Below are 115,343 nucleotides of genomic sequence, written 5' to 3'. Positions count from 1 at the left end.
CTTATCTCGGAAGTAGAAATCATATCAATATTGATCTTGTTTTTAGCCAAAACCTCAAAACACCTAGCAGCAACTCCTGAGTGTGATTTCATACCTACCCCGACCACCGAAACCTTAGCAATAGTCTCATCGGATGTCACACTTCTGGCACCAATCTTTTTTGCCAGCTGCTTTGATATCTTAAGCGCTTTGGTTAAATTCTTTTTTGGTGCAGTAAAAGAAATATCGGTAGTCCGCTTATGGCTAACATTCTGAACAATCATATCGACATTAACATTGTTCCGAGCTAACTCCTTAAATAAACGAGCAGCAACTCCCGGCTTATCAGGAACATTGCAAATTGTAATCTTAGCTTCATTTTCGGTAAGGGCCACTCCGCGCACTACCGGATCCTCTATACCTGGCGAATTCTTCATAATTGTTGTTCCCTCCTTTTTCAGAAAACTGCTTCTCACATGCAAAGGAATGTTAAATTTCTTAGCTACTTCAACAGCTCGAGTATGCATAACCTGAGCTCCAAGTGAAGCAAGCTCAAGCATTTCGTCAAAAGTTATATCCTTTAATTTACTGGCATTTTTTACTATTCTTGGATCAGCAGTGTAAATTCCATCAACATCAGTATAAATCTCACAAATATCTGCCCCTAAAGAAACTGCCATAGCTACGGCACTTAAATCCGAACCCCCACGACCCAAGGTGGTAATCTCTAAGGCAGTGCTCAAACCCTGGAACCCGGCAACAATAACAATTCTGCCTTTCGTTAGTTCTTTCTTTATTCGATCAGTTTCAATTTTAAGAATTTTAGCCTGGCTATGATAAGTATCGGTAATTATGCCTACTTGTGGCCCGGTAAAAGATATCGCATCGAATCCCCTTTTATGAATTGCCAAAGCTAAGAGCGAACAAGAAATTTGCTCACCAGTCGACACAAGCATATCCATCTCCCGTTCTGAAGGATGTGGATTAATCTTTTTAGCTAAGCTGATAAGCTCATCGGTAGTATCTCCCATCGCCGAAACAATGACTACAACCTTATTCCCCTTTTTAGCATAGGCAATAACTCGCTTGGAAACATTTTCAATATGTTTAGGGGTAGCTACTGAGGAACCACCGTATTTTTGAACAATTAACTTTTTACTTGGCATATTCTTTTTTCCTCTTTATAAACTCATAAATAATAAACAATCCCAACAAAGTCAAAACAATGCTAAGGCTAAACAATAAATAGTTGCCAGTCTTAAAAAACTGTTGGGCTTTCACTGAAAGAGCCACAAAGGTTATTATAAACATAGCTATCGCCGGAATCAAGGTTATCTTATAATTTCTTCCTTGCTTAAGCAAATAGCTACTAGCAACCAATAAGGCTAATCCAGCTACTAATTGATTCGATGCCCCGAACATTGGCCAGAGCAATTGGAAGCTCCCGCTTATACAAAAATACCCAGCAACTGCTATTACAATCCCAGTAGTCAGATACTTGTTCTCTATTCCAGTAAGTTCCTGAGTCAAAAATCGAGTAATTCTAGTTGCCGTGTCTAAAGTGGTCAAAATAAAAGCATTAACGATAACCAAAGCGATAAACTTAGCATAATCTCCTAAGAAAAATACAATCCGGCCAAATCCTTGAGCAAACATCGCAATAACATTAGGCTCGCCTTGAGGTATGCTCCGCAAACCAAAAGCAACACAAATTAAAGCAATCACTGCAAGCAGACCTTCCAGAAGCATTGCCCCGTAGCCGATTTTTTGAATATCAGTCTCCTTGGCTAACTGTTTAGAAGTTGTACCGCTAGAGACTAAGGAATGAAACCCGGAAATCGCCCCACAAGCTACAGTAATAAACATCATCGGAAATATCGGACCAATCGGACTGCTAAATTTAAATACCTGAGATGGAGCTAAAGGTAATGGTTTTAAAACTATTCCCACAAAGGCAACCGCGATTCCAAAAAAAAGCAAAAAACTAGAAATATAATCCCGCGGCTGCAAAAGCACATTCACCGGAAAAATCGAAGCAAAAAAAGAATAAATAAAAAGAATAACCAGCCAAATAATATAAGCATTGCCTCCGGTGATAACTAAAGGAAAACTATTCCCAAGAATAATTAAAAAAGTTAACATTATTAATCCAACTACGGTAGCTGCAAAAATATTAACTTTCTTCTGATAAATTAAAAACCCAACTATGATTGCCACCGGGATTAAGCCCAAAGAAGGAAAAACTATTTTCGGTTCACTAATAAAACTGCTGGCACAAAACTTAGCGAATACGGCAATAACTAAAATTAAAGCCAGCCATAAAAAGATTAAAAAAACTATACTCGCGCGCCGGGATATATACTTCTCAGCAATTTGCCCGATAGTCGCTCCACCTTCACGCACCGAGATAAAAAGTGAAACAAAATCATGAACCGCTCCGATAAAAATTGAACCAAAAACTATCCAAATCAAGGCACCCAACCAACCCCAATAAATATAAGCAAAGACCGGTCCGACTATTGGTCCGGCTCCAGCGATAGAAGCAAAATGATGACCAAAAAGAATAAACGAATTTCTAGCCGGAACATAATCTACTCCGTCGTAGGCAGTATCAGCCGGGGTCTTACGTTTAGCATCAATACCTAGGGTTTTACTTAAAAACTTTCCGTACGAAAAGTAAGCAGTTAAAAAAATTAAGCTGGTTACAATAAAAATTAAGGTGCTCATCTACCAAGAAAATGCCTCATTAAGGCTTCACCACTATCAAAATACAAAGAGCTGGCTTGAGCCTCAACTTCTGAATAAGCAGAAAAACTATCAGCTGTAATTCCGGTACCGGAAATCAAAAAAGGAACCGGTTCGTCGGTATGGGTTCTTTTAGCAATCGGTGTCGGGTGGTCAGGAGTAACTAAAATTCTAAAATCCTGATCCTTTAATTCCTCAAAAATAGTTCCTACAACCATCTTATCTATACGTTCAAGACAGGCTATCTTCATCCGTAAATCTTGATTATGGCCTGCTTCATCAGTGGCTTCTATATGTACAAAAACAAAATCATGGGTTTCAAGGGCACTCAAAGCGGCTCGGGCCTTTCCCAAGTAGTTAGTATCATAATACCCATTGGCCCCTTCAACATCAAGCACCCGAAGACCGACAATCTTACCAATGCCTTTTATTAAATCTACTGCTGAAATTACTGCACCGTTAATACCGAATAATTCTTTAAAAGGCGGCATAGTCGGTGAACCGCCACAGCCCCAAAGCCAAATCATATTAGCCGGGCTTTCGCCCAAATCAATTCTTACTTTATTTATCTCACAACTTGCTAACACCTCTTGAGAATGATTCATCAAATCAATTAAAGTTGAACTATTTTTCCCCTTAGGTAAATATTTAGATATATTCTTACCCATGATATCGTGAGGCGCGTGATACTTAAGCTTATCTAAGCCTAAACCCTTACCACCACGGATTACCATAAGATTCCGATAGCTAGTACCAAAAAAGAACTCGATATCTTTAGTCCCTAACTTCTCATTTATTGTTTCGATGAGAACTTTAGCTTCTTTGTCAGTAATATGACCGGCGCTGTAATCGAGAAGCTTACCCTCTCCTTCAGTAACCAAATTGCAGCGAAAAGCTAAATCTTCCTCGGCTAAAGTAACTCCCAAGTTAGCTGCTTCCAATGGGCCCCTTCCGCTATAATAACGATTAGGGTCATAACCAAGAAGCGAAAGATTAGCCACATCACTTGAGGGAATAAAACCTCGGGGAATAGTTTTCACTCTGCCAAGAACCCCTTGCTTAGCCAATAAATCCATATAAGGGATATCAGCTACCTCTAAAGGAGTCTTGCCACCAAGAGCTCCTAAGGGATCATCAGCTGCACCGTCAGGAACAATAATAATATATTTCATAATAATTTATTCCCCATACGGGGATATTCGACTGGATGACTTAGATTTACTTGATTTCCTAAGCCACAAGTCTCATTAAGTTTAATATAAACTGAATCTACTTGCAAGATATTTCTAAAATGGTATAGTTTTACTATGATTAAGGAAAATGAACTGATATTTCTCTACCACGATGAAAAAAGAAACTTTTTGACTCGAATTGACAAAAAAACACTTCATACCGATAAGGGTTTTCTTAAACTATCTGACTTAATCGGCAAGCAATTCGGTGAAAAAGTGGAAACCAATCTTAACCATTCCTTCTATATCCTCCGTCCTTATATGTATGAAATGATTATGAAAGTCCGTCGACAAACTCAAATCCTCTATCCTAAAGACATTGGAATGATTCTAATGCGTAGTTGTATCTTTCCCGGAGCAACGGTAATTGAATGCGGAATTGGTAGCGGAGCCTTAACTACCGCCTTAGCTAATTTCGTTAGGCCAAACGGGAAAGTTCACAGTTATGAACGAAGTGAAGAATTTTTAAAAAATGCTAAAAAAAACTTAGAAAAAAATGGACTCGCTGAATGGGTTGAATTTAATCATGCTGAGATCAGTGATGAGTTCCCACAAAAAGAAGCTGATTTTATAATGATCGACATTGGAAGCCAGTGGGATTTAATCGATGCAGCTTATAAATCTTTAAAAGGCGGAGCGCGCCTAGCAACAATTTGCCCAACTTTTGAGCAGCTAACTAAAACCGTGTTTACTTTGGAAGAAAAAGGATTTATCAACATCGAATCAATGGAGATTTTCTTAAGAAGAATTCTGGTTCGACGCGGAAAAACTCGCCCCGAACAACGCATGCCTTCACACACCGGATACATTGTCTTTGCCACAAAGATAATTCTTTGAACTTCGATTTGAAATTACCCCCAATTAATGATATACTTTTTTACAGGAGGTATTTTGATGAAAAAGTCATTTACGCTTATTGAACTAATCGTAGTTATCGCGATCATTGCCATTCTAGCTGCAATAATCGCACCCAATGCTTTTAAAGCAATTGAGAAGGCCAAAATCTCTGCTGACATAGCTGAGGCAAAGAGTCTTAAAACAGCAATAATGTCTTTATATGCAGATACCGGTCATTTTCCGGGATGGCGAGCCACTATGCCAGCCACTGGATACAATTACGCAAGGCTCGACGACACTCAATATACTGGCTGGGATCCCAGCAATTTAATGACTAATGCTTCTGGGTGGTTCGGCTGGGAAGGCCCTTACATGGAAAAAATGTCAGCTCTAAATCGTTGGGGTGGAACTAATTATCTACTCTATGACGCCAGAACTACACTCTCTTGGGCTAGAGGTGTGCGTTATACTCGTTACTTTCGTTGTTATTCTCCGGTTTCGCCAGCGACTAATACTTGTGGAATGCCTCAAAAAATTCTAGATAAAATAGATGAAATAACCGATGACGGCGTATATAACAGCGGTCGCCATAGAAGGTATTATGCTGCTGCTCAGAAGCAATATTATTCTTACGACATGTTCATTCAGACTTATCCCGATTAGGTTTTTAATTAGTTAAGTTAAAAACGAAAAAATTGATCGGATTTTTATTTAAAATTAACCAGGAGTATTGTTAAGATGAAAATATTTTTATTATTAGCTATAGTTATGACAATGGCCTGTTCTTCGCAAAAAACTACGCCCTCAGCAAACCAAGTGGAATCAGAATATTATGATCCTATAGCTGAAATAGGGGATGTTGAATAATATAAACTAACCTCCTGGATACAGCATCACTGGCAGACTTTCAATCTTTTCCTCTAGAATGTCAAAACTATCCTCATTTCCTATAATCCTAAATAACAAATTATAACCAATCAATCTAATTTAAAATTTTTTCAATCAATGATACAATGCTTTAAAAGGAGGTATTTTGATGAAAAAGTCATTTACGCTTATTGAACTAATCGTAGTTATCGCGATCATTGCCATTCTAGCTGCAATAATCGCACCCAATGCTTTTAAAGCAATTGAGAAAGCCCGGGCAGCTAAGACAACTGCTGATTTAAAATCAATAAAAACTGGAACTACTGCCCTTTATGCTGACACTGGAAAGGTTATTAGAGGCTGTTTAGCTTTTACTCAAACAGATCCTGAAACTTATATCAATGCCTCAAATGCCGGTCTTATTACAAAACCAGACTTCGAGGCAGCTCCTGTTGGCGGCTGCCAATGGACCCAAGGTGCAGTTAATGCCTGGGATGGCCCATATATTGAAAGTAATGGCCTTGACTTCTGGAAAAATGCCTATTTATATGACCCTGATTACGCTTTTTGTGCTCCACCGGGCTGCGGTGGAGTTAGCCCATGTGAAAATGTTTACAGCGATTCAGCCTGCGATAATTCCTCAGCCAGAGAAGTTTGTGTGGCTAACGGCGGCAGCACAGCTACACCCATTGCTCCTCCGGTTTTACTTTCATTTGGCCCAGATGGACACGAATACAGCTGTGACGACATTGTAACAACGATGACTCTTAATTAAGGCTGGTTTTCTTCGGCTCTCACAATGCTAACCTTTCCTAGAAGAGAAACAAACTCAAGACGCAGAGGCATGCGGGTAACTTTATCCATCCAGAGACTAAAGCGCTTGGCCCCCCTACCAATTAAAAAATAAGTATCAACTTCTCCAGTATCTGTTTTTAGAGGTCGCTCTTTGATAAATTTTATCTTTATCTTTTGGGTAGGAAGATTGAAGTTCATCCATCGATCTTTTTCTAACTTAACATTTTGCGGGAAAAAATAAAGCAAGGCCAAAATATTATGAATTGGCTTATCCTGAGAAATAATTTCCTCTCTGGCTTCATCGCCTCTTATAATTAACCGCACAAAACCTTTTCCCTGATCGTAAATCTCATCAATCAGCTCTTTCTTGCCAAACATAACTATATTTCGCTTTACTTTAAGCGGAAGGTGATTTTCCGAATCAAGGAAAACATCTTCATCGCTGGTTAAATCCAGTAAGCCTAAAATCTTAGTATCAGAACTTACGTGGATCACATCAGCCAGCCCGCCTTCAACCTTTTCAGTCCCTTTATAGCTCCAATAGATATGACCGGAAAACATCCCATTGTAGTAAACCTCATAAATTAGCTTATCCTGCCCCTTAAAGCGTTCCTTAATACTTTGACCATAGCTTAAAAACTGAAAACTCACCACTAATAATAAAAATATTACCAATTTCCTCATAAACTAGTTAATTTTTTAATTTCCGTTAACTTATCTTGAGCTGCTGCCTGCCCCCGGGCGATAAACTCATCTATTTTGTTAAACTCAGTCCAACCCAACCCCTCTAGATTGCTATGGATAGTTACATCAGCTAACTCTATAGCTTGCCTAACAAAGTGTTGTTGCATAGTTTCAATACTACCAAAAATAAAATCAAAAATATGGAATTTATCTCGCTTGGCATATTCGGAAAGGGCTTGTTCCTGAGAAAGAGTAATATTGGAAGCAATGATCTTATGAGCACCGTATTGAAGTAATATTTTTGTCGGAAGAGGATTTAAAATACCTCCGTCTAAAAAAATATCTTTTTTGAGACATACTGGTTCGAATATTCCCGGAAAAGCACAACTTGCGGCTAAAGCTTCATAAATTAAACCTTCTTCTAAAACTACTGTTTCTCGTCTTTTAAAGTCAAAAGTAACCACTTTAATGCTTTGCTTTAAATCATAAAATGTCAAATTACCAAATATCTTCTTAAAGATACTTTCTAGGCGCTTAGCCTTCATAATCCCTTGGAAGGGAATTGAAAGACCGAACAAAGAAAAAGAACCAATCCCCTTGCCAACTTCAGTAGAATAATTTTCGATATCAGAAATAGAAAACCCGGTAGCCCAAAGAGCAGCGATTACCGCCCCCATACTTGAGCCACAAATGATATCAATTGGAATCTTAGCCTCAGCTAAAGTCTTTAAAACTCCGATATGTGCATAGCCGTAAGCGGCTCCGCTACCTAAGGCTACACCAATTGTAACTTCGCCGATTTGACGAGCTAACCTACGCAAGGTTGCCTGATAACTTAAAGAATCCTGACTAGAAAGAACTGCTTCAATCGGATGCTCTAATAAACTATTTTTTTGAACAAAAGATAGTTGATCGTCTACCGGAAATTCGGCTAAAATTACTTTGATTTTCTCTCGGTTGACTGGATTTTGTTTAATTAAATTTTTGATGGCATTGGAACTTTCCTTCAAAGCACCTTTTTTGGGAAAAATTAGATAATGTAAATTTTGAGCCGGCTCAATAAGGCTCTCTCTGTCTAGTTCTGAAAAACTATAAGGAATTTCATACAAAATAAAATGATAGCTCTCAGAAAGGAAATTTATAATCGAAGCAAAATCTCTACTGCTATCGGCAATTACACAAAGGCTGTCAATCGAGCCTTTCTTAATATAATCATAAAGAGTAGTTTCTGAAAAATTATTTAGTAATAATCCTCTCTTTTTATCACTGAAGCTGGCCTGAGCACTAGGGATAATTTGAATGCAAACAATCTCTTTTTTGGTTTGGTTTTTTATCTCTTTTGCGAGATTAAACATAAAGGTCGTCTTGCCGGATGCCGAAACACCGATTATTCCTATCTTCTTTGACTGAAATATTCTCTTTGGCTTAAAACGGCCCTTCACCCGCTGAGAAAGTGTCCGTGAAAAATCTAAAGCTAAGTAAGGATTATTATCTAGGAATTTTTTGAAATCTTCATTTGTTATCTGGATAATAAATGAAGTTTCGATTGATTTGGTGGTTACCGAATGAGGCTCATCGGTAAGTAAAGAAATTATTCCAAAACAGGTACCGCGTTTAATAATCTCAATCTCTGAGTCCTTGTTTTCAGCTAGAACCGAAACCATAACCCGGCCTTTAAGCAGCAAATATAAAAAATCCGGCTGATCGCCCTGATTGTATATTATTTCTCCATTTTTATACTCTTTAATTTCAGATATCTCAACAAGCTTATTGATCTCGTCTTCAGCCAGCTTGTTAAACGGCGGGTTATTACTGATGATAAGTTTTGTTTCTTCTTTTTGCATAAGTTAAATTTCTATCTTATTCTCAGAAACTATTTTAGCATAAACACTGGAAACATCTCGAGGAATTCGCTCTAGACTCTTGTAGTCAACTTCAAATAAACCAAAGCGCGGGCCAAAACCTTTATCCCACTCAAAATTATCTAACAGTGACCACCAAAAGTAACCCTCTATCTTAACTCCCTTAGTTATAGCTTTCGCTACCATCTCAAGGTGTTGGACTAAATACAATTGATAAAATTCATCCCGGCTTTCAGCAGTCCCGTTTTCAGTAATAACTATTGGCAAATCTAGCTTCTTAAGGCTAAGCAAAATTTTATATAAACCTTCTGGCCAAATATACCAACCAAGATAGTTTCTTCTTTCCGAATGATGAGTGTGCTTGCACTCATCACCAAAAACTCCTTTAACCTTAGCATAATCCTTACAATAGTAATTAAGACCAATAAAGTCTAATTTTTTCCGCTTAGCTAAATAATTAAGAACTTGCCAATTAAAATGCCTGTCTCTTAAAAAAACTGTGAACTTACTTAACAATGGCAAGCTATCAGGGCAACTAGAAAAAGCCCGCATACTTTTGGCTAAAGATACTGAAACCGGATCTTTATCGTATATTCGTTTTATCTCTTCGTAACCAGTACAATAAGCCTCTAAAATATTGGCTAAAACTTTTTTTGCATCTTTATAGGAACGCCTCCCCGGAGGCCAACAGCCAGTTATAAATCCTTGATAGATATAGACTAGAGGTTCATTAAAAATAAGCCAAGTATCTACCTTATCCTTATTGACCTCTACTATTTTTCTCAAAAACTTAAGAAAGTAATCGATATTGGAACTTTTTAACCACCCGCCGCGATCAGCAAACCAAGCCGGATTAGTAAAATGATGCAAAGTCACTACTGGTTTTAATTGATATTTAAGAAGTGAATCGAACACGCTAGAATAATGTTCGATTTCTTTTTGAGAAAACACCTCTTCATAGGGACATACTCTAGCCCACTCTATTGAAAATCTTAAAGAGTTAAGGTTTAGCTGGCTGGCTAATTGAAAATCTTTATCGAAAAGATGATAGTGGTCACAAGTAAGCTGACAACCCTCAAGGCCTCGCTCTTTTTCCCAAAGATACCAATCGGTGTTAAGGTTTCCACCTTCAGATTGATAGCTGGAGAGCGAAGCCCCCCACAAAAAGTTAGAAGGAAATTTAACCTGCATCTAGGCAGAAATAATTTCTAAAGCCTTTTCGTTAGAGTCTGAAGAAAGAACAACAATTGCTGAGCTTCCTGGCTGAGAAGCAGTTCCGTAAATGTAACGAATATCAATATTGCTATCTTTCAACTTAGAAGTAAGTAGAAATAGTTGACCAACTTCATCAGGCATATCAACGATTAAAACTTCCCTCTCCTCCAGTTTACCCAAACCTTGTAAAGTTTCTCTGGCCTTGGAGCTATCAGAAGCAACTAATCTAAAATAAGCCTTATCATCAAAAGCCCAGGCTGATATTGCCTGAATATTCAATCCGTTCTCTTTTACTTGTTGAGAAATCTCAGCAAGTTTTCCAACCTTATTGTCGGCGATAAGCAGTAATTCGGTAGCTTTTTTAGCTTTCATAATAACCTCCTTAATGAGACTTGCATTTTTGCCTAGATAAGGCGTGCAAAAATGCCTAGTCGAATTAAATCCCGCCGAGTGCAGGTAAATTCTCCCCGAGAATTTACCTGCTATATAGTGAGGCGGGATAATAAATATCATTATAACACAGCCACTATCCTTACTCAACAAAATATATACAAACCCAAACTTTATGATAAGATAAAAAACTATGAAAAAGTATAAGTTAGAGCCTTTTTCCTCACAAACTCAAATTGACTATCCCGATAACCTCAATCCCCAACAATTAAAAGTAGTTTCTGAAGCTGAGGGGCCATCCTTAGTTTTAGCCGGCGCCGGCAGCGGCAAAACCAGAGTTCTGATTTATCGTTTAGCCTATCTGTTAGAAAAAGGAATCCCGACCCGGAATATTCTCCTAGCTACCTTTACTAACCGGGCAGCTAATGAAATGATTAACCGAGCCGAAGTTCTGCTCAAATCAAGCCTGTCTGATCTTTGGGCCGGAACCTTCCACCATATCGGTAATATAACTTTAAGAAAAGAAGCCGAATCACTAGGTTACTCGCCCAATTTTACTATTGTTGACCGAGAAGATGCCCAAGATTTAATTGATGATTGCGTTGAAGATTTAGGTCTCTACAAGAAAGAAAAAATGTTTCCCAAAAAAAGAGTCATCTATAATATCTACAGTCTCGCTTCCAGTTCACTTAAAGGAGTTGATGAAATTATCGAAGAATTTCATCCGCACCTAGAAGAATACATTCCAATCGTAAAAAAAATAGTTGCCAGTTACAGAAAGAAAAAGAAAAACGCTAATGCTATGGACTTCAGCGATCTTTTAACCAGATGGTTGGAAGTTTTAACTAACCCTAACATCTGTGAAAAGTATTCTAGAATCTTTCGCTATATCCTGGTTGACGAATACCAAGATACTAATAAATTACAGTTTGAGATACTCAAAAAACTAAGCTCCCATCATAATAATATCTTAGCGGTCGGAGATGATGCTCAATCAATATACTCATTTCGCGCCGCCGATATAAATAATATTCTTGAATTTCCAAACACCTTTAAAGAAACAAAAATTTTCAAGCTTCAGATAAACTACCGCTCGCAACCACCGATATTAAACTTAGCTAACGAAATCATAAAACACAATATCGATCAATTTCCAAAAGATTTAGAAGCAATAAAAACCGGTGGTGATCTGCCCTGTGTAGTTGAAACAAAAGATGTTTACCAGCAAGCTAAATTCATCGGCCAAAGGATACTTGAACTAAACCGCGAAGGTATTCAGCTAGGTGAGATAGCCGTGCTGTTTCGGTCTCGCTTTCAAGCCCTAGAACTTGAAATGGAACTGATTAAAAGAAACATCCCTTACCTTATCCGAGGCGGGATGCGTTTTTTTGAGCAAGCTCACATAAAAGATACCCTCTCTTATCTTAAAATAATTCTCAACCCTCAGGACGAACTATCTTTTAAACGTGCTGTCTGTCTCCATAAAGGAATTGGTCGAAGCTACGCCTATAAAATATGGGATAAGTTTACCGATAGAAAAACCAGCCTTTCAGAAATAAAAAAAAGCCTTCCTAAACGCCAAGCCGAAGGTTTTAACAATTTCGCCCTGGTCTTTGAGGCTCTGAAAAAAATAAAAAAGCCTAATGAAGCCTTAGAAGAAATTCTTAAATACTATAAGGACTACTGCTATCTTTCCTTTGACAATCCTGATGAACGGATAATGGACTTAGAAGAGTTAACCAAAATGTCCCAACAATATCAATCAATCAAAAGCTTCCTTCTTGATCTAAGCTCATTCGATAATTTTAAAGGTGAAACCCGTACCAATAACTACGAAAAACAGGAAACTCTGGTTCTCTCAACAATCCATCAAGCCAAAGGCCTTGAATGGGAAGCGGTATTTATTATTGGTTTCTGCGAATATGAGTTTCCTCACCCTAAAGCTATTGAAAGCAATAAATCTCTCGAGGAAGAAAGAAGACTATTTTATGTAGCCACAACCCGAACAAAATCACTGCTTCACATAACCTACCCTCAAATAAAATATACCTTCAAAAATGGAGCGATTATCACTCAGCCTTCAATGTTTCTAGAGGAACTACCTAAAAACACTTATGAAACAATTATAGTCGAAGAAGGATTTTGAGATTGCTCCTCTAGGCTATAGAGGTCGAGAAAAGTTTCGAAATCATCTTCGCCGGAAACTAAATCCATCTGCAGATCAAATAGCTGTTCTTGGAAAATAGCCTGTTTCCTCTGTAGCGGCACAAACAAAGTTATCAACAAAACCGCAACCATCACCCAGGCAAACTGCGGCTGATAAAATATCCCCCAGTGTAGTTTTTCAACAAATTCACTGCTTTTAACCTTAAGCTGTTCAAAAATACCAAAAGAACTGTTCGGCTCACCGCTTATCGACTGAATCATTTTTGAAAGCTCTGGCTCTGATAAATCAACCTGAGTTTTAGAGATACCTGAAAGGGTATCACTTAAAGCTTCATAGTGAGTCCGACACTTAGGGCAAACTTTAAGATGCTGGCTTAAATTTATTAAATTTTCTGATTTTAAATCTTTATAGTAAAACAAAGGCCAGATTTTATTTAACGGACATTTCATGATAAGCCTCCTAGATTATTCTTTAAATTATTGATCGCTCTGGTTAAATGCGTTTTTACTGCGCTTTCTGAACAGCTTAAAACTTCACTAATTTCAGCAATAGTTAAAGTTTCATAGTGTTTCAAAATAAAAACATTCTTTTGACGCAAGGGTAAGGCGGCTAAAGCTAACTTTACCTTCCGCTCTTTATCACGTAAATCTATATCGTCCCTTAAGGATCTGACCTGATTTTTATTCTCTTTATAGCGATTGCCAAGGTTAAAGCCCCTCTTTCTTCTACGAATAGCGTCAATAGCCGTATTAACCACTATCCGGTAAATCCAGGTAGACAGTTTTGAATCTCTTTTAAAGAATTTAACTTTATGATAAATCTTCATAAGCACTTCCTGTAAAACATCTTTAGCGTCCTCAAGATTACTAAGATAACGATAAGCAATATTTAAAATATCCTGATAAATAAGCGGTACCATTTCCTCGAAAGCTCTCATCTCGCCTTTTAAAAAAGCCTCGACTAAAATCTTTAACTCTTCTTCTTTAGCTCTAAGCATCGGTTTATTTTACATTATCGCCAAGAAATCTGCAACGCAAACCTAAGCTTAGATTCACGCTGCAGACTATTAGTTTATAGTTATCTAGGTTCTTTCTGCTCAGTGCTACCTCTTTTTATCAAATATTGATAAAGTTCCGGATCTTCGCTTTTTAACCAATCTAATTTTTCCTTTAAATATTCGGGTTTCATCTTCTCAAAACGCTTAAAAGCCTCAGGCCTCTGGCGCCGACCCTTAGCCATTCTTTCTTTAGCCCCTTCGATTGCTTGACTGATAATCTTTTTAAACTCCTCGGGATTTTCCTTTTTCAATAGCTCAAGTTCTTGGGTTCTTTCTTCCAAAGCTGTATCCAAAGTTTGACGATACTTTTCTCTCAAGGCTACTATTTTTTTCTTCTGTTTGTCAGGTAAGGTCTCAAGAACAATATGTTTACCTAATTCCTGCTTACCTTTCACTCGGCCAGCAGCTTTCTTAAAGCGAGTTGCCACCTCAATATCCTCTTTAATTTGTTTGGCATAGCCCTTTACCTCTTCGACTGCTGCCTGCTTCATGAGCTCAAACTCTTGAGGATCGGCTTGTTTAATCTCATAAAGTTCTCTTGCCCGATCTCTAATTTTTATTCCTATAACTTTATTAAATTCCTCTTTATCCTCCTGACGTAACTTAAGAAGCGCTGCACGCTCCTCAGGATCAAGAGTTGCAAACACAACCAAAGATTCAATCCTCTGCTTATGTTTACCTTCAAAACCTCCCCGATCCCTAGACTGCCGGCCCCATTCTCGCTCAGAGCCTTGAGCAAATCCGGAAACAGCTGATAAACAAAAAATCCCAACCAAGATAACTACTGCTAGTTTTTTCACTGTAAACACCCCCTTAATTTTCTGACCATTACCCTGAATACCGATTAATTCTCTCTGCCTCATCCTGATTACCTCCTCCATACAATTAGACGTTCAAATTGGCCGAAAAGTCTACATTAATATAATATATACTAGTAAATACAGGCTTTTTTGATAAAATAGACTTAATGGATCAGCTAAAAAAACTCACCACTAGTCTTGCCAAAAACAAGCTAACTTTAGCCTTAGCCGAATCAGCCAGTGGCGGATATGCCTCTTACCTTTTGACTAAAACCCCCGGGGCCTCAAAAGTCTTTAAAGGCAGCCTAGTTGTCTATTCGCTAGATACAAAAAATAAATTGTTTAAAATACCTAAAAGTACCTTAAAAAAGACTCAAGGAGTATCAAACAATATTGCTGTTAAACTAGCTAAAGGAGTAAGAAAAAAACTAGAATCTGATATCGGCGCCTCCTTAGTTGGCTTTGCCGGGCCAAAGAGCAAAAAAGACACAAAAACCGGAACAATTTTTATCGCCATAAGCTATAAAAATACTCTCCTATCTAGAAAGTTAATCTTAAAAGGAAGCAGAGACCAAATAAGAAAAAAAGCCGCCAATATTCTTATTGCTGAACTGGCCAAAATATTTCTTAAGAAATGAGAACTTTCATCGCCATTGATCTGCCGGAAAATTTAAAAACCAAACTTAGCCAAATTCAGAAAGATTTAGAAACCGACAATCTAAAATTTAAATGGGTTGAACCTGATAACATCCACCTAACCTTAAAATTCTTAGGTGAGATCGACGAAGATCAACTGCTAGAAATTAAAAAAGTTGTTGCTCAAACAACTGATCAAATAAAAACCTTTGAGCTGACTGCTGAGGGACTCGGTTTTTTTCCTAATCAAAAAAACCCACGAATATTCTTAACCAACCTAAAAAATTCAGAACCACTGCGACTTTTAGTTACTAAATTAGAAAATAATCTTACTCAGCTTGGATTTCCAATTGAAAATAAATTTAAGGCTCATCTAACCTTAGCCCGAATAAAAAGTCAGGAAAATATTGACCTTTTAATTGAAAAAACAAAAGCTATACGGCTGAAAGAAAGATTCTCGGTAGGAAAAATAACTATCTATAAAAGCAACCTTACCGCTAGCGGCCCAATCTATACGATAATTGCCAGCAGTCCTCTTACTGACTGAAGAATAAGATTAGAATATATTCCGGCTATCAGATCATCACCAACAACCCCTCTTGATCCAGGATAACGTTCGATAATGTTTGCCGGAGGAATCTTAAGCATATCCAACATTCGAAAAAGGAAAAATCCACAAATGATATAGCGAATTTCTTGAGGCAGGAATAAAAAAGTAATTAGCATTCCTGAAAAATCATCAATAACTATTAATTTGCAATCTTTCTTGGCGTAAATCTTTTCAGCCCTTGATGAAACTAAAAAAGCTACAGTTACTGAAATTACGGTAAAAATAAAAAAATGGACCGGATTTCTAATCAAAATAAAAACTAAAACTGCTGGAAGACAGCCGGCGGTTCCCGGAGCCAAGGGAACGTGGCCAACACCAAAAAGGGTAGCTAGAATTAGATAAACTTTATCGAATCGAGAGGTTTTTTTGTTTTTAGGTTCCATAAGTATATTGAATTTTTTGCTGTTGAGTAAATATCTCTTCAATTATCTTTTCAATATTATAGGTTATCTCCCATTCGGGATAATGACTTTTAAATTTTGAAACATCACTTATCCACCAAATATGGTCTCCTTTTCTGCTTTTATCTGTATATTCATAAATTAATTTTTTGCCAGATACTTTTTCACACAACTCAATAGCTTCCAATACCGAAATATTAGACAACCGACTTCCTCCAATATTATAAACCTCTCCGTAATTAGGCTTTAAATAAAAATTATAAAGCGCATTCACCAAATCATAAGAATGTATATTATCCCTGACCTGCTTACCTTTATAGCCATAGATAGTGTATTTCTTCTCAGTTATACAGCATCTCACTAGATATGACAAAAATCCATGAAGTTCAGCCCCAGAATGAGCCGGACCAGTTAAACACCCACCCCTGAATACAGCGGTTTTTAAGTCAAAGTATTTTCCATATTCCTGAACAAGAATATCTGCGGCTACTTTCGAAGCACCAAACAAACTATGAAGACAATTATCTATGCTCAAAGCTTCGTCTATGCCTGAGTAATATTGATGATCAAAAGGTAATTCATACCTCATCGGAAGCTCTATGAAAGGTAATTTATTAGGCCTGTCCCCATAAACCTTATTAGTAGATATAAATATAAAAACCGCCTCCGGAGCATACTTCCTAAAATTCTCAAGCAAAATTAAGGTGCCGTTAGCATTGATCGTAAAATCAAGATTAGGGTCTTTCACTGCCCAATCATGAGAAGGTTGAGCGGCAGCGTGAATAATTAAATCAAACTTATATTGATTAAATAATTCTTGTATCTTTTTTTGGTCCCTAATATCAATATCATAATGAACATACTCAGGAACCTTCTCCAACAAGAAATTCTTATTCCATTGGATTGAAGCTTCGTCGCCAAAGAGCTTTTTTCTCATGTTATTGTCTACACCAATAACCTTAAACCCTTTTGCTGCAAAAAAAAGAACGCACTCTGAACCAATTAAACCGGCAGAACCGGTAACTAAAACTGTTTTTTTACTGCTCATATAACTTCAATAATAAACCCTGCCTATACTCAGGAATTATCCTTCGTCGCTTCGCTCCTCAGGACTAATTCAACTAGAGATTTTTCGAAGAAAAATCTAAGTTTCAGTGAAGCTCCTCGGTCTAAAGACCGAGGCTTCCTCCCGAGCAGAAAACAATGTACATTCATCCCTCGGGCTAAAGCCCGGGGATTTCTGCGAGGGATTAAAAGGTTCTTATTGTCCGACGGTTTACCCAAAAATAATAAACTCCCGAAAGCAAAGTAATACCTACGATATACCACATTAAAACCGGTATGAACAAGTGATAAAGAAGAATTACCATTTTGCTCTCAGGTAGAACCTTAAACAAAATAAGAGTAAGAAGGATGACTCCCAGCCCGATCACTTGAGATAAGGTTTTATGTTTGCCTAGGCGCCTTGCCTCCAAAACAACCCCCTTGCTCAAACCGTAAAAACGCAAACCAGTAATAATAAACTCACGAAGCATAATTGAGCTTACCATCCAGGCATTAACAACTCCTAACTCTAAAAAAGCACAAAATACACCAATAATTAATATCTTATCCGCTATCGGATCAAGAAGTTTTCCTAGATCGGAAATTAAATTGTACTTACGAGCTAAGTAGCCGTCTAAAAAATCAGTTACTGAAGCAATGATAAAAATAATAAGAGCAATCACTAACGATGAAAAACTGTTAACTAAAATAAAGCCAATACAGACAAAAGCCAATAATATTCTCAAGATTGTAAGCTTATTAGCAATATTCATTTTTTATCAATTGATTAAATTGCGACTAAATCATAGTCATAAGCATCGACTATTTTCGCCCTGTAAAAATCGCCTATTTTTAGATTATTTTTCTTTATAAAAACAACTCCATCGACCTCCGGCGCATCAAACTGGGTCCGGCCTAAGAAAAATCCAGTTCTTTTTTCTTCAACCAAAACATCTAATTCCTGACCGATAAACTTTTGATTCAATTTGGCGCTGATTTGTTTTTGTAAATTCATAACTATTGACTTACGTTTTAGTTTAGTTCTCTGATTCACCTGGGGTTTAAAATTATAAGCCGGGGTTCCTTCTTCTTGAGAATAAGTAAAAGCTCCCAAGCGCTCAAACTGGATATCTTTTAGAAACTGAAGCAGCTCCTTAAATTCTTTCTCCCCTTCACCAGGGAAACCAACAATCACCGATGTCCGAATCGCACAGTTAGGAATTTTCTTTCTAATTTTAGAGAGCAAGTTGACGATGTCTTTCTTGGTTGTCTTTCGACCCATACTTCTTAAAATTTTATCATTTATATGTTGAATAGGCAAATCAATATATTTACAAATACGCGGACTCTTAGCAATAAGCTCAATTAATGAATCAGTTAAATGGCGCGGATGGGTATAGATTAATCTTATCCACCCTATATGCTTGGAAGTTCTTAGAATCTTCTTTAGCAGCAAGACCAGATCCTTTTTCGGCTTTAAATCTTTGCCCCAACTGGTAATGTCTTGACCGATTAAATTAAGCTCTTTTAGCTTATGTTTATCCAGGTAGCGAACTTCTTTTAAAATATCTGAAATAACCCGGCTCTTAAGCGGTCCTTTTATATCAGGAATCGTACAAAAGCTGCATCGATTCAGGCAACCTTCACAGATTTTTAAAAAATCACTATAAGCATTTTCGGTTTCTTTAAGTTTAGCCGAAAAACTTTTTAATTCAAAAACACCTTGCCACTCATCAACCTCTTTAAAAGATGACTCTAATTCTTTTCGATATCGCTCAACTAAACAACCAACAACTACTATTTTTTTTACCTTTTTTTTCCGCTTTAAATCTAAGGCTTCATTAATTACCGCTAAAGACTCTTCCTTTGCTGAATCAATAAATCCGCAAGTGTTGATAACTATCGTATCAGTTTTTTCGCTGCTTTCTTTAAAGTTAAAGCCCTTTTCAAGAAGTTGTTTTTTTAACCTTAACGAATCATAATTATTGCGAAAACAACCTAACGATACTATCGAAAAACTTTTTTTAGACATTTTGGTACGAGTTATTTATCAACCGAGATGCCCGAATGTGTGACCTTAAGGCTCTTTATCGGCTTTCGTAGAGATGTCAGGGTGGGAATTGACTTTCCGTTCACTTCTAAATAGACTGCAGAACCATCGCTTATCTTGAGTTCTATCTCTTTTTTTCCTTTCCAACTTTCCCGGGCCCCTTTAGCAAGAAGTCCGTCAAAGTATAATGTACCATCAACAACTACCCTTAAAAAACACTTTCGTTTAACGGTCAGAGAAACTAAAAGTTCGCCCTTAGTGACTAAGGGGGTAGTTATATTCTCAGTTTGGACTATTGTTTCCTGTTTTGGTTTACCTTTAAATATTTTTGCTATTCCGCCAATAATTTTCCCGCCGACTACAACTAAAATCCAAAGCAAAACCAGACCTAAAACTATAAGTAAGATTTTCTTTTTTAATTCCGGTGATATCTTAGCTGGTTTGGGTTTAGCCTCTTGGCCTACCTTGGCAACTGGAACTTTTCGGATAAACTTAGCTTTCTTATTCGGAATACTGAGAGAATTTATTTCTTCTAAGGCCGTACCTAAATCTACCCCCAGAAACTCTGCATAGATTCTCATGAAACCCCTTAAGTAGATCGGGCTTATATTAGTAAGATCACCGGATTCAATATCTCTAATCGCTGAAGGATGGATCTTGGTTTTCTCAACCGTATATTCAATGCTATAGCCGAGAGCACAACGCTTCTCTTTCAACCTATGACATAGCTCTTTAATCATAACCAACCCCTTTCAGCTAAGTACTTCTCAGGCTCAACTATAATCTCCCTAGCCTTGCTTCCGCAAAACGGACCAACAATTCCCTCCTGCTCCATTATATCTAGCAATCGGGCGGCTCGGGTATAACCAACCCGCATTCTTCGTTGCAGTATCGAAGCTGAAGCCTGACGAGCACCGAGAATAACCTTTACCGCATCATCAAATAGCTCATCGCTACCTAGATTAGTTTTAGCTTTCTTTTCAGCTTCAGAAATTGCCTCTTCATAAACTGGCCTTCCTTGAACTTTGACAAAATTAGCAAGAATCTCGATATCTTCATCGTCAAGAAAAGAACCTTGAGCTCGAATTAACTTTAAAGCGCCTGGCTTTAAGAAAAGTAAATCTCCATTACCAAGAAGTTTATCAGCCCCCATTGAATCCAAAACCGTACGCGAGTCAACCTTAGAAGCTACCTTAAAAGAAATACGTGAAGGAAAGTTAGCTTTAATTACTCCGGTAATAACATCCACTGATGGCCGCTGGGTAGCTAAAACCAAGTGAATACCTACTGCCCGGGAAAGCTGAGCCAATCTTTGAATCGTAGTCTCAATGCTATCACGAGCAACTATCATTAAATCGGCCAACTCATCAACAATAATAACGATATAAGGAAGTTTTTTACCTTTTTTATTGTAAGCCTGTATATTGCGACAACCTTCATCAGCCAAGAGCTGGTATCTTCTTTCCATCTCTTCAGTTGCCCAGTTCAAAGCTAAAAATGCTTTTTTGGCTTCGGAGATAATCGGATGGATAAGATGAGGAATTCCGGAAAATATTGCTAGTTCGACCATTTTTGGATCAACCATTATGAATTTAACCTCATCCGGTCGAGCTTTAAAAAGAATTGATGAAATTAAAGAGTTAACGCAGATGGTTTTTCCGGCACCGGTTGCGCCGGCAATTAAAAGGTGCGGCATCTCAGTAAGATCGGCAACCACCGGATTCCCCGAAACATCTTTTCCAATAGCAACGCTGAGTTTCGAGGTAGCGTTAGTAAAAGCTTTTTCTTCAATAACTTCTCTTAAAAATACAAAGTTCTTTACGCTGTTAGGAATCTCAACACCAACCGTCCCCTTTCCAGGAATCGGAGCGACTATCCGAACATGCGAAGACTTCATTGATAAAGCTATATCATCAGCGAGTACTGAAATTTTCTGAATTTTCGTACCTGACTGAGGAGAAACTTCGTACATAGTAACCACCGGCCCCTTCTGGACACTAACCACTTTGGCTTCAACACCGAAATCAAGTAAGGTTTTCTCTAACTCCTTAATCTTAGACTTTATATCATCTTTGGACTGACGTTGATCAGAATAAGGGGGCAACTTTATCAATGATGGATGAGGCAACTTGTAGTTACGCGGATCAAAAGGTTTCCCCGGCTGCTCATTTTGAGGATCAAAACCGCTATTGGCAGAATCTTTGTTACCAACTGAAGCTCTTAAACTAGCACTTTTAAGCTTAAGCTCTTCTTTACTGGCCCGCTGAGAAGTTAAATTAGAATCAGTTTCAACCTTAGGCGCATATACTTTTATCTCCGGTTTTATTTTTTCAAATATTTTAGCCGGTGTTATCAATTTCTTTTTCTTGCGTACTAATTCAGGTCCTTCTCCTTGATTAGCCTTTCGATCTCTAATAAAAGAAACTAAACTAATGATTAAAGCTTTAATTGCCTTAACTAGATCGACAAAGAAAAAACCAAATAAAAGAGTTGCGTTTACCGCTATAAGTAGAAATAAAGTAAGTAAGGCGCCGTGGGTCCCAAGATATTTCTTAAAAAATGAAGCTAAAGAAAAACCAATAATCCCAGAAGCACTAAATATATCGACCTGGCTTTGAGGAAATACCCCAATAAAAGCCGCAAGGAAAGAAACAAAAAATATAAAAGCAAATAGACTGATTGTCTTTCGACTAGCTAAACCGGTAGAACGCACAATCCCCAAAGTATTAAAACCAGTTAAAAAAAGATAGACCGGAATAAAATAAGCTGTATAGCCGATAAGAAAAAATAGTAAGAATGCCAAATAGGCTCCACCAATACCAATAAGATTGGTAATTGCGGCTGCTTTTGGGGCTGTTAAAAAAGAAATATCAACAGGATTGTAAGATATAAGACTGAAGAGAATCAGAATTGAAGCGAGGAATAAAGTAACACTCTTCAGAAAAGAAGAGAGATGCTTCATGGTTATGAGTTTTCTGGCTTTGCTTGTTTAATACTCAGGCGAATTTTGCCCTGAGGGTCTATTCCGATTACTTTTGTGGTTACTACGTCACCCAGTTTCAAAAATTCGTTTACGTCTTTGACAAATCCATCGGCTAGCTCTGAAACGTGTACTAATCCAGACTTACCCGGGGCAATTTCACAAAAGGCACCAAAGCTAACAATACGCTCGACGGTAGCCTCATAGATTTCGCCAACCTCTACTTCTTTGACTAGGTTTTCGATTTGCCTAACTGCTTTTTCTAATTCTGCTGTAGTCTGAGCAGCAACTGAAACTGTACCGGTCTCATCAGAAATATCAACAGTAACATTATTTTCACGCTGAATTCTTTTAATAATCTTTCCACCGGGCCCGATAATCGCACCAATTTTCTCAGGATTTATATCAAATGACTTTATCTTCGGTGCATATTCAGAAAGAGATTCCCGAGGTGCTGATATAGCTTTAACCATATGCTCTAATATTTTAGCCCGGGCTTCTTTGGCCCGAGCAAGAGTATCTTCAATCATCTTAAAATTTAATCCATCAATTTTTGTATCAAGTTGAATTGCCGTAATACCATTTTTAGTCCCGGCCACCTTAAAATCCATATCACCATAATGATCTTCGGCTCCAGCAATATCAGTAAGAATTTTATATTCCTCACCCTTAGTGACCATACCAATAGCAATTCCGGAAACTAGCTCCTCTATCGGAACTCCAGCATCCATCAATGAAAGCGAAGCTGCACAAGCTGAAGCCATGCTTGAAGAACCATTTGATTCTAGAATTTCTGAAACTAGCCTTATCGTGTAAGGAAAATCTTCCTTGGAAGGAATTAACGGTGTTAGTGATTTCTCAGCTAAGGCACCATGGCCAACTTCTCTTCTTGAGGGGCCACGCATAAATTTAACTTCACCAACACTAAAAGGCGGGAAACTATAATGAAAAATAAAATTCTTATAATCTTTTCCTTCTAAAGTCTCAATCAGCTGCTCATCAGAACTGGTACCCAAAGTAACCACAGCTAAGGATTGAGTCTGACCGCGGGTAAAGGTTGCTGAACCATGAGTTCTTGGCAAAACCCCGACCTTACATTCAATATTACGAATATCAGTTATCGACCGACCATCCGGTCGCTTACCTTCTTTAAGGATCTTTTCACGTAAAATATCTTCTTCAACAACTTCCAATGCATTCTTTATGTCTGTTTCGGTTATTTCAGAATCTTCAGTTATTAACTCTTCAACCAAAAAAGAAAGAACTTCCTCTGACTGAAGATGTTTTTGGTCGCGATCAACAACGGCGTAAATTTTCTCAAGCTTGGCACTAGCCTTAACCTTAACCTGCTTAAGTAAATCCTCATTTATCTTGGATAATTCCGGCTGACGTTTCTTTTTACCAACCTTTTTAGCTAAATCCTTCTGTAAAGTAATGATTTCTTTTATAAATGGATGGGCAAAATTAATTGCTTCTAAAACATCTTTTTCAGCAACCTCTTTTAGACCTCCCTCAAGCATCACAATCTTTGAATCAGTCCCCACTACTACTAAGTCCATATCCGAAGATGTCCTCTGTTCATAGCTAGGGTTAATTATTAACTTATTCTCTAATCTTGAAACTCTCACTGCGCCAACTGGATTATCAAAAGGAATATCAGAAATAACTAAGGCGCAACTTGCTGCATTAACCGCCAAGATATCCGGATCATTTACTCCGTCACTAGATAAAACCATGTTGATTAACTGAACTTCATTAGTTAATCCTTTAGGAAAAAGTGGCCTTAAGGGTCGATCAATAAGACGGGCAGTTAAGATTTCATCATCCTTGGACCTTCCCTCTTTCTTGAAAAAACCTCCCGGTATCTTTCCCATTGCATAGGTTCTTTCTTGATATTCAACGGTAAGCGGGAAAAAACCTCTTCCCGGAGAAGGCTCCTTAGACATACAGGCCGTGGTTAAAACTAAAGTATCACCCAAAGAAGCACAAACGCTTCCATGAGCTTGTTTGGCCCACTGTCCGGTAGAAAAACTAAGTGTACTCTTTCCTAATTTGGAAGTAGATACTGAAGCGGTCATATTATTTAAGTTTAAGCTCCTTCGTGACCTCAGCATAGCTTTGAGGTTCTTTTATAGCGAGATAACTCAAGAGGCGACGACGTCTTCCAACAAGAGTTAACAGGCCACGGCGGGAATGAAAATCTTTCTTGTGCTTTTTAAGGTGATCGGTAAGATAATTTATCCTCTCACTTAGCAGAGCTATCTGGACCGTTGCTGAACCAGTATCCTCAACATGCACCTTAAATTTCTCAATTAATTTCTTCTTTTTGCTCTTTTCAATCATAATAAATCACCTTAATTAACTACTCTAATTAACTACTTTTGCTTACCTTCTCAACCCTCACTTCAAAAAAATTGAAATTGGGAAAGGAAGCGGGAAGCCACCGTAGGAAGGTATTATAACAAAAGCTTCAAATTAGGTCAAGTAGATTAAATATCTACTTCGCCGGATCCTTTTCGAACTCTTTTACTATCTTTCTAACCTCTAATTCAGTACTTTCAATTCTTTCCCGGCATAGCTTAATCAGCTCAACTGCTCGCTTTACCTTTTGTGAAACTTCATCGACATCGATCTGCTCAGATTCAAGACCATTAAGGATAGCCTGTAGCTCAACTATGGCTTCGCGATACTTGGTGGGTTTTTTACTCATTTGTTTTCTCCTTTTTCTTAACTTCAGAATCTATTTTACCATCATAAAGAACTGTAGTAACCCGATCACCAACCTCAACATCTTTAATTGACTTAAATATCTGCCCATTCTTATAAGTTAAGGAATAACCGCGCCGCAAGACCTGTTTCGGATCTAATATGCTCACCTTCTCTTCTAAATGGCTCAACTGCTCAAAAAGACTTCTAAAAACATTGGGCAAGGCTGTCTTAAGAGTCAAAACAGTACTCTTTAAAAATTCATTTTGCTGAGCTAAACTAACTCTTAAAATTGCTGCTATCGAATGCATCTTTTCTAAAATATCTTCACGATGAACCACAAAATAACGCGAAACAATCGAGTCAATACTAATGGCTACGTTTTGAAGCTGACTCTTAGCGCTTTCAACTAAACTTTCTCCTTTAGTTAAGATATCCTTTTCTAAATTATCCAGCTTTTGTGAAAGCTCCTGCATCTTTTCAACTAAAACCTGAGCAGCCTTAGTCGGAGTTTTACAAAAAGTATGAGCAACCATATCAGTAATCGTAGTGTTTATCTGATGCCCGATAGCCGAAATAACCGGAAAATTTAAATCAGCTATGGCCTCAGCAATCTTTTTATTATCAAAATAGCTCAAATCAGCTACTGAGCCACCACCTCGGGTAACAATAACAACGTCTAACTCACTAGGGCTCAATTTGTTAAAGAAATCTAACCCTTTGAGCAAATCAGCCTCGACTAAGGCGCCCTGCATATGACAGTTAATAGCTAAAACCTTAAAAGCAAAGCCGCTTAAGCTTAATTCATTGGTAAAATCATGATAAGCAGCTGAATCATAAGCAGTGATCAAGCCGACCTTCAAAGGCAAAAGCGGCAATTGGTGTAGCTTATTCTTCTCAAAAGCCCCCTTTTGCTTTAACTCTTCAATTATTTTTAATCTATTCTGGGCAACCTTACCTAAAGTATAAACCGTATCAATGTCAACAATTACAATGCTATATTGACCAGTCGGAGCATGTAGACTAACTTCACATAAAAACTTTACCTCAATATCGTTCTTGAGTTCAAAAGCTCCTTTGGTTTCTTGAATTCTCCGATCAATCACTGGTTTACGCCCGGCAAAAAGAGCAACCTTAACTTTAGCTACAATTCCTTCAACTTCAGAACCCTTTTGAACTAATTCAAAGTAAGTGTGTCTTTTGCCGCGATCAGGACGCAATCCTTGAATTTCACCACAAACCCAAACCTGTTCAGGAAACTTATCTTTAATAGCCGAACGAACAGTATTATTAAGTTCTAAAACTGTGTAGACTTTAGGGATATTGAATAAACTATCCATAATTAAAATTATTGTTTAAGGATAAAATTTACTGCCTCAGTAACTTGATTAGAAAAATCCTCTTTTGGTTTTAGCTCAAAAACCAAAGACTTGGTTTTCCAGGGACCCCAACGTTTAGGATTTGAAGTGGTAAATAAGCTTACCACCGGAATTTTGAATAAACTGGCTAAATGCATTGGCCCCGAATCTAACCCAACAAAGGCTGAGCAGTTATATTTCATAAAAGCAGCTAGATTACGCAAGCTCATAGTTCCAACTAAGTCAATAATTCCCAGCTCAGCTGCTAATTCCTTAGCCTCTTCTTTTTCGCTGGTTGCGCCAATAAGTACAATATTTTCAAAGCCTTTTTCTTTTAACCGTCTTATTAAGCTTCGCCAGAACTCAAAATAAACCTTCTTTAAGGGATTAGAAGTAAATGGATGAACTATTAAATAAGAACTTGAGATATCTAAATCTTCTTTTAAAAAATCTAGTGACTCTTGCCCGTCGACCTTAAGATCAACTTCGAGCGCTGGCAAATCCCCACAAATCAACCTTACTAATTCTATATTATATTCAACCTCGTGTTTCTCTTCCAAATACTTTTTATCTTTAATTTTTTTATTTAAACACCAGCCCCACTTTCGATCATAGCCAACCCGTAAAGGTATACCGGCTAGCTTAGCAGCTAGATGAAACTCCTTTTTAGGGTTCATAGCCACTAAACAGTCTATTTTTTCTTTTCTTAAGCAGGCTGCTAAACGAAAAACTCCTTTAAAGCCAGAAAAGCTATTTTCTTTATATTCTAAAAAATAATCGATGAAGTCGACATCCTTGGTTAGCTCAATATTAGTTTTTTGAGCCAAAAGGTAAACATCACTTTGAGGATAATTAAGTTTGAAAAGTTTAATTGCTGGGAGGCTCAATAAAAACTCTCCCAATCTGTCTGAACGAATGAATAAAACTTTTTTCACTTTTTACTGACTAGTTCCCAATACTTTGCCCATTTAATAAATTCCACCCAAACAAAAAGAATACTGAATACTAAACCATGCATTCCTTCCTTGAACCCTTTTTTCTTTATGTAAGTCTTCCAAAATACCTTACGCATTCGTTTTAAAAGATTCTTTTTTATAAATTTATCATCTTTAATGCCTAAATCATCGAGCATCCTTTGTGACTGAAGGTTAGTGTATCTGTTTTGACGCCTGATGAAATCCGATATATTGTCAAAAGGATAATGCTCTACTGCTGCCTCCAACTTACCAATCGGACCATCAACAACAAGAGTTTCATGAATGCTGCCTTCATAATGAGCCTTGCCTTTCCTTAAAAAATGAGCAGAGTAGTGGTACCATCCTCCATACCGCATGGCTTTACCTAAAAAGAAATTCTGCCTGCGAAATTTATAGGCATTATATTTTTCATCACCACTAAGCACTTCCTTTACAGCCTTGCGCATATCTTCGCTCACTACCTCATCAGCGTCTAACTGAAGAATCCAATCTCCAGAAGCATGTTCAATGCCGGCGTTTCTTTCTTTATCAAAACCTTCGAATTTTCTTTGAACGATCTTAGCGCCATACTCTTTACAAATATCGACCGTCGAATCGGTCGAGAATCCATCAACCACTACCACCTGATCTGCCCATTTTATACTCTCGAGGCAATTTCTTATCTTAGCCTCTGCATTCTTAGTGATTATAACCGCTGAAAAACTCAACCTTGTTTTCACTCTATCTCCTAATTGCCCACACCTTTATATAGACAAAAAAACATTCAAAAGCAGCGACAAGAGAAATCAACAACCCTGCCATCCCTTGCTTTGAGCCCCGATGACGAAAGTATTGTTTTTTAAATGTTCTCAAGGGTTTTGTGATTACAAACCGCTTTTTAAAAATTAACCCCTGGCCAAAAAATTCTTCTGCCAAATTATCTGACTCTTTATTTACTTTAGAAAAACACTGTTCTAAAGATCTATAAACGTAATGTTCAATATACCCGTTTAGATTATCAATCTTGCCTTCAAAAACAATACAGCCACGTTGTCGCTCTTGGAATTTAGCCATACCTTTTCTAAAAATATATAATTTACGATCGGGATAAAAACCGGCCGTCTTAACCCAATGGTTCAAAAAATAATTTCTTGTATTAATTAAATACCCATCTGCATCCTTTAACTTATTTTCTTTAACTCTCTTTTCTAATTCAAGCCTTAGAGCCAACGGTATTCTTTTGTCGGATTCAAGCAAAAATATCCAATTTTTACTTGCTGCGGCTATAGCTTGATTCCACCGCTGTCCAGAATTAAGCTGTGGGTCGATCTTGACTATTCTATCTGTATATTTAGTAACAATCTCAATTGTTTGGTCACTGCTTTCAGCATCTGCAACAACAATTTCATCAGCCCAGCTTGCTGAATCAAGACAGTCTTTGATAGTGTCTTGAGCATTCTCGGTAACGATAACTACGGATATATCCGACATTCCATAATCCTCTTATAAGTCTTCATTCGCTGCAAATATCACACCTTGCAACTCAAGCACGCTAATATTATTTTTCCTGCATTTATCTTTTACCAACTGAACATATTGTTCAAATAATTCCTTATGCTCCTTTAAATCAGTATATAGATCCTCTTTATCTAGCATTATAAATTTTTCACCCTTTTCTAGCTGGCCAAGTATCTTTTCTAAATTGTCTATTCCTTCTCTTGACTCCACCTTAGGTATTAATATTACTCTCTGAGGAACTTTCTTTCTCATTTCAATAATTTGTTCGGCTGCTGTCACATTGGTCACCCCAAAATATTTTATATTGTCAAACCTATCCATGGCTCCCAATAAATCGTCTAAACCTAAAATAGGGATCGGCGGTTTGAATCGCCCTTCAGGAAAATCCAAAAATACATCATTCTTAATTTGCTTTAGTAAGCTGAATAACTCTTCCTGACTTTTAATCCAAGCAACATTTACCCTAAATACAGCAGTATCAGGAAAAGGAATATGCAACAATCTTGCATGTTGTGAAATTATTAACATCTTGTTTACTCCTTATTTAAGTTTTAAGAAAAAACGCTTTCACCGAGGTCTTCAAGCAAGTTTGCGATTTCAGGACGCATCAGCCACTTAGGGAGCTTTTTCTTTTCCTTTATGAATTTACGAGCTAATGTTCCGCTGACTTCTGACCTATAAGACTCATCATGCGAGCAGGTGCTTTCGGTAGCCATAGCTTCACATTTATTGCAATAAAACGGTCCCTTAAATAATAAAGGGGTTATGCCCAAAGATGGCAAACTAGAAAATATCTTATGTCCGGCATACTTCTCATAGTATCCGCCTACGCCAGCATGATCTCTACCAATAATTATATGTGTACAACCATAATTTTTCCGCACCAAGGCATGAAATACAGCTTCTCTTGGCCCGGCAAATTTCATGCCTATGCCCAAAGCCGAGAGAAGAGCTTTATTTTTTGGATAATAGTTATCAATTAAACTTTGATAGCCCTTTATTATAAGCTCTTTCTTGAAATCACCGGGTTTTGTAAAGCCAACCGCAGGATGGATCAAAATTCCATCGGCATATTCCATAGCACAGCGCTGAAGATACTCATGGGCTCTGTGCACCACATTCCGGGTATGAAAAGCAACAACCGTTTTCCAATTATTTTTTTCAAACTGGGCTTTTGTCTCTTTCGGGGTCATGGTGAATTTACGCATATCAAAATCAAAATTATTTAAAACCGATATAACCCGGCCCCCTACAAGGACCTCTCCCATCTTAAGCACCTTTGCTACTCCTGAATGAGCTACATCTTTAGTACCATAAACCTTATCGCAATACAAAGATTTATCATGTTCATAAATATCTTCCACAGAAAAAAGAAAATTTTCCTGATCCTGGCCGTCACCAAGCAATATTTCATCCCCGATTTTAATTGATGCTGCTTCTTTTTTACTTATATCTAACACTATTGGCAAAGTCCAAACATCACCTTTTACAAGGCGCATATTATTCAAAACTGATTCAAAGTCAGCCTTTCCCATAAAACCATCAACTGGAGCGTACCCACCTATAGCTATTTGCTCGGCATCCATAAGGATTTCTTGGCTGACTTTCAGTTTAACTAAGAAACTATTTTTTGAGGAAAGCGGCTTTTTATTCATCTGTATTCTTTAGATTAAAAGACTGATAAATTTGCGAAACTGCGCATTTTGCAGAAAACCCAATATTATAAAAATACTCTTTACTCATGGCTATCCGTTTTTGACTCAAATTGCCAGGATTAGCAAGTTCTCCCAAAACTGCCTCTTTTAAAGCCTCTCCTTGAGAAGCTTCTATTACCGCGCGATCTAAATAGGCTTTATGATCAAGCCCTGGCCAGAACTTTTTAAACTCATCAACATCTACCTTCATGCATACTATTGGCTTATCTAATATAGAAAACTGATGTACAACAGCACTAACGTCGCTGACAAGCAAATCACTAATTTTCATGTAAGGTATAATATCAAAATCATCTATTAAATGTACATTCTTATTCTCGCTTAGCACCAAATTCAAAAACTCCCGCCATCTAATTTTATTTACCTGTTGATAATAAAATTTATCGTGCAACTTAAGAAGAAGATTAGCCTTAATTGAGGTTAAAGTTTTAAGTGTTGTTTGAACATCTTCAAGAAAGCTCTCTATCGGCGCCCAGACTGGAGCGTAAAGTATAGTCGGAAGACTCTTATCTAAGCCAAGTCTCTCAGACAAACCAGTGTCGATATTATCTAAAAGAGCATCTGTTTGCGGCATGCCTACTTCTTTTAATCTCGGATCATCAACTTCAAAAATACCTGCCTCGATAAACTTACGCTTCATGTACGGCCCAATTAAAAAAATCTGATCAAAGCTTTTTGCCTCTTCACTAACTGAGAAATTTCTAAAAGAAGTGGTGTGAAAAAACTGAATAGTTGAAGAATAGTTATTGTCAATCATGTGATAATCTGGGCTAATATAGATGTCAAAACTCAAAGTTTTTGCGAACTTTTCTCTTATGATGAATTTCTTATCTATATTAAAAGGTTTATAGAGTTCACGCGGCCGGTCTTTACTTTGATACATACCAGAGAATAAAATTTCAACTCTTGGATCCTGCTTAAGGATCTCATAAATTGGCCTAAACTGTATGAAATTAGCATGGCAGACTCCAGCAAAAAGAATTCTCTTCTTTTTACTTTTTTTCTGCCAAGATTTAAAAAATAGCTTCATTTATCAACTAGGTTGCTTACTGCAAAAAATCACTTATTTTTTTCACAACATATTCAATTTGCTCTTCTTTTAACCCTGGGTACATCGGCAAAGAAAGAATCTGATCAGCAGTCTTTTCTGTAACAGGAAGGTCTCCCTTCTTATAATCTAAATCAGAAAAAGCCGGCTGCAAATGAATCGGAATAGGATAATGTATACCGGTACTAATCCCTGCCTTTTTAAGATATTCCTGTAAGTCATCTCTTTTTTCTGCCCTAATTACATAAAGATGCCAAACATGTTTTACTGATGACATTTCTTTAGGAATTAAGATACGGTCACTGATGCTTTGAAGCAAGGTTTTATAAACTTGAGCACTTTTTCTTCGCTCTTCATTACATTGGTCTAAATAGCCAAGCTTAACTCTCAATATTTCTGCCTGAATTGTATCTAAACGAGAATTATACCCTTTTACTAAATGATGATACTTTTGTTTCTGGCCATAGTTTCTCAACATGATCAATTCATCTTTAACCTTTTCATCGTTAGTCACTACTATACCGGCATCACCAAAAGCACCTAAATTTTTACCAGGATAAAAGCTAAAGGCTGCAGCGTTACCGAATCCTCCCACCTTTTTGCCTTTATATTCAGCACCGTGAGCCTGGCAAGCATCCTCAACAACTATTAAGTTGTGTTTCTTAGCTAAAGCAAGTAAAGGCTCTAAATCTATCGGTTGACCATAAAGATGCACTGGTAGGATAGCTTTGGTTTTGCTATTTATTACCGCTTCTGTCTTTTTTATATCTAAATTATAGGTTTCTTCATCTATGTCTACTAAGATAATCTTTGCTCCGGTATAATAAATAGCTAAGGCTGTTGCAATAAATGTATTTGCCGGAGTAATTACTTCATCTCCCCTGCCGACTCCTAAGCTTTTTAGAGACAAAAATAAAGCAGCAGTTCCCGAAGCAATACCTACAGCATGTTTTGCGCCACAATAATTAGCAAATTCCTGCTCAAACTTTTGAACACTTTCACCTAAAATAAAAGAACCGCTTTCAACTGTTTCAATTAACCGTTGATTGATTTCCTTGCTCAACTTACGATATTGAATCTGTAAATCCACAAAAGGAACGTTCATCTTATTATTACTCATAGGCTCTATCCTTTATTCTTGCTTTGCACTTTAAATCTTTAATTCTTCCGCCTACTTTTGCCGGTGAGCCAAAAACTACCACGTTAGCCGCAACATCCTTAGTGACAACGCTGCCGGCTCCAACTAAAGAATTTTCCCCAATTACAATATTAGGTAAAAGCGTAACATTCACCCCGATCCGTGCCCCTTTTTTTATTAATGGGCCTTTCATGCATTTTGTACAGATAGGATGAGGATCATTTGCAATCATTACCCCGGGAGCTAGAAAAACATCATCTTCAATGACAGTAAACTGAGCTACATAAGTATTGGCGTGGATCTTAACATTATTGCCAATTTCACATCCATAATCAATGGTAGAGTTATTCCAAATACTTAAATTATTGCCGATTTTGTTTTGTTCGCGAATCACAACATTGTGCCCTGTCTCCAATCCATCGCCAATCTTAGTATTTGAATAAATAACCGTATTTGACCTTACCCTTGCATCTTTTCCGATAATCGTCTTTGAAATCTTAATTTTCCTGCCTGTTTTCTCACCTAAGATTACCGATTTATCAATTTTAGAATTTTTTCCAATTAAGAAATTCTTCGTTTTCATACTTTAACCACCCTAGCTCCCAATACTAAAGATTTATTTATTGCATTCATTATCTTAACAACACTCGCACCGTCTTCTCCATCAACAAATGGCTTCTTTCCGTTTTTAAGACAGTTTAAAAAATGTTGGCATTGAAGTCGTAGCGGTTCCTCGGGACCAATTTTGGGACTAAGAATATCGCCGTCTCTTAAAAGTAATTGGAATTCACCAAAATTGGCATATGACTTATCTACAGATATTCCTTTCTTGTACAGTTTTATCTTTTCCATACTATTTAAATCATCAAAAACCACTCTGGCCCGACTGCCGATTACCTGAATTTCTCTAACCTTATTGGAATCGGCCCAGCTAGCATGAATATTAGCAATTATACCCTTCGGGTAAATTAAATTAATAAACACTACATCTTGTTTCGGACTTCTCAAAAAGGATCCGCCCAAAGCTGAAACACTAATCGGCATTTCTCCTAATAAATAAGAAAATATAGATATATCATGTGGTACTAAATCCCAACTCACATTTACATCGTTACGGACTAAACCTAAATGTGTCCTGGTTGCATGCAAATAATAAATCTTTCCCACAGCACCTTTTTTTATATAATCCTTCAACTTTCTTACAGCCGGATTAAACAAAAAAGTGTGACCAACCATAAGGATTCTTTTCTTTTCTTTTGCCAAATTGACCAACTTTTTACAATCTGCATAGTTTAAAGCCATTGGCTTTTCTAATAAAATATGCTTACCGGCTGAAAGTGCATCTTTAGCGATTTTATAATGAGTTCGAGCAGGAGTAGCAATGACAACCGCATCAATACGCTTGTCCCTAAGCACATCCTTGTAATCTTCAACAACCTCTATCGATCTGTAGTGTTTCTTAACCTTATCTAAATTATCTTTTGATAAGTCACAACAAACTAATACTGATGAATCTTCTAACTGACTAAAATTACGCAGATAATTCGGGCCCCAATGTCCACAACCGATAATTCCAATTCTCTTCATTTTTTTCTCCCTTAAAGGCTTCTTTGTATGCTCTTTTAAAATATAAGGCCTTATTCTGCGCAGATCACCTCTGCTTTATGAATATATTTAAAACTGTTTAACCTTTTAGCATAACTCTTGCTATTTACGTATATCTTATCAAATTTCTTCTTACGTTTCAAAATAATCAAAAAATTAGTTAAATTAAAAAAAGGCTTTGGGCGATTATAGACATAAATATTAGAGTGCTTTCTAATCTCTAACTTATCTCTGCCTTTTGAAAAAATCCAAACAATATTTCCCTCACGGGCCAATTTTAAAGCTTCGGCTCCTATTCTTTCTATATAAAGATGGTCTTCTTTATTCAAAACATAAAGTATGCGCTTTAAGCTTCCCCATTTAGCATAGAAGGTCTGTTTATTGTCCTCAAAGTTCTGGTTGAATTTCTTAAATCTTATAAATGAACGTCTTTCTTGATGATGAACATAGGCAGCCTTGGCGCAAACAGATAGATAACCTTGTTTTTGAGCTCTTTTGCAAAAATCAGCGTCTTCGAAATTACCCATTCCATATACTTCATCAAGCAACCCTACCTCTTCAATAATTTTACGTTTAATCAACATACAAAATCCAGTTGCCCAGGCTAGTTCAGAATATTCTCCCGAGTAAGATTTCCGCTCCTCGGCAAACGACTCCAAAGAATCTCCGCGCTTTGGATTACAACCTAAAGTATTACTACTAGGATTGACTATGCCTATATCTTCTCTGCTAGTTGCCAATTTAACCATTTCTCTAAGCCAACCCTTAGTGACTATTGTATCGTTATTTAAAAGACATAAATAAGGGGCCTTAGAGGCTCTTATTCCCTGATTAGTTGCTTTAATAAATCCTAGATTATTTTCATTTCTAATCAGGGTAATTTCGTTCTTTCTTTGTTGAGCCAACTTGAATAAATATTCTTTAGTTTCACTATCGCTGCCGTTATCAATAACAATCAAATGAAAAGGGTATTCTGTCTGGCTCAATACGCTCTCTATACAATCTCTTGTAAAATCAATCAGATTCCAAACCGGAATAATAATGTCGCAGCTCATTTTTTCTTATATATTACAACCGGCGGCCAATCTGATACTGTTTTGAATTTATGATAACCAGGGTCGGGCCGATTCTCCCACATTATGTCAGGATAATCCAGTATTATTTTTTGATATCTCTCATTTATCTCTCTAAGATAATCTTTGTCTAAATTCTTCAAAGGAAACCAACCATCTCTGATAACAATCCATTCTGGAAAGGTTTTACACTTAAAGCAACTATTGTCGACACGAAGATCAGTATAAAAAATCGTAGCATAATCACCATAAATTAGCTTAACCGTATCTGTTGGCTTTGCCTGGCGATTTAAAAACTTTACTATTCCTTCTACCGGACCGTCATAATCATGGGTTAATTCATAAACTATATTAACCGGATGAATCGATAGTTTATTATGAGAGAAACTTCCCCGATTAAATATATTTGTAAAACAAATAATAACAAAAAGTAAAACCGCAGCTATTTTATTTATCTTTAACCATCCGACAATTAAAACTCCTAGGATAATAGAAAAAATTGGCAATAAATGCACGAGATATCTTAATTGCCTCTCATCGGCCAAAAGAAGAAAACAAATAGTAGAAATAAATACACAAATCAAAAGCCAAAGGTTTTGCTTATCTAACGGTTTGCCCAATATTGGAAAAACTTTTTTCCTAAAGAAGCTAAAAAAAGTTAAACTGAAGAATAAAAATCCTACAGGAAAAATATACTTATTAAGTGAACGAAAATAGAATTCTAAATGGTCCTCTGTCCGCTCGAAGGTTATCTTTCCGCTATACTCCACACTACCAAGATACAATAAAGAAGGTAAAGTTAATATGGTAATCATAAAAAGACAAAATACTATCTTTTTTATCCCAATCGCCTTAATGTTACTTCTGTTAAAAATAAAGAAATGAGAAGCTAGACCTAAGAATACGGAAAAGAAAATTCCGTAATTAGAGTGAAAAAGTAATACAGCGCTAAGCACAAAACCTAAAATAGCTTTCTTCTTACTTTTGACTAAATCTAAGTACGAAACTAGCAGCCAAAGGGTGAAAAAAGTGGTAAGTGGATACCACCTGGCTTGACGCATATAGAGGAAAAAAATACTGGAAAAAGCCATGAAGGCGCAAGCAATTCTTGAAACTAATCTATTTTTAAACAGCCGCTCGGCCAATAAAAAGCACAACAGTAAAGCACCAACGCCAAATATAGCAAAAGGCAAGCGAGCAGCAAAGGTGGTTTCTCCTAATAACCAAAATGATCCAGCCACAAGATAAAATTGAAGCCAGGGAGCATACTTCCAACCCTTATCGACACAAGGATCTTCATAGATGTTGAGAATAAGATTTTTTCCATCAAAAGCCTTAGGGATTCCAAAGTTTAACGTGTTCCTACCTAAAACTGCGGTTGTGGCTTCATCTTGCCAAAGATAGGTGCCTCCTAAATTAGTAAATAGGATTACCACTGCAAAAAAACAAAGTAAAATTAAAACAACGTCTTTTTTCATTTTAAATCTCAAAAATAGCAAAAAATCCGTTTATTTGGCCTTTTAACTGGTGAAAAGTTCGGATAGAAAATAGTCTTTTTAATATATATTTCCATCTTAAGTAAAACCTTTTATTAGCTTTATCTAAAAATCGAGAAAACCCCTCCGCAGTCATACCTTCATTAACATAATGAATTTGAGTGTGGTCTAATATAGTACTCTTAGAAAAATCAAAAGAATATCCCTGCTGCCTAAGATTCTGGTACAATTCTGTTCCCGGAAAAGGTATGAATTTATTAAAATGGGCGTAATCTAAATCCATATCTATAGCAAAACGCACGGTTCTCTCTAAACTCTCCCAAGTTTCACCAGGGGTTCCAACGATAAAATCCCCTCTCACTTCAAGGCCAGCTTCTTTAGTCAAACGAACTGCTCTTTTGTTCAACTCTACAGTATTGCCTTTTTTAAGCAGTTTGAGGACTCGGTCATCACCAGATTCAAAACCATATAAAACTTGCCAACAACCAACCTGCCTCATTCGCTTTAGTAGCGGACCATCCACGCAGGCTGCTTTGGTAAGACAGGTCCAAGCAAGCTTAAGTTTTCGCTTTTCAAATTCATCGCAAATTTTATAAACTCTTTTTTTATCCAAAGTAAAAGTATCATCAAAAAACCTTATCTCTTTTACTCCATATTTTGATACTACCTCTTCTATCTCTTCAAAAATATTAGCTACACTTCTCATCCGGCAGCGTTCACCGAATATTTTTCGATCACAAAAAGTACATTTTGAAGGACAACCACGAGAAGTCATAATCACAACATAAGGGACTTTACGACAAGAAGCTGGAGTAGGACGATAAAATTTAGGATGTGGCAAAAGATGCCTTGCCGGGAGTGGTAAAGAATCTAAATCCTCAACAAAAGCCTGTTTTTCATTTTGATGAATGCCTTGATCATCTCTATAAATAATACCAGGAACTTCTTTTAAATTCTCAAATCCTTCATTTTTATAATTTTTAAATAACTGCTCAATAATTAACTCTCCCTCACCGATTATTCCAATATCAAAAAGACCGGTCTCTAGGGTCTCTTTAGGTAAAGCTGTTACCTGAGCGCCTCCGATCAAAATCTTTGCTTGAGGAAGATTTTTTCGGACAAAAGCTGCTACCTTTTTGGCTTTGAGAAATGCCGGAGTAGTAACTGTGAGACCAACTACATCCGGAGATTCTATTTTTATGCTATTAAAAAGACTGTCGAAAGAAATTCCGGTAGCACAATCGACTATTTTTACTTCTATCCCGATTCTTTCTAAAACCGCAGCAATATAAGCAATCCCTAAAGGCGGCACAATATTTAACACCTTTATAATGCTTTTAGTTTTGCCTACTGACTCTTCTTCATGCTCAAAAGGAGGACTAATTAATAAAACTTTAGGTTTCATATTTTTTTTAATATTCATAATTTCGCGTAAGCAACAAACGCAAGACTGTAGCTATATACTTTCTTCCTCGCTTAAAATAATCCTTAAGGTTATTACCTGTTTTAGAATATCCCCTTCTTCTGGAAGCCCAAACATAGGGAATTTCAACCACCCGATACCTTAACTTTAAGGCCCGATATATAAAATCAATGAAATACTCACCATAATCACCCCTTAATTTAATCCGTTTAAAAATATCGCGCCGGGCAACTACAAAACCACTGGTATAATCCCTAACTCTGTGGTCAAGAAAAATCTGAATAAAAAAATTCATCAGCCTGCTACCTGAAGCCGCTAAAATCGTATCTGAATCCTCCAAAGTTTCTTCTCTCCAAGTACCCCCTAAAACAAAACGAGAACCTAAAGCTATATCATAATCTGCATTTACTAAAGATAGAAGTACCGGAAAGTATCTAGGTGGCATGGAAAAATCGCAATCCATCCAGCCAACAGTATCTCCGCTAGCTAGCTCTATGCCTCTCCAAATACTATTTCTTAAGCTAGGGTTTTTAAGCCTTCTTTCCAGTTTTAGAAAAGGGTATTTTCCGCTTTCGATCATATCTTCAACAACATCAGCCGTCCCATCAGGAGAATCATCATCAACAACTATTATTTCCTGAAGATGCTCAGTGGCCTCAGCTATGCTTTCTATCAAAGGTCTTATATTTTCAGCCTCATCGTAAGTAGGCAAAATTACTGAAAGTGATAAATGTTTATTCATTAAATATCTCCTTTAAAGCTCGCGAAACTTCATCTATCTGAAAATCAGTTATCGCTTGGCCACTAGGAAGATAAAAACCAGAACGAGCAATTTTTTCAGTAACCGGGTATCTCTCACCCTTAAACAGCCCCTGCTCATGAAACACAGGCTGCTCATGCATTCCAATAAAAAAGGGACGAGTTTGTACTCCAGCCTGCTCTAAAACTTTCATTAGCTTGTATGCCGGCCATCTAAAATACTCTTCTGGACTTATATTTTTCCAGTCTTTTTCAAAAAACTCCTGGCTTTGTTTATCTTCCTTAAGGAGCACATTATACATCCAAATAACATTCTTGGCCCATTTATGCTCCATAGGTAATTGAAGCGGTAAATTTACTAAGGCCTGCGAATACTTTTTGGCCATGTCAATTTTACGTTCAATGAACCTATCGATATTCTCTAATTGGGCTAAGCCTAAAGCAGCTTGGATATTAGTCATTCGATAGTTATAGCCTAGCCGGTAATGCAAAAATCTTGGTGATTTTAAAAAACAAAGATTTTTGAGCTTACGCAAACGTTGAGCAATTACAGTATCAGAGGTTAAAACCATACCTCCTTCGCCAGTAGTTATATTTTTATTTGCATAGAATGAAAAACAGGAAAGCTTACCAAAACTACCGCATTTTTTTCCTCGATATTCACCTCCCTGGGTCTGAGCCACATCTTCAATAACAACAAGACCGTGTTTCTGAGCAATGTCCATTATTGGCTTCATTTCAACTGGATGTCCGTACATATGTACCGGCATAATTGCCACGGTCCGGTCAGTAATTTTTGCTTCTATCCGGCTTACTTGCATACAGTAAGTTTCCGAATCACAATCAACAAGCACTGGCTTACAACCAGCTTTAGTAACCGCCTGGACGCAAGAAATAATAGTAAAACTAGGTAGAATTATTTCACTTCCCTTAGGAAAATTGCAAGCATCTACAGCTAACTCTAAAGCAACCGTTCCGTTACAAACAGCAATACCATATTTTTGACCGCAATACTTTGCCCATTCGGATTCGAAACGCTCAAGAAAACTGCCAGAAGAAGAAATCCAATTAGTCTTAAGACACTCGGAAACGTACTTTAATTCATTGCCCGGCAGCAATGGTTCATTTACGGGGATAATGGTTCACCATCCTTCTTTAGCTTTTCTTGCTCTGGGTAAGCCGAGGGAAACCTTTCCTTTTCCTGAACTCCGATATAAGGACCTTGTTTTATTTCCAGAAGTAAACTTGGTTCATAAAAATGAATACCATGCCCACCAAAAACTAAAATAATAATATCACCGGGAAATATCTCCCGGCTTTCTAAATATTGTTTATCTTGAGAATAAAAATCAATCCGGGCATGGCCGGTTTTAAGAATTAAAACTTCAGAAGTACCCTCAAGGCTACGCGGCATATTATGATGAATATGAGCTGCCACCTCCTGACCGGTATCGTAAAATATATATCCAACCTGTTGCTTAAATTCATTAGGTGTAAAAAACTCAGTCTGAGAAGGATTATAGTCTCCTCTTATAATAAGGCCTAAAAGTTCACCTTTATGTTCTATGCGTTCTTTCATAAATTACCTCTCTTTTATTTGTGAAGACTCCCCGGACTAAAAGGCCGGGGGCTTCCTCCCGAGCAGAAATCCTAAAAGAGCATTCATCCCTCGGGCTAAAGCCCGGGTATTTCTGCGAGGGATTAAATTCCTTATATTAACCAATTTATAATGTATTGGCAACACATTTACTCATATATGTCCTATATCCTCAACTGATTAAATTTTCCGCCCCATTTAAAAGCAAGATAATTAAACAAGGTTTGAACCCGATGATAATAAGTGTGTCTTTCAGTCACCAGCTCAAACCCGGCCTGAGCAATACGCTCTCGCTCGCTATCATTATGTAAATAATACTCAATTAATCGCAAAAGTTCTTTTTCATTGCTATAGGTAACAAGGTGCTTTCCTTCTTCAAATAGTTCGTAAAAGCCGTTATCTTTTATCCGATTCGTCAACAAAAAACAACCACAAGACATTATCTCAAAATTACGCATATTAACACCGTTAGCAATAGCATAGTTAAAGCCAATTTTAGAAGAGCTATAGATCTCACTCATCTGTTTAAACTTTGCCCCCTTGATATAACTATTCGGGTACTTCTCTCTCAAAACATCTATCAGGCGTCCGCGAGGAAACTTACGGGCTTGGGAACCAACAAAGCCGATATCATATTTTTTAGGTAAGTTTAATTTTTTATGAATCTGGGGATCACAAGAGAGCGGAAGCCGCTGAAAATCAACATTCCTCACCTGCCGACGCAAAGACAACAAACCAGTTTTTTCTGAACAAAACACTACATCGTAATGTCTTGCTTGTCGCCGGATTTTTTTATAAGGCTTTTTTAAATGGGTATCGATAACATAAAATACGGCCGGACGGAGATCCTCAGGAAGATCATATTTGTAATCGCCGTGATCGATTCGCAAGTAAAGATCAAACTGTTTTGGAATATTATCCGCATCTTTGGTCCAGAAATGACTATAGTTGATTCTATTTTCCTGAAATACCTTCTCGATATAGATACCAGTAGTAGAATTATTATCCTTATTGTAAATTAAAGCTATTTTCATATTAATCTATATAACCTAAGGACCTAAGGCGTTCTTCTATACCTTTGCGGCTAGCCTCATCCAATTTAAAGCTCCTATCATTTAACTTATCGCTAGTGTGTTCGTAACTATCAATATAGTTAAAAGGAAAAGCATTCAAAAATTGATCGCTAAACAACTCCTTAGCTACCCTGCCCGGCATATCATTTGCCAATGGTAAGCCCAACAAGCATAAAACCGTAGGCAAAACATCATATATCGAAAGAGAACTTAAGTTTTTACCCTTAGCGATATAAGGTCCATAAGCAATCAACACCGCATCGGGGGCATTCTCATGTTCACTACCGTCTAAATTAAATCCGTGGTCAGAAGCTATGACTATATTGCAATCTTGACCAAGCTTACTTAAAAGTTTAGCAATTTCACTATCTAAATATTCATAATAACGCAAAATACATTTATCAAACGATTCAGCCTCTTTTTTAAATTTTTCGCTGTCGCTAACTGAAAGTAGCTCGTTTTTATGCTTTTGATTGTTGCTTGCATCTTTAGAAAATGGCCAGTAATTATGACAAACGGCGTCAATTCCATAAAGATATAAAGAGAAAAAATCAAACTCTTTATTTTGGTCGAGCAAATAACTGCTAACCTGTAAAAAAGTTTTGTCTTTAGTATAATCCCAGGGACTTAACTTATCAACATAAAGTTTCTCAGGATTAATACTTTCGGTTGTAAAATGCATACTGCGTAACTCAGCATCGGCTAAATCAGAAGGCCTAACAATGAAACGCTCAAGATCAGCAAATAGACTTTCCGGATAGACTCTTTGAGGCAATTTGCTTGAGCTAAATCTTTTAAAACCTTGAGCTGCCTCCTCAAAAGGATAAAAAAGCCAACTTACCTGAACCCCCCTAATCTTTTCAGCTGGCCAGCTAAAAATCCACCCTACGTTAATAGAGCTCTTATCGTAATCAGATAATATATTCCAAATGGCCTTAACTCCTCTATCCTCGGTTGAAAAAGGAATTCTTCTAATCAGATTTTTCTTTATTAACCATAAAATAATCCGCTTCGAACGGCAATAGCGCGGATGGACAATATCCCCTACGACTGGAGGCAGAAGGGGAAATTTAGTTTTATACCAATGGGCGATACCGTGATCGGAAGGCGATTTGCCAGTAAGTATAGAGTTCCAAATTAAAGGCGAGAGAGTCGGCTGAATAGTTTTAAGCCTAGCTGACGCCCCCCCGTCAATAAGCCTTCGGAAAGTAAGCAATTTACCTTGATCTATAAATCTCTTTAATAACTGCCAATCGCAACCATCTAATCCTATAAAAGCTACTTTTTTATTAACCTGGTTGACTTCCGGCTTTAAAGAATTATTAGGTTTAATTTGGCTTTTTTGGCCAGTAGTTTTCTTACGAAAAAAAGTTCTTATTAAAGCTGCCAGAAAGCTAATTGAAATTACTAAGCTCAGCCAAACCGCACCCAAAGAAGTAATAATTTTCAATGAAAAACTTTCACGAAAAATTACCAAAAGAACCACCGGGATGAAACTTATGACGGTCGAGGGTATTTCTTTTCCAGTAATATACCATTTGGCAAAAAAGTAAGTCAGAAGATTAATCGTGCAGCCAAGATATACTAAAATAACTGCAGATCTTGATATGCCAAGCAACCCCTCCAATATTAATCCCAACAAACCAGCCAAGGGTATAATTCTTACGCCTAAATAAGCTATATAGGAAAGGCCGGTCAGAAAATAAAACCATAGGTTTCCAATAAAGGAAAAATTAAACCTATTTAGAAAACTTATTCCTATCCCAACAATGACCCCAAAAAGAAAAAAAGTCGCCGCAGCCCACAATATTCCAATAATAAAAATATCCATTAGCTTAAATTATTAAATTAACTTCAGACTATTTTTTATCCATTAAAGACTTAACCGCTTTAAAAACTTCACTGACTTCGAGATCGTTCAAACATTTTTTATTATAAACACATTCTGGCAAACGAAAATTTACATAGCACGGCCGACAACCTATATCAACCTTAAGCACAACATGCTTACTAGAATCAATCGGGTAAGGCCCATAGACTACTTCATTGACCGGACCAAAGATAGATACAGTTTTAATCCCCAAGGCTACGGCCATATGCAATACTCCACCGTCATTGACTACTGCCAGCTGACTTTTGGCTAAGATAGCAAGGAAATCTTCAAGTTCTAGACCGATCGCTTTCTGAGGCTTATTGCTCATTAACCGTTCAACCTTTTCAATGGCTTCCTTTTCCTGTCTACTGCCGGCTAAGATTACTCTAGCTTTAAGCTCGCTTATACTTCTATCGGCTAGCTGAGCAAATTTCTCAAGGTTCCAATGTTTATAACCTGCCTCTAAACCCCAACTTGCACCGCCACAAGGCGCTATAACTATATTTAAATTAGTTTCAGATAAATTATATCTTTGCCAAAGATCTAACTTGTTTTTATCTATTTTACTCAAAAATAGCTCGGTTTTTCGATGAATTGGTTCTAAATTAATGTATTTTAGAAGATCAAGGTAATATTCAATGACATGTTTATCCTTATAGCCGGAAAACTTAATTTTTTTAGTTAAAAATCGACCCCGCCGTTTATAATCATAACCAACTCGCTCTTTTATCCCGGCAATAAAAGATAAAAATCCAAATTGCGGATTTAAAGACAGGTCTAAAGCAACGTCAATTTTCTCTTTTTTTATTTCAGATATAAAACTTAATATTTTTTTAAACCAGCTTATCTTTGATCTCTTTCTTATGGCTTCGAATTCATCCCTTTCATAGATAAAACACTTATCTATTAAGGGGTGATTTTCTAGAATCGGTTGGGCGCGTCGATTGCAAAGGTAGAAAATCTTACTTTCAGGCAAGTTTTCCTTAATGTTCCTTATCAACGGTGTAGAAAACAAAACATCACCGATACCAAAAGGATTAATAATTAAAAATGATTTCATATTCCCATGCTCTTTAATACTCTATCTTTGAAATCAAGGATGCTTATTTGGTTTAATTCTTCTGCACTTTTACTTAAAGGACTATACTCAATAAATACACCTTGCCAATCATGTGCGGCATCGTCAGGACCAGTATCGTTTTCTTCTAGAAAAATCTTTTTATGCCCTACGGTACCTGCACCCCTATATGCTAAGTCATCAAAATAAGCCACAAGGTCCGAAGGGGTTCCATTTAACACTTTATAGACATCCTTAGGCTTATAAACTTTCGTATTCCAAGGTTTACCTAAAGGATCGGTTTCATTTTCTAACTCCTTAATTAGACCGTCGCGCAAACTCTCATATTCAGAATCTCTAACTAACCCTTGAGTTTCGCGGTTCTTTTTATTAATAAAAATCCTTCCACAATGGCCTCCCCAACCCCAGGCCCGAGTTTTTTGCCAATCAACATCTAGCTGATTGAAGCTGGCTATCTTATCAGGATATTTATTTAACACTAAATAACCTTTATCAATAAGCCATTCATTAAGACAAAAAACTCCTTTCATTGACTTTGCCCCGTGATCGGATACTGTAAAAACAGTAGTATCTTTATCCAAAACTGAAAGAATCTTTCCAACTTTTTGATCAATAAATTTATAGTAATCGAAAATGACGTTTTTATACTTATGCTCAGGTTGATAAAGATGGTGTGACGGATCATAATATTTCCAAAAAGCATGCTGAATTCTGTCTACGCCAATCTCAACGAACATAAAAAAATCCCACTGTTTATTTTTTATTAAGTACTCAATAACCTTGAATCTCTTCTCGGTCATCTCCCAGGCAGATTTTATTAGCTTATCTCGATCTTCGGTTCTAAACACCACATCAAGTTTATATTCTCCAACTAACTCTTCAATTTCACCCTTTAAGCTTTCAGGATAAGTAAAATTACTGGCTGCGTCAGGACAAATAAATCCCGAAATCATACCTCCATCAATATGATAAGTTGGGTAACTTGGAGGAACACCTACAAGAACACTTTTCTTTTTTAATTTTGCTAAAATATCCCAAATCTTATCGATTTGAGAAAACTTTTTAGAAGTAGAGATATCAAATTCTGTATAAGAATTATCTTTTCGGGTTCTAAACCCATAAACGCCAATCTCGCCAACATCCAAGCCAGAGCACATGCTCATCCAGGCTGGAATTGTAATCGGCGGATGCACTGAACGCATAGGACAATGAACCCCTTTATCTAGCATCATCTTGAAATTAGGCAGCTCATCTTTAAATTTATCAAAGAGAAGTCTCGGCGGAGCACAATCTAGGCCAATAACAAATGCTTTTTTCTTTCTCGGTTTAAAAAACATTTCTTTAATTTCTAGTAATTACCTTTGGCGACTCTTTTGTAATACACACTCCAAGAAACGAAACAAGCAACCAAAATAAAATCGATAACTTTAATGAATAGAATTGGGTATCAAAAAAAGAATGAATTAAAAAGGCAACTAAGGCTAATAATATTCCTAAAAGCAAAAAGTCTCCACTCTTTCTTGTCCTACGATAGCCTTTCTTTAATAACTCTCCCAAAAACCAAAAAAACGACAACAATCCAAATATTCCCATTTCAGCCAGAATTTGCAAGTAACAGTTATGGGCATACAGAGGGCTTGCAAAGCCTAGGCCGCTCATACCTCGATATTGATAGCTATTCATATAATCCATGAATAACCCTGGGCCTCTTCCTAGTAACGGGGATTCCTTAAACATAAGCATCGCTGTTTTCCATATAAAAAATCTACCAGCATCACCGCCAACTTGGAAAATACTCACAAGCCTACCGTTAAACCCTGGAATTAAGAATAAAGTACCCGCAAGAATGGCCAAAATAAATAAAGATAATGCTATCCTTCTTTTACTAAAAAAAATAATTATTGAAAAAAAGCTAACGACTATTAAAGCTAGCCAAGCTCCTCGCGAAAGTGTAAATAACAAATTAACTAATAGCACCGAGAATAAACAAAAAATAAATAATCTTCGAATAATTTTTTTTTCGTCAAGAAAAAATCCTAAAGTCAAAAAAAATATAACTGTTAGATAACTAGAAAAATCATTATAATGAAGAAAAGTAGACCTAACCGCAGCGATTCCGGAATTACTTGATAAAATGGACAGGTTGAAATTTCTTATAAAACCAGAATAAAATATTTTTTGATATATGCCATTGATGCAAATCAAAAAAGCAGAACAGAAAAATACTACTAATAAATATTTTATATGTTCCTTTTTTATAAAAACTTGAGCAAAATAAAATAGTAAAAATCCCTCACCCCATTTAAAGAACCAAGCATTAAAACTTTTACCAATTAAAGACCCTGTGGCTAACATTGATATTCCGGCAATGCAATAAAAAACCAATAACGACAAATTTACCCTATTGGCAAAAAACTCTCTTATTGCTCTTAGGGTCGGCCGCTTAAAAAAACATCTGGTTATGAAGCATAAGTAAATAAACCCAAAACAAGACTCAATCGCAGCATTAGAAATAGGAAGAAAAAATATTAAAACTGCAAAGAAAAAAACAGCAATCCTATCGATTATATCTACTATCTTCATTTTTTGGCTTTCAGTCAAAACTCCTCCTTAACTAAAAATTCCCCTTTAGAATTTACTTCAATAACTATAGTTCCACTTTTATCAGTTCGATAAATTACGGCTTTTTCTTTTTTTAGGCGCTCTAAAACCTCTAATGAAGGATAACCGCGAAGATTATCCTTGTTAACACTAATTATGGCCACATCAGCTGATACCGCCCCTAAAAACTGCTCTGAAGACGCATCACGAAAACCGTGATGACCAACTTTTAGAATATCGGCTCCCAAAACTTCTCCTCTTTTAAGAAGTTCTCGCTCAGCCTCAATAGTCGCATCAGCCATTAAAAGGCATCTAAAATCTTTATATTTTATCATAATCACTAAAGAATTAATATTAAAATCAGACCCTAGCGATAGATCCCGAGGCCATAGCACCTTAAAGCTTACCTCACCAGTTAAAAGTCCATCGCCAGCCGTTAAAACTCGATATCTGCTATCCTCTCTTACTAAATCCGCATACCAACGATAGACATCTTGCTCTTTAGCCAGATTCAATAAATCCTCTCCGCTATCATAAGTATTCTCTATCTGAAACTCTTGAGTTACGAAAAAACTGCCGCCAATATGATCAAGATGAGGATGAGTAAAGATAAGATGATCTATTTTTTCAACTTTATTCTTTTTTAGATATTTCGACAACTTAAATCCACTAATTAAATTTCCAGCATCAATTAAGACTACTTCGCCGCCGGGCGTTTCGATAAAAATGGAATTACCTTCTCCGACATCAATAAAATGAATTTCTAATTGCTGATCAGCGAAAACAGAAAAAGAAAAAACGAAAAATGTGAACAAAAAGAAAAATAGAGACTTTCTCATCTTGCGCCTCTGAAAATTAAAAATGACAGCACCCCCCAAAGACCCCCTAAACAATTCAAAAAAATATCCCAGCCTTGAAAATAACGATAGGGTAGTACCGCCTGAAATCCTTCATCTAGAACGCCCACAGCAAAGGTAAAAACTAAAGCTAAAATAACTCCTTTAGATTTTTTATCTTTACTCCAAGTATCTTTAAAAGCTAGCCAACCTAAAACTGCAAACTCAAATAAATGAATTTTTTCCTCAGCTATCTCTATCTGCCAAACTAATAATAAACTAACAGCTGTTAGTCCAACAAGAAAAAAACCTCTCCCTAAGCTCGGTATTTTCTTTATTGCAAAAACTACAAAAACTAATCCGACAGCTAGTAAAATTAAGCTTATTAAAGTTCTAAACCCAAATTCTCCAATATTAGCCTTAACAAAATTCATCACCTGACGCATGAATGAACTAGAAACTAAGATAAATATTGCGAAAAAAATGGTCGGTTTGGAAAAAATAAATCTTTTGCAGAGATTACGCAGATTAATAGGCTCCTCTTCCTTTTAAAACTACTGGAATTGTCCACCAAAGAATCAAAAAATCCAGCCGAAAAGACCAGTTGTTCACATACCAAAGGTCCCATTTAATCCAACGGTAAACCGAAAGGTCTGAACGGCCTCTAATCTGGGCTAAACCGGTTATTCCCGGGCGCACCGTCAACCGCTGGAGATGTTCATACTGAAATTTATCGCTTTCTTCTACCGGAAAAGGCCGCGGCCCAACCAAACTCATATCACCCTTTAAAACATTAAATATTTGAGGTAATTCATCTAGGCTATAGCGGCGCAAAAACTTACCTACCGAAGTAACTCGCGGATCTTTTTTCATCTTAAAAATAAGGTTGCCTTTAGATTCATTTTTACTCAAAAGATCGGCTTTTTGCTTATCGGCGTCTTGACCCATAGAGCGAAATTTATAAAAACTAAATATTTTCCCTTTAAAACCAGAGCGCTTACGAATATAAAAAACCGGACCTTTTGAATCTATTTTTATTAATATTGAAACTATTAAAAAAACCGGTAACAATAAAATCAGCAAAATTAAAGACACTAAAATATCAAATAACCGCTTTAAAGCAAACTCTGCCGGATGGTGCTTCCTCTCTTTATAAGTAAGTAAAGGAATTAACCCAAGATTAGTTATCTCTACCACCGGAAGCGGTTCTTCAAAACTATCAGGAATGATTCTTAAACCCAAGTTCATCTTCTGGGCCTGTTTGATTAGTTCTGAAACAGCTTTCCTTTCCGAAGGAATAGATATAATTACTTCATCAATAAAGTACTTCTTGGCCACAGAAATAAAGTTACTCAGGGTTCCCAAAATCGGTAAGTCGCTAACTGCCTTGACTTTACTATCATCAAGAAATCCTGAAATTTTAAATCCCCAATAAGGATTTTTGTAAATTTCTGCAGCAATACTCTCACCAATCTTTCCAGCGCCGACAATTAAAACATTTACATTTTTGAATCCCTGAGATATTAACTTTCGTAAAACTAATCTTTTAAGCGCTCTCCATCCAGATAACAAGACACAAAGCAAAACAAAGTTGCTAAAGAATATTTCACGAGAGAAAAACTGATACTTAGTAAAAAATATCAATCCGGCCACAAAAATACTAACATATAAAATATTTATTGATACTCGGAAAGCTTCTTTAGGAATACTCAGCGAGCGATCAGTAGCGTAGAAACCTTTTCGATTTAAGGTAATAATTATAAATAAACCCCAAAGTATAAATATCACTACATATTCTTCAAAATTCGGCAGTTTAATATTTAAACTAGAGGATATCTGCGAAGAGCCATACTTTAACAGGTAAGGTATAAAAAAACTTAAAACGATAAAAAACACATCAGTTAAAATATAAAAAGGATAGATTTTTCTCGAAGAATGAATCATGATTTATTTTTTCTAGATAGCCTCACTTTAATCATAGCTAACAAAGCAGGAATAAAATCCCAAGGCTTAATAGTTTTACCTTGCTTTGCTGACCGAGGCTTATAATAAATAGGCACTTCAGCTATTCTACAACCAACTTCACACAACCTGCTGACTAACTCAAACTCAAAAGCTTGGCCGTTAGAACTAATAGCTAGTTTTTTAAAAATATCTGCTTTAATAAGCTTCGGAGCAATAATATCCGTGAAATTTCTTCCATACCACTTATTGATAAGATACGTTGCCACGATTGTTGCGGCATAGTATGGTCTTTCTTTAATAATTACTAATTTTGAAATATTCTTTCTATCAGCAATACGCGACCCAAAAACAGCATCTAAATTATTTTGCTCCATTTTTTTAATCATTTTAAAAACATCATTCATCCTATACTCTAAATCAGCGCAAGGGCTATAACAACAATCGCCGGTTGCCATTTCAACACCAAGCTTAACTGATTGCCCGACACCAAAATTCTTAGGTTGAAATACAATCTGTAAAGTTTTATCGCCTAACCCTTCTAGAATCTGTTTCGTGCCATCACTAGAGCAATTATCAATAACAATTATCTCTTTATCGATATCTAACTGCCTGGCTTCCTCTATGGCTGCCAGGATAGTAGCCTTCTCATTAAAGCAAGTTATGATTACCGAAAGCTTCATAATTTCTTAAAAAAGTATGAGAATATTTTTGCTATATAATCAAGCTTATCTTTGGTGATGCCTGGGTACACACCAATCCAAAAAAGATTGTCCATAACTAAGTTAGTATTATTTAAGCTTCCGGAAACTCTATATTTTATGCCTTGATAAGCCGGTTGCTTAGTTAAATTTCCTCCGAATAACATACGAGTAGCAATTTTATTTTTCTCTAGGTACCTTACTAGCTCAATCCGCTTAAAAGGCGCATCAGATTTTATCAAAACAGGAAATCCAAACCAGCTAACCTTAGACTTATTGCTAACTTTAGGAAAAGCAATATACTTATCATATTGTGATAAATTTTTATAAAGATAGTCAAAGTTTTTTCTGCGAATAGAAATAAAGTTCTTAAGTTTCTTAAGTTGTGCTAAACCAATTGCTGCCTGCATATCAGTAATTTTTAAATTATAACCAATATGTGAATATATATACTTGTGATCATACCCTAAGGGGAGCTTACCCTGCTTTTTAGAAAACCGCTTACCACAACTATTATCCCGGCCTGGTTCACAAAAACAATCACGGCCCCAATCGCGTAAAGAAAGAATTATCTTGCGAAGTAAAGGGTCATTGGTTAAAACCGCTCCGCCCTCTCCCATAGTGATATGATGGCTGGCATAAAAACTACAAGTTGAAATTTGACCAAAACTGCCGGTATATTTATCATTATATTTAGAACCTAGACTGTCGCAATTATCTTCGATAAAAAATAAATTATGCTTTTTAACTATTTTCATAATTGCATCTAGTTCAACCGGGTTACCTAAGGTATGAGCAACAAAAATAGCCTTTGTTTTCTTAGAAATTGCTCGCTCTATTTTAGTAACATCAATATTATAGGTACCCAACTCCAAATCAACAAAAACCGGAACAAGATTATTTTGTAAAATTGGATTTAAAGTTGTCGGGAATCCGCAAGCAGTGGTAATAACTTCATCGCCTGCCTTCAAACTTCGTTTCTTTAATAACGGTGACTTTAACGCTGAAATAGCTAAAAGATTGGCCGAAGAACCGGAATTTGTTAACATGCAATGTTTAATTCCTAAAAATCTTGCTAACTCCTTCTCAAACTCACAAGCGAATCGTCCAGAAGTTAACCAAAAATCTAAAGAAGCATCAACTGAATTGATGAGTTCTTCATGGTCAAAAATACGCCCAGCATAGTTAATATAAGTTTCGCCGGGAACAAATTTAGACTTTGGACTTTTGACTTGAAAGTCCTTCACCTTTTTAAGGATTTGTTTTCGCAATAACTTCTGGTTATTCATTACTGTTGGCTATCTATGTGACAATACTTAATATATTCATCTTTGGTAATTTTGGCTTTATTAATTTTATTCAAATTAGATTTATACCAAAGATACAACTCCTTTATTGCTTGGTCAAAAGGAGTAAAGTCAAAATTACCGATTTCTTTTAAAAGTCTTGAATTATCGGCACTATACTCGGTATTCAAACCTTCATGTTTAACAATTATCTCCGACTGCTTTTCGGAAACTTTATTAATTTCTTTAGCTATCGTTACCAAGTCAATTGTTTGGCCTCTAGCAGCGTTATAAAACTTTTGTTTAGGCATTTTATCTATAAAATACTCAACTATCTTTAAAAAATCGTTTATATACAAATAATCAAAATAAATATTTTGATTTATGGTGATTGGTAAACCTAATAAATTTTTAACAATAGCATTAGATATAAATTTAAACTCATAATCTTCGTGCTTTCCAAAAACTCCGAAAAGACGCAAATTTACTATTTTCTCAGAACTTTCTATATACTTAGAACATACGTATTTTGAAAAACCGTAGCTATCTTCCGGTATGTGTTCATCGAAATAATCTTCTTTCATCTTGGGCTTATAATAGGCTCTGGCATACTCTGCGCCGCTACCAAAAAATACCATTCGAGTGTCTTTATTCATTGCACCGACTAGATTAAAAAACATCGCTAAATTTTTATATACCACATCAGTACGATCTTGATCGTAGGCAGTTTTACGTGATCCCCCAATATTAGCACAATGAATAATAAGATCTATTGATTTACTCTTAATAAACGAAATAACCACTTGAGAATCAAGCAGTTCTAACTCATTATGATAGGGAGAAAAAACAGTATAATTGTTTGAAAGGTTAGCTTTGAAATGTTCAACAATATTTTTTCCAATGAATCCACGAGCACCAGTAACTAGTACGTTTTTTTTCTTAATCAAAATTTGTCCTTTATTATTCAAAAAGCATGTTTTGTTTTAATTCTTTTTTACTCAAAAACGGGTACATATCTTCATAGGGTTTTGAAACCAATGTTCCATCGGGCTTTTTTTCTGAAGAAACTCGAGGAATAAGTAATTGCCACTCAGGAGTCATTACATCGCAAACCACCGGGCCGGGATATTCAATTACTTCTTTAATTTTTTCACTAAGCCCTTTAACTGAATCTATGCGGACACCTTTAATCCCATAGGCCTCGGCTATCCTTAAAGAATCCGGACACCAAACACCGCTATCCGGCCCTTCACCGCAAAAACGACTATTCATGTAGTTCTTCTGTGTATGCCTTATTAAAAGATAACCGTTGTTATTGAAAATAATAACTTTAATCGGAAAATTGTAATGTTTAATTGTTGCTAATTCCTGTAAATTCATCTGTAAGCTACCATCACCGGTAATAACAATCGTATTCTTTCGATTGTTGGCCTCGCAAACCCCCAAAACTGCAGCCCAATAACCCATCGAAGAAAGACCCCCAGTAGTAAGAAAACGTTGCCCGGTTTTAATCTTCCAAGCCTGACAAGCCACATGAAAACAAGAACCAGTATCAACCAAAACCATTACCTCAGAAGGTGTAACCTGAGATAGCTTTTCAGTAAAATAATAAGAATTGACTGGTTTCTCCTTCTCATAAGACGGCAAAACTACCGGATAGTTCTTTTTCCAATCATTACATTGTTTAATCCATTGACTAAAATCGCCAACTGAAACCGAAACTAGCTGCCGCTGGATTTCTTTAAAAAAATCTTTTACATCAGCATGAATTCGCAAATTTATTTCAACGCCGATCTTATTTAGCTCTTTTTTATCAATATCAACAGCTATTTTATAAGCCTGTTTACCAAAGTTTTTAGAATCATAGCCAACTAATGCTGTTGCTAAGCGCGAGCCAACAGCCACTATAACATCAGCATTCTGAATTGCAAAGTTAGCTGCTCGCTCACCATAAATTCCTGGACGACCGACATAAAGACGATGATCACTATTAATTAAATCTATTCCCAGACGCGAGGTTAATACCGGAATCGCTAATCTTTCAAGAACTTGATAAAACTGATCAACCGCACCGCCCAAGCGAACACCCTGGCCAACTAAAAATATTGGCCGCTTAGCTTTGGAAATTGTCGTCAATAACAGCTCAACACTATCTGTTAGCTCATCGGGAAGATAAGCCTCAAGCGGTGGTTCAAACTCTTCTAATAAGCGATCGGGAACCTCCATCTTTTGCACATCAATCGGAACATCGATCCAAACCGGGCCAGGACGCCCAGTAGTTGCATAATAATAAGCTTTTTGAAGATAAAATAAAATTTTTGCTGGATCATCAACAGTAACAAAATACTTAGTAATATTCTGAACTATTGGCTTAATGTAAATTCCTTGAATTCCATACTGTCGAATATTAGTTTCTTCTTGATACTGTACATATGATAAAGATGATTGGCCGGAAATAACCATCATTGGTGATGAATCTGTCCAGCCTCCGGCTACCGCATTTACAATATTCATACTGCCCGGCCCGGCAGTAACTAAAGCTACTCCTAATTTTTGAGTTACTCGCCCATAAGCTTCAGCTGCCATCCCAGCTGCCTGTTCATGATGTGTACAAACAACTTCTATTTCTTTTTGACGTCCAACAGCATCAACCAAAAACATAGCTTGGCCGCCGGAAACCATAAAAACATTTCTTACGCCTTTATCGACTAAAAAATTAAAAATGTAATCGGCCACTCTCATTGTCTACTCCTTATTAAGAAAGTGATTCTATCTGATAGCTGTCTTTCTGGCCAGTTTTCTTCTGAGCTAAATACATTGCCACGTCAACAATATAATCTTCCTGCCCGGCTACCATTTTTCTTTTTCCTAACTCCATAAAAATATCTCGCGGATCAACGCCAAATCGCTTAGCTGCTTTCTCAACATGTTTAGAAAAACCCGAAAAAACCCCAGTTATTCCGCTAATTAGGCTAATTGAGCTCACACCTTGAGATTTCTCACTCAATTTAGTTACTACTTCATCACCAACATCCATCAATTTATATAAATCTAGACCTGTCTTTACGCCAATTTTATAGAGCAATCCTGCTAAAACTTCAATTTGACAATTCCCGGCCCCAGCCCCAAAACCCCTAACTGTTCCATCAATAATTGTAGCCCCAGCTTTAATTGCACTGTATGAATTAGCAATCGCTAAACCTAAATTATTATGAGCATGGAATCCAACTTGACAATCAAGATTCTTAACTAGTAGGCCAACCCGCTCTGAAACCATCTCCGGATGAGAAGCTCCGGCAGAATCCATTAAAATAACACCCAATGCGCCATAATCTTGCATTTTGTGAGCTTCTTCGGATAAACGTTCGGCTGAAGCCATATGCTGCATCATTAAAACCCCATAAGCGGCTTTGCCTCGTTTTCTTACGTATTCGATATGTTGACGAGTAACATTAGCCTCGGTACAATGAGAAGCAACACAAACTAAATCAACCCCTTGATCAATTGCCGGAGCAAGATCATCCTTAATTGTACCAAAACCAGGAATCAAAAAAACTCCCAATTTCGTAGCTTTAAGATTCTTGCGAGCAGTTACAATCATCTCTGTATCAGAAAGAGCCGACAACCCTACCTGCAAAGATGAGGCACTTAGACCATTTCCATGGCCGACAATAATTGTATGTAACCCTGAGTCATCTGCATACTTACAATATTGCTTAATCTGGGAAGCTTTCAGCTGATGGCTAATTGCATGAGACCCATCGCGCAAAGTAGAATCAAAGAATAAAATCTTTTTCCTTTTTTTCATAAAGGCACTTTGCCTCTTATCTTTTTTTGAGCAAAACTTTCCGCAATATTCACAGCAGCGCAGGTAATAATATCTAAGTTGCCGGAATATTTAGGAAGAAAATCGCCCAAACCCACCACCTCAATCATAACCGTTACCCGATTGCCCTCGGCCACTGGACCCACAGTTACTTTATAACCAGGAACATATTTTTGAACCTTGTTAACAATATCATTTATTGCCGCAGTCATTTTTTTGATCTTTGGCTTAGTAATCTGGGCATAAATGGTATTGTGCATTAAAACTGGTGGTTCAGCCGGATTTAAAATAATAATTGCCTTTGCCCGAGGAACTCCGGTAAAATTTAAAATAGCATCACCGGTAGTCTGAGTAAACTCATCAATATTATCTCTAGTCCCAAGGCCCGCGGATTTAGAAGCAATACTTGCTACAACTTCTATATATTCGGTCTCCGGATGCACCCTCATAATTGCATGAGCTATTGGAATAGCTGCTTGACCGCCGCAAGTAACCAAATTCACATTATTTTCATCTAAACATTGGTTCATGTTAATAACCGGTATACACATCTTGCCAACTTTTGAAGGCGTTAAGTCTATAGCGATCTTACCTAATTTCTTTAAAATTGGTGCGTGATATTGATGAGCTTTAGCTGAGGTTGCGTCAAAGACTATATCGCAAATATTATGATTTCTCTGAATGGCTTTTATTGATTGATCGGAAATGGGTACGCCAAGCAACCTTGCTCTTTGCATGCCCCGTGAATCTAGACGCCGGCCAGTAAAAAGAACACATTCTAAAATTGACGAACGCTGGATCTTAATTAAAAGATCAGTACCAATATTTCCAGTACCAATTATAGCTACGGGTGTTTTCTTCATTATTTAAAGCTTTATAAATTAACTACTTGTCCGTCACTGGCCGCAAAAGTATTCCCAAATATCTCTTTTGCTTGTGCCTTAGCCATATTGCGTTGCTTTTCAGTTTTAAATAAGGAAGCATTAAAATGAACTAAAAATAATTTTTTTACTTGGGATTTCTTAGCAACCTTAGCTGCATCCTGAGCCGTTAAATGAGGCCAATCCTTTTCCTTTTTTCCGGCAGTCGCCGAGCATTCAGTAATAAATAAATCAGAATCCCTAGCTAACTTATATAAATTACTGCAAATTCCGGTATCGGTGCAATAAACAATTGTTTTGCCTTCCAAATTAAACCGATAGCCGTAACATAATGAAGGATGAAGCAGCTTGCCAAACTCAACCTTAAAAGGAAAACGTACTTCTTTTTTAATTTGATTAACGATAACCTTTGTTTTTAACTTAGAAATTGGCGCTGTATAAGGATAATTTACTATTTGTGATAAGTATTTCTTTACTCCCGGTGGTCCGTAAAGCTTAATCCCCTGAGAAAAGTTACCTAGCAATAAGGTATGAAGTCCAATAATGTGGTCGAGATGAAAATGGCTTAAGAAAAGATAAATTGGCTTCTTTTTCTTTATATATTGACCAATTTTGTAAAAACCGCCTCCGGCATCGAGAATAATATATTCTTTTTTAGTTTCAATAAGAATACAAAGAGTATTTCCGGTATCAGTATCGTACCATCCATTTGTTCCTAAAAAATTTATCTTCATTTGCTTAGATTATCTTTATACCACTGGTAAGTTTTCTCCAAAGCCTTATCTAGCTTCAGCTTTGGTTTCCAGCCAAGAACTCTAGCAGCCTTCCTAGATGAAAGATATTGATGCTTAATTTCATATTTCGCCTGTTTTAAGATTTTATAGTTAGATCTTCTGTCAGCTAATTTATAAATCAACTTTACCAAAGCTAAAACTGAAAGCGGCTGCTCGGCGCTAAAATTAAAAGCCTGGCCAAATAGTTTTAACTTTTTAGATTTTTGAGCTAAGTTTATATATCCGGCTACAATATCATCAACATATACATAATCACGAGTGAACTTTCCATCACTACGAATAACCAAAGTTTTATTTCTAATTACCGAACGTAAGGTTTCAGGAACAATTCTGGAAAAATTGAAGTCTCCCGGACCAAAAATGTTACCACAGCGAGTTATCACTACCGGCGCTCCATAGGTATTATGATAAGCATGAGCAATTAAGTCAGCACATGACTTCGAAACATCATAGGGATGCAAACCGCAAAGCGCACTATCTTCTTTATAAGGAAGCTTAGAATGACTTCCGTAGGCTTTATCGCTTGAAGCTACAACTATTGCTTTGGCTATTTTTGTTTGCCGCCAAGCTTCTAAAATATTCCAAGTTCCCTTAATATTGGTCGAAAATCCTTTGACTGGTCTTTTTAGACACTCGCCAACTAAAGCCTCTGCAGCGAGATGAAAAATAACCTCTATTTTATCATTCCTTAAAATCCTCTTTACTAAAGATAAATTATCAACATTTCCTTTAATTATCTTTATCTTGGCTAATTCTTTTTGAGTAAGGATTGTATCTTTTCTTCTAGTCAAAATATCCAAACCCGATATCTTTGCACCAAAGTTTAGCAGAACTTTAGCAAGATTAGATCCTAAGAATCCTTCATAGCCCGTAATCAAGACTCTTTTGCCTTTCCAAAATTTTACTTGCGTATTCACCATACTTTCCAAGGAGGATTAGAAGAATTCCATAAACCCTCCAATATTTCTAATTCCCGATTAGTGTCAACACATTGCCAAAAACCATTATGCTCATATATTCCTAACTGCTTGTCATTCACCATATTAGGCAAAGTTTCTGCCTCCAATATCAAATCTTTTCCAGATCTAAAATATTTTCCTAAAACTTTTCTATCAAAAACCATAAACCCGCCATTATAAGAACCAAAGCTTACATTTGGCTTCTCTGCGAAAGAAGAAATAATCTTACCTTTTGTCTCTATTTCGCCAAAACGGCCTGAAGGATGAACTCCAGTTATTGTGCCAAGTAAACCCGATTTTTTATGAACTTCTATTAAAGATTTGATGTCGATATTGCCAACACCGTCACCATAAGTTACACAAAACATATCACAATCTTCTAAATATTTGCGTGCATTCCAAATTCTTGCTCCGGTTTGTGATTCTTCGCCTGTTTCTACAAGCGAGATTTTCCAATCTAACTTTTCATGATGGTTTTGGCCATAAATTATTGAATTTTCTTTATCTAACTTCAACACTACATCAAAAACCTTAGCTTGATAATTTAAAAAAAACTCTTTTATCGCCCACCCTTTATAACCAAGGCATAAAACGAAATCTTTTATCCCATAATGAGCGTAAATTTTCATTATATGCCAAAGCAAGGGCATATTGCCCACCGGAAGCATTGACTTAGGTAAAACTTCTGAGGCATCTCTAATTCTTGTCCCTCTTCCTCCACATAATATTACTGCTTTCATTTACTAACCTCCTAAACTTTAGCCTTTAAAGCTTTCTTCATGTTTAACCCTTCCTAGTTTTAATTTACCCCTAAGGTTTAAATTGCTGCGAAAACTTTAAAAACTTTATTTTAACTAACTCTTTTAAGTATAACCATAAAAATATAAAATTACCAACCAAATATCGCTTCCACAACCTCTTGGGCTCGGTGACTAAACGAAATAACCATTCAAATCCATTGTTACGCATCCATTGGGGAGCTTGTAACTTAGTCCCAGCTATAAAGTCAAAAGCCGCCCCCACCCCTGCCATGACCGGAACTTTTAGTTTATCTCTATGCTCATGCATCCAAAGTTGCTGTCTGGGACAACCCAACCCCACCCATAACACGTCAGGACAAGACTGATTAATCATCTTAGCTACAGCCTCATCTTCGCTATCGGTCAGTTTCCTAAAAGGCGGAGAATAAAACCCGCTTATTTTTATTTGTGGAAATTTTGTCTTTATTTTATCTACCATTGTTTTTAAAGTGTCTGGATCGGAACCATAGAAAAAATGCGAATATTCTTTATGGCAACTAGTTTTTAAAAATTCAAGCATTAGGTCCGGGCCGTAGACCCGTCGTTCTAGATGCCGACCTTGAACTCTGGCTGCCCAAACTAAAGAAATTCCATCGGCAACCGAAAGGCTACTTTCATTAATGGACTGATTAACAGCTTGATACTTTCTACCCATCATTACATCATTAGCATTGGCTATAACAATATAATTGCCGGTTTCAACCTCCTTAATCCAACGCTCCATGATATCAATAACTCCTGGGATTTGGATAATGTTAAGCTTAGTGCCTAAGATGCTAATAGCCTCAATATCTTTCTCCATCCTACTCCTCTAAAACCCAAAAACGGTTTTTGCCAACAATCTTTAAAGGAAAATTGGCATAAGCAACATCATAATAATCTAAAACTACTGGACTCAAACTAGATCTATCACGATACTTTTTATTCATTTCTATCAGCTGTTTGTCTTTGGTTCGCAACACCTTTACTGAAGGCTTGAAGAGATCACCTGAGTGAGCTCTAAAAATAGATATAAAATTAAAGAGTAATGCGATAACTAAGGCGTAAATAAATGAATTTCTTGGTTGTTTTATTTTAGCCGCCACACTGATAAAAATAATCAATAAAGGAATATAAAGAAACCTGGCTTGCTGGGAACCAAACCACCAAAGCATCCAAAAACTAACTGCAAATAAAGGTAACAAAACAAGCTGTTTCTTTTTAAAAGATATAAAAACAAAGTAAATAAAAGGGGCAAGAAAAAGTAAATAAGGCAAACCGAGGGGGTAGTCGTAACGATTTGTAGTCTGATCTTCGGGCACAGCTATAAGCCATAGATGCCGTAAGAATTCTAATATTGACCTTCCTGATCCATAAGCATCTTTGGTGGAAAAATGCCTTTCTGAAGAAGCTACGATTGATCGCCAATGCGGTGTTTTTTGGTCAACTGAAGATGTCTTTAGAAGACCGGGAGAAAAAGGAAACAAGGGCGTTCCTGACTTAAGTAGCGACTTAGCCATAAAAGGTCCGCCGACAAGCATACTAGATAGAAATAGATACAATACACTCTTCTTAAGATATTTTCTGGAGAGTAACTTATCGTAAGAAGTTTTTTCAAAAACCCAACTTCTATTATTGGCCCCAAGCTTTTTCAAAAGTAATCCGATCAGAAAAATTATAGTTAAAATTGCCAACATTTGAAATGGGACAAAAGACTTTGACCATATAAAGAAAGATAACTCTATAGACCCGAGGATAATTTTTCCCTCTAAAAAACTATCAATACTAGCTAAAAATAGATAACATATAACAATATCAAGCATCAGAATCGGAATTTGTATGCCCACATTATGAGAACCCAAGATAGCCATTAATCCGATAAATAAAGACAAAAAATTGTTGTTGCTAAAACACCTTATAAGATTTAAAGAAATCGCTAATAACCCAAAAACAAACAATATATGGATAAACTTACTAGGAATCTCCTTAATTAGCCAATAGGGAGCCAGCGCAAACTGTATCGGCAAAGGAAATAAATCGGCCGCAGACCAGTGAATATGCGAAAAGGAACCTAAAATCAAATGCTGCCGAGGAAGCGTCAAATGATAATTCAAGGCATCAAACTCCTGAGCTAGATGCGGCGGTAGTAAAAGTGCAAAAAATGTAGTCAACAGTATTAAAAAGACAATACAACAAGCCAGCAATATTACGGCTTTTCTTATTTTACTCTCTTGTTTATATTCCTTAATGCACCAATCAACTGCTGAGAAAAATAGCTTTCTTTGTCCGAAAAATAAATATATAGCAAGAACGGCAAGCAAACAGGTAGCTAATGGTGAGCTTAAACCTTGGCCTTTTTTAAAAAAATATATCTCAAACCAATAAATTATATAGCCTATGATCAATGCAAAACTAGGTAAATGAAGCAGGTTTGAAAAGCTACTAAAGGAATTTGTCTTTTTCGATAACATTTTATTGATTAAACAGTATCCTAAAAATATCTTTTTAGAAAAATAAATATTCTCCACCCTACATATATAGCGGCAACAATAAAACAATAAACATCAAATAAAAATATATAACTCCTATAATTGTTTCTTGTCATAAGTTAAGCATTAGCTTGATCAATAGCTCTATAATAAATATCCATAAGTAGCTTATAGTTCCTATTGGCAGAATATTTATCCTGGTAGTCTTTCCTGGCTTCTTGTCCCATTATAGCAATTTTGTCACTATTATTCCAAACATAGTTTACTTTCTGGGCAAGATCTTTAGGATTTTGCGGCTCAAAGAAAATTCCATTTCTGCCCTCATCGATAATATCTTCCATTGCTCCCAGTCTAGAAGCAATCACTGGAGTTGAACTAGCAAAAGACTCAATTATTACCATCGGAAAACATTCGTACCAATTTGAAGGAAATATTAAGCAATAAGCCTTCTTTATTAATTCAACTGTCTCTTGGTGAGACTTCCGTCCTAAAAACTCTATATCTTTTAAACCTTCTGCTTCTAAGTTTTCTAAGGCTGTTTTCTCCAGAGGTCCTCCCCCAACAATCTTTAAAGGAACATTTTTTAGAAGCTTCCAAGCCCCAAGAAGTGTCATTATTCCTTTTTCCGGAGAAAGGCGACCGACGAAAAGAATATATCTGTTTTTGCTTTTACCCGATTCTATCTCAGGATAAATAAAATTAGGTTTGACTACCACCTTATCTTTTGGCAAGCCCCCTTGGATAAATTTTTTCCGTGAAAATTCAGTAAGAGCTATGTAAAAATTAACCTTGTTTTTCCAAGTTCCAAATAAACGATGGGAAATTAACATACTAGAAATAACCGCTGTCTGTAAATGTGAATCATGATAACAGCCATGTCGAATCCCGGGACAAAAACAACAAGAATTAAAACAATCCTCACATATCGCTGAATCTCTAAAAAGAATAGCCGCCGGGCATATCAGCCGATAATTATGGAGAGTCTGGACTGTTGGAATTTTAAGCTGCTTGCAAACGTAATAGACCGAGGGAGAAATAAGAGGAAAAATATTATGAAAGTGGACTATGTCTGGCCGATTATTCTTTAATAATTGAAAGAAATTATTCCTAGAGCTCTCTGACCATATAGTGTGCAAAGCCAGTCTTGGCCGCGACATTTCATCGATTGAGCTATTGCAAGTTGTCTGGGTTAAAACTTCGTTCCCATTCTGACGTAAGATTTCTGTTTCAGCAGCAAAAACCTCATCCTCACCTCCGGACTGTTTATAATAATTATGAACCTGAAGAATCTTCATTCAAACATTACTTAGCTTGCAAGCATCTAGGAAGTAACTTTTCTTTTTTGATTATAAACACAATATGATTTCCAAAACTAGGAAAAAATAAATTAGATAATCTGTGTATAATTTTTAGGGCACAAAACTCTATCTTTGTTGTTGGTGCCCTATGGGTAGCAAAAAAACGGCAAAGATCGTATTTGAAAAATAAGGCATTGCTTATCTTGGCTACCTCTCTTTTCCTAAATCGATAAACATAATTTTTATGTTCAATTTCGTATTCCTGAGCCAAGCCTAATTTCTCAAAAAGTCTGGTAAGCCAAGTATCGTTAGGCTCCATAACTATCAGTCCTTTTTTAGCAACTCTCAATAGCTCATATAGCCCTCTCAATGGTTCCTTCAAATGATGCAAAGAGGTTCCCACAAAAACATAATCAACAGAATCAGTTTCCAATCCTAACCGTTGATTATCGACAATTACTCCTTTGGCCAAAGGAAAAGAAGAAATAGTTGATTTAAGCGAATCGATACTAATGTCGGAGGCGTACAATCTGTCAAATTTATAAAAATCTTGCAAGTGGTAAATGTCACGGCCTATCCCACATCCAGCGATTAAGACCGACTTTTCATTTAAATCAATGTTATTTCTATCTAGTAACTTTTTAAGCCACAAAAAAGGTATCTTTTGAAAGAAAGCATCAAAAGAATTCTTGCAAAATTTATCCATTCCAACTACTGAAGCTTTCTCTTGCATCTACATCTTCCTCCTCTGACTGTTAAGTTTTCTATTGAGACCGCTTAGATAAGCCCAGCTCATACCGAATAGACTCCAAAAAGGAATAGCACTATAAGGCAATTCAAAAATAACAAAAAAATTAGCTGCTATCAACCAAACCATTACGCTCCCCGACAGTAGTATGCCTTTAACTGAACGTAAAGAAATAAAGTTTTTTATCATTATCAGCAGAAAAATATAAATTATAATTACGTACAATAGTCCTACAACCCCAGCCCTGTAGACAGCATGAAGATAAGAGTTGTGTGGAGTTATCCAACCGCAGGCTTTCCAATCGGCTTCAGCCAAATATAATATTTCAATATTCTTTGAGCGCAGGGGTTTGCCAAAGTCAAATCCCAAAAGCGGTTTTTCTTCTATGAGTTGCTTTATCATATCTTCCCAAATAAAAATCCTAAACAAAGAACTAGTATTGGCTCCGTCTAGATTGCGGGTAATTGGTTTAGCCTTACTCTTTGCTTGGGATTTATCGATTATAACTGAAAGTTCACCAAGCAAAGTCTTAGCTCGCTCAATCTTCCTTATATCCTCCAAAGAAAGTATGCTCGATTTATCTTCTAAAATACGAACTACACCCTTAGCATTTCTATATAGGCTATTGAGGCCCTCTTGAGTGTTCAATTGGTTTTTAGATAATGTGGCTTCATTTTTTCCCACCTTATCCTTAAGCTCTCTTATTCTTGCTTGTATTACCTCGGCCTCTGGATCTTTAAGACTGCTGCTAACAACTACTATTTCTTCTAAGGCCGGCTTAACTCTTTCTAAGTCTACCTGAGGTTCATCTGGCTTTACTTGAATAGTCTGTTTTAAGCCATTTTGCTTAACCTCTGGATTGTATAGGGCTACTTTTATATCCTGAATTCCAAAATTAATCTCTCTTTCAGCTATTCTTTGGCGTTCTAGTTTATATCCATTAAGTAAATGCTTAAACGACACTAAAGATTTTAATTCATTGGTCGGTGAAACCTTAAATAAAACTAACAGGGAGAAAACAAAAGAAGCTATCAAGAGGTAAATTTTATACCTTATTTTTAGCTTAGATATAAAAAGCAAAGCAGCCAGAATGAAAAGTATGGTAAGGAAACTGCTAATCATTGCTGTTCGTGAGCTTTTATAGAGCAAGTGAAAGGGTGTAAAGGATAAAAGACCTAAAAGGAGAACGTAGGATAGCTTACTTTTCCTCCAATAAGCAATCAAAAGGACAACTGCAAGCAGAAGTGAAACTAAAGTAGTCTGACGGGTGTTGTACACCAAAAATAAAAATATAATCGGGATTGTGTACTTGTTAAAAAAACTTTTCTGGTAAAATTTATAGCCAAAGATAAAAAATAGGGGGTAGTAAAATAAAGCTGCGTGCCGAAAGGCAAGCGGTCCCCATTTAGAGTATCCCCAAAAGGCTTTTATTAATATAAATAAAAAATAAATTAATACTAAACAATGCCCTCGGTTAAATCTGGGAAAATTAAGAGTCAGCTTTATTGCTAAAAAAAGTAAACAAAAAATTAATAGTACTTCCCCAATAAAGATGGGAAAATCCAAAAAGGATAATTTTAGGTTTAATTCAGCAAAGTTTCTATGAAGAATGCAGTATAAAAAAGAGGCTAAACCAAGAGCCAATAACCCTGTTGTGTTTATTAAAGTTTCAAGGGTATTTTTATTTTTAAAATTAGTAAAAACCATACCGTTAAATTAAATTATCCTCCTGATCATGCGTCAGAGAAATAATCTTTAGCGAATATTTTTTTCGTCACTTTTGCTCTTAGGTTTTGCTTAGCCAAAGTAAAGTATATGAACATCGCTAAAGCCTTGAAATTCAATCTGTTTTCTCTTAACGATGCAAGGAACTTACTCCTAGATGAAGGCAAATCTCCAGTCATTAGGTAATTTATAGCCGAGCGTAGATACATATTAGAGATTGCTTTGCTTTTAGTGAAATCATTAATTTGAAGATTTCTCACAAATAGCTTATCTAGCACTATCTGCTCTTCTTTCTCTGATTGAATTAGATTGCTTAAAATGTAGCTATCTGAAACTCTATACATAGTTAAAGGGATATCAATATAGCTAGCTTTAAATTTTTCTGTCAACCTTAGCCACATATCCCAATCTGCCGGAGTAAAAATTGACTCATCAAAGTAACCAACTTCATCGATGCACGATTTTCTAATAATCGTAGTTGATGGACAAATAAAATTACGTAAAACAAGATTATCTTTAATTTTGCCCACTTTAGTGCTTATCTTAGGAGAAAATTGACGCAAAATAGTGTCGTTCTCGTCTATAAAATAAGCTGCCGTATGAACAAACCCAATATCGGGGTTATCCTCTAGATAAGCAAGACTTAATTCCACCTTTTGAGGTAAGTACATATCATCGCAATCGAGAAATCCGATGTACTGAGCTTGAGAAACTTTTATACCTAAATTTCTAGCGCTACAAGCACCACCATTATCTTTATAGATATACTTTACCTTGCTTTTATCTTTAACGGATGAAATTAACTTTTTAGTTTCATCCGTTGAACCATCATCGACTACTATTATTTCTATATTATTGTAAGTTTGCTGCAATACGCTATCAATGGCCTTAACTGTTAAATCTGCTTTATTGTAAGCAGGAATAATAATATCTATTTTTTTTGACTCTGTCATTTTATCTGCATTTATTCTCTTTAATGTAGTTTTTGAGAGAATCTTCCCAACGTGGCATATTGTTGAGTCCTAACAATTGCAACTTGTGATTTTGCATCATTTCTGAACGAGCACGGGGGGCAGATAAAGGAAATTGTTCAGAGCTAACAGGCTCAATTGTTACTTGACCATTCAACCCCATATATTCAACTATCTTTACTGCCATATCATAACGTGAACATGTACCTGTATTTGCCATATGATACAATCCATAGCGCTTACTATTAATAACACTCATAAGATTATTTGCAAAATCTTTTGTAAAGGTAGGTGAACCAAATTTATCAGCAACTACACGTAATTGCTTTTGGCCTTTTTTTAGCTGTTGAACTATCTTATAAACAAACTTTTTGTCAAGTTCCCAACCACCAACCATCCATCCAGCACGAATTATAAAATATTTATTTAAAGTATTTTTAACTATCTCTTCGCCCTTTAGCTTACTCCTACCGTAAACACTTACTGGTAAAGGTGTATCGAACTCTGTGTAAGGCTCTTGCTTAACTCCAGAAAAAACTGCCCCTGTGCTAATATATAGACAAGGTATCTTATGCTCCAAACAAACTAGAGCAATATTCTCGGTTCCCTGGCTATTCACTCTAAAAGCATGATCGGGATCTTCTTCACATAAATCGACATCAGTCTCAGCAGCAAGATGGAAAATATAATCCGGGCTCTCTTTTTCTACCAACCTCATGACACCATCACGATCTTGAATATTAATTTTTAATATATCTGGAAGACGTTGGTTTATGTCTGCTTGAACAACCTTGTGCCCATGCTTTAATAAATTAGATACCACTTCCTCAGCAAGCATGCCCGCTGCCCCTGTAATTAGTATTTTCATCTAACCTTAATTTCCTTTTTATACTTACGAAAAAAAATGTGCTAAATTACTTTCTGTTACTGGATAAAAATAACTTTTACTATACTCACTGGCCATCTTCCGTTCAATTTCAAAATCATCATTACTTATCCCATAAAGGCTGTCAACTGCCGGCACAAGCTCATCAGCCTCACTAACCTTTCTTTTAAGAGCATCACATTCAAATAAAGGATCAACATAAAGTGGCCTTAATATATCCAGATAAATTACCGGCAACCCCAATCTTAATGCTTCGGCAGAAATCGTTGACCAAGTATACAAAACCATACCTGCATCAGATAACTCTTCCTTCATCGTCTTACAATTATTAATTATAAAATTACTGGGTATTTCAAATGGAATCTTTTCTTTTACTGATTTAAAATCCCGTGCTGGATGAGGCCTAATAACAATATTTTTATTTGTCTTAGAAATATTAGAGTCGCAAAGAAACTTAATAATTCTGATTGACTCCTGAGTAACCATTGTCAATGGTACTAGTATTTTATTGCAACGCCGCCTCTCTATAAAAGACAAATCATCGAGATACTGTTGGCGTAAAGCACAACCAACTACGATTTGTTCTTTGCGATAAGCTCCGTAATTTTGCAAAATCTCTTTTGTCCTCTCACCCATAGTAATAATTTTATCTGGTAAAGGAATCCTGTCTAATTCCTGTTGTCCAGGAAAATACTTAAATGAATTCCTTGACACGAAGGCATGCTGAAATCCTAATACCCTACAATTGCTCCTTGCCGCCTTAATCCCTTTAATGGTCACTTTTTCCCAAGCATAATTTTCAAAAGTCTGCAGGAAAACATTAAAATTAACAGTTTCGCCAAAACGCTTTGCAATCATATAACGAATAATATTATAAATATATGAGTCTTGCCAAAATCCTTTAAAAATCTCTTGAGAATAGTAATCTGTTACATCAATTCCCTTAAAAATAATTTTGCTATCAAGCTTCCTGATTTTAAATTTAAAATAAACGAATAACTTAAAAATATCTGAATATTTTAAAAAATACTCTTCCGGAATAACAATAGTTTTACCATCAGACTTTAATATTTTTTGCAAAATCTTTCGATAATTATCAATAATTCCACCTAGCAGTAATACTTTATTGCCTCGATTCGCTGCGTATTCAGGCAATCTTCCAAAAAAAGCATCATTTCTGAAATTAGCATCTGGTTGATTATAAAGCCATGTCCTTATTACATAATAACAGCTTTTGTTACTTAATTGTTTCCTTAGTTTACTGGCTATTTTCCTCAAAAATAACTTGCGTGAAATAATTTTAAAAAATAATAATACGATTTTTAGTATCTGGTATATAAAACTTTGGATGTTTCTAAAGAGTTTGCTACCTATGAATACTACCTGTATCCCCTTGTTCGAATAATGCTTTCTCAGAATATTATAAATACTACCGTCCCCATAAACCAAAATGTCGCATCGTTCATCCCTATGTTTATCTATAGTTTTTATTAAAGAAAAAAATAAACACAAATCTTTATACTGTATAGAAGAATGTTCATTTTTCTCAGAAATTGGATTCGCCCACCACTCCAATGAATCAAAAATCTCGGATAATTTTGAAACATTAGCGATATACTCTCTTTCGCAAGTGGCCCGCTCTTGATTTGTTATTGGAAAAATTATAATTTGTTTAAGGTTGCTATCTCTAGTAATAGCTTCCCGCGGTTTAAACTCATCATAGGAAATAATATAACGATTTTTATTAAAAACGGGAATTTTGTGACTGCTAATTAATTTTGGATTTAAAAAACAAATTATTCTCATAAAAATTTACCTAAAAAATAAGATCACAATTTCTACAAACCTGGTATTCTTTGTAATCAAGCTTTTTAAAATCCTCTCTGATTTTTTTATAAGTTTGGTTATTCCATATTTGCTTTATAGTGCTCTGAGTAACATTTCCCATAGATAAAACCCCATTATAATCCATACAGCAAGCCGTAACCCGGCCATCATGCAATACCACCATAGTCCTCCACGGATAATTGCATATTGAACTAACTATTCTTCTGGCAAAGTTATTATAACTTCTCCCTTCCCCGAAATTCAACAAAGAATAAATATTCAACCTATCGCCTAATTTAGAATCAATCATGGAATCAAAAATACTTTTAAATTTGCTAATTTCTGCCTTGTTGTGAGACTGAGGAAGGTATTGAATTATAACTTTAGGTTGAAGGGACTTCATCTTCTTTCGTATTTGGAAAAATTGCTTAACATTAGACATTGTTTGATCAAAATCAAGCCCTCTCATTGTAGCGTTATATGTTTGTCTATCGGTTCCATAAAAACTTATTTTAAATTGATCAAGCCCTGAGGCTATTAGCTTTTCTGATAAATCACTAGTCAACAATGCTGCGTTGGTAACAAAATAAACATGTTTTATCCCATAATCCTTAGCTAGTTTTACTTTTTTGATTAATTCTTTATCCATAAGCGGTTCGCCATAATTATGCATATGAACAGCTGAAACATTATTTTTATGTACAGCTATTTCCTTAATCAGACGTTCAAAAAGGGAAAACTCCATAAAACCAAGCGACCGATTATGCTTATCACGAGGACACATGACACACGCTGCATTACAATGATTGGTATTCTCTATCCATAGCTGGGGGGGAAACTCACCTGCCTGTAACTTCTGTCGTTTATATGCAGCAACTACATACCTTTTGACATATCCCTTTAAAAAATTAATTTTATTTCTCATAAATTTATTCGCTCTGCACAAAACAACACTATTAAAAATAATTTCTGGCTATGGCTATAAAACATTCGGCCTCATTAACGTTATCGGGACTCACTGGAATTAACCGCCGCTGAAAACCTCTATTCATCCATAAATTCATACTTCCGCTATTTTGAACATACATAGAGTCTATCGTGAAGAATTGTTCAAGGTGAGTCTTCAGCAATTGATAATCATAATCAAACCTATGGTCTCTTGTTTCTCCCCAACTATTAGGTGTGGAAATAATTAAGCATCCTTTATTCTTCAATACCCTTTTTACGTTCTTCAAAAAAATTATCGGCTGCTCTAAATGCTCAATGGTTTCAAATGAAACGACCACATCGACAGTTCCTGATTTAATAATATTCATTTCGACAGCATCGCTAGTATTAAAAATACAATGATGCGTTCCATATTTTTTTTGAGCATATTTAACTGTCTCAGGACAAATATCAATACCTATTATTTTTTTCGGATTAACTTTTTTTAAAATATCCGAGCCATACCCTGTACCACAAGCAACATCAACAATAAGTAAATTCCTTGTATCGCTATAAACTTTTCTAAGTTTATTCACGGCGAATTTATATCGATCAATATGAAAAATCCTTCTCTCAACCGGATTTGTTGTTACATTAGCATCCATACGCAAATAACGATTCCGAAACAACCAACGCAAATTAGCACTCCTTAAGGTAGCTATTTGCAACCAAAATGTTTTCAGTTTATTTTTAACTTTTTTTATAAAAATTTGTATATTCACAGTTATATCTTCTCTAACCTATTGTTACATTTGGATAACTACCCCAGTGTAGCTATTTTATCACTTCCCCAAATCCTAGCATAACGCTCTGCGGCAGAAGCCATAATATCTTCTCGTTTAAGCCCTTGCTTAAAGCCGTCAAGCAACCACTTCAAGTATGTACCTATTCTTTCTGCTGCTCGGCCATCTCTGAAAGGATCTAAATCATTTATCATCGAAGACCAATCGCCGAAGCCTGGCACCTTCCTGGAATCCTGCCAATATTCAATATATGTTTTCCAAAGACTTTGCCAATCAGTAAAAACTACCCGTCCTAAACCCAAATGGTATAATTTACTAATCGACCAGCCTTCACGATCAAGTAAAAGAGTAGGGACTCCTGCAAGCGCTGATTCAAGCCCAGCTGTTGCAGCATACAGATGACCGTGGATGGCGATATCAGAAGCTAGAGCAGCTATAGCGGGAGGGTAGGCACTATGCAAGGCCCCTGCCTCAAAGACAAAACACCTTCCAGTTGCTTCTGCTTCCTTAAGTAAGTCTGCCGTTAGCCCCAGCCTCAATCTTAACGTTGAGGGAACCTTAGGTTTTAAAATAAGACCAAACCATTTTTGAGATAAAACTTTTTTAAGTAAAAAATCATAATTAGCTATTGTAGATTCATGCCCATTATGCCAACGAGAATCAGCTCCGGAATTTTCATCAAAATAAGCAATAATTTGTTTAGCTCCTCTTTGCTGTAGAGATGTGCGCACCCTCTGTGCATGCGCCTTTAGCAAAGGTAGCCTGTAGTCAGCATAATAACCTGTAGAAATATGGTAGGAAATCTGTGAACCGGAAAGACGTTCAATCTCAGCATTTGCAGGCGAAAAACCAAACACAACATCAGACGCAATCGTTGTCTTGCAAGAAGGAAATTCCTCAAAGGCGCGTTGATAAACAGCCATTATTCCTCCAACATTCCGCATGGCATCGGCAACAACACAGTGAGAAGCATCATACTTATACCAAGTCATAAATGCCTTAACATTATGCTTTGCAAAAAAATCCTGCCAATAATTACAATCCTTATAGTAGTCTCTCATCTGCCGCAGAAACCATCTGCGCTCATCGCCATTATAAGCATTTTTTGAGATAAACTTAAACGATGAATTTGAGCTACGACTCGGCCAATGGTAAAAAAACGGCACGGAAAAACTATTAGTTGCCTTTGCTGAAAGCGCAACTACATTCATATCATGCTTGGCAATCTCCATTAATTTTTTATCATCAATGGGATCAAACAGCATATTAGATACGATTAAAATATCTTTTCCTGATAAATCTGACTGCTGTAAAAAAAATAAATCCGAATACAGTTCTGGATTATTAAGATTAAGATGACCATAATAGTTAACCCCAAGCTTTACCTGGCTACCAATAATGCTATTATCTGCATTATTTTTTTTATGTCTGATAACGATTGAAATTGATTTCTTATTTTTAACAATCCAGCCATACTTACTGCAAAAACTTCTTTTTATTCTTAAAAACCAAAAATAGATATTTTTTAAAATATTTATTTTTGGTCCCAAAAACCCTAATAAAAAATATTTAAAATTGATATTAAAACTTTTAGCGCCAATAACAGATATATTATGCTTGCACGCATATCTTTTAATTTCATTCATCCACAACCTTCTGTCCAAAAACAAAACAGGCTGCAAGCATTCAGCTACATACTCTTTTGACTTTTGCTTAACTACTTGAATGAGATAAACTGCTCTATCTAATGTCGATTCAGGCTTACTAGCAGAGGCAAAAATGCGTTTTGCCAAAAACATAGCTATTCTACTTTTAGCAGGCTTGTTTAAAAACAGCTCCGAGAAAATAGGCCTTTCCAATATATATTTTTGCACAACCGTAGAATCAAAATAATCTACTCGTAGATGCAGAAGAACACCATCGTCATCATGGACATCAACCAAACGAAATTTCAACTCATTAAGCTTGAGACCAAAAAATAATAACATGAAGCGCGCCAGCCATAAACCACATATTGAAGCATCGATAAAATAAACTTTGATATTTCTATTCCCCTTGAAAAAATTACGCATTAGATAAGGAGCTATCGATACTAGCCAAGGAGCGACTGTAAGATTTTGTATATAATAACTTCTCTGATTATTTTTCTCCTCACCCCTCATTCCCATTTTAAATATTTGTCTCAATATTAATTACAAAATACAATAATTTTCTACTATCTTAAAACATTTTTTATTCTTAATTTATTATTTTTACCAAGCACTCCAACCACCATCAACATTTAACACTTCACCAGTAATATACTTAGATGCTTCTGTGGATAAGAAAAGACAGGCTTCTGCTATGTCAAGAGAAGTTCCCCATTTTTTCTGCGGCGTCCTTTCTATAGTAAATTTATATAGTTCTTCTTTTTTTCTAAACTTTTCTACATACGATGTTTCGCAAAATCCTGGGGCAATAGCGTTAACATTAATATTGCATTTGGCCCACTCTAAAGCTAAGCATTTCGTAAGCGTGATTACTCCTCCTTTTGATGCTCCGTATGCGGAAAGCTGAGGCAATCCAAGCGTACCTACAATCGATACAATATTAACAATTTTGCCCTCTTTTCTTGAAACCATATTTCGCCCTGCTTCCCTAGAAAAAAGATATGTGCTATTGAGGTTATTATTAATTACTTGATCCCACTCCTCTGTCGTGGTGTCTAAAAAATCTTTCCTGAAACGTATACCGGCATTATTAATAAGAACATCTATTTTTTTAAATTTTCCTATAGTTTCTTGTATGAATCTTTTAACCGTTTCCTCATCAGAGACGTCTCCCTGGCTTAGAAAAATTCGTTCATCGTCAAATCCGACATCGTCCCTTAAGGATATCAAGTCTTGTTTATCTCTGGTAATCAATGCCAAGTTAGCCCCATGATTATAAAAAAGCTCTGCGGCTGCTCTTCCAATTCCCTTACCAGATCCAGTTATAATACAAGTTTTTCTTTCTAAAGATTTTTTTTCTTTCATATCACTCCTTTATAAGATAAACAAATGCCTCCCTGATAGCATCATCTGCCACACGATCGTAGACCTGGCATTTACCAATTTCATCAGGAAGAATAAATCTGAGTTTGTTATCCTTTTTCTTTTTATCTTTATGAACATTTCGCATACATTCTTCAATCAAACTCTTATATTCAAAACCAATATCTTTTGCATGAACTCGGGTTGGAAGGCCATACTGGTTAAGAATCTCCTCATGAGCATCTAAGATATCTTGACCTTGTCCAAAATATTTTCTTGCCAAAAATGCTGCAGCAACCATGCCAAGAGACACCCCCTCTCCATGGCGATAAATCTCCTCTAAGACATCGGTCGAAATCTCTATGGAATGTCCTAAGGTGTGGCCGTAATTGAGCTTGAGTCTCTCATTCTTCTCCTTCACATCCCCTGATACATGAACAAGTTTAATCTCTATGGCTCGACACATGATATTGAATAAAGAATCTTCATCCCGGTCAAGAATCTTCTGGCTATTAGATTTAAGATAATCAAACAGTTCTTTATCGTTAATAATTGCACATTTTATTATCTCAGCCAGTCCAGCCTTAAAGTCACGTTGAGGTAATGTACTAATAAATTTAAAATCAATAACATTTGCTATAGGATGATAGTAATTTCCTATGGCATTAATAGTCTTTCTGAAATTTATAGCGACCTTGCCTCCAATGCTACTGTCAATCATGGCCGTAAGGGTGGTCGGTATATTTATAAGCTTCATCCCGCGATGATATGTGCTTGCTACGAATCCAGCTAAATCGCCAAGAACACCACCTCCTAAAGCTACTATAGTTGAGTCTCTAGATAGACTGTTAGCCTCAAGAATTTCGTATATTTTTATTGCCTCACTTATAGTTTTATTATGCTTGCCAGCTACCATATAATATGGGTAAACTTTGTAGCCAGCCTTAGATAAAAAATCTATAAAAGCATTGCTTCTATCTTGAAAAAATACATCAAAGACAAAAACAACATTCTTATTTTTAGTCCGTTTCTCTAAGGCTTCTAAAACAGCAGTTTCAAGTAAACCTTTACCAATTACAATGTCATACTTATCCTGGTTAAGTTCGACATTGTAAATTTTCTTAAAAATTGTTTCTTGATCCATTTAATTACATCCTATATTGCAAAGAGACCTGTATTAACAATCAATTCTGCAACCCTAAAGTCTTCCGGAGTATCAATATCATGGCCCTCGAAATGATCAATATATTTAATATAAGGCTTAGAGCAAATCCGCTGGCCTGTTTTTTCAAAAACCTCTCTCCTAAATACATATAAACTAGCCTGCTCTACAACTACCGGGTTTATATCCTGAGTGCGTGGTGTAGGTTTATCTAAAGAATAGTTAAGCGGTTTATCGCGAAACCAACAGAATTTTCTAACTTCATATGCAGTGAAAGCTGTATGATACTGACCAGAATGAACCTTTTTTATGCAGTCAGAGATTGTTTCAGCCTGCAAAAATGGTGAAGTAATATGCACTAGGACAACTATATCGGCATCACTTCTGTTTAAAAACTCTCTTATAATATCCTGTATTTTTGTATCTTGAGTATCCAGCTCTGTCGGACGCTCCAGGAATGTATATTTTAATCCGCGCTGTATATACTCGCATATGGAAGGCTCTGAGGCAAAAACAACAATATCATTAATGTCTGAAAGTTTATTTAAAGTACGCATGGTATAATTGACTAAAGGAACTCCACCTAACTGTTTTATATTTTTAAAAGGAACTCTGTCACTTTTAAGTTTTGCCGGAACTAATACAATTGTTTTCACAATAAACCTCTCTTTTACTTTTTATTTAAATATTCATCTTCATACTTTTTAGAAAGCCTATCAAGCACAACCATTGCATCCTCAGAAGCATTATCTTGGGCAAATTTCCGACGCAGGTTTAATTCACTATACTCATCTGTTGATTTAGGTGCCTCCCATCCATACTTTTCGTAAACATCGAGTTTAACACCTTGAGCATACATCTTACGTGGCACATTCTGACGTTTCATCATTTTACGCGTAGCCTTAGTTACTTTTGTGTCTAAAGCTAATTCTATTTCTTTCAAATAAGGTTCAGGACTTATCACAAAACCTTCAAAAGGAATTGTTATCAACTTAGCTCCGTTCAACTTTTCCTCTACATTATTCTTAAAAGCCTCTGTTCTCTCAGTCATGCTATTGATTAAATAGATAGCTTTTTCAATATGATTAGAAGAAAAAAATAAATCCTCCCACCCATAAACAAAATAAGGCAACTCTTTATCCTTATAAGAAAAATATACTTCAAAATGCTTAGGATCGGATAAGAATAGCCGCTGCATATTAACTGCTTCTTGTTTAAGCATGTATAAAGGATGCCTCACCACCTCTATAAAAACAAGATTTTCACCTAAAGCAGCAAAAACTGAATCGGCCCTGCTTAAGAGATCATGGGTAGCCAAATGCAAAATTGGTCTCTGGTTCTTTATTCTTTCAGGGACCAAGTCATCACCCTTTTGAAAAAGCCTCCTAATGTATTTCAGGGGATTTATATCTTTAAAGGCGCTTGAAGCATCGCTGAAGCGAAAATTTACTTCCCGCGACATCATTGCATTATAAATTCTTAAATCAGTAATCAATTTAATTAAAGTTTCGGCTGTATCTTTATCCATTTTTTGTAAATATCTTAAAGCGCAAAAATATTCTATCTCATAAACAAACATAAGTAACTCCACCCTATCCAAAGCAGCAACAATCGGTGAAAGCATAGTTTTACCGCAACCGGGTTGTCCGTCTACAATAACAATTTTATCGGCAAGTTTCTGGGAACGCACTATATTCATGTCTGGGCTCATAGACTACTCCTTTTACAAGCTCCTACTGCGTTTTATAATGTCGATGACTTTCTTTTGATCGCTCTTGGTAAGCCCTACTGATGAAGGCAAGCTCAAACAATTTTTATACAATTTATTGGCTACTTTTATCTTGTAAGAAAAACACTTTTTAAACGGCTTTAGGGAATGTAAAGGGTGCCACAGAGGCCGAGTCTGGATATTAGATCTTTTTAGTTTTTCTAATAAAGCTCTGCTATCAATTCTATATTTAGCTCTGTCAACAAAGATTGTATATAGCCAGTAATTGGATTTAGCCCAGGAAGCTTCTTTTGGTAAGCCGATTCCCGGTACATCTTTTAATTGCTCATTATATCGACGAGCAATATCTCTCTTTTTCTCAACAAATTTATCGAGTTGCTCCATCTGGGCAAAACCCATAGCAGCTTGAATATTGGTCAGGCGGTAATTGTAGCCAATTTCATTGTGAATATTCTCTAAGACATTATTCCGGGCTTGAGTTATAAGATAACGGGCCCGATCAGACCAGGATTTTTTATCAACAACAACCATACCTCCGCCGCCAGTAGTTAATATCTTGTTTCCATTAAAGCTAAAACAAGCAATATCTCCTGAAATTCCCAGAGGTCGATTTTTATAGGCTGACCCTAATCCTTCAGCAGCATCTTCAATAACTTTTAGTTTATATTTTCGGGCAATGCTCATGATAGCGTCCATATCAGCCGGGTGTCCTAGTATATGCACAGGCATTATTGCTTTAATTACTCTACCGGTATTCTTATTAATTAACTTTCCTTTTTGATATTTACACTCTTTTTTCAAAAACCCTAAAATCTTTCCTGTATCTATTTGCCAATTATCAAGATCAACGTCAATAAAAACTGGCTTTGCCCCAGTATAGCAAATAGCATTGGCCGGTGCGACAAAGGTAAGCGCCGGAAGTAAAACTTCCTCTTGAGATTTTATACCCGAAAGTAAAAGAGCTACATGCAAGGCTGATGTACCATTAACACAAGCTACACCATAACCGCGCCCAACATAATCAGCTACAGCATTTTCAAATTGATCAACATAACTTCCTACTGATGAAACCCAATTGGTATCTAGGCACTCCTTTATATATTTCCATTCATTACCCTTAATTTCAGGAACGCTTAAAGGAATTAAGTCATTAATTGATGTACTGACAGTAATTTTTTTATTCATAGAGCTCATTGTTTTAACCTTATACTACATAACGGTCATTTTTATATAACTTTAAATTATCCTTATCCTTAAACCATTCAATTGTTTTCTTGAGTCCTTCTTCTAGAGAAAGGCTTGGTTCCCACCCAAATATTTTTTTAGCTTTACTACTATCTGCCATCAACAACATTACTTCACTAGCCTCTGGCCTTATACGCTGGCAACTGCTTTCTACGGGTACCTCTTTTCCAATAAGCTTAGCAATCACTTGGGCTAATTCACCTATAGATATTGACTTTCCCGAGCCAACATTAAACACTTCACCAAAGGCAGATTTGCCTGCCTGGGCTGCACCAATGAAGGCTAAGGCAATATCCTGGACATAGGTCAAATCACGCCTGGGAGCAAGCGAACCAATGCAGACTTTATCTTTTTCTAAAATTTGTGTAATAATTGTAGGTATAACTGCCCGGGCAGACTGTCTGGGGCCATAGGTATTAAAAGGCCTAACCGTTACTACCGGAACTTTGAAAGAACGATAAAAACTCTCTGCCATTTTGTCTGCACCTATTTTCGAAGCTGAATAAGGAGATTGACCCTGAAGTTGATGCTTTTCATCAATAGGGGTATATTGAGCGGTTCCATAAGTCTCACTAGTTGAGGTCTGTAAAAAACATTCGATATCATACTCTCTTGCTGCTTGCAATAAATTAAGAGTGCCAGCTATATTAGTTTCAATATATGAAGCTGGAGCTATATAAGAATAAGGTATACCTATAAGAGCCGCTAGGTGAAAAACCATATCCTGGCCCTTAACAGCTTCTCTGGTGCTGTCTCTATCTCTGATATCGCCTAAAAAAATATCCATTTCATCATGTAAACTAGAATAATCAAGCCAACCCCATCTTCCCAAGGAGTTATACTCTGCCATTGCCTTTACCTTTGCGCCTAGCTTAACTAAACATTCACACAAGTGACTTCCGATAAATCCTCCGGCACCGGTAACAAAAACTTTTTTATTTTTCCAGCTGAAGTGCGCCATTCTTAATGTCCTCCTTTGCTTGTTCATAATTTTCAGGATGTCCTATGTCAAGCCAATACTCCTGTATCGGAAAGCAGACTACTTTATGCTTAGCTTTTAGTAACTCATCAACTAAATCGGTCATATCAAAATTTATATTTTTGGGAATATACTTATAGGCTATTGGTCCTAACAAATAAATTCCGGCATTAACAATAAAATTCTTTACTGGTTTTTCAATAATCTTTTTTACGACTACATCATCAATATCAATAACTCCGTAAGGTATCTCTATCTCGCACTTGCGCACCCCTACAGTCATTATCGCATCATGATGGCGATGGAAATCAAGCAACCTACGAAAATCTAATTTAGTTAACACATCTCCATTGATAACTAAAGTCGGTTCATCAATGGGTTTCATTAATCCCAAAGCTCCAGCAGTACCCAATGGTTGATCTTCATTAATATAATCAATATCTACACCAAAAGCATCTCCTTTACCAAAATGTTTTATAATCACATCAGATTTGTAATGAGTAGAAATATTTACTTTTGTAATTCCTGATCTACGCAGCTGGGCTATGGTACGTTCCACCAAGGGACGATCTTCTAAAAGAAGCATCGGTTTTGGTGTATCTTTAGTAAGCGGGTGCAACCGCTGCCCCTTTCCGCCAGCCATAACTACTGCTCTAACCGGCAAGTTAAGCTCTTCTTCGACAAGCTCCGAAAGTAAAGCTAGTTCTACGATGTGGGAATCGCTATCGAGGAGCGGTATTTGATTTAGTTTTTTCTCACTCATAATCTCAATGAGCTCTTCACGAGTTATGTCATGAGGCATTGAAACCGGGACTGGGTAGTCTTCAGGACGATAATCAAACAAGACAGTGATTTTTTTACTTAAAGGGATTTTGTTCAAAATAGCCCTACGGATATCTCCATCAGTTATTGTGCCAACTAGATGCTGCTGGTTATCTACAACCAAAGCTATGCCCACACCTCCACGCTGGATAACAGCTAAAGTTTCTTCAATCGTATTGTTACTAGTTACAAATATTTTTTTTATGTCTTTCATTTTAAATCCTTCTTACTATCCTCAACCTTCAAAATACTTTATGTTTGAGTTTCCATTCACCATTTATTTTTTCCCAAAGATGGGGAGAAAGTGAACGATAAAAATCAATAACTTCCCAGAATTGCTCTTCTTTAATATCTAAATACTCAAGAAATTCCTTAAAATATTTTTTAGGAAGTTCACCATCGTAACGATGAACCAAGGCTACCCCTTCTTCTCTGGTTAGATGCCCGTCTCTGATTTCATGCGCAGCATCTGATGTAGCTCGGGCAATACCAAACTTGATATATGCCAAATAAAAATGGAATCCGTCAGTTTTATCATCTAAGCTAGCATATTTGGAATAGGTACCTTCTGAGCGCCCATCGAAATTTGCTTGAAAACCAGTATGATCAACAGAGTAGTAATAATTCTCCTGTGGCACCCATTTTTTATAAAAAGAAAACCAGTGCATCTGTGGTTTAAGTTTCTCTACATCCTCAAGTGGAGGCATCCGATAAAATTGAAAAGGATTACTCTTTACTTCTTCTTCGCTAAACAGTCCCACATCTTGACCATGTTTTATAATTTCATCAACCCCGGAGCCCTTATAATAAACTTCGCTATAGTTATCGGTTGGCTCTACCGGACTATCTATATAAGTAGTTGAGCCCCCATATTCTACTTCACCGCTTTCGCCATAAAAAATTAAAGGAATCTTGAACTTAGTAGCAATATGGAAAGCATATGCCTTTTGCCCATAAGCAAAAGGCTCCCAGGCATCACCTAACAATTCAAAACTAAGACGAGCTAATTTACGATGGATTATTCCGTCAGGAAAACACAAAAGATTATTAAACCCATGATCTTTAAAGGCGATATAATTCTGCCAGCCAACGTCTGTGTAAATAAAAGGTGCCCAAGTTACAGTAAGTGGGTGCATCTGATATTTATATTTCAATTGATGCGCAACATAACTACTATCCTTTCCGCCGGAACCAGGAACAACGCAATCATAACTTCCATCACTGGACCTATGCTTATCAAGCAACTCCAACAGCATTTTCTCTCTTTTAGCCCAATCAATCTTATTATGCTTAAGATAAGCATAATTACATGCACTGCAGACTCCATTTTCATCAAAGGTAATTCTTGGTCTTTGATTTGAAACCACGCACTTTGTACAATATTTAACCTCTTTGGGGCTTTTTGCCAACTGTCGATCTAAGGTTTTTCCTGGAAATAACATTATTACTCCTTTCTCTAGCCAAAAATCCTATTTGTAAACTTAAACAGTATATAAAAACTCTTTTAAGATTCGTAAACCTACATTCGCACTTACCTCAGGATGAAACTGGCAGCCAAACACATTGTTGGAACGTATTGCCGAGCAAAAACGAGACTGACCATATTCAGTCTCAGCAAGAATATGCTCAGGGTTCTGAGGGGTAACGGTATACGAATGCACAAAATACACAAATTCACCCTCTTGAGTTGTATTTAAAATAGTATCCTCCCAAAATTTATTACTTCCCTCGCAAGAAACTGGCTGGCCGAATTCAACTATCTTAGGAGCAAGCAAGCGGTTCCATCCAACGTGTGGTATCTTATAGGACGCCTTATCACCCTTGGAATCAAAAAACCTACGCACAGACCCAGAAATAACATCTAATCCTCCATGAACACCAAACTCTTCACTCTCGGTCATAAGAAGCTGCATGCCTAAACATATCCCTAGAAACGGCTTACCCGAATCAATAGCTCTTTGTATCGGCGCAACCAACTCCCGATTTTTTATCTTATCCATACCATCACCAAAAGCACCTACCCCAGGTAAAATAACCCGCTCAGCAGAAGCTATAGTTTCCGGGTCGGAAGATATAACTGCAGTCCCGCCAAGATGTCTTATCACTCTCTCTAGACTGAAAAGATTGCCCATTCCATAATCAACTATCACAGTAATCGGCTTTGATCCTTTCATATCTTTTCTGCTTTTGTAACTTCTCTAAACGCCTCTATGGCTCTACAGGCAATACCAAAATCAGATAAATATCTTTTAACAGCTAAAATATCCACTGGTTCAAGCCGCTTTTTCATGAAATCTAATGATTCTCTATTCTGGCTAATGAACTCAACATTACCTTCTTCTTTAAAATTTTCAACGGAGCGCAACTTTTCTAGACAATGATAATGAAAAATAGAAGCAGCACTTATAGCGTCGGCGCAACCGTCTTCAATGACTTCAAGAAAATGCTTAGTCTTTCCAGCACCGCCACAGGCAATAACCGGGACTGGCACTGACTCTGAAATTCTCTTAATTAGCTTCAAATCATATCCTCTACCAGTACCTTCCTTATCAATACTAGTAATAAGCAGTTCTCCGGCACCAAGGCCAACCGCCTCCTGTACCCAATCAAACACATCACGATCAGTTTTTTCCCTGCCATTATCAGTTAAAGCCTCATACTTACCTTCACTTCTAAATTTAGCCTCGATTGAAATAACAATACATTGCGAACCAAAAACTTTCGCAGCTTCACTAATAAAGGCTGGATTTCGTATGGCAGCAGTATTTATTGCTACCTTATCTGCGCCGGCTCGTAATAATTCTTTTATATCGTCAATTGTCCTTATCCCACCGCCGGCAGTCAAAGGGATAAATATATTTTGTGCTGTTCTCCTTACAATCTCTAAAAGATTTTCTCTACCATAGAGACTGGCAACAACATCAATATAAATAAGCTCGTCGGCTCCATCAGTATAATATTTTGAAGCAAAATCTTCAGCCTTGCCTAAAACCCTAAGGCCCTCAAGGTGAACTCCTTTAACTAGATTAGGACCTTTAATATCAAGACGCGGTATAATTCTTATCATCTCTTCTCCATAGCTTTACAAGGATTCCCAAAGGCTTTTAAATTATCAATGATATCTTTAACCACTACGCTGCCTGAACCGATTAAACAATTACAACCTATATTAATTCCCTGGTTAACAACTGTACCAACTCCAATATGAGTAAATTTGCCAATAGTTACCCCGCCGCTTAAATTGGTACCGGGAGCAATATGGACAAAATCTGCAATCTGACAATCATGGTCAATAGAAGATAATGTATTTAATATTGTGTTCTTTCCGACTCTTGTTCCTGAATTAATAACTGCGCCAGCGGCGACGAATATGCCTTCGTCGAGCGAACACTCATCTGCAATAACAGCCGCCGGATGAACAATTATCGGCAAACTAAATCCTATCATTTTAAGCTTCTGATAAATTTCTTCTCTTTTTCTTATTGTTGAAAAGTCACCTATTGAACCAACAGCAATAAAAGCATTTTTAATACCCCGATTATAGATATCTAATAAATTATCATCCTTACCGATTACCGGAATATTTAAAACCTTTTTACCTATACTTATATTTGGATCAATGATACCTTCTATTTCATATTGCTTGCCTTTTAAAATAGCATCAATAATGACCTTACAATGTCCGCCACCGCCAATAAGTATAATCTTTTCCATCATTACCCTGCTTTTATTTCAATATTTAAAATCCAAATCATAAAAAGCCTTTTTTAAGCTACCTTCCTTATCAAAGCTCTTTAAAATATCAATAATTCTTTTCGCCGTGCCGCCATCGCCATAAGGGCTACCAACCAAAGCAAGGCTCTGCTGAAACTCTTTTGAATAAAGCTTCTTAAAAGAAACTTCGATCGCCTCTTTCGTCGGTTCACAATCAATTATACTTTCTGTTCGAACCCTTCCCTTTTGTCGATCGCCGATATTTATGGTTCCAATTTTAAAACTTGAAGCTTCAATAATCCCACTTGATGAATTTCCAACAACCGCATCAACCAACTGCATTACTGACAGATACTTTAAATTTCCCAGTGAGGTAAAAACTTTGGCTTTCTGAAAATTCTTGCTCACATATTGATCAATCATCTTATTGATTACTCGACCGCCAACATCAGCATTGGCTTTAGTAAGAATAATGCCGGTCTGATCTAATTCATCTAAAGCATCAAGTAAATTCTTAAACTGACTTTCCGATGTATTGGATTCCAAAGTAACCGGATGGAAAGTAACTAGTAAATTATGTTTTTGAAACTTAAAATCTAACTCTTTTTCCAACTCCTCTTTAGAGAGAAGTTTTAACCCTTTTATGTTATCTACCCCTAAGGCGCCTACGTTGAACACTCTTTCTGGAGATTCTCCTAGTTGAATGACTCTTCTTCGGTAATCCTCGGTGGAAGTAAAATGCAAATGACTCATTTTAGTCATTGAATGCCTAAAAGCATCATCAAACGCTCCCTGAGTAACTTCCCCTCCATGAATATGAGCAATAGGAATTCGAGCTATGTGAGAAGCTATGGCTGCACTCAAAATCTCAAATCTATCCCCCAAGATAACAACAATATCAGGTCTCAATTTATCGTAAGCTTTAGAAAATCCTGAAACCCCAAGGCCAACAGATTTTGATATAGCAATCGGGGTATCGGAATTTAAGGAAATTTCTATTTTTTCATCTATGCTAAAGCCGTCCTGTTCTATATCTTTGTAGGTTAAACCAAACTCCGGCTCAAGATGCATACCGGTAACATAAAGCAACAGCTCTAGATCGGGATGCTCGACGATCTGCTTTAATATAGGTAAGTAGATTCCATAATCACACCTACCGCTTGTTACAATACCGATCTTTCTCATACCAACATATCCAATGATAAAAGTTCGTCTTTAGGTATATCAACCTTTGCTTTTCGCCCAACCAAAGAAGAAGCCATCGAAGGCGCAAGCCCTGTACCTGGCCGCTTTATAGTAATCAAACCTTCGCTTAGCATTGTTCCAGCCTTTATGTGGCAACCAGCAACAAGACTTTTGCGTGCTACTGAAGCAACATTGGCTTCGCTGGAGGCAGGTTTTTTATCACCATCTCCTAAGGCAAGCTTTATCTTATGTATTCTTTCTACTAAATCTTTAAATTCCGCCGGCTCAAGAGAACTTTTCTGATCCGGACCGGATAAATTCCTATCTAAAGTAAAATGTTTCTCTATAACTACCGCACTCATTGCAACTGCAGCCAGAGCCACATCAGATCCCAAGGTGTGGTCAGAATAACCAATAGGAACATTTAGCTTCTGACTCATGGTTTGCATAGCTTTAAGATTAACATCTTCTGACTTTGCAGGATAGCTACTTACACAATGCAAAAGCACAATATTGTTATTACCGGTATCATTAACAGCTCTAACTGCTTCTTCCACTTCATCTAAAGTCGACATTCCTGTAGAAATAATCATTGGTTTTTGCTTTGTGGCTATATGGGTAAGTAAAGGAATGTTAGTAATCTCACCTGAAGGTATTTTAAATACTTCAAGACCCAAGCCTTCTAAAAAGTTTGCACTCTCTTTGTCAAACGGCGTTGATAAAAAAATGATTCCTTTATCCTTGCAATACTGGTATAAAATACGATAATCATCTTCGGAAAGCTGAAGTTTCTCTAACATTTCTAGCTGCGATTTAGAATTAGGGTCTGTCTGAGTTTGATAATCTGCTTTTGGTGCTGAAGGTATAACTAAACGCTCTGCAGAAAAAGTCTGAAACTTTACTGCATCAGCTCCTGAAACAATAGCCATGTCTACTAATTGCTTTGCCAGGTTAATGTCTCCATTATGGTTAACACCCGCTTCAGCAATTACAAAAACAGAATTAGGATTAACAATCCTATCCCAAAGTCTATCTACCATGCGCTCCAGCCTCCATCGACCATTAAATTTTGACCAGTTACATATAAAGAAAGGTCACTTGCCAAAAAAGCAACTGCCCCTTTTAAATCCTCTTCCTTAGCCATGCGTTTCAAGGGAGTACGTTCAATATAGCGAGAAAGAAAAGGGTCCTCATGCTTCCTGAATACGCCTCCCGGACTGATTGAATTCACCCGCACCGAAGGTGCAAGTACTGTTGCCAACCAACGAGTGAACTGGAGAAGTCCTCCCTTACTAGCTGCATAAGCAGCCGGATTTCCTAAGTTCTCTACACCCTCATACAACCTTAGGTCTGGCCCACCTACTCCATAAATAGAGCCAATATTTACAATTGAACCATGTCCACTATCAATAAGATACTGCCTGCAGCCTTGAGTTAAAAGAAAAACTGAAGTCAAATTAACCTCTAAAGCTCTGCGCCAAGAATCGACTTTCTGCTTCTCAAAAGGAACAGCCCAGCCCTCTAGGCCAGAAGTTGCTAATAAAGCTGCACAATTAATCAAAATATCAATTGAGCCAAACTTATTAATTACTATTTCAGGAACCTCTGTTATTTCTTTTTCATTTTCTAAATCAACAGGCAAGAATAAAGTCTCTACCTTGTGTGTATTTTTTATATCTTCTGCCTTAGCTTGTCCCTGTTCCTTATTAATATCCAACAAAACAATATTAGCCCCTAATTCAGCTAAGCTTTCAGCCAAAGCAAATCCAACGTTACCGGCCGCGCCAGTGATTATAGCCGTTCTCTTTTTTAAATCCATTAGCTCTTTTAAACTTCTCATTTACTATTTCTCCTCTTCTTCATAAGAAATTCTGCTATCTCAAAATCCATCATATCGTCAATATCTATTGCCCGTTCTCTAGGTACTATCACCGTCTTAACCTTGCCAGCTAAAACAGATGGAGTCTCAAGTATATATGCGGCTCTAGCAACATAAGCAATAGTTGTCATATCGTAAACTTTAGGTGCAAGCTGACGATGAGTAAAAGCTCCTTTATCTGCAATAGGTAAATTGGCATAACCATCTTTATCAAGCGTTAACATATTAAAGTAAGGGTTTCTTTCTGCTTCTTTTACAGCTACCACAATATCAGCATCACTATTCAATAAAGCATCAAGACAATTCTGCAAATCTTCAGCTTCCCTCAAAGGTGAAGTTGTAGGTATAACCACCAAAACATCCACTTTGTCCTTAGACTCTGCTTCAATGGCCTTAATTGCTTGCTGCCATGACAACAACTCCGGAGAATCATCAGTTGCCAATTCCTTTGGCCGCATAAAAGGTACTTGGGCCCCGTACTCCTTTGCTACTTTAGCTATTTCTTCGTCATCAGTTGAGACTATAAGCCTGTCAATAGATAAAATTTCTTTGCCTGTTTCAATAGCATAAGCAATGAGAGGCTTACCAGCTAAGTCTCTTATATTTTTCTTAGGCAAACCTTTTGAGCCACCACGAGCAAAGATAGCCCCGAGTATATACGGTTTCATACTGGAATAGCCTTCTTGTCTTTCTCTAAATTTTTTATATTTATCACTATCTGTAATACCTTTCTTGCCTGAGCCAATGAAACTAAAGCTTGTTTATTATTAGCAATGCAATCAAAAAAATGTTTAATCTGAGCTATATACATTTCATTCCTATCCTCAGAAGGAGAACAATAGAGATCCTGCCAAATGCCCTCATCAGCTTTAAATACTCGAACCCGATTTTCATCGCAGCTATCCCACGTCAAAGTACCTTTACTGCCAACAATCCGACAAGAACGCTCTTTAGCTTGATCTACCATATCAAGATGAATATTGCCATAAGCTCCGGAATCAAACTTAAGCAAAATATCAGCTAAGTCCTCAACATCTATATTAAGATCTCCTACTTTTCCAAATAAAGCGCGCAATTCTTTAACTTCACCAAAGAGCCAGCGAACATAATCAATTTCATGACTCAATTCAAAACATACACCGCCGCCTAAATCACTCCGTGAGCTTACAGTTTCCTGATAATCTTTCCCAGGACGCCAATCCAATAAGTTTTGCCCAACCGAAGCCCTTATTGAGAGTGGCTTTCCAATTAAACCTTTACCAATTGTCTCCTTCATTATTTTCATCGGCTCAGAAAACCGCAAAACATAACCAACCATTGCAACTAATTTCCTCTTAGCTACTTCTTTAGCCAATTCATCTAAACCATCTTCGCTTACCGCTAAAGGCTTCTCAATAAATAGATGACAATTATTTCTGGCAAAAGTTAATGCTGTTTGACAATGTCTCGGTGCTGGATTAGTCACAAAAACAACATCTGGCTTCCATCCCACAGCATCAGCTTCAGAAAAAAACACCTCGCTCACTAAAGAGGCAACTTCACCTAAATCGGTCTCTTTGGATAACTGACGCCAAAGGGCAATCTGAATATCCTGATCAATAATTTTTATGTTTTTAATATGGCGGCCAGCTATGCTGCCCAAACCTACAAACAAAACTTTCATATCCTTATCCTTTTCATTTCTCCAAAACTAAATTTTTATCAGAAACATTAGATGACAAACCTTCTGCTAAAGTCATAGTTTTATAGGCTCCTTCTAAATCAAGCATAGGCCATTGAAACTTACCCTCAGCGACTAAGCCTCCAAAGGCTTCCATCTGCCTGAAAAATCCCGGTTTATATTCGGTGTCAACTTTATCCGGTTCAATTGAATAAGTTTTAAATTCTTTATCTGTCCACTGGCCGCTTTCTAGAGGTTTAAATTCAACGGTAGCTCCTTGACCATACAAAACAACTCTCCAGCCTCCCGGTGAATACCAGTGGGCACAATACTGGCCAATTGCCCCACTTGCTAATTCCATAACCGCAGCAAATTGATCACCCCGGCTCTCTATATAGCGATGAGCCATTGACTGTAAATTAGTTACTTCTCCTCCAAAAAAGCGAAGCAAATCAATGGTATGTGTACCATTAGAAAAAATCCATTGAGAACGCATATTTTCTGATAATTTATCGGCCCTTAACCACATACGCTCATGACCTTCGATGAATACACCAAAAAGCGGCCCATGTTTACGTATTATTTCAAGACCTTTATGAAAAACAGAATAATAACGCCTATTGTAACCAACCATAGTTGCTAGAGAGTGTTTCTTTGCCAATTCAGCTAAGTTTTTAGCCTCATCAGGAGTTAAGCCTGCTGGTTTTTCAATAAACAAAGGTAAACCATAAGAAATAAGATTTAAAGCTACCGGATATATCTGGTCAGCAGAAACAAGCACCATCAAAGCATCCGGCTTTGACTGCTCAATAAGATAATCTATATCTTCTGTACAAAAAGAGATTCCGTATTCTTGGGCTAATTTTTCAGCCTTACTTATAGTCCGAGAGGTAATGCCTACTGCTTCTATCCAATCAATAGCTTTAATCACATCCAGATGTTTAGAGGCAACGGCTCCTGCGCCAATTAATCCTATTTTTATTTTTTTAGCCATAATTATCTAAGTAACCGGACAACTCCAGTTTTCTTCCTTTAGCAAACGGTTAAAATGCAAAAGTAATCCTCTAAGAATAAATTCATGAGCTAAGAAACATTCAAAGATTGTAGGCAATTGACAAGTATCCTTAGTTAATATATCCGATACAAATTTCTTGCTCATATGACTGACTCTCCATTCTTCCTCGATTGGAATTTTATTCCAAGTCCAATCTTGATCTGAATAGCTCTCATAGGCAAACTTCTGAAAATGATCAACGATAAAACGACAACGGGGAGTATTAATAGTAATGTGATCCGGACTCATATGATCTGCGGCAAAGGTAAGCATAAATTTGCTTGCCTTATCAGAATACCCAAAAAGAGAACCACTGAGATCAAGAATGTCCTGACCGCGCTTTGAAGGGTGCAAAACTTCATCTACCTTAGAGCCACAACTGTATAATTTAGTAGCCTGATCATAAAAAACAAATAGATCAACTACATGAACTCCATTATTAGCCAAACCATAATTGCCACCTATGGCGCTGAAAATTATCGGCTCACTAGATTTAAGTTTTGATTTTATATATTTATGAATCTCATAGGTGCGAGTCTTACAATTAACCCATACCGAGACATTTTTTTCTTTGCAAAAGGAAAGTAAGTCTTCATACTCCTCTACTGACTGAGATACTATTTTCTCTATCAGGAATCTCTCATATCCCAAACCCTGGACAACTTGCTTAAGTAATTGACAACGGCCCTTGGCTTGAGTAGCGATAATGCAAAGATCTCCAGCAGTCCAGGAATAATCAATCTCCTTAAACCATTGAAAGTCTATCTCAGGATTAAGATCATCTATCTGGCCCAAACGGGCTTTGCTTCTATCAAGAGATTCCTGGCTAGAATCAACAACACAGATCTCAGTCACATTTTTCAAGGAAGCTATAGCCTGAAGATGCCTACTGCCTAATTGCCCACAACCAACTAAAAGTATCTTGAATCCCACTCTTAACTACCTATTTTTCTAATGTTTTACACAAAATATCTGCAACCGAAAGTCTGTTGTCCATATTAAATTCCGAAATCTCTAAATTCTTTGGCTCTAGTTCTTCATCTTTTTTAATCCAATTAATTCCCTCTGCCTTACCCAAACACCACTCTTGCTCAAATGGTTCAGGATCACCACAGTCAGGCAAGGCAGTTACAAAAACTCTTGGACACACAGCCCTTGCTGCACGTAATGCCCCCGAAGGAGCTCCTAGTATTCCTACATAATTACACACCGTTTCAACAAGTGAAGTTTTCAAAGCATCAATAATTTTAACTTCACACCCCAGATCTTTAATAGACTTAGCCATTTTTCTTGGCCAATGGAGCGCTGATGAAGTTCGAGGATGGAATCTTAAATGAATTTCGGCTATGTTTTCTAAGTCTATTGCTTTCTTGATCACGCCGACCCAACGTTCAAACTTATATTTTTCCAGCTCACTTCCAATATTACCAGAAAAAACCACCAATAATTTTCTTCCTAATTCTATATTTAAACTCCCCTTGCACTTACACTGGCCATGGACAGGATGTTTAACAAGGTGGATGTTTTTTACCTTTGGAATCATACTTTTTAGAGCTGTTATCTCTAAAGAATCATAACACATCACTATATCAGCCCGCCCTGAAGTAAAATTAAACTTGTCGTACCTACTAGGAACAAAAAACTTACCACTAACTAAAAAAGGAGTAATGTAATGACTATTAATAACCTTTAAGGAACGCAGAGCACCATGCTTAATCATACCGAGCTGATATCTCAAACCTCTATACTTTCTGCCATTTATATCATTTTTCTTTTGTTTGCAATAATCGTTACGAGACAAATTTAATCTGTTCATTTTTCGATATTTAGCAAGCAAATGAACCAGCTGACATCCTTGTATAATGGCTATATTCGCTCCTTTTGCCCTTGCCACACTAATAAGATATCTATTAAATATATCGAAATCACCCCCTGAAAGTAAAAGACTGAAATCCTTATCTTTAATTGACTCCATAATTAACTTTATTTCTTTATGATACCCAAAGTTCGACTGTTTTCTTCTATGAGCATGTATAATTTTATAAGTATCTATTCTGCCCTTTGAATGTAGGCGCTTGACAGAATTTAAAACGCGATCAGTAAAATAATAACTACCCATCAAAAGATCCACCTTGAAGCTTTTGCCTATCTCCTCTATGATTGGCCCAAAAGCTTCATCAAATGTATAGCCATTACCGCAAAACATCAGTATTCTTTTATTCATATTCATACTTAATCTAACAACTTAACTGTCCTAGCTAGAACATCGGCCTGTTTTTTAGCGTAATCTAAATTTTCAAAATTTGTTTTAAGCTGAATCAAATAAGGCTGTATTGATTCTGCAACTGGACATAATCCGGATGAATACTGCATACTATTATCCGAAAGCTTTATCTTTCCAAAAACTGGTTCAAGATAAGTAAGTCTCCAAGCCCCGTAAAATGGCTCACCGCCCTCTTTTAAGAAAACTTCCCTAAACTGCTTCCATGTAACATTCTTTTTGGCCGAATCCAACCTTAAAACATAAGTCCAGTAAGAACTAATTACCCCTTCAGGAACCTTCTGAGGAATAAGCCAATCACAATCCCCAATCGCCTTCTCATATAGCTGAGCGATAGCAACTCTTTTAGCCACCAAATAATCCAGCTTCTCCAATTGAGCAAGACCCATGGCTGCACAAACTTCCGGCAGACGAAAATTATAGCCAAAAGACTCATGACGCTTAAAATTTGGCTGTTGCAAAGACTCTTTAGACACCAAATGAGTACCAGAAGAAGCCTTGAGAGTAACATAACCTAAATCGCTGAATTTTCTGGCTGTTTCGGCTAGATTTTCATCGTTAGTAATAATCATTCCTCCGTCACCGGTAGTTAAGTGCTTGCTACGTTGAAAACTAAATATAGAAATATCGCCGATTGTTCCGGCAATTTTCCCTTTATATTTACCAAATACACACTGAGCGTTATCTTCGATAACTTTCAAATTATGCTCTTTAGCTATAGCCATGATTCTATCCATATCCGGCGGTAACCCATATAAAGAAACAGTAATAATAGCCTTTGTCTTATCGGTTATCTTTTTTACGATCGAGTCTGGATCAATATTAAAGGTAGAATGATCAACATCGGCGAATACCGGTTTGGCCCCTAAGTACATAGGCGCAAAACCAGTAGCAGCAAAAGTTAATGGCGGAACAATAACTTCATCTCCAGCTGAAACACCTATGGCAGAAACTGCCACATGAAGAGCTGAAGTTCCGGAATTAACAGCAATCGCATAGTTAATCCCGAATTTTTTAGCAAATTGCTTCTCAAACAACTCAATAGACTCTCCAGAAAAACCTTTATCCACGACCTCTTTTATTAAATCTACTTCTTTCTGATCAATTCGCCATAATTTTGTCATAGTTAAACCCTATATAGTTAATTTAACGTTAATATCGTTTTTAGTATATTTAGCGGTCTTAGCCATATTAATCTCGGCTATTTGTGGCTGGTCGGCTAACAATTTTAAAACATCAGCTAAAGTAAAATCAGGCTTATGGCCATAAAAACACTCGAAGATTTCCTTAAAAAAAAGAAAGTCTTCTTCGTAATCTAAAGTAAGCCTCCACCTCGGGTTAAATTCATAGTCAGATTTAACATAATTAATGCTAAAATAACGGCTGTTACCTAAATACCATTCTAAATATTCGGTGTTCTCAGGGACCTGGGCTGTATTTAATATCGTTTCTATAGCATTTAAGCTAAAAACATCACTCACTGTCCCGTAAGGCATATTATCGGCAAAAGTGACTTCCGAAGAGTTAAATAAATGGCTTTCTACGATTTTATCAATCATCACTTCGTCACGAATAATGTCATCTCCGGTAACTCTAACGATATGATCGATATTGTAATGTTTAGCTGCCTGATAAAAACGCAAAGAAAGGTTCTCTAAAGATCCTCTAAAAGGAAGGACGCCTTCTCGTTTGGCGATTTCCTCCAATACATCATCAGAAGGATCAGTCGAAGTAGCTAAAACCACACAATCAAGGTTGCGACAGCGCTTGATTCGCTCAATAAGTAAAGCTATTGTCTCGCGCTCCAAAATTTTTCTTGTGGCTTTGCTAGGAAGACGATTAGAGCTACACCGGGCTACGATAATCCCGCCAACTTTAACCTTAATATCCTTAAGGCGTAAAACCTGCCCCTTGCTTAGATTATTTTTGCATTGCCTACCTACAAGATTTAAAGCCGAAAGAGGGACTGCATGCTTTGCATGCTTAACATATTTGATATGCTCCGGCTTAATCAGCTGACCAGATTCTAAATCTATTGCCGCTACCGGAGTCTTCTTAAATATTTTCCGGTATTGGATCTCAAATGGGGTTTGTGGCCCTAGTTCTTTTAGAAGCGGTGAAAGTTTTTTTAGTTGTTTAACAAAATCGCCAAAGACCTCTTTGCTTAAAGCCGACTGATAATCCTCCCACTCATCATCTCTGTTAATGGTAACATGCTTCTCAATAACTGCAGCCCCCTTAGCCAAAGCCATCAAGGGTACGATTTTGGCCTCTTCTAAATCACCAGAAATATGATCGGCGAAGGCCAGCTTAACACCGAAAGAACTATAACAAGAAAGAAGATCGCTGACCTCTTGTAAAAAATGTACTTCTAGCGGAGTAGGAAAGGTCTGTACTCCAGTAGTTAATAATAGATTTTCAACTAATCCTTGGGTTTTCAAATAATTAAGTAATTGATAGATCTCGATACGATGTGCCCCGCCTACTCCGATCATAAGAATTTTATTTTCCTGAGCAACTCGGCTGATAAAAAAAGTATTGAGCAAATCTTCTGAATGTATTTTAAATCCATCGACACCAATTCTTTTTGCTATTTGAAAACTAGCCTCGCCAAAAATATCGGCAAATACTGCTAACTTCTTTTGGCGGGCATAATTTGCAGCTGCCTTCCAATCCTCTTCTGAAATCGCCAGCTTATTAAAAATATCCCACTCATGATGATCTTTGTTCGCTCTTTCTTGAGGAATAAAAATTTGAAATTTGACGCCATCTGCTCCACTTACAGCTACGGCCTCGATGAGTTGCTTTAACTTCTTAAAATCACCTTCGTGGCCACAAGCAAGCTCGCCAATTACATATCCATTTTTAGGTAGCAAATTTTCATATAATTTATTCATTATTTAACTTACCTTTGCAGATAACTCTAAAGATATCGCCTTCTTAACTTTTTCTATTCTGACCAATTGCTCGCTTGAGGGATTACGAATGAAATCTCCCTTACCGTTGGCGATACCATAGATTATTTTAGGTTCAAAAATGCTGTCCACCACCACATCGCCCTCCCTTCCCATTAAGCCTCCGGCAACTATTGGTTCACCATAGAGTAAGCGCCGGCCAATTCGATTTTTCATAGCATCTTCCAGAGAAAAAAGAGTAGCTATTGCGCCCTCAAAGGCTGAACTTACATCCAGTCTATAGATTTCAATGCCGCGCTCCCGAGCCATCTTGATAGCCGCAGGATAAAAAGTTCCTTTGCCTCCATCGATAATCAAGGCCTGAGTCGAAAGGTTGGCTATGATCTTTTCGGTAATAACCGGTATCCCTTGAGTCATCCCAATTAAAATGTCAGCATTTTTGGCTGCGGCCTCATTGTCAACAGTACCCACTACCTCAGCGTTAGTATATCTAGGTTTAATGTAATTAAGAACTCTGGCTATGCTAGCAACCTTATCTCTATCCCTTCGTGTTATGAAAACATGAGCACCCCTTTCCACTAATTTAAGTGCTAATTTACAGCCTAAATTGCCCGCCCCGATAATCGCTATCTTTTTCGCGCCAACACCTCTTAAAGAATCCTTAGTCAAATAAGAAAGTAAACTATCTAAAGCCTCCACTGCTAAGTCATTACCCTTATAAACCCATAATTTAGATTTGGTTAAAATTTCACGCACTGAACGCTCAACATTAGCCGCTACACCACTTACAGACATTTCTCCAGAAACTTTCTTTTCAGCATCGACTAAAATGTAGTCAACCTTCCCATCAACTATCTCAGCTATCTCTATGGCTTGTTTTTCACTATAGACAACGACTCCAGCAATTACCATTCTAGGCGTATTCCTCACTGGCGTGAAATAAAGGCCTTGCTTGTCTATCTTGGCAGTATTACTAATGCAAAATCCAGAAAGTTTGTTTTCGGCTTTAGCTAAATTCAATATTACCTTCAATAAGTCTCTGGCTTGCCTTGTATAGCTCATATCAAATAGCCTCCCAAGTGATTGGATGATCTTCTTCAATGTCAACTTTGGCGATGCGCCCAGCAACCAAATCAAAATATTTCGGTAAAAGCCCTCCACCAGGACCTTTAATCGCAACCATCCCTTGTGTAATCACCGTTCCTTTTTTAATATCGCAAGCTGCATAAAGACTTTTTCTTTGCGTGTTTAAAGTATCATATTCATTAGGCTGAATCCTTTTAATACCATCGCCTAAAACTTCGGGTATTTTCTTTGACATTGAAACTAGCTCAGCTAGCTCTGCTGGCGCTGAAGATAAAATATGGTCTGGTCCTTCCATGGCTCGATCTAAAGTAAAATGCCTTTCAATTAAATCCGCACCCAACACAAGAGCTGTGTGTGATACAAATAAACCAAAAGTATGATCAGACAGTCCCACCGGAACCTTAAAACATTTCTTGAGAGTCTCAATAACCTGCAAATTCATTTCTTCCTGGGCTGCAGGGTAAGAAGAGTTACAATGAAGTAGCATCACGTTAGGATTGTCTTGCTGACGAATCACCTCTAAAGCCTCTTCAACCTGACCCAAAGTCGACATGCCAGTTGAAAGAATCATTGGCTTACCCATTCTAGCCACCTGCTTAATAAAAGGTAAGCTTACTAGATCCATCGAAGCTATTTTAAAAACACCTACTCCCAAACTATTTAAAAACTCAGCACTTTCAAGGTCAAAAGGAGTTGAGAAAATTTCAATACCACTCTTTCGAGCATAGTTAAAAAGATCTTTTTGATCATCATGCCCCATAGCCAGACGATCAAACATGTCGTAAAGGGTCTCTTCTAAGCCAATTATAGTTTCGGCATAACGAGCAGCCTTTACCTTTTTAGATATTCGGCTTCCCGGCTTAAAAGTTTGAAATTTAATCGCGTCTGCTCCAGATTCTTTAGCCCGATCAATAAGTTGTTTAGCCACTTCTATGCTGCCATTATGATTTAATCCAGCTTCAGCAATTATATAGGCTGGCCTGCCAAAACCAACCTCTCGATTTCTAATCGAAACTACCGAGTTTAACTGACAAGCTTTAGTTTTTCTAATAGTTTGGGTAAAGTTTGACCCCTTATTACAAAGTGTCGCTACCAAATCAAAAGCCTTATGAAAAAGAATTTGAATATCCGAATAGTGAAACTCTCCTCCAGTTCCCAAAGAGTAGATTTGTTGAAAGCTGGTAATCACTGAGCGAGTTTTAGAGAGTTCTTCCTGGTAGCCATGATGCTGTATAGGATACACATGGTCTTCGCTATGAATGGTTGAAGCAGCTACCTCACTAATCTTAGCTAACCCTACTAGCTCAACTTGCTCAGCTACTTTCTTTACCAGCTTCTCTCCTTCCATCTTATAGATTTCATCGTCTTTAGAACAAGTTATCTCTAAAGTAAGATAAGTTTTATCTTTAGCAGACACGTAAGGAGAAAGTTTTTTGGGTTCAGTAATCCGGCTAAAGTAAGTTTTTTCCGAATCATAATAAAGCCAATCTATACCTTTAGGCAGAATCATCTCTTTATCATAAGCTAGGTAAACGGTACGCAAAGCACGAAAATCTAATTTACTCTCATAACCTAAAAATCTAGCCAAATCAGTAATTGCTAAACTAGAAATAATAACTTCGTCCGGGAAAACTGTCCTGCTCTTTTTTATTGAAAACTCAATGGCCGAAATAGCATTTCCTTGCGATTCGAAAGCGCTTACAATATGATTAAAATGAATATTTCCACCAAGAGTTAAAACTTTCTCCTTTATTCGCTCAAAGATACAACCGGCCCCATACTTACCTACAGCATTCCACTGTTTATGGTAAAAAGGAGTAACCTTCTGACGAACCTCAATCCTTTTTGGTGCCCAATCAGTAGCCATATGGTTAGTTGAAATACCCCAAATCTTTTCCGGAAACTTTTTAAAAAACATCTCACGCAAGGTCGGCCCTACTTGAGCATCCATATATTCGGTATAATTTGTAGCTCTAGCTCTTCCTTGCAAGCTTATATTATGCAGTTCTCCTAAAACCTTATCTTTTAACTCTTTAGGATACCGAGAAATACTCTCCCAAGATAAAGGATAGTCCCAATACTGCTTAAAATCATCGCCTTTAACATTCTTACACCAAAACTCACGCTGAATAAATAAATCTCCAAATTCAGATTCCCAAAATTTAGATAAATTTTCATCAGGAGTATGATAAATGTGTGGACCCGTATCTAATAAGTACTCTCCCCATTTCCAAGTCTTACACATCCCACCAACCTGGTCTGTAGCTTCATAGACATCAACCCTCCAGCCCTCTTCGAGAAGTTTCCAGGCTGAAATTAGGCCAACTCCACCGGCTCCAAGAATAATTGCTCTCTTTTCACTCATCTTATAAAAATATTTTTAGGCTCTAAATCATCCATAGTTTGCATCTTAACTAACTTGCCATAAAGGCCTCCCTGCTTAATTAGCTCTCGGTGTGTTCCTTGTTGGACTATTTCTCCAGAATCAAAAACTAAAATTATATCCGAATCATAAATAGTAGAAAGACGATGAGCAATGGTAATCACTGTCTTACCCTCTCCAACCTCATCAAGCGCCTTTTGGACTATCCCTTCCGACTCTGTATCCAAGCTAGAAGTTGCTTCGTCAAAAATAAGTATATCAGGATCCATGATGATAGCCCGGGCAATAGCAATTCTTTGCCTTTGACCACCCGACAGCAGCACCCCTCTTTCACCAACTAGAGTATCGTAGCGTTTAGGTAAATTTTGAATGAAATCGTAAGCATGCGCTTTTCTTGCTGCGTATTCTATTTCTTGCTGAGTAGAATCCGGTTTAGCAAAGATAATATTAGCCCTGATAGTGTCATGAAAAAGAAACGTATCCTGAGAAACAACACCCACGAGTCTACGCCAAGAATTCAAATTCAAATCTTTTAAATCAAAACCATCAATAAAAATATTTCCCTTTTGCGGATCATAAAAACGTAAAATTAACTCAACAATTGTAGATTTTCCGCATCCTGAATGGCCAACGATTCCGACTTTAGCACCTTTAGGAATACTAAATGATAAATTTTTCAAAACAATAAGCTCTTTAAGATTATAGCTAAATTCCAAATTTTGAAATTCAATTTTTTTAGATAATCTTTCGATTGTTTTGCTCCCGCCGGATAAATAAGACTTATCCTGACTATCTATAAACTGATGGGCTTGACGATAATAGGGTAAGTCTCCTCTAATGCCTACCCGAGCATCATTAAGAGCCATTGCCGGAGGAAGAATTCTAAAAAATATTAAAATAAAAGTTAAAACAACCTCTAGGCCTAATCCCTTGTTCTCTGACATTAATAAAAACGATCCGATTAAAAGAATTAAAGCAAAGCTTGTTACTCCTAAAGTTTCAAAAAGAGGCTGAAGCGACCGTCGAGCCCTAGCAAGCGCATACATGTTCCTATTCACATCTTCAACTTTAGCCTGAAACTCTCTAGTCATGTCTTTTTGACGGCAAAAGAAACGGATTATTTTCATCCCTAGAAGAGTATCTAAAATTGTTCGGTTAAGTTCTTTAATAGACTCCGTAAGCCTTTTACCGGATTTTTCAGCCCGCTGGGCAATCTTGCGCAATAATACTGAAGCAAAAACAACAATAAAAAGAGAAATCATGGTCATCTTCCAAGATAAAATAAACAACATCACCATAAGCATTATTAAAGTACAGCTTCTAAAAACAAGACTAGCAACTATGTTGACTAACGAACCTAATCTCTCAGTATGAGTAATAACAATAGTTTGCAAATGACCCATTTTTTGTCCATTAAGATAACTCATGCCCAACTTCATTAACTGATCGTAACACTTCATTCGATAATACTTAATTGCCGCTACCTGAAGACGAGTTACTGATAAAGTATTAAGGTAAAAAGCTGCCCCCTTGAAGAGGGTGATAATAACTAAAAAAAATGCGACTAATCTTATTCTCTCTCCAAGAGCCATTGTGCTAAAAAAATTTGAAATAATACTGAAAGGAAAAGGAACCCCCGAAGCCATCTTACCCTTAACCCCCTCTAAAAGAGGCAAAATTAAACCTAAGCCTAATCCCTCCATGAAAGAAGCAATTATTCCAGAAATAAAAATAACAACTACAAGAGCCTTATTTTTTAATAAAATATTCTTAAAGTGTTTCATCTTTGGGTAATAGTGCTATTCTAATCAATATTGCAATAAACCTTATTTCCAAAAAGAGGCTTTTCTGTAACCGCACGATACACTGCTGCAAAATTACTACAATATGGCGATTTTTTATTGAGTAAAGTTGAAACTTTTAAGTGCCTTCGAAACAATAATTGTATATAATTAGCTATATTAAAAACTGTGGGGCTACGTTTTATAATTTTTTTTAGATTAATGCCTTCAATCTTAGTTTTATAGCGTATATCATATTTCGAGACAAAACTCTTATTTAAATATTTCCAAAAACCTTCTTTTATAACCCCATGCGCTTCATCCCTACTAATGCCATCTTTATACGCCAAAGCTTCTTCTAAGGAATCATGAAATATATTATAGGAATTAAACCAATCCTGATGAGTTACCCAATCATATGTATCCATATGGAAAGCACGCTGCTCATGATCTTGACGAACTAAATATAAATCATCAAAAACTTTTTTCTTGCCGTGTATTACCGAAAGACAACAAGGTATTAGCTCTTCCATAAATGCTCTCTCGGAAGACTTAACTACATTTTGCCAAAGATGACGCCATGTTTCTATCCTATGCACAGAAAAAAGAGTAACTGTATAGTTTTTTAAATGGTCAGCCAGCCTCTGGCTGGCAGTTTTTCCCTCAATATTTCTCTGCGAATAAACGCCTACATTTTTAATTTCACCATGAGCGCCAGGTTCTTTAAGAGAAAAAACTATAGCCCTGCCACCAGCAGAACTATAATCAAGATTATTTTCCAAAAAATCAACACACTTCCTGAGGGATTGCTCAATGATAAAATCATCGTCCAACACTATAGCTGCGTAGGGTGTTTTAACTTGATTAATTAATTTTTTAAAGCATAAAGAAATACCTAATCCAGGATACTCGAAATACATAATTTTTAATTTACCATTTAAACTATCAATAAATTTCTTCGTAGTATCTAAATGAAACTGTTCACTAGAATCACCTATACAAATAGTGTACTGATAGTTTGTGTCTGCGTAATATCGTAAAATTCTGATTAAAAAATCAGAACGGTTTTTTGTAGGAATTACAAGTGTTACCATACTAATCTATTTCCCTAACGACATTCACCGTCTATCCAAGAATTGCTTAGTCCCTTCTACGAAATACTCAAGCTCTCTTCTTCCCAAGCCTTGATGCACGCCGATATGAAAACCATTATCGGCTATATATTCAGCATTAGGAAATTCCCCAAGTTTATAACCTAAAAATTCAAACCCTCGGCATTGAGTTGGCATTGATAAAAAAAGATTTCTCGAATCAATACCCTTTGATTTTAAGTAAAAAACTAATTCATCGCGGCTAAAGCCTGTATCTTCCCCAACAATAACTGGAAATGCGTGCGGGCCAACAGTTTCATGATCTTCTTCGTTTATCGTAAAAAGATAAGGTGCGAATCTAGAAAATTGCCCAATTAAATAGATAAGGTTTTCTCTGCGTTTCTTAAAGATATCTTGATAAATATCAAGATTTCCTAATCCGACTGCTGCTTCGAGTTCATTCATCTTTGAAGAATAACCGATGCGTTCAAAATCAAATCTTTGATCTTTATTGCCTTTGAAACGCTTTAGGCATTCGCCCTTACCGACATTTAATACACATTGCTTACATTTACAAAATCGTCCGTGTGAACGCAAAGATCTTAAAACCTCAGCAAAATCTTTACGATCAGTAACAACAATGCCGCCCTCAATTGTAGAAATAATATGGGCGGCATAAAGACTATAGGCAGCCATATCACCCCAAGCTCCAATATTCTTACCTTTATATACTGCGCCATGAGCCTCAGCGGCATCTTCAACAACGCACAAATTATGCTTCTTAGCTATTTCAATTATTCTATCCATTTCAGCCGGTTTACCCATTAAATGTACCGGCATAATAGCCTTTGTTTTTTTGGTAATTGCTGCCTCTATTTCATCAGGGTTAATATTTAAAGTTTCTCTTTGAATATCTACAAAAACTGGCTTAAAGCCAGCATGTAACACTGCATTTCCAGTTGCAACGAATGACAATGCCGGAATAATTACTTCATCGCCTCTTTTTGCTCCAAAATCATAAAGTACGGCTAAAGCTAAAGTATCGGCTTCGGTTCCAGTTGACACGGCAACCGCTTCCTTTACGCCAACCAAATCGGCAAACCTTTCTTCAAATTCTCTTACATACTTTCCCTGAGAAAGCATTCCTGAATCCATTGCTTCGGTAACTAACTGTTTTGCCTTAGCAGTTACTGACATCGTACCAAAAGATAACTTAGTATTTTCTGTATTAGTTCTCATAAATTAAATGTTTACTGTCCTCTAACTCAGTAAAAGCAGTCTGGCCAAAATAAGATTTAATATAGCTAATTCCATCTCTAATCTGCTCGTTTGAATTTGTCTTGCAATGCCACTCAAACACAATCGGAACGTGTTTTACAACTTCATAGAAATTTTCGACTAATTTGAGCTGCCAAGAATTGCTACTACAAACTTTGTGGAAATCAAAGGTCCCATCATTGTCGGAAAGATGCAATTGAAAAATTTTATCGGAATATTCAGATAATATTCTTTCGGCACACTTAGCCGGGTCAAAATTAAAAGCTTTTCCAGCAACATTTAAATGGCCCAAATCTAACAACAAACCAACATTTTTGTATTTTCGACTATATTTTAAAAATTTCTCTATCTCTTCGGGTAAAGTCATCAAGCAATAATTCTGTTCTTTACTGAATGGAAAAAGATTCTCAACCGCTAATTTTTTACTATCAGGCAAACTTTCTGCGACTATCCTTTCTAGACTTTCATAAAAATTAAAACTTGCTTGAAATTTATCTCTTTTAGACTCCTTATCTACAATAAAATGCATATCTTTTAACTCCGGAAGCATATCAACACTATGGCCTCCGTGAACGCTATATAAAGAAATACCAAAATCACTTATAAATTTAAATGACTTCTTAATAAGTTCAAAACTTTTTTGCTTAAGCTGCTCATTATCTGAAGCGAGATTGAGCACAAAAGCATCTTTTTTAAGTGCTGGCGGTGGAAAATAATTATGTATCAAAATATTTAGTTCTTCCGAATCCCTCAAAAGACGAAAATCAGCCTCCCATTGATCATAAATAACAAGACCGCCAGATAATTCGATATTCTTAACACCAAAACCTAATAAGTCCTGAATTGCCTCGTTAACTTTTCTTTTTCTTGTGCAAGATGATGAAATAAAAAACATACTTTTCTGCCCTTATTCTGTATACAACTAATTGCTGTTATTATCTTTTGTTGCCTTCTTAACCCTTAGCTGCCTTTTAATCTTCTTGGCCAGTCTGGAAAAAGTAAGCAATGCTCCTAAAATACCACTCTTTCTTACCATTGGAATAATCCGCCAGGGAGCTGAATATATCCTAAGAAATCCGTCGTTTTGTAAATCAATAAGATCTTGAGCCGACAATTCATTCACCTCCATAACTGCTGATCCATAACGACGATACCTTGAAAAATCTTCAGTCAATAACCGTAACCCGTGTTGCCCCTCTTTAGCCATCCGATAAAGTTCCGTACCTGGATAAGGAGTGGCTATACTAAGATTAGCTTGCTGAATATGACGCGCATTACGTAAGTAACCCAGAGTACTTTCTACAGTTTCGGCTGTTTCGCCTGGTAAGCCAAGCATAACTGAATTAAGCGTCTCTATTCCATATTTATTAGTTATTTGATTTGCCTTTTGATAACTTTCAAGCGGCACTTCTTTTTTAATAATCTTTCTTATGCGAGGATCTACTGATTCTAAACCAAAAGAAATTCTTATTAGCCCTGCTTTAGCCATTTCAGCAATTAATTCATCATCCACTAAATTAGCTCTAGTACTGCCATCAAAAGTGATTGAAAAATCTTCGGCCTGTATTCGCTTACATAATTGTAAAATATAATTTCTATCAAGTGTTAGAGTGTCATCCAAAAAGGTAAAATGTTTAATATTAAAATTATAAATTATTGATTTAATCTCATCCATTACCGAATCCAAAGACCTTCGACGAATCCTGGAACCGAACACTTTTGTGCTACAAAATATACATTCAAACGGGCAACCTCTAGTTGTCATAATAGTCGTAAAATTTTTTACACCTTTTAAAGTGCCTATATTATATTTATCTAATTTTAGTAAATGCCTCGCTGGATAAGGAATTGAATCAATATTCTTAATTGGTTCAGAAAGACCAGTACAAACAACCTCATCACCTTTACGATAAAGAAGGCCTTTTATGTCTGACATATCTTTCCCAGAACCATATCTATCTAGAAACTGAGCCCATGATTCTTCGGCTTCACCAAGAAAGGCATAATCAAAACAAAGATTAAAATCTTCCTTTTGTAAAATAGTTATATGCGCTCCGCCTATAGCTATCGGAATGCTTTTATTAAACCCTTTAATCGCCTCAGCGAGTTTAACCACTACATGGAAAAAAGGTGTAGTAGCAGTCATGCCGATTATATCTGGCTTAAACTCATTTATACGTTCCAAAATTTTTGCCGTTGGTAAATCTTCGGCCTCTCCATCAACTATTTTTACCATATGGCCGTTATTTTCAGCTACAGCCGCAATGTAAGCTAGATTTAAAGGTGGCCAGCGAGATGCCTTCTTAGCAAAATATGAAAATAAACCATAAGCACTAGTCCACTTTGGAAACAATAACATTACTTTCACGACATGGCCCCTTTACAGTTAAAAAACTCCTTAGCCTGAACATACCGCTCTGGCGTTCCGATATCATATAATTTAGCTTCTGTTACAAAGCCAAAGCTATTTTCTGTTTTAGGAAATAAATCGCGTTCTAAAGAAAAAACTTTTTTTTGCGGCATCTGCTTGAATATTTCTTTATCCATTAGATATATTCCAGCATTAGCTAAACAAAAGTTAAGCCCCTCCACTTTTTCTTGAAAGCTTTTTATCTTTCCTGTGCTGTCGATAGTAACAGTTCCATAATCCTTAACTTTTGTGGTTCTAACCAAAGCCATAGTTAAAATAGCTCTTTTTTCCCTGTGAAAACTAAACAATCGATTAAAATCTAAATCACAGAAAGAGTCGCCGTTGACAACTAAAAAACTACTACTTTTGACTAAACTTTCGGCTTTCTTTAAGCCGCCACCGGTTCCTAAAGCAATTTCCTCTTGAGAAAAAAAGATATCCGCTCTATCTTTAAAATAATCGATAATCTTATCCCGTCTATAGCCCACACTTAAAATGAAACGGTTAAAACCAAATTTCCTAAAATTGTCAATTAGAATAGATAAGAAAGGCCTTCCAGAAACTTCAACTAAAACTTTGGGTTTTTCTCCTAAAACTGATTGTAACCTCTCACCTTTTCCACCACAAAGAACAACCACATCTATAGATTTTAAAATATTCATTTCTCAATTACTGTTGACTCATTGCTAATAATTTCTTCAGCCGCTAAAATATCTTTACTCGAATCTGACCAAGATTGATGATCCGGAGCATAATAAACTATTTGACTACCCAAGGTATCAAAACGAAAAGGAACATAAAGAAGATTCTTAAGGGCTAGCCTTACTTTTTGCTGAAATTCTGGATTAACAAAAAATAAAATAAATCCGCCGCCGCCGGCCCCTAGAATTTTTCCACCCTTTGCCCCGGCCCACATAGCAGTTTCATAAATCTGGTCAATCAATGGCGTTGAAATTTTAGAAGTTAAGCTTCTTTTTATCTTCCAGCTTTCATTAAGTAATTTACCAAAATCACTAAAATCTTCGTGATTGCTGTTTAAAATATCCATAGCGGCATAAACCATATCATGCATGTTACCTAATTCCTTTGTTCTATTAGGCGTTTGATTTATTTGCTCTTGGGCAATTTCAGAAGCCGTACGAGAGAATCCAGTAAAAAATAACATTAAGTGTCTTTGTAGGTGTTTTAATTTCTCAAAATGTAAAGTCACCGGTTGAACCTCAATATTATTATCCCGAGCAAAAGTAATCTTGTTAAATCCACCAAAAGCGGCAATAGTTTGGTCTTGAGAACCAACATGCTCTTTAATTCTTTCTTGCTCAACATGGATAGCTTCAAGCGCCAACTGCTTTTTAGTTACCATCTTGCCCTTTAAAGCATACAAAGCATTTAGCAAGCCTACCGTAAAAGCTGAACTCGAACCAAGACCGGTTCTAGCCGGCAGATCTCCATCATGATGTATTTCAACGCCTTTACCTAAATTCATAAAATTTAAACACTCCCGAACCGAGGGATGCTTTATATCGGAAAGGCTTTTTACAGCCTCGCGTTGCGAATAAACTATTCTATATTTATAATCAAAAAATGGCGGCAAGTAACGACAGGTTATATAACAATATTTATTTATCGAAGCTGAGATAACTGCTCCACCATTTTCCCTGTACCATACCGGGTAATCTGTTCCACCACCAAAAAAAGATATTCTAAACGGAGTTCTGCTAATAATCATGTCTTTACTCCTTCAGTTTCCAACAGCTTCCTTTTTAATTTATATTTAAGCATATCTTTTATATGCTCAACTGTATCCTCGCCAAAAACTTCTTTAATCATAGCGCTATACTCGGGATCGCTATAATAATCCACGAAAGCTCGGTCTCTAAAGCTTAGAACTTCGGCACTAGAAAGATATTTTGTTGGCAAAGGTAAAGTTTCGTAACTAAACTGAGAGTACCCTGACCAGCTTTTCGGAAGTTGCTTTTTCTGCTTTATTGCTTCTTGATAAAGCTTTGAACCAGGATAAGCCATGGTAGTATAAAAGTTCACGTATTCGCAACGTAACTTTTTAGCTAAATTTAATGTTTCTTGCATAGATTGTTGATCATCATCAGGAAGACCAAACATAAAATTACCGATTATATGAATCCCGGCATCATGAGTTATACGAGCAGCTTCATAAATAGCTTCCTGGTCAAACCTACCCTTAGATACGCCGTCCCGGACTTTTTTGCTAGCTGCCTCGAACCCATAGCAAATCCAATTTACTCCAGCTTGTTTTAATTTTTTTAGCAATAATTCATTAACCGTATCAACTCTGGCATAAGCCCATATATTTATTCGGTAGTTACGTTTAATAAGCAGATCACAAAATCTATCGACCCTAGATTTTTCTGAAACAAAAAGCTCATCAAGTATTTTTAAATGCTTAATATTATAATTTTTCACTAGAAAATCGATTTCCTCGACCACCTTTTCAGGGCTACGATAACGTATGCCCGGAGAACCACCGTAAAGACTATGAATATTACAATATTTACAATCGAAAGGGCAGCCAAAACTAGTGTAAATTATGGCATAAGGAGAACGTTGTCTTATATGGCCAAAACAATGCCAATTATGAGCTCGATACTTATCCATCGGTAAAAGATCCCAAGCTGCGAAGGGTAATTCATCTAAATTCTCAACTACTTTAGCCCAACCGCCAGAAATAAACTTTTTATCCCGAAGATAACAAATGCCCTTATTAAACGATAAATCGTCTATATCTTGCGATTTTGTTTCTTTTAAAATATTTAAAATTGGATAAAAAGCTTCTCCTTTAATTACGAAATCAATCTTCTCCTCTCTGAGGGTTTCTTCGGCTAAAGCCGAAGGATGAATACCGTAAAGAACGGTCTTGGAATCAAAATTATTCTCTTGAATTAAATTCAATAGACTTCTTACAGCAAGCATTTTTGGTGTTGATGCCGCCGAAGGATTAGCTCCAATCGCAGCAAGGCCGATAACTCTTGGGTTATACTCCCTTATTCTATTAAAAACTTCTGTTGGGCCCAAACCTTCAGCTACAGCATCAATTATCGCTACCGAAAAACCTTTCCGGCGCACAAAGGCAGCGATCAAAGCTGTCCATATTGGTGGTTCAATACCGATTAAGCTATCGCTTAAACTGCCATACATCTGCTTTTTACTACTCGGATTTACTAATACTAGATCCAATGACATCATAATTTAGACATTAGAATATTGATTCTTTCTAATGATTTGGTATCCTTTTATCAACTCAGTTATACCATCCTCCAACGAAACATCGGGCTTAAAGCCTTTATTTTCGATTTTCGCATTGCTTACAATATAGTCTCTTTTATCGGGATCTTGGCCGACTTCGGCCTCAATAAAATAAAAATCAGGAACTTGTTTTTTAATCTCCTGACATAACTCCCACTTGCTTAAATTTGCATCGCTTAATCCAACATTGTAGGCTTGGTTTTTCATGGTTTGGAAATTATCCAATCCATGGATAAAAGCTTTAGCCACATCGCGAACATGGATATAGTTTCTTTTAAAATGTGATTCAAAAAGAATTATGAACTTATCTGTTACGGCTCGATAAGTAAAATCATTAACTAATAAATCCAAACGCATTCGTGGACTTATACCAAAAGCAGTTGCTAATCGTAAAGTAATACAATCTCCCGCATCGAGCAAAATTTTCTCAGCCTCAACTTTCAGTTTTCCATAAAGCGAAACTGGCCGCAAAGGAGTTTTCTCGTTACAAAAAATACCTTTTTGGCCTATACCATAGCCGCTATTAGTAGTGGGATAAATAATGGCTTGTCCTTTAGAACGCAACTTAAGAATTAATCTTATGGCTTCAACAATTACGCGTCTGGCCTCATCAGGCTGGTTATCGCAAAGCGGTGCACCGGTAAGACAAGCTAAAGGAAAAATAGCATCAACATTTTTAATTTGCCGCGCGATTACTCGCTCATCTAAAGTATCGGCCCTTTCTATAGTCAGCTTCTTATTATTGCAACAATCAAGCAAAGATGATTGACGATAGGCAAAAGAATCAACAACGACGACATCGTGACCGGAATTTAATAAACGAGGAACCATTATTGAACCTAAATAGCCCGCTCCACCAGTTACTAGTATTTTCATAATTTACTTTCCTTGTAAAAAATCAGACACTATATTTGTCACGGACCCAGAATCAACACCATAATAACTTCTTATGATATCTCTGCCACCATATTTATAGCAATAGCCCTTTTCCATAGACAAGCCAATTCGTTTAACCGGCAATAACACCCCCTTATCCTGCATGACTTCACAGACCGCACTGCCAAGGCCACCGGGAAGAAAATGTTCTTCCAAGGTCACGACCCTTTTAACTCCTTTTATAAAATCAATAAGTAATTTTTCGTTAAACGGCAAAGAATAAACATCAATTACGCCGATATCAAAGCCTTGCTGCTTAATATTTTTTGCTGCCTCTAAAGCAACATGAACCATACTTCCGGTTGCAATGATATAAGCTTCTTTTGACTCTTCTAAAATTGACAGACCTTTAGAAAAATCCTCATTTTCTTGATATAAATTCGGAAGGACTAAACGATCTAAACGTACGTAATTAGTGTTCTTCATTTGGCACGATATAACAGCCATGGCTCGAGACATGATACTATCAGATATACTATGAATTGTTATGTTGGGCATAGAACGCATAATCGCAAGATCTTCAGTAATATGATGCGTCGGCCCTGAATCCTCGTAACCAAATCCGGCACCAACCCCAACTATAGTTATCGGTATGTTCATAATCGCATTGTTTACTCTTATTTGCTCCAAGCAACGTAAAGTAATAAACGGGGCTATCGCATAAACAAAAACTTTTTTACCACTTAAAGCAAGGCCAGCTGATATAGCTATACCATTCTGCTCAGCAATTCCGACATTAACAAACTGTGAGGGAAAATCTTTCCTGAATTGATCAAGGGCTGGAGCACCCATGTCAGCTGAGACAACGATGATATTTTTATCTAAAACAGCCTTGTCATACACCTTATTCCAAAAAGCATCACGCTGAGAAATATTATTCATAATCGCATAACCTCCCTTCTAATTCTCTGATAGCTATTTCAGCTTCTTCTCCTTTAGGTGCTATTCCATGACATAACGGCTGATAGCACAAAGAAGCAGCTCCTTCTCCCTTTACAGTATCGGCGATAACAACAAGAGGCTTGCTTGAAGGCCTAGAACGCAAAGGACATAAAGTTGAAATTATTTCCTCGATCGAATGACCATTAATACGTTTAACTTCCCAACCAAAAGCTTGCCATTTCTTATCTAACGGCTCTAAAGCAATTAAATTTTCAGTAAAATCAGTTACGCAGAGATAATTTCTATCAACTATTGCTACGAGATTATTCAATTGATTATGAGCCGCGAACATAGCTGTCTCCCAAATAGACCCCTCATAACATTCACCATCTCCTAGTAAAGTGAATACTAAGTGAAGATTGCGATTCTTTTTAGCCCCTAATGCTAATCCAGCTGCCAAACCAAACCCTTGCCCCAGTGAGCCAGAAGTTATTTCAACGCCGGGTACACTATCTTGTAGGTGTACGCCAAAATTTCCGCCTTTTTGAGCAAAATTATTAAGTTCTTTCGAATTAAAATAACCACAATCAGCCAAAACTGCATACAAAGCCGGAGATGCTTGGCCTTTGCTTAAAATAAATCGATCCCTTTGTTCCCAACCAGGATCATTAGGCCTATGACGCATGACATTACCATGGTATAAAGAAACCAAAATATCAATACAAGACAAAGAAGAGGTAACATGCCCGGTTTGGGCCTGAATACACATATTTAAAACATTTTTCCTTATGTTTTCAGCTTTTTTTCTTAAACTTTTAATTGTTTTCTTCACATAACCTCCTTATATTAAAATAAATATTACTTTCTATCGCAAAACACAACCTTAACTAAATTTTTTTAAAAAACTCTTATAGGTCTTGTCCAACCCGCTAGCTAAAGACGTCTTTGGCTTCCAGCCAAAAGATAATATTCTGCTACTATCTAGAGCTTTTCGTAAAATTCCATCAGGCTTAGACTTATCAAACACGATCTCGCCCTTATATCCGACAATTTCTTTCACTGCAACAATTAGCTCTTTTATAGTTATATCTTCTCCGTATCCCAAATTAACATAAGAATGAATTTCAAATAAATTCATAAGAAAAATTGCAGCCGAAGCAACATCATCTACATAGATAAATTCTCTTTTACAATTTCCACTCCCCCAAACTATCACTGAAGGTTCATTGGCAATCTTAGCTTTATGAAATTTATCAATCAAAGCCGGAAGCACATGTGAATCTTGAGAACCAAAATGATCGTCAGGACCATAAATATTTGAAGGTATAATACAGATAAATCCTGTTTTGTATTGACGATTATAAGCCTCACACATTTTTACCCCAGCGATTTTAGCTATAGCATAAGGTTCGCTGGTTAGCTCTAGGCACCCTGTCAATAAACTATCTTCCTTCATTGGCTGAGGGCAATACTTAGGATACATGCAAGCACTGCTAAAGAATAAAAGCTTCTTAACCCCTGAGGTATATGCTGAATTAATAACGTTAGCCTGAATCATAAGGTTTTCATAGATAAATTCTGCCGGGTAACTGTTGTTTGCGCCGATTCCGCCAACTCGAGCCGCAGCTAAAAATACATAGTCAGGACGCTCTTGGCTAAAAAATCTTTCAACTTCTGTCTGGTGGGTGAGATCTAGCTCTTGGTGGGTTCTGGTTAATAAATTAGCATAACCTTCTTTTTTAAGCTCACGTAAAAGAGCTCTTCCAACTAATCCTGTGTGTCCGGCAATATAAATCTTGGCTTGCTTTTCCATATTTATCGGCTCAACTTACCTTCAGTCCAAGTTCTCTTATTCTTATACCATTCAACAGTAGCAGTTATGCCAATTTCGAAGCCTACTTCCGGACTCCAGCCCAAATTATTGACTTTAGCTGAATCTAGGCAATACCGAAAATCGTGTCCGGGACGATCAGCAACAAAATTAATAAAATCATCGGGCTTATTAAGAATCTTAAGTATCTCTTTAGCTAAATCAATATTTCGTCTCTCAATATTTGAACCTAAATTATAGACTTCGCCGACTTTACCCTTATCCATAATTAAAGCAATACCCTTAACGCAATCAGTAACATACAGCCATTCGCGACAATTTAAACCTTGAGCATAAACTGGTATCTTCTTATCAGCCAAGACACTAGATATAGCTACCGGTATAAACTTCTCAGGATACTGCCAAGGACCATAGTTATTAGAAGGTCGGATAATAATCGCCGGAAAGTCAAAAGTACGGATATAAGAACGAACAAAAAAATCACCAGCAGCTTTAGAAGCTGAATAAGGTGAATTTGGTGCTAAATGCGAATCCTCAGTAAATTTACCCTCTTCTATCTCTCCATAAACTTCATCAGTTGAGATATGAATAAATCTTGTAACCTTGTGTTTTCTGGCGCAAGCTAGGAGGTTGAGCGTTCCTCGAACATTTACCGCCTCAAAAACAAAAGGATCCTTAATCGAATTGTCGACATGGGTATTATGACAAACTACATTTCCTATTCCACAAACGAAATTGTGGCTCTTTTCTACTTCCAGATCATAAACCCATCCTTCATATTGAATTTCCTGTTTTTTTCTCTTCACCAATCCATAATGCTGACCAGATAATTCAGTCTTGAACTCCCAGCTTCTTTTATAGTTCTTTCTATCGTATTCAAAAACTTTGAATTTTTTTCCTTGTAATGTCAAAAGGAGGCTGATTTGATTCGTTAATTTGTAAGAAGTCGTAGAATACCTGCCATCTTTAGTGCCATCGCCTTCAAGTAACTTACTCCAAAAAAAACTCCGTTGATTACTCTCTAAATCAAAAATCCAATCTGGAAAGAATTTTCCATCACAATATTTTCCACAATTTTTTATTAAATAATTGAAAAACTTCTTATTGGACACCTGTAAATAAAACACATCTTTATGCTGTTTATTTTTATGTTTACCGATATAGAATTTTAACGAAAACTCTTTTCTAATTAGTTCTCCTATATGTTCAATCCATCCCTTGTTAGTTTGATTAATTTCTATGATATATCCGCCATTAGCTTTATTGAAAGTCGCATTTCCTTCTGTTATATAAGCTGCTAAAATTTCCAAAAGTGCCAAGCTTTTTCTCTTATTCCTTTTTTTTATCTCGTTTATTTCTCTAATAACCAATAACTCCGGGTTAGTGTGTGGATTGGTCAACTCAAGACTTGAACTATAAATAGAATGGTTTGGAGTTGCTTTTATAACTCCTTGTTTCTGAATTAGTTTTATGATCTTACCTTTATACCTATGTCGAGTAATTGCTTTGACTGGCATCCATTGACCACCATTCAGAAAACTTAAAATTTTCGTCTGTTTGCCTCTTAAAAATATTGCTTCGCCCTTTTCGTTCTTTATGGGCTTATTATTTTTGGACTGTTCTTTCCACAACTCACCAAATGTAATTGTTCTTGTCCCTATCTTGGGGACAGATTGGACTGGGACATAAACATCCTCGGGAATGCTTTCGGCAGCTAAATGAACCACTGTATCGATGTCATGAGAAAAAACTCCCTCAATGTTTTCAATATTCCGTATATCTCCCTTTATAAAATGATACCTGCTGTTCTTCTCGACATCTTTAAGCCTGGCTAAATCTCCGGCATAACTCAAGTTATCAAGGTTAAAGACACGGTGATTGTGACTCTTAAGCAGATGCCTAATGAAATGTGAACCTATAAAACCTGCTCCGCCTGTAACTAATATATTCATAATGCACTTCCTTGCTAAAACTCATCCCCTCAGTACGCTTATGAGGGTGCTGAGGCCGACCCGCCCGCCACGCGAGCCAGCAAGTTCTGTTATTTTTAAAAAATTCTCTAGTCTGTTTTTAAAAAATCTACGTCCAAAACCAGTTTTAAAATATTTTTAGACATAGTTAAACCCAATGTCAGCCTCTTTCAACATCGGCCATTTTTTATCGCGCTCAGAAAGAACCGGTTTAAGAATCGGCCAATGTATGCCGATATTTTGATCAGACCAAATAACCCCTCGATCATGCTGAGGCGAATACTCACTACTACAACCATAAATAACTTCGGTATTTTCTTCTAAAGTACAAAACCCGTGGGCAAAACCGGTTGGTATATAAAGAATCGACTGATTCTTCGTTGAAAGTAATGCCGAAACCCACTTTCCAAAGGTAGGTGAACCACGACGAATATCAACCGCCACATCTAAAGCGCTACCAGCAATCACTCTTACTAACTTTGCCTGCTCGAAAGGTTTCTTTTGAAAATGTAAACCCCTGATTACCCCCTTAGCAAAAGATTTAGAATGATTCTCTTGAACAAATTCATCAGTTATGCCAAATTTAACAAAATCACTCTGTTTATAGGCTTCAAGAAAAAAGCCTCTTTCGTCACTGCGTAATTTAGGCTTAATTAAAACAACCTCGGGGATTTCTAATCTTTTAAATTCAAATGACATTTTACCCTCGCTCGGTTAAAATTCTCAATAAATATTGACCATAGCTTGTATTTAACTGCTTGGCTAACTGTTCTAATTGTTTAGCATTGATATAACCCTTACGATAGGCCACCTCTTCAATGCAGCCCACTTTTAAGCCTTGACGATCTTCAATGGTCTTTATAAACATTGAAGCGTCAATTAAAGCATCGTGGGTTCCGGTATCAAGCCAGGCATAACCACGACTTAAAAGTTTAGTTTTTAACTTGCCCTTTTTTAAGTACTCTTTATTGACGTCGGTAATTTCAAGCTCACCACGAGCCGAGGGCTTTAGGGACTTAGCAATTTTAACTACCTGATTATCATAAAAGTATAAACCAGTTACTGCCCAGTTTGATTTTGGATCCTTTGGCTTCTCGTCAATTGATAAAATCCTATGCTCATTATCAAATTCAATTACTCCATATCGTTCAGGATCTTTCACATAATAGCCAAAAATAACTCCACCAGACACATCTTTGGCGGCTTTAATTAAAAGTTCAGAGATATCATGTCCATATAAAATATTATCGCCTAAGATTAAACAAACACTGTCTTTACCAATAAACTCTTCAGCCAGAATAAAGGCTTGGGCTATACCTTCAGGCTTATCCTGCACTTTATAGGAAAAATTCACCCCTAGGGAACTACCATCACCTAATAACTCTTTAAAGCGTTCAGTATCGCGAGGCGTTGAAATAATTAAAATGTCTTTAATGCCAGTAAGCATTAAAACCGAAAGCGGATAGTAAATTAGTGGCTTATCGTAAACTGGGAGCATCTGCTTGCAAACCCCCCTGGTTATCGGATAAAGCCTTGTAGCCTTGCCTCCGGCCAAAATTATCCCTTTCATTCTTTCTCCTATGTTAATTGTCCAGTATATTCTACTCTCAAAATATCAAGCCATTTATCGCAAGCCCTACATTAGGCTGGAGATAAATGGTAAACTTTTTTATCAGATTGTAATTTAAAATTACTAAAATCTTCAAATACC

The 115,343-nt window shown here is 36.7% G+C and carries 107 protein-coding genes and 1 pseudogene (1 of these 108 running past the window's edge); 6 read left to right on the top strand and 102 right to left on the bottom strand.

Features of this window, described 5'->3' with window-relative positions; translation table 11 throughout:
* The 3 genes in view from K9L86_03230 to K9L86_03220 are tightly spaced (each overlapping or abutting the next) and all read right to left on the bottom strand, a layout consistent with a single transcriptional unit that may run on beyond the window.
* Positions 1–1,145, bottom strand: partial view of an aspartate kinase gene (locus K9L86_03230; protein MCF7907875.1) — the 5' portion only. It extends 88 nt beyond the left edge of the window; 1,145 of the gene's 1,233 nt are visible here — the first part of the coding sequence; the start codon lies at positions 1,143–1,145; its stop codon lies off the left edge, out of view.
* A complete protein-coding gene (locus K9L86_03225; protein MCF7907874.1) occupies positions 1,135–2,706 on the bottom strand; it encodes a carbon starvation protein A in 1,572 nt (523 codons plus the stop codon). Before K9L86_03225 ends, K9L86_03230 begins: the two co-directional genes overlap by 11 nt.
* The gene (locus K9L86_03220) at positions 2,703–3,896 is read right to left on the bottom strand and encodes a cofactor-independent phosphoglycerate mutase (protein MCF7907873.1); all 1,194 of its coding nucleotides are present in this window, start codon (positions 3,894–3,896) and stop codon (positions 2,703–2,705) included. The genes K9L86_03225 and K9L86_03220 overlap by 4 nt, the downstream gene beginning before the upstream one ends.
* Before the next feature lie 135 nt (positions 3,897–4,031).
* Between K9L86_03220 and K9L86_03215 the strand changes: the two genes are divergently transcribed.
* From K9L86_03215 to K9L86_03205, 3 genes are all read left to right on the top strand, one after another.
* Positions 4,032–4,793, top strand: coding sequence for a tRNA (adenine-N1)-methyltransferase (locus tag K9L86_03215; protein ID MCF7907872.1), 762 nt, complete (start codon positions 4,032–4,034; stop codon positions 4,791–4,793).
* A gap of 57 nt (positions 4,794–4,850) precedes the next feature.
* A complete protein-coding gene (locus tag K9L86_03210; protein MCF7907871.1) occupies positions 4,851–5,456 on the top strand; it encodes a prepilin-type N-terminal cleavage/methylation domain-containing protein in 606 nt (201 codons plus the stop codon).
* 373 nt (positions 5,457–5,829) lie between these two features.
* Positions 5,830–6,435, top strand: coding sequence for a type II secretion system protein GspG (locus K9L86_03205; protein MCF7907870.1), 606 nt, complete (start codon positions 5,830–5,832; stop codon positions 6,433–6,435).
* Here K9L86_03205 and K9L86_03200 read toward each other — a convergent pair.
* The 4 genes from K9L86_03200 to K9L86_03185 are packed head-to-tail and all read right to left on the bottom strand — an operon-like array spanning position 6,432 to position 10,588.
* Positions 6,432–7,139, bottom strand: a complete 708-nt coding sequence (locus tag K9L86_03200) for a DUF3108 domain-containing protein (protein MCF7907869.1) — start codon at positions 7,137–7,139, stop codon at positions 6,432–6,434. The genes K9L86_03205 and K9L86_03200 overlap by 4 nt on opposite strands.
* The gene (locus tag K9L86_03195; GenBank protein MCF7907868.1) at positions 7,136–8,983 is read right to left on the bottom strand and encodes a patatin-like phospholipase family protein; all 1,848 of its coding nucleotides are present in this window, start codon (positions 8,981–8,983) and stop codon (positions 7,136–7,138) included. The genes K9L86_03200 and K9L86_03195 overlap by 4 nt, the downstream gene beginning before the upstream one ends.
* 3 nt (positions 8,984–8,986) lie before the next feature.
* Positions 8,987–10,192, bottom strand: a complete 1,206-nt coding sequence (locus tag K9L86_03190) for a family 1 glycosylhydrolase (GenBank protein ID MCF7907867.1) — start codon at positions 10,190–10,192, stop codon at positions 8,987–8,989.
* Positions 10,193–10,588: a hypothetical protein gene (locus tag K9L86_03185; GenBank protein MCF7907866.1), complete on the bottom strand. Its 396-nt coding sequence runs from the start codon at positions 10,586–10,588 to the stop codon at positions 10,193–10,195.
* 211 nt (positions 10,589–10,799) lie between these two features.
* Between K9L86_03185 and K9L86_03180 the strand changes: the two genes are divergently transcribed.
* Positions 10,800–12,752 carry an ATP-dependent helicase gene (locus tag K9L86_03180; protein ID MCF7907865.1) on the top strand — a complete coding sequence of 651 codons (1,953 nt, stop codon included), beginning with the start codon at positions 10,800–10,802 and terminating at the stop codon, positions 12,750–12,752.
* Here K9L86_03180 and K9L86_03175 read toward each other — a convergent pair.
* From K9L86_03175 to K9L86_03165, 3 genes are all read right to left on the bottom strand, one after another.
* Positions 12,719–13,222 carry a hypothetical protein gene (locus K9L86_03175; protein MCF7907864.1) on the bottom strand — a complete coding sequence of 168 codons (504 nt, stop codon included), beginning with the start codon at positions 13,220–13,222 and terminating at the stop codon, positions 12,719–12,721. The genes K9L86_03180 and K9L86_03175 overlap by 34 nt on opposite strands.
* Positions 13,219–13,770, bottom strand: a complete 552-nt coding sequence (locus K9L86_03170) for an RNA polymerase sigma factor (protein MCF7907863.1) — start codon at positions 13,768–13,770, stop codon at positions 13,219–13,221. Before K9L86_03170 ends, K9L86_03175 begins: the two co-directional genes overlap by 4 nt.
* Positions 13,771–13,850: 80 nt before the next feature.
* Complete coding sequence (locus K9L86_03165; protein ID MCF7907862.1) at positions 13,851–14,693, bottom strand: hypothetical protein; 843 nt, start codon at positions 14,691–14,693, stop codon at positions 13,851–13,853.
* Positions 14,694–14,797: 104 nt separating this feature from the next.
* Between K9L86_03165 and K9L86_03160 the strand changes: the two genes are divergently transcribed.
* Together K9L86_03160 and thpR are read left to right on the top strand one after the other, a co-directional pair.
* The gene (locus tag K9L86_03160; GenBank protein MCF7907861.1) at positions 14,798–15,268 is read left to right on the top strand and encodes a CinA family protein; all 471 of its coding nucleotides are present in this window, start codon (positions 14,798–14,800) and stop codon (positions 15,266–15,268) included.
* A complete protein-coding gene (gene thpR, locus K9L86_03155) occupies positions 15,265–15,813 on the top strand; it encodes an RNA 2',3'-cyclic phosphodiesterase (protein ID MCF7907860.1) in 549 nt (182 codons plus the stop codon). The genes K9L86_03160 and thpR overlap by 4 nt, the downstream gene beginning before the upstream one ends.
* Here thpR and K9L86_03150 read toward each other — a convergent pair.
* From K9L86_03150 to rfbA, 92 genes and pseudogenes are all read right to left on the bottom strand, one after another.
* Positions 15,777–16,259: a phosphatidylglycerophosphatase A gene (locus K9L86_03150; GenBank protein ID MCF7907859.1), complete on the bottom strand. Its 483-nt coding sequence runs from the start codon at positions 16,257–16,259 to the stop codon at positions 15,777–15,779. The genes thpR and K9L86_03150 overlap by 37 nt on opposite strands.
* Positions 16,249–17,325, bottom strand: coding sequence for an NAD-dependent epimerase/dehydratase family protein (locus tag K9L86_03145; GenBank protein MCF7907858.1), 1,077 nt, complete (start codon positions 17,323–17,325; stop codon positions 16,249–16,251). The genes K9L86_03150 and K9L86_03145 overlap by 11 nt, the downstream gene beginning before the upstream one ends.
* A gap of 202 nt (positions 17,326–17,527) precedes the next feature.
* Positions 17,528–18,094, bottom strand: a complete 567-nt coding sequence (gene pgsA, locus K9L86_03140) for a CDP-diacylglycerol--glycerol-3-phosphate 3-phosphatidyltransferase (GenBank protein MCF7907857.1) — start codon at positions 18,092–18,094, stop codon at positions 17,528–17,530.
* A gap of 14 nt (positions 18,095–18,108) precedes the next feature.
* Positions 18,109–19,353, bottom strand: coding sequence for a MiaB/RimO family radical SAM methylthiotransferase (locus K9L86_03135; GenBank protein MCF7907856.1), 1,245 nt, complete (start codon positions 19,351–19,353; stop codon positions 18,109–18,111).
* An 11-nt stretch (positions 19,354–19,364) separates the two neighbouring features.
* On the bottom strand, positions 19,365–20,111 hold the full coding sequence (locus K9L86_03130; protein ID MCF7907855.1) for a helix-turn-helix domain-containing protein: 747 nt from the start codon (positions 20,109–20,111) through the stop codon (positions 19,365–19,367).
* The gene (locus K9L86_03125) at positions 20,108–22,333 is read right to left on the bottom strand and encodes a DNA translocase FtsK (protein ID MCF7907854.1); all 2,226 of its coding nucleotides are present in this window, start codon (positions 22,331–22,333) and stop codon (positions 20,108–20,110) included. The genes K9L86_03130 and K9L86_03125 overlap by 4 nt, the downstream gene beginning before the upstream one ends.
* 2 nt (positions 22,334–22,335) lie before the next feature.
* Positions 22,336–24,429, bottom strand: coding sequence for a polyribonucleotide nucleotidyltransferase (locus K9L86_03120; protein ID MCF7907853.1), 2,094 nt, complete (start codon positions 24,427–24,429; stop codon positions 22,336–22,338).
* Position 24,430: 1 nt separating this feature from the next.
* Positions 24,431–24,694 (bottom strand): 30S ribosomal protein S15, encoded by a 264-nt coding sequence (gene rpsO, locus K9L86_03115; protein MCF7907852.1) that lies wholly within the window; start codon positions 24,692–24,694, stop codon positions 24,431–24,433.
* 154 nt (positions 24,695–24,848) lie between these two features.
* Positions 24,849–25,061, bottom strand: a complete 213-nt coding sequence (xseB, locus tag K9L86_03110) for an exodeoxyribonuclease VII small subunit (GenBank protein MCF7907851.1) — start codon at positions 25,059–25,061, stop codon at positions 24,849–24,851.
* Entirely contained in the window at positions 25,054–26,397 is a 1,344-nt protein-coding gene (gene xseA, locus K9L86_03105; protein MCF7907850.1) for an exodeoxyribonuclease VII large subunit, read from the bottom strand. The genes xseB and xseA overlap by 8 nt, the downstream gene beginning before the upstream one ends.
* Positions 26,398–26,405: 8 nt before the next feature.
* Positions 26,406–27,350: a glycosyltransferase family 9 protein gene (locus tag K9L86_03100; GenBank protein MCF7907849.1), complete on the bottom strand. Its 945-nt coding sequence runs from the start codon at positions 27,348–27,350 to the stop codon at positions 26,406–26,408.
* Positions 27,347–28,111 carry a glycosyltransferase family 2 protein gene (locus tag K9L86_03095; GenBank protein MCF7907848.1) on the bottom strand — a complete coding sequence of 255 codons (765 nt, stop codon included), beginning with the start codon at positions 28,109–28,111 and terminating at the stop codon, positions 27,347–27,349. Before K9L86_03095 ends, K9L86_03100 begins: the two co-directional genes overlap by 4 nt.
* A 1-nt stretch (position 28,112) precedes the next feature.
* Positions 28,113–28,862, bottom strand: coding sequence for a glycosyltransferase family 2 protein (locus K9L86_03090; GenBank protein ID MCF7907847.1), 750 nt, complete (start codon positions 28,860–28,862; stop codon positions 28,113–28,115).
* Positions 28,863–28,874: 12 nt separating this feature from the next.
* Positions 28,875–29,417 carry a hypothetical protein gene (locus tag K9L86_03085; protein ID MCF7907846.1) on the bottom strand — a complete coding sequence of 181 codons (543 nt, stop codon included), beginning with the start codon at positions 29,415–29,417 and terminating at the stop codon, positions 28,875–28,877.
* 23 nt (positions 29,418–29,440) lie between these two features.
* Entirely contained in the window at positions 29,441–30,544 is a 1,104-nt protein-coding gene (gene sat, locus K9L86_03080; GenBank protein MCF7907845.1) for a sulfate adenylyltransferase, read from the bottom strand.
* On the bottom strand, positions 30,537–31,634 hold the full coding sequence (locus K9L86_03075; GenBank protein MCF7907844.1) for a CDP-glycerol glycerophosphotransferase family protein: 1,098 nt from the start codon (positions 31,632–31,634) through the stop codon (positions 30,537–30,539). Before K9L86_03075 ends, sat begins: the two co-directional genes overlap by 8 nt.
* Before the next feature lie 16 nt (positions 31,635–31,650).
* On the bottom strand, positions 31,651–32,757 hold the full coding sequence (locus tag K9L86_03070) for a DegT/DnrJ/EryC1/StrS family aminotransferase (protein ID MCF7907843.1): 1,107 nt from the start codon (positions 32,755–32,757) through the stop codon (positions 31,651–31,653).
* A 7-nt stretch (positions 32,758–32,764) separates the two neighbouring features.
* Positions 32,765–33,373: an N-acetyltransferase gene (locus K9L86_03065; protein MCF7907842.1), complete on the bottom strand. Its 609-nt coding sequence runs from the start codon at positions 33,371–33,373 to the stop codon at positions 32,765–32,767.
* Positions 33,370–34,377, bottom strand: a complete 1,008-nt coding sequence (locus tag K9L86_03060) for a Gfo/Idh/MocA family oxidoreductase (GenBank protein MCF7907841.1) — start codon at positions 34,375–34,377, stop codon at positions 33,370–33,372. The genes K9L86_03065 and K9L86_03060 overlap by 4 nt, the downstream gene beginning before the upstream one ends.
* Before the next feature lie 50 nt (positions 34,378–34,427).
* Entirely contained in the window at positions 34,428–35,450 is a 1,023-nt protein-coding gene (locus K9L86_03055; protein ID MCF7907840.1) for a glycosyltransferase family 2 protein, read from the bottom strand.
* Positions 35,447–36,946, bottom strand: a complete 1,500-nt coding sequence (locus K9L86_03050; protein ID MCF7907839.1) for a glycosyltransferase family 39 protein — start codon at positions 36,944–36,946, stop codon at positions 35,447–35,449. Before K9L86_03050 ends, K9L86_03055 begins: the two co-directional genes overlap by 4 nt.
* 1 nt (position 36,947) lies before the next feature.
* The gene (locus K9L86_03045; GenBank protein MCF7907838.1) at positions 36,948–38,369 is read right to left on the bottom strand and encodes a B12-binding domain-containing radical SAM protein; all 1,422 of its coding nucleotides are present in this window, start codon (positions 38,367–38,369) and stop codon (positions 36,948–36,950) included.
* Between the two features lie 7 nt (positions 38,370–38,376).
* Positions 38,377–39,129: a glycosyltransferase gene (locus K9L86_03040; protein MCF7907837.1), complete on the bottom strand. Its 753-nt coding sequence runs from the start codon at positions 39,127–39,129 to the stop codon at positions 38,377–38,379.
* Complete coding sequence (locus K9L86_03035) at positions 39,122–40,285, bottom strand: DegT/DnrJ/EryC1/StrS family aminotransferase (protein ID MCF7907836.1); 1,164 nt, start codon at positions 40,283–40,285, stop codon at positions 39,122–39,124. The genes K9L86_03040 and K9L86_03035 overlap by 8 nt, the downstream gene beginning before the upstream one ends.
* The gene (locus K9L86_03030; protein ID MCF7907835.1) at positions 40,273–40,725 is read right to left on the bottom strand and encodes a hypothetical protein; all 453 of its coding nucleotides are present in this window, start codon (positions 40,723–40,725) and stop codon (positions 40,273–40,275) included. Before K9L86_03030 ends, K9L86_03035 begins: the two co-directional genes overlap by 13 nt.
* A gap of 182 nt (positions 40,726–40,907) precedes the next feature.
* Positions 40,908–41,777, bottom strand: coding sequence for a glycosyltransferase (locus K9L86_03025; protein MCF7907834.1), 870 nt, complete (start codon positions 41,775–41,777; stop codon positions 40,908–40,910).
* A 1-nt stretch (position 41,778) separates the two neighbouring features.
* On the bottom strand, positions 41,779–43,647 hold the full coding sequence (locus K9L86_03020; GenBank protein MCF7907833.1) for an alkaline phosphatase family protein: 1,869 nt from the start codon (positions 43,645–43,647) through the stop codon (positions 41,779–41,781).
* A gap of 28 nt (positions 43,648–43,675) precedes the next feature.
* Positions 43,676–44,749: a glycosyltransferase family 9 protein gene (locus K9L86_03015; protein MCF7907832.1), complete on the bottom strand. Its 1,074-nt coding sequence runs from the start codon at positions 44,747–44,749 to the stop codon at positions 43,676–43,678.
* Positions 44,746–46,104 carry an alkaline phosphatase family protein gene (locus K9L86_03010; GenBank protein MCF7907831.1) on the bottom strand — a complete coding sequence of 453 codons (1,359 nt, stop codon included), beginning with the start codon at positions 46,102–46,104 and terminating at the stop codon, positions 44,746–44,748. The genes K9L86_03015 and K9L86_03010 overlap by 4 nt, the downstream gene beginning before the upstream one ends.
* 4 nt (positions 46,105–46,108) lie before the next feature.
* Positions 46,109–47,368 (bottom strand): O-antigen ligase family protein, encoded by a 1,260-nt coding sequence (locus K9L86_03005; protein MCF7907830.1) that lies wholly within the window; start codon positions 47,366–47,368, stop codon positions 46,109–46,111.
* Positions 47,365–48,207 (bottom strand): MBL fold metallo-hydrolase, encoded by an 843-nt coding sequence (locus K9L86_03000; protein MCF7907829.1) that lies wholly within the window; start codon positions 48,205–48,207, stop codon positions 47,365–47,367. The genes K9L86_03005 and K9L86_03000 overlap by 4 nt, the downstream gene beginning before the upstream one ends.
* Entirely contained in the window at positions 48,204–48,650 is a 447-nt protein-coding gene (locus K9L86_02995; protein MCF7907828.1) for a VanZ family protein, read from the bottom strand. The genes K9L86_03000 and K9L86_02995 overlap by 4 nt, the downstream gene beginning before the upstream one ends.
* A gap of 82 nt (positions 48,651–48,732) precedes the next feature.
* Entirely contained in the window at positions 48,733–50,148 is a 1,416-nt protein-coding gene (locus K9L86_02990) for a sugar transferase (protein ID MCF7907827.1), read from the bottom strand.
* A complete protein-coding gene (locus K9L86_02985; GenBank protein ID MCF7907826.1) occupies positions 50,145–50,849 on the bottom strand; it encodes a glycosyltransferase family 2 protein in 705 nt (234 codons plus the stop codon). The genes K9L86_02990 and K9L86_02985 overlap by 4 nt, the downstream gene beginning before the upstream one ends.
* Positions 50,846–52,156 (bottom strand): lipopolysaccharide biosynthesis protein RfbH, encoded by a 1,311-nt coding sequence (rfbH, locus tag K9L86_02980; GenBank protein ID MCF7907825.1) that lies wholly within the window; start codon positions 52,154–52,156, stop codon positions 50,846–50,848. The genes K9L86_02985 and rfbH overlap by 4 nt, the downstream gene beginning before the upstream one ends.
* Entirely contained in the window at positions 52,156–53,100 is a 945-nt protein-coding gene (locus K9L86_02975) for an NAD(P)-dependent oxidoreductase (GenBank protein ID MCF7907824.1), read from the bottom strand. The genes rfbH and K9L86_02975 overlap by 1 nt, the downstream gene beginning before the upstream one ends.
* A 13-nt stretch (positions 53,101–53,113) precedes the next feature.
* Complete coding sequence (locus K9L86_02970) at positions 53,114–54,895, bottom strand: thiamine pyrophosphate-binding protein (GenBank protein ID MCF7907823.1); 1,782 nt, start codon at positions 54,893–54,895, stop codon at positions 53,114–53,116.
* A 13-nt stretch (positions 54,896–54,908) separates the two neighbouring features.
* The gene (gene dmpG / locus K9L86_02965; GenBank protein ID MCF7907822.1) at positions 54,909–55,961 is read right to left on the bottom strand and encodes a 4-hydroxy-2-oxovalerate aldolase; all 1,053 of its coding nucleotides are present in this window, start codon (positions 55,959–55,961) and stop codon (positions 54,909–54,911) included.
* The gene (locus tag K9L86_02960) at positions 55,958–56,842 is read right to left on the bottom strand and encodes an acetaldehyde dehydrogenase (acetylating) (protein ID MCF7907821.1); all 885 of its coding nucleotides are present in this window, start codon (positions 56,840–56,842) and stop codon (positions 55,958–55,960) included. Before K9L86_02960 ends, dmpG begins: the two co-directional genes overlap by 4 nt.
* 11 nt (positions 56,843–56,853) lie before the next feature.
* Positions 56,854–57,594: an MBL fold metallo-hydrolase gene (locus K9L86_02955; GenBank protein ID MCF7907820.1), complete on the bottom strand. Its 741-nt coding sequence runs from the start codon at positions 57,592–57,594 to the stop codon at positions 56,854–56,856.
* Positions 57,591–58,574: a GDP-mannose 4,6-dehydratase gene (locus K9L86_02950; GenBank protein ID MCF7907819.1), complete on the bottom strand. Its 984-nt coding sequence runs from the start codon at positions 58,572–58,574 to the stop codon at positions 57,591–57,593. Before K9L86_02950 ends, K9L86_02955 begins: the two co-directional genes overlap by 4 nt.
* Positions 58,568–59,353, bottom strand: a complete 786-nt coding sequence (locus K9L86_02945) for an NTP transferase domain-containing protein (protein MCF7907818.1) — start codon at positions 59,351–59,353, stop codon at positions 58,568–58,570. The genes K9L86_02950 and K9L86_02945 overlap by 7 nt, the downstream gene beginning before the upstream one ends.
* Positions 59,354–59,423: 70 nt before the next feature.
* Positions 59,424–60,215 carry a WecB/TagA/CpsF family glycosyltransferase gene (locus K9L86_02940; GenBank protein MCF7907817.1) on the bottom strand — a complete coding sequence of 264 codons (792 nt, stop codon included), beginning with the start codon at positions 60,213–60,215 and terminating at the stop codon, positions 59,424–59,426.
* A gap of 1 nt (position 60,216) precedes the next feature.
* Entirely contained in the window at positions 60,217–61,863 is a 1,647-nt protein-coding gene (locus K9L86_02935; GenBank protein ID MCF7907816.1) for a hypothetical protein, read from the bottom strand.
* A 137-nt stretch (positions 61,864–62,000) separates the two neighbouring features.
* Positions 62,001–63,176 carry a glycosyltransferase family 4 protein gene (locus K9L86_02930; protein ID MCF7907815.1) on the bottom strand — a complete coding sequence of 392 codons (1,176 nt, stop codon included), beginning with the start codon at positions 63,174–63,176 and terminating at the stop codon, positions 62,001–62,003.
* A 7-nt stretch (positions 63,177–63,183) separates the two neighbouring features.
* The gene (locus K9L86_02925; GenBank protein MCF7907814.1) at positions 63,184–63,912 is read right to left on the bottom strand and encodes a class I SAM-dependent methyltransferase; all 729 of its coding nucleotides are present in this window, start codon (positions 63,910–63,912) and stop codon (positions 63,184–63,186) included.
* Entirely contained in the window at positions 63,913–65,049 is a 1,137-nt protein-coding gene (locus K9L86_02920) for an O-antigen ligase family protein (GenBank protein ID MCF7907813.1), read from the bottom strand. It lies immediately after the preceding gene.
* Positions 65,050–65,660: 611 nt separating this feature from the next.
* Positions 65,661–66,605 (bottom strand): glycosyltransferase, encoded by a 945-nt coding sequence (locus K9L86_02915; GenBank protein ID MCF7907812.1) that lies wholly within the window; start codon positions 66,603–66,605, stop codon positions 65,661–65,663.
* 1 nt (position 66,606) lies between these two features.
* Complete coding sequence (rfbD, locus tag K9L86_02910; GenBank protein MCF7907811.1) at positions 66,607–67,491, bottom strand: dTDP-4-dehydrorhamnose reductase; 885 nt, start codon at positions 67,489–67,491, stop codon at positions 66,607–66,609.
* Between the two features lie 24 nt (positions 67,492–67,515).
* Positions 67,516–69,315: a hypothetical protein gene (locus K9L86_02905; protein MCF7907810.1), complete on the bottom strand. Its 1,800-nt coding sequence runs from the start codon at positions 69,313–69,315 to the stop codon at positions 67,516–67,518.
* 10 nt (positions 69,316–69,325) lie between these two features.
* Complete coding sequence (locus tag K9L86_02900) at positions 69,326–70,261, bottom strand: SPASM domain-containing protein (GenBank protein ID MCF7907809.1); 936 nt, start codon at positions 70,259–70,261, stop codon at positions 69,326–69,328.
* 31 nt (positions 70,262–70,292) lie between these two features.
* Positions 70,293–71,045, bottom strand: a complete 753-nt coding sequence (locus K9L86_02895) for a class I SAM-dependent methyltransferase (GenBank protein MCF7907808.1) — start codon at positions 71,043–71,045, stop codon at positions 70,293–70,295.
* A gap of 38 nt (positions 71,046–71,083) precedes the next feature.
* A complete protein-coding gene (locus tag K9L86_02890; GenBank protein ID MCF7907807.1) occupies positions 71,084–73,138 on the bottom strand; it encodes a hypothetical protein in 2,055 nt (684 codons plus the stop codon).
* Between the two features lie 180 nt (positions 73,139–73,318).
* Complete coding sequence (locus K9L86_02885) at positions 73,319–74,080, bottom strand: SDR family oxidoreductase (protein MCF7907806.1); 762 nt, start codon at positions 74,078–74,080, stop codon at positions 73,319–73,321.
* A gap of 1 nt (position 74,081) precedes the next feature.
* Positions 74,082–75,221 carry a 3-dehydroquinate synthase gene (gene aroB, locus K9L86_02880; protein ID MCF7907805.1) on the bottom strand — a complete coding sequence of 380 codons (1,140 nt, stop codon included), beginning with the start codon at positions 75,219–75,221 and terminating at the stop codon, positions 74,082–74,084.
* Between the two features lie 11 nt (positions 75,222–75,232).
* Positions 75,233–75,895 (bottom strand): acylneuraminate cytidylyltransferase family protein, encoded by a 663-nt coding sequence (locus tag K9L86_02875; GenBank protein ID MCF7907804.1) that lies wholly within the window; start codon positions 75,893–75,895, stop codon positions 75,233–75,235.
* Between the two features lie 14 nt (positions 75,896–75,909).
* Complete coding sequence (locus K9L86_02870; GenBank protein MCF7907803.1) at positions 75,910–76,950, bottom strand: hypothetical protein; 1,041 nt, start codon at positions 76,948–76,950, stop codon at positions 75,910–75,912.
* Positions 76,951–76,962: 12 nt separating this feature from the next.
* Complete coding sequence (locus K9L86_02865) at positions 76,963–78,153, bottom strand: LegC family aminotransferase (GenBank protein MCF7907802.1); 1,191 nt, start codon at positions 78,151–78,153, stop codon at positions 76,963–76,965.
* Positions 78,154–78,172: 19 nt separating this feature from the next.
* Entirely contained in the window at positions 78,173–79,174 is a 1,002-nt protein-coding gene (locus K9L86_02860; protein ID MCF7907801.1) for an SDR family NAD(P)-dependent oxidoreductase, read from the bottom strand.
* Positions 79,149–80,228: a nucleotidyltransferase family protein gene (locus tag K9L86_02855; protein ID MCF7907800.1), complete on the bottom strand. Its 1,080-nt coding sequence runs from the start codon at positions 80,226–80,228 to the stop codon at positions 79,149–79,151. Before K9L86_02855 ends, K9L86_02860 begins: the two co-directional genes overlap by 26 nt.
* 28 nt (positions 80,229–80,256) lie before the next feature.
* Positions 80,257–81,456, bottom strand: a complete 1,200-nt coding sequence (locus K9L86_02850; protein MCF7907799.1) for an N-acetyl sugar amidotransferase — start codon at positions 81,454–81,456, stop codon at positions 80,257–80,259.
* A gap of 39 nt (positions 81,457–81,495) precedes the next feature.
* The gene (gene hisH, locus K9L86_02845; protein ID MCF7907798.1) at positions 81,496–82,170 is read right to left on the bottom strand and encodes an imidazole glycerol phosphate synthase subunit HisH; all 675 of its coding nucleotides are present in this window, start codon (positions 82,168–82,170) and stop codon (positions 81,496–81,498) included.
* Positions 82,171–82,184: 14 nt separating this feature from the next.
* The gene (locus tag K9L86_02840) at positions 82,185–83,081 is read right to left on the bottom strand and encodes an imidazole glycerol phosphate synthase cyclase subunit (protein ID MCF7907797.1); all 897 of its coding nucleotides are present in this window, start codon (positions 83,079–83,081) and stop codon (positions 82,185–82,187) included.
* Positions 83,078–83,731, bottom strand: a complete 654-nt coding sequence (locus K9L86_02835) for an acetyltransferase (protein ID MCF7907796.1) — start codon at positions 83,729–83,731, stop codon at positions 83,078–83,080. The genes K9L86_02840 and K9L86_02835 overlap by 4 nt, the downstream gene beginning before the upstream one ends.
* A 15-nt stretch (positions 83,732–83,746) precedes the next feature.
* Positions 83,747–84,913, bottom strand: a complete 1,167-nt coding sequence (gene neuC / locus K9L86_02830; GenBank protein MCF7907795.1) for a UDP-N-acetylglucosamine 2-epimerase — start codon at positions 84,911–84,913, stop codon at positions 83,747–83,749.
* On the bottom strand, positions 84,910–85,953 hold the full coding sequence (gene neuB / locus K9L86_02825) for an N-acetylneuraminate synthase (protein MCF7907794.1): 1,044 nt from the start codon (positions 85,951–85,953) through the stop codon (positions 84,910–84,912). Before neuB ends, neuC begins: the two co-directional genes overlap by 4 nt.
* Positions 85,947–86,753, bottom strand: coding sequence for an SDR family oxidoreductase (locus K9L86_02820; GenBank protein MCF7907793.1), 807 nt, complete (start codon positions 86,751–86,753; stop codon positions 85,947–85,949). Before K9L86_02820 ends, neuB begins: the two co-directional genes overlap by 7 nt.
* Positions 86,750–87,460: an acylneuraminate cytidylyltransferase family protein gene (locus K9L86_02815; GenBank protein MCF7907792.1), complete on the bottom strand. Its 711-nt coding sequence runs from the start codon at positions 87,458–87,460 to the stop codon at positions 86,750–86,752. The genes K9L86_02820 and K9L86_02815 overlap by 4 nt, the downstream gene beginning before the upstream one ends.
* On the bottom strand, positions 87,457–88,455 hold the full coding sequence (locus K9L86_02810) for a Gfo/Idh/MocA family oxidoreductase (GenBank protein MCF7907791.1): 999 nt from the start codon (positions 88,453–88,455) through the stop codon (positions 87,457–87,459). Before K9L86_02810 ends, K9L86_02815 begins: the two co-directional genes overlap by 4 nt.
* A 13-nt stretch (positions 88,456–88,468) precedes the next feature.
* Positions 88,469–89,446, bottom strand: coding sequence for a Gfo/Idh/MocA family oxidoreductase (locus tag K9L86_02805; protein MCF7907790.1), 978 nt, complete (start codon positions 89,444–89,446; stop codon positions 88,469–88,471).
* 6 nt (positions 89,447–89,452) lie between these two features.
* Positions 89,453–90,439, bottom strand: a complete 987-nt coding sequence (locus K9L86_02800) for a Gfo/Idh/MocA family oxidoreductase (GenBank protein MCF7907789.1) — start codon at positions 90,437–90,439, stop codon at positions 89,453–89,455.
* Between the two features lie 10 nt (positions 90,440–90,449).
* On the bottom strand, positions 90,450–91,730 hold the full coding sequence (locus K9L86_02795) for a hypothetical protein (protein ID MCF7907788.1): 1,281 nt from the start codon (positions 91,728–91,730) through the stop codon (positions 90,450–90,452).
* Positions 91,731–91,738: 8 nt separating this feature from the next.
* The gene (locus tag K9L86_02790) at positions 91,739–92,911 is read right to left on the bottom strand and encodes a DegT/DnrJ/EryC1/StrS family aminotransferase (protein ID MCF7907787.1); all 1,173 of its coding nucleotides are present in this window, start codon (positions 92,909–92,911) and stop codon (positions 91,739–91,741) included.
* Between the two features lie 9 nt (positions 92,912–92,920).
* Positions 92,921–94,684, bottom strand: a complete 1,764-nt coding sequence (locus K9L86_02785) for an N-acetylneuraminate synthase family protein (GenBank protein ID MCF7907786.1) — start codon at positions 94,682–94,684, stop codon at positions 92,921–92,923.
* 3 nt (positions 94,685–94,687) lie between these two features.
* The gene (locus K9L86_02780; GenBank protein ID MCF7907785.1) at positions 94,688–95,764 is read right to left on the bottom strand and encodes an NAD(P)-binding domain-containing protein; all 1,077 of its coding nucleotides are present in this window, start codon (positions 95,762–95,764) and stop codon (positions 94,688–94,690) included.
* A gap of 1 nt (position 95,765) precedes the next feature.
* Positions 95,766–98,153 carry an N-acetylneuraminate synthase family protein gene (locus K9L86_02775; GenBank protein MCF7907784.1) on the bottom strand — a complete coding sequence of 796 codons (2,388 nt, stop codon included), beginning with the start codon at positions 98,151–98,153 and terminating at the stop codon, positions 95,766–95,768.
* Positions 98,150–99,955 (bottom strand): ABC transporter ATP-binding protein/permease, encoded by a 1,806-nt coding sequence (locus K9L86_02770; protein MCF7907783.1) that lies wholly within the window; start codon positions 99,953–99,955, stop codon positions 98,150–98,152. The genes K9L86_02775 and K9L86_02770 overlap by 4 nt, the downstream gene beginning before the upstream one ends.
* A 20-nt stretch (positions 99,956–99,975) precedes the next feature.
* On the bottom strand, positions 99,976–101,046 hold the full coding sequence (locus tag K9L86_02765) for a TIGR00180 family glycosyltransferase (protein MCF7907782.1): 1,071 nt from the start codon (positions 101,044–101,046) through the stop codon (positions 99,976–99,978).
* 24 nt (positions 101,047–101,070) lie between these two features.
* Positions 101,071–102,282, bottom strand: coding sequence for a DegT/DnrJ/EryC1/StrS family aminotransferase (locus K9L86_02760; GenBank protein ID MCF7907781.1), 1,212 nt, complete (start codon positions 102,280–102,282; stop codon positions 101,071–101,073).
* Entirely contained in the window at positions 102,272–103,216 is a 945-nt protein-coding gene (locus K9L86_02755; protein ID MCF7907780.1) for a sugar phosphate isomerase/epimerase, read from the bottom strand. Before K9L86_02755 ends, K9L86_02760 begins: the two co-directional genes overlap by 11 nt.
* Positions 103,217–103,243: 27 nt before the next feature.
* Entirely contained in the window at positions 103,244–104,689 is a 1,446-nt protein-coding gene (locus K9L86_02750; protein ID MCF7907779.1) for a B12-binding domain-containing radical SAM protein, read from the bottom strand.
* The gene (locus tag K9L86_02745) at positions 104,686–105,393 is read right to left on the bottom strand and encodes an NTP transferase domain-containing protein (GenBank protein ID MCF7907778.1); all 708 of its coding nucleotides are present in this window, start codon (positions 105,391–105,393) and stop codon (positions 104,686–104,688) included. Before K9L86_02745 ends, K9L86_02750 begins: the two co-directional genes overlap by 4 nt.
* Positions 105,390–106,460, bottom strand: a complete 1,071-nt coding sequence (locus K9L86_02740; protein MCF7907777.1) for a kinase — start codon at positions 106,458–106,460, stop codon at positions 105,390–105,392. The genes K9L86_02745 and K9L86_02740 overlap by 4 nt, the downstream gene beginning before the upstream one ends.
* Positions 106,457–107,956, bottom strand: a complete 1,500-nt coding sequence (locus K9L86_02735; GenBank protein ID MCF7907776.1) for a B12-binding domain-containing radical SAM protein — start codon at positions 107,954–107,956, stop codon at positions 106,457–106,459. Before K9L86_02735 ends, K9L86_02740 begins: the two co-directional genes overlap by 4 nt.
* On the bottom strand, positions 107,957–108,889 hold the full coding sequence (locus K9L86_02730; GenBank protein ID MCF7907775.1) for an SDR family oxidoreductase: 933 nt from the start codon (positions 108,887–108,889) through the stop codon (positions 107,957–107,959).
* 3 nt (positions 108,890–108,892) lie between these two features.
* The gene (locus K9L86_02725) at positions 108,893–109,831 is read right to left on the bottom strand and encodes a hypothetical protein (protein MCF7907774.1); all 939 of its coding nucleotides are present in this window, start codon (positions 109,829–109,831) and stop codon (positions 108,893–108,895) included.
* Positions 109,824–110,600, bottom strand: a complete 777-nt coding sequence (locus K9L86_02720) for a transketolase (protein ID MCF7907773.1) — start codon at positions 110,598–110,600, stop codon at positions 109,824–109,826. Before K9L86_02720 ends, K9L86_02725 begins: the two co-directional genes overlap by 8 nt.
* Positions 110,601–110,714: 114 nt before the next feature.
* The gene (locus K9L86_02715) at positions 110,715–111,644 is read right to left on the bottom strand and encodes a GDP-L-fucose synthase (GenBank protein ID MCF7907772.1); all 930 of its coding nucleotides are present in this window, start codon (positions 111,642–111,644) and stop codon (positions 110,715–110,717) included.
* A gap of 2 nt (positions 111,645–111,646) precedes the next feature.
* Complete coding sequence (locus K9L86_02710) at positions 111,647–113,179, bottom strand: GDP-mannose 4,6-dehydratase (GenBank protein ID MCF7907771.1); 1,533 nt, start codon at positions 113,177–113,179, stop codon at positions 111,647–111,649.
* Positions 113,180–113,365: 186 nt separating this feature from the next.
* A pseudogene (locus tag K9L86_02705) lies at positions 113,366–113,614 on the bottom strand (GDP-mannose 4,6-dehydratase).
* A 156-nt stretch (positions 113,615–113,770) separates the two neighbouring features.
* Positions 113,771–114,331 carry a dTDP-4-dehydrorhamnose 3,5-epimerase gene (rfbC, locus tag K9L86_02700; GenBank protein MCF7907770.1) on the bottom strand — a complete coding sequence of 187 codons (561 nt, stop codon included), beginning with the start codon at positions 114,329–114,331 and terminating at the stop codon, positions 113,771–113,773.
* Position 114,332: 1 nt separating this feature from the next.
* A complete protein-coding gene (gene rfbA, locus K9L86_02695; GenBank protein ID MCF7907769.1) occupies positions 114,333–115,202 on the bottom strand; it encodes a glucose-1-phosphate thymidylyltransferase RfbA in 870 nt (289 codons plus the stop codon).
* Positions 115,203–115,343 lie beyond the last annotated feature (141 nt).

Source organism: Candidatus Omnitrophota bacterium (genome assembly GCA_021735655.1).
In the GTDB taxonomy this organism is placed as follows: domain Bacteria; phylum Omnitrophota; class Gorgyraeia; order Duberdicusellales; family 4484-171; genus JAHKAJ01.
Note: the sequence above shows the minus strand (reverse complement) of the source record. Positions and strands in the feature narration are given on the sequence as shown.

What these genes read in the sequence shown, in the direction of transcription:
- K9L86_03225 (MCF7907874.1), bottom strand. Translation starts at nt 2,706, where the DNA reads ATGAGCACCTTAATTTTTATTGTAACCAGCTTAATTTTTTTAACTGCT.
- K9L86_03220 (MCF7907873.1), bottom strand. Translation starts at nt 3,896, where the DNA reads ATGAAATATATTATTATTGTTCCTGACGGTGCAGCTGATGATCCCTTA.
- K9L86_03215 (MCF7907872.1), top strand. Translation starts at nt 4,032, where the DNA reads ATGATTAAGGAAAATGAACTGATATTTCTCTACCACGATGAAAAAAGA.
- K9L86_03210 (MCF7907871.1), top strand. Translation starts at nt 4,851, where the DNA reads ATGAAAAAGTCATTTACGCTTATTGAACTAATCGTAGTTATCGCGATC.
- K9L86_03205 (MCF7907870.1), top strand. Translation starts at nt 5,830, where the DNA reads ATGAAAAAGTCATTTACGCTTATTGAACTAATCGTAGTTATCGCGATC.
- K9L86_03200 (MCF7907869.1), bottom strand. Translation starts at nt 7,139, where the DNA reads ATGAGGAAATTGGTAATATTTTTATTATTAGTGGTGAGTTTTCAGTTT.
- K9L86_03195 (MCF7907868.1), bottom strand. Translation starts at nt 8,983, where the DNA reads ATGCAAAAAGAAGAAACAAAACTTATCATCAGTAATAACCCGCCGTTT.
- K9L86_03190 (MCF7907867.1), bottom strand. Translation starts at nt 10,192, where the DNA reads ATGCAGGTTAAATTTCCTTCTAACTTTTTGTGGGGGGCTTCGCTCTCC.
- K9L86_03185 (MCF7907866.1), bottom strand. Translation starts at nt 10,588, where the DNA reads ATGAAAGCTAAAAAAGCTACCGAATTACTGCTTATCGCCGACAATAAG.
- K9L86_03180 (MCF7907865.1), top strand. Translation starts at nt 10,800, where the DNA reads ATGAAAAAGTATAAGTTAGAGCCTTTTTCCTCACAAACTCAAATTGAC.
- K9L86_03175 (MCF7907864.1), bottom strand. Translation starts at nt 13,222, where the DNA reads ATGAAATGTCCGTTAAATAAAATCTGGCCTTTGTTTTACTATAAAGAT.
- K9L86_03170 (MCF7907863.1), bottom strand. Translation starts at nt 13,770, where the DNA reads ATGCTTAGAGCTAAAGAAGAAGAGTTAAAGATTTTAGTCGAGGCTTTT.
- K9L86_03165 (MCF7907862.1), bottom strand. Translation starts at nt 14,693, where the DNA reads ATGAGGCAGAGAGAATTAATCGGTATTCAGGGTAATGGTCAGAAAATT.
- K9L86_03160 (MCF7907861.1), top strand. Translation starts at nt 14,798, where the DNA reads ATGGATCAGCTAAAAAAACTCACCACTAGTCTTGCCAAAAACAAGCTA.
- thpR (MCF7907860.1), top strand. Translation starts at nt 15,265, where the DNA reads ATGAGAACTTTCATCGCCATTGATCTGCCGGAAAATTTAAAAACCAAA.
- K9L86_03150 (MCF7907859.1), bottom strand. Translation starts at nt 16,259, where the DNA reads ATGGAACCTAAAAACAAAAAAACCTCTCGATTCGATAAAGTTTATCTA.
- K9L86_03145 (MCF7907858.1), bottom strand. Translation starts at nt 17,325, where the DNA reads ATGAGCAGTAAAAAAACAGTTTTAGTTACCGGTTCTGCCGGTTTAATT.
- pgsA (MCF7907857.1), bottom strand. Translation starts at nt 18,094, where the DNA reads ATGAATATTGCTAATAAGCTTACAATCTTGAGAATATTATTGGCTTTT.
- K9L86_03135 (MCF7907856.1), bottom strand. Translation starts at nt 19,353, where the DNA reads ATGTCTAAAAAAAGTTTTTCGATAGTATCGTTAGGTTGTTTTCGCAAT.
- K9L86_03130 (MCF7907855.1), bottom strand. Translation starts at nt 20,111, where the DNA reads ATGATTAAAGAGCTATGTCATAGGTTGAAAGAGAAGCGTTGTGCTCTC.
- K9L86_03125 (MCF7907854.1), bottom strand. Translation starts at nt 22,333, where the DNA reads ATGAAGCATCTCTCTTCTTTTCTGAAGAGTGTTACTTTATTCCTCGCT.
- K9L86_03120 (MCF7907853.1), bottom strand. Translation starts at nt 24,429, where the DNA reads ATGACCGCTTCAGTATCTACTTCCAAATTAGGAAAGAGTACACTTAGT.
- rpsO (MCF7907852.1), bottom strand. Translation starts at nt 24,694, where the DNA reads ATGATTGAAAAGAGCAAAAAGAAGAAATTAATTGAGAAATTTAAGGTG.
- xseB (MCF7907851.1), bottom strand. Translation starts at nt 25,061, where the DNA reads ATGAGTAAAAAACCCACCAAGTATCGCGAAGCCATAGTTGAGCTACAG.
- xseA (MCF7907850.1), bottom strand. Translation starts at nt 26,397, where the DNA reads ATGGATAGTTTATTCAATATCCCTAAAGTCTACACAGTTTTAGAACTT.
- K9L86_03090 (MCF7907847.1), bottom strand. Translation starts at nt 28,862, where the DNA reads ATGTCGGATATATCCGTAGTTATCGTTACCGAGAATGCTCAAGACACT.
- K9L86_03085 (MCF7907846.1), bottom strand. Translation starts at nt 29,417, where the DNA reads ATGTTAATAATTTCACAACATGCAAGATTGTTGCATATTCCTTTTCCT.
- sat (MCF7907845.1), bottom strand. Translation starts at nt 30,544, where the DNA reads ATGAATAAAAAGCCGCTTTCCTCAAAAAATAGTTTCTTAGTTAAACTG.
- K9L86_03075 (MCF7907844.1), bottom strand. Translation starts at nt 31,634, where the DNA reads ATGAAGCTATTTTTTAAATCTTGGCAGAAAAAAAGTAAAAAGAAGAGA.
- K9L86_03070 (MCF7907843.1), bottom strand. Translation starts at nt 32,757, where the DNA reads ATGAACGTTCCTTTTGTGGATTTACAGATTCAATATCGTAAGTTGAGC.
- K9L86_03065 (MCF7907842.1), bottom strand. Translation starts at nt 33,373, where the DNA reads ATGAAAACGAAGAATTTCTTAATTGGAAAAAATTCTAAAATTGATAAA.
- K9L86_03060 (MCF7907841.1), bottom strand. Translation starts at nt 34,377, where the DNA reads ATGAAGAGAATTGGAATTATCGGTTGTGGACATTGGGGCCCGAATTAT.
- K9L86_03055 (MCF7907840.1), bottom strand. Translation starts at nt 35,450, where the DNA reads ATGAGCTGCGACATTATTATTCCGGTTTGGAATCTGATTGATTTTACA.
- K9L86_03050 (MCF7907839.1), bottom strand. Translation starts at nt 36,946, where the DNA reads ATGAAAAAAGACGTTGTTTTAATTTTACTTTGTTTTTTTGCAGTGGTA.
- K9L86_03045 (MCF7907838.1), bottom strand. Translation starts at nt 38,369, where the DNA reads ATGAAACCTAAAGTTTTATTAATTAGTCCTCCTTTTGAGCATGAAGAA.
- K9L86_03040 (MCF7907837.1), bottom strand. Translation starts at nt 39,129, where the DNA reads ATGAATAAACATTTATCACTTTCAGTAATTTTGCCTACTTACGATGAG.
- K9L86_03030 (MCF7907835.1), bottom strand. Translation starts at nt 40,725, where the DNA reads ATGAAAGAACGCATAGAACATAAAGGTGAACTTTTAGGCCTTATTATA.
- K9L86_03025 (MCF7907834.1), bottom strand. Translation starts at nt 41,777, where the DNA reads ATGAAAATAGCTTTAATTTACAATAAGGATAATAATTCTACTACTGGT.
- K9L86_03020 (MCF7907833.1), bottom strand. Translation starts at nt 43,647, where the DNA reads ATGGATATTTTTATTATTGGAATATTGTGGGCTGCGGCGACTTTTTTT.
- K9L86_03015 (MCF7907832.1), bottom strand. Translation starts at nt 44,749, where the DNA reads ATGAAATCATTTTTAATTATTAATCCTTTTGGTATCGGTGATGTTTTG.
- K9L86_03010 (MCF7907831.1), bottom strand. Translation starts at nt 46,104, where the DNA reads ATGTTTTTTAAACCGAGAAAGAAAAAAGCATTTGTTATTGGCCTAGAT.
- K9L86_03000 (MCF7907829.1), bottom strand. Translation starts at nt 48,207, where the DNA reads ATGAGAAAGTCTCTATTTTTCTTTTTGTTCACATTTTTCGTTTTTTCT.
- K9L86_02995 (MCF7907828.1), bottom strand. Translation starts at nt 48,650, where the DNA reads ATGCGTCAGGTGATGAATTTTGTTAAGGCTAATATTGGAGAATTTGGG.
- K9L86_02990 (MCF7907827.1), bottom strand. Translation starts at nt 50,148, where the DNA reads ATGATTCATTCTTCGAGAAAAATCTATCCTTTTTATATTTTAACTGAT.
- K9L86_02985 (MCF7907826.1), bottom strand. Translation starts at nt 50,849, where the DNA reads ATGAAGCTTTCGGTAATCATAACTTGCTTTAATGAGAAGGCTACTATC.
- rfbH (MCF7907825.1), bottom strand. Translation starts at nt 52,156, where the DNA reads ATGAATAACCAGAAGTTATTGCGAAAACAAATCCTTAAAAAGGTGAAG.
- K9L86_02970 (MCF7907823.1), bottom strand. Translation starts at nt 54,895, where the DNA reads ATGAGAGTGGCCGATTACATTTTTAATTTTTTAGTCGATAAAGGCGTA.
- dmpG (MCF7907822.1), bottom strand. Translation starts at nt 55,961, where the DNA reads ATGAAAAAAAGGAAAAAGATTTTATTCTTTGATTCTACTTTGCGCGAT.
- K9L86_02960 (MCF7907821.1), bottom strand. Translation starts at nt 56,842, where the DNA reads ATGAAGAAAACACCCGTAGCTATAATTGGTACTGGAAATATTGGTACT.
- K9L86_02955 (MCF7907820.1), bottom strand. Translation starts at nt 57,594, where the DNA reads ATGAAGATAAATTTTTTAGGAACAAATGGATGGTACGATACTGATACC.
- K9L86_02950 (MCF7907819.1), bottom strand. Translation starts at nt 58,574, where the DNA reads ATGGTGAATACGCAAGTAAAATTTTGGAAAGGCAAAAGAGTCTTGATT.
- K9L86_02945 (MCF7907818.1), bottom strand. Translation starts at nt 59,353, where the DNA reads ATGAAAGCAGTAATATTATGTGGAGGAAGAGGGACAAGAATTAGAGAT.
- K9L86_02940 (MCF7907817.1), bottom strand. Translation starts at nt 60,215, where the DNA reads ATGGAGAAAGATATTGAGGCTATTAGCATCTTAGGCACTAAGCTTAAC.
- K9L86_02935 (MCF7907816.1), bottom strand. Translation starts at nt 61,863, where the DNA reads ATGTTATCGAAAAAGACAAATTCCTTTAGTAGCTTTTCAAACCTGCTT.
- K9L86_02930 (MCF7907815.1), bottom strand. Translation starts at nt 63,176, where the DNA reads ATGAAGATTCTTCAGGTTCATAATTATTATAAACAGTCCGGAGGTGAG.
- K9L86_02925 (MCF7907814.1), bottom strand. Translation starts at nt 63,912, where the DNA reads ATGCAAGAGAAAGCTTCAGTAGTTGGAATGGATAAATTTTGCAAGAAT.
- K9L86_02920 (MCF7907813.1), bottom strand. Translation starts at nt 65,049, where the DNA reads ATGATTAGCAGTTTCCTTACCATACTTTTCATTCTGGCTGCTTTGCTT.
- K9L86_02915 (MCF7907812.1), bottom strand. Translation starts at nt 66,605, where the DNA reads ATGACAGAGTCAAAAAAAATAGATATTATTATTCCTGCTTACAATAAA.
- rfbD (MCF7907811.1), bottom strand. Translation starts at nt 67,491, where the DNA reads ATGAAAATACTAATTACAGGGGCAGCGGGCATGCTTGCTGAGGAAGTG.
- K9L86_02905 (MCF7907810.1), bottom strand. Translation starts at nt 69,315, where the DNA reads ATGAGAATAATTTGTTTTTTAAATCCAAAATTAATTAGCAGTCACAAA.
- K9L86_02900 (MCF7907809.1), bottom strand. Translation starts at nt 70,261, where the DNA reads ATGAGAAATAAAATTAATTTTTTAAAGGGATATGTCAAAAGGTATGTA.
- K9L86_02890 (MCF7907807.1), bottom strand. Translation starts at nt 73,138, where the DNA reads ATGCGTAATTTTTTCAAGGGGAATAGAAATATCAAAGTTTATTTTATC.
- K9L86_02885 (MCF7907806.1), bottom strand. Translation starts at nt 74,080, where the DNA reads ATGAAAGAAAAAAAATCTTTAGAAAGAAAAACTTGTATTATAACTGGA.
- aroB (MCF7907805.1), bottom strand. Translation starts at nt 75,221, where the DNA reads ATGGATCAAGAAACAATTTTTAAGAAAATTTACAATGTCGAACTTAAC.
- K9L86_02870 (MCF7907803.1), bottom strand. Translation starts at nt 76,950, where the DNA reads ATGAGCCCAGACATGAATATAGTGCGTTCCCAGAAACTTGCCGATAAA.
- K9L86_02865 (MCF7907802.1), bottom strand. Translation starts at nt 78,153, where the DNA reads ATGAATAAAAAAATTACTGTCAGTACATCAATTAATGACTTAATTCCT.
- K9L86_02860 (MCF7907801.1), bottom strand. Translation starts at nt 79,174, where the DNA reads ATGGCGCACTTCAGCTGGAAAAATAAAAAAGTTTTTGTTACCGGTGCC.
- K9L86_02855 (MCF7907800.1), bottom strand. Translation starts at nt 80,228, where the DNA reads ATGAAAGACATAAAAAAAATATTTGTAACTAGTAACAATACGATTGAA.
- K9L86_02850 (MCF7907799.1), bottom strand. Translation starts at nt 81,456, where the DNA reads ATGTTATTTCCAGGAAAAACCTTAGATCGACAGTTGGCAAAAAGCCCC.
- K9L86_02840 (MCF7907797.1), bottom strand. Translation starts at nt 83,081, where the DNA reads ATGATAAGAATTATACCGCGTCTTGATATTAAAGGTCCTAATCTAGTT.
- K9L86_02835 (MCF7907796.1), bottom strand. Translation starts at nt 83,731, where the DNA reads ATGATGGAAAAGATTATACTTATTGGCGGTGGCGGACATTGTAAGGTC.
- neuC (MCF7907795.1), bottom strand. Translation starts at nt 84,913, where the DNA reads ATGAGAAAGATCGGTATTGTAACAAGCGGTAGGTGTGATTATGGAATC.
- neuB (MCF7907794.1), bottom strand. Translation starts at nt 85,953, where the DNA reads ATGGTAGATAGACTTTGGGATAGGATTGTTAATCCTAATTCTGTTTTT.
- K9L86_02820 (MCF7907793.1), bottom strand. Translation starts at nt 86,753, where the DNA reads ATGAGAAGTTTAAAAGAGCTAATGGATTTAAAAAAGAGAACGGCTATA.
- K9L86_02815 (MCF7907792.1), bottom strand. Translation starts at nt 87,460, where the DNA reads ATGAAACCGTATATACTCGGGGCTATCTTTGCTCGTGGTGGCTCAAAA.
- K9L86_02810 (MCF7907791.1), bottom strand. Translation starts at nt 88,455, where the DNA reads ATGAAAGTTTTGTTTGTAGGTTTGGGCAGCATAGCTGGCCGCCATATT.
- K9L86_02805 (MCF7907790.1), bottom strand. Translation starts at nt 89,446, where the DNA reads ATGGCTAAAAAAATAAAAATAGGATTAATTGGCGCAGGAGCCGTTGCC.
- K9L86_02795 (MCF7907788.1), bottom strand. Translation starts at nt 91,730, where the DNA reads ATGAATAAAAGAATACTGATGTTTTGCGGTAATGGCTATACATTTGAT.
- K9L86_02790 (MCF7907787.1), bottom strand. Translation starts at nt 92,911, where the DNA reads ATGACAAAATTATGGCGAATTGATCAGAAAGAAGTAGATTTAATAAAA.
- K9L86_02785 (MCF7907786.1), bottom strand. Translation starts at nt 94,684, where the DNA reads ATGAATAAATTATATGAAAATTTGCTACCTAAAAATGGATATGTAATT.
- K9L86_02780 (MCF7907785.1), bottom strand. Translation starts at nt 95,764, where the DNA reads ATGAGCTATACAAGGCAAGCCAGAGACTTATTGAAGGTAATATTGAAT.
- K9L86_02775 (MCF7907784.1), bottom strand. Translation starts at nt 98,153, where the DNA reads ATGAGTGAAAAGAGAGCAATTATTCTTGGAGCCGGTGGAGTTGGCCTA.
- K9L86_02770 (MCF7907783.1), bottom strand. Translation starts at nt 99,955, where the DNA reads ATGAAACACTTTAAGAATATTTTATTAAAAAATAAGGCTCTTGTAGTT.
- K9L86_02765 (MCF7907782.1), bottom strand. Translation starts at nt 101,046, where the DNA reads ATGGTAACACTTGTAATTCCTACAAAAAACCGTTCTGATTTTTTAATC.
- K9L86_02760 (MCF7907781.1), bottom strand. Translation starts at nt 102,282, where the DNA reads ATGAGAACTAATACAGAAAATACTAAGTTATCTTTTGGTACGATGTCA.
- K9L86_02755 (MCF7907780.1), bottom strand. Translation starts at nt 103,216, where the DNA reads ATGTTTTTTATTTCATCATCTTGCACAAGAAAAAGAAAAGTTAACGAG.
- K9L86_02745 (MCF7907778.1), bottom strand. Translation starts at nt 105,393, where the DNA reads ATGAATATTTTAAAATCTATAGATGTGGTTGTTCTTTGTGGTGGAAAA.
- K9L86_02740 (MCF7907777.1), bottom strand. Translation starts at nt 106,460, where the DNA reads ATGATTATTAGCAGAACTCCGTTTAGAATATCTTTTTTTGGTGGTGGA.
- K9L86_02730 (MCF7907775.1), bottom strand. Translation starts at nt 108,889, where the DNA reads ATGAAAATACTAGTAACTGGTGGAGCGGGCTATTTAGGTTCAATAATG.
- K9L86_02725 (MCF7907774.1), bottom strand. Translation starts at nt 109,831, where the DNA reads ATGAATAATATTTCTCAGCGTGATGCTTTTTGGAATAAGGTGTATGAC.
- K9L86_02720 (MCF7907773.1), bottom strand. Translation starts at nt 110,600, where the DNA reads ATGTGTATTCAGGCCCAAACCGGGCATGTTACCTCTTCTTTGTCTTGT.
- K9L86_02715 (MCF7907772.1), bottom strand. Translation starts at nt 111,644, where the DNA reads ATGGAAAAGCAAGCCAAGATTTATATTGCCGGACACACAGGATTAGTT.
- K9L86_02710 (MCF7907771.1), bottom strand. Translation starts at nt 113,179, where the DNA reads ATGCCAGTCAAAGCAATTACTCGACATAGGTATAAAGGTAAGATCATA.
- rfbC (MCF7907770.1), bottom strand. Translation starts at nt 114,331, where the DNA reads ATGTCATTTGAATTTAAAAGATTAGAAATCCCCGAGGTTGTTTTAATT.
- rfbA (MCF7907769.1), bottom strand. Translation starts at nt 115,202, where the DNA reads ATGAAAGGGATAATTTTGGCCGGAGGCAAGGCTACAAGGCTTTATCCG.